Genomic DNA, 115,343 nt, shown 5'->3' with positions numbered 1-115,343 from the left:
TGTCACTGGAATTGATTCGCTATATTAAAGAGTTTGATGAAAAGAAAGCGAGAGAAAACAGTTATGTCCAAACATCTAATTGAGCAGCAGCTTCAAAATAGAATACTTATTATCGATGGTGCGATGGGTACGATGATTCAAAATGCCAACCTTTCCCCAGAAGATTTCGGTGGAGAAGAATACGACGGTTGTAATGAATATTTGAACATTATAAATCCAAATGTTATTGAACAAATTCATCGGGAATACTTAGAAGCTGGTGCTGATATCATCTGTACAAATACATTTGGTGGAACTCCAGTCGTGTTGAATGAGTACAATCTAGGTGATCAGGCACGTGATATTAACCTTCGCGCAGCGCAACTTGCGAAGAAGTGTACTGAAGAACTTTCTACACCAGAATGGCCGCGTTTTGTAGCTGGAGCAATTGGACCAACGACGAAAACATTATCAGTCACTGGTGGAATTACGTTTGATGAATTAACGCATGACTTTTACGTGCAAGCAAAAGCTTTAGTCGAAGGTGGATCCGATGTTATCTTACTAGAAACGAGTCAGGATATGCTGAATGTGAAAGCTGCTACAATCGGAATAAAACAGGCATTTGAAGAAACGGGAAAAGAACTTCCTATTATGATTTCGGGCACAATCGAGCCAATGGGAACGACGCTCGCTGGTCAAAGCATCGAAGCCTTCTACATTTCCATTGAGCATATTAAGCCACTTTCTGTTGGATTGAATTGTGCAACTGGCCCTGAATTTATGACGGATCATATTCGTTCCCTTTCGGAGCTATCAGAAGGTTATGTAAGCTGTTATCCGAATGCAGGGTTACCTGACGAAGAAGGGCATTATCATGAGTCACCGGAATCGCTCTCTAAAAAACTAAGAGGCTTTGCAGAAAAAGGCTGGCTAAATGTAGTCGGTGGATGCTGTGGAACAACTCCTGCACATATCCAAGCAGTTCGCGAAGCAGTGAAAGACCTTGCACCACGCAAACGAGCAGAAGCAGGTCATGGCCATGTTGTGTCTGGAATTGAACCCCTTCAATATGATGAATCGATGCGTCCTTTATTTATTGGAGAACGTACCAATGTTATTGGGTCTAGGAAGTTTAAACGATTGATTGTAGATGGGAAATTTGAAGAAGCTTCTGAAATTGCGCGTGCCCAAGTAAAAGGTGGGGCACATGTAATTGATATTTGTCTTGCAAACCCAGACCGAGATGAGCTGGAGGATATGACACATTTCATGAAAGAAGTCGTAAAAAAAGTGAAAGTGCCACTTGTCATTGATTCGACGGATGAAAATGTTATTGAAGAAGCATTGAAATATTCACAAGGAAAAACAATTATCAACTCGATTAATTTAGAGGACGGAGAAGAACGATTCGACGCGGTTATGCCCCTTGTGAAAAAGTATGGAGCAGCAGTAGTAGTCGGAACGATTGATGAAGTTGGAATGGCTGTTACACGTGAGCGCAAGCTCGAAATTGCAGAACGTTCGTATGATTTGCTTGTAAACAAATGGGGACTTGCGCCAGAAGATATTATTTTTGATCCATTAGTATTTCCAGTAGGTACGGGGGATCAACAATACATTGGTTCGGCAGTAGAAACGATTGAAGGTATTCGATTAATAAAAGAAAAGATGCCACGTACCTTAACGATTCTTGGCGTAAGTAATGTATCATTTGGACTTCCTCCAGTAGGACGTGAAGTATTAAATGCGGTTTATCTATACCACTGTACACAAGCGGGACTTGATTATGCGATTGTGAATACAGAGAAATTGGAACGATTTGCGTCTATCCCGAAACAAGAAGTGGAAATGGCGAATGAGCTTTTATTCACAACGACGGACCAAACTCTTGCTGATTTTACAGACTTTTATCGAGATAAAAAGAAAGAAAAGACAGAAGATGATATTCCAAAAACGGTTCCTGAGCGTCTTGCTTATTATATTATCGAAGGAACAAAAGAGGGGTTGATTCCTGATTTGGAAGCTGCACTTCAAATGTATGAAACTCCTCTGGAAGTCATCAATGGACCATTAATGGAAGGGATGTCCGAAGTGGGGCGTCTATTTAATGACAATCAACTAATTGTTGCAGAAGTACTTCAAAGTGCGGGTGTCATGAAAGCATCTGTTGCCCATTTAGAGCAATATATGGAGAAAAAAGAAGATGACTCTGGTAAAGGGAAAATCGTGCTAGCAACTGTAAAAGGCGATGTACATGATATAGGGAAAAATTTGGTGGATATCATTTTAAGTAACAACGGATATAAAGTGATTGACGTTGGAATTAAAGTAACGCCTGCTACGCTAATCGAAGTAATTCGGAAAGAAAAGCCTGATATCATAGGCTTGTCCGGGTTGCTCGTTAAATCGGCGCAGCAAATGGTTATTACAGCACAGGATTTTAAAGAAGCGGGTATTGACGTTCCGATTCTTGTAGGGGGAGCAGCTCTTTCTAGGAGATTTACTGAAACTAAAATTTCTGCGGAATATGATGGTCCAGTGCTGTATGCAAAAGATGCGATGCAAGGACTTGATCTTGCAAATCGTTTGCAAAATGAGGAAGATAAAGTGGTTTTATTACAGGAACTCGATGTACAGCAAGAAAAACGAAAAGTGGCAGAGGCTAATCGCGCGTCCAAGCAAGCGGTTGCTGTTTTAGAGAAACCAGTGAAAACTGTCCGAGAGGATGTCCAGGTTTACCAACCGAAGGATCTTCGTCGACATGTGCAGAAAGATTATTCAGTTGCTCATCTTCATCCGTATGTAAATATGCGAACACTAATCGGGCATCATTTAGGGTTAAAAGGGTACAGTGAGAAGTTATTAGATGAGGGGGATGATCGTGCAACAGAACTTCATGAATTAGTAACAGGATTCTTAACTTCAGGTATTTTAAAACCACGAGGGATGTATCAATTTTTCCCGGCACAATCGGATGGAGACGATGTAATTATTTATGATCCGGCAGATTCTAAAACTGAAATTGAGCGTTTCACATTTCCGCGGCAATCAGCAGAACCATTCCTATGCCTTGCTGATTACTTGAAGTCCGTGGCAAGTGGTGAAATGGACTACGTAGCATTTATGCAAGTAACTGCGGGTCATGGCGTTCGTGCCGAAGCAACTAAACTAAAAGAACAAGGAAAGTTTTTAGAAAGTCATGCATTACAGGCTACTGCCCTAGAAGTGGCAGAAGGATATGCGGAACGAATTCACCAAGAGATTCGAGATCAGTGGGGCTTCCCTGACGCAACAGACTTTACGATGCGAGAACGTTTCGCAGCCAAATATCAAGGGCAACGATTCTCCTTTGGATACCCAGCTTGTCCAAATCTAGAGGACCAAACAAAATTATTTGGCTTGTTAAGACCGGAAGATATTGGCGTACAGTTAACAGAAGGATTCATGATGGAACCAGAAGCATCTGTTTCAGCAATCGTATTCGCTCATCCAGATGCGAGATATTTTGTAGTGGATTAATTGTAATCGCCAATCCTTGTTTTCCGCTATAGGCGGACGCTTTCCGCAAGGTGAGCGATAAGCCAACCCAGCAACTATGCGTAATTTTGTGTTGTCTTATCTGTCTCACTCATCCCGTTGGAGTCGCCGCCTGCCGCTTCAATCAACAAACTCATAATTGAAACCAGAGCATATGACAGAAAAATAGTTAGCATCCAATTTATTTAGCAGCGAAAAAGCTCCCGAAATTACATCTTCGGGAGCTTTTATTATAAGTAGGATAGAATTAATTCTCTGATTATCCAGAAGAGTACTAACATGTTGCATAAAGTTGCAGGAGGGTGACGGAAAGACGAAAGCCATAAGATTACCAAAAAGGAGAGGAGGATCGTGACGCTAGTTACGATCCTCCGATCCTCCTCTCCTAAAAATCGCGCGGTAATGGTGTAGCTAGAGTCTTACTCCAAAGTCATCCGGAAACGTCTGAGAACAGGTTTTGCTTTTAAGTGCGCTAATAGCGTTCTTCTTAGGTTACATATTCTTATTTAAAATTCTAAATATCTTTAAAGCGATTTGGATTCTAAGCAATTCTTCTGAATTTTTTAAGTCCGTATTTAATATTTCCTTAATCTTTTCTATTCTATATATGAGTGTATTTCTGTGTAAGTACATTGCTTTAGAAGTTTCAGATACGTTTTGGTTATTGTTAAAGTAGTTTTCTAATGTTGAAATGTAACTTGTTGTATGCAATTTATCGTGTTCATATATTTTACCTAGACACTTCTGGAAAAAATCCTCCAACTCAGAGGAACTAATATTGGAGTCCAAAAGGTGATAAACAGAATAATCCTCAAAATGGGAGACTTCATTTTTTTCGTTCATATGTTGCATTAATCGGATCATTTCATTTGCTTCAGAAAAACTTTTATAAAGAGACTTTATTTCTTGGTATTGTTGACCAATACCTATTAAAAAAGTCTTCTTAATTCTTTTCCCAAGTTCGTCATGCAATTCAGTGGCGTATTGCTTCGCTTCACTAACCGAAATGGGTTGTCGTTCCTCATTTTGTCCGACTAGAACGATGATTCTATTGTTTCTATAAAAACATGTTATTTCTCCGTTTGCTTTATAAGACTTTTCATAAACTATTTCCACACAACTTTGAGCAATATTATCCATTTTATATTTCCCGATAATCATGTCCTCAAATTTATCTACTTCTTTAACCTCAATATTAATAACCATACAATAGTACATATAGTTTGAATTTAGTCCATGTAAATCACATAACGTTTGTAATGTCTCTGAGGATGTAATTTTTCCAGAAAGTAAATCATCGTAGAAATCATGTCTGATTTTTAATTTAACTTCTTCAATCTCCTTCGCTTTAATCCTTTCAAGCGCGATGATGGTAGAAGCTTGTTGCAGAATAATATAGTCAAATTCAATTAGATTACGTACCGTTTGCCAAATGATGATATATCCATATAAGTCTTGAGAAACTGCAATTGGCAATACTCGACATATTATTTTCTTGCCATTTAAATTATAAATTCTTTTGATTGATTTCTTCATTTCATTTAGATTGTTAGGAATTGTATCAATGAATTCTTTTGTAAAGATGGGTTTATTTGATTTTAAGTCTAATGATTCTTGTAACGAAAAATGGTTGTCTTCATGTTCTGAGTAATGCAAGAGTTTCCAATTTTTATCTACAATAAGAATTGGATTATTAATGGTTCCAGATAACATGGAGCTAATTCTTGATATTCCTCCGCCTTCAAGGGTAATGCTAAAGAATAAATTATGCATGTCCAGCGTTTGTCTATTTAGCAAATCATATCTGCCAGATGCTTTTTCATTAATAATAGATATGACATTGGAAAGAGTATACCCAATAGGTAGTTCGAGAAGTGGTAAACCATATTTATTTGCTTCATCAATCATATTCTGAGGAAGCTTATCAAAGTATCGCTTCATCTTGATAACAAGTCCTGCACAGTTTATCTCCGAGAGCTCTTTTATAATTTTATTTTGAAGTTCCTCATTATCTTTAAAAATATATCCCGTCGATAGAAGTAATTCATTAGGTGAAAGCCAATCGAATGCATCTGGGTTCTCTAGAATATTGACAATAGATATGTGATTTTGAACTCCTTCCACCCCTGCAACAATCTTTAGACCATCTATTGCTTTGATCTCCAATAAGTCTTGAACTTTAAGCAATATTTCCACACTCCTAATACATAGATTGAATTATCTTGGTTGTATAACTTGCACAAATGGTTGTAGTCCTTTTTGGTTTCATTAAACGATGACCTTAAGGTGTATTTTACACTATATTGGGTATGTAAAGTTGGTTATATAAAAGTACTTGAAAATTAAGTTGTACGATGTAACCAATGAAAGCAATAATTTTCTTCTTGATTAATTAACCAAATTATCTACTTAATTTGGAGGTGTTCAATTACCAAAGATGAAAAGCATTGGATTCAATTAGTGAAAATTTCCACTTAAGAGGTGAGTCTATTGGTAGTTGCGATATCTGGGGATGGTGAATTCATTCAACGTATTATTGAATCCGAGCTAAATGGATTTGTTCATAGTGTATTTAACCGAACAATTAATATTCAATGTGTTGATAATAATGAGCTGTACACCATTGCATGTAGAGAAATAGATAACGCTCCCAATACGCTAATTATTAACTTAGATAACTTTGAAGAAATGAATATAAGTATTGGGGACCAAGTAAATTCAGCTACTAATAGTATATCCATCGATCACAAAATGTCCATCCCAATTGATGGAGTAAGAAGTTGGAAAAGTACATGGTCAACTTATCCAACAAATACCGATGTTTTAAAGAAAAATTTAAAGCTAATGAAACAATACATCGATATTCATGGCCAAAGCGGCGGTATGAAAAACAAGTTGATAGGTGAAAGCCCTTTTGAACAGGAATTGTCCAAAATGATAAGTGAACGAACTAGCCTACTAATGACTGCTTTGTTCAACAAGCAGATACAACAAGCAGTTCGACATGCCATTTCTTTATTAGGGCTTGGCCCCGGATTGACACCATCTGGCGATGATTTTCTAGTTGGTTTATTCACCTCTTTTCATCTAGAAAACAGTCCTTTCTCTTCGTACAAATGGTTTTTGAAAGAAGTAGAAAAAGAAGCAAGAACCGCAACAAATGAAATTAGTTATATGGCAATAAAAACAGCAGCAAAAGGAAAAGTGCGTGAGTCAATCATTGCATTAGTTGATGCATTACTCGAAGAAAATGAAGAGCAATTGATACTCACATTAGTAAAAGTATTAAAAATTGGTTCTTCGTCTGGCACAGACATTGCTTTAGGAATTCTCGCTGGACTAGAAACGAATATAAAAATTGGAGGTACATCATGATTGTTCAAGTTGTAGTTAAAGCAAACACTTATATTGATTCGGTCTCTTTAATGTCACTGTCAACCAAAGCAAACCAAATTGAAGGCGTTGAGCAAGCAATTATTGCAATGGGTACAGAAATGAATAAAGAAGTAATAAGAAATGTTGGCCTAATGACACCAGAAGTAGAAGAAGCGAAAACAAGTGATTTGATGATCGTTGTAAAAGCGGAGAATTCGGAATTGTGTGAAAGCGCTTTCGGAAGTATTGAAGAATTATTCACAAAGAAAAATACTTCTACTAAAGGTACGAATGAAGTTAAATACTCCACTATTAAATCAGCAGCAGAAAATATTCCGGATGCTAATTTAGCTGTGATAGCTGTAAATGGTGCTTACGCAACTAGAGAAGCGAGAAAGGCTCTTGAAAACAATCTTCACGTAATGATGTTTAGTGATAACGTTTCGATTGAAGACGAAATTGAATTAAAGAAACTAGCACATGAAAAAGGCTTATTAATGATGGGCCCAGACTGTGGAACTGCAATTATCGGTAATGTTGCCCTATGTTTCGCAAATGCAGTTAGAAAAGGAAACATCGGTATTGTTGGCGCATCTGGAACTGGTAGCCAAGAAATAAGTGTTCGTATTCATGAATTTGGAGGTGGAATTACACAACTTATCGGTACAGGTGGTCGTGATTTAAGTGAAGAAGTTGGCGGTATTATGATGCTTGATGGCATTAAAGCACTGGAAGAAGACGAAGCAACAAAGGTTATTGTCCTTATTTCAAAACCACCAGCACCAAGTGTGGAAGAGAAAGTATTGGCACAAATCAAACTTTGCACAAAACCGGTTGTCGTATGGTTCGTTGGCGGAGACGAAGAGAAAGTAACTAAAGCAGGCGGTCATTTTGCAAAAATGTCTAAAGAAGCTGCATTAAAAGCAGTATTACTAGCAGGTGCTGATGAAAGCAAGCTAAATAAACGCGCCTTAAACCTTCCACTTATTGACGAAGTTCGTGCAAAGTTAAAACCTGAACAAAAGTATATTCGTGGCTTATTCAGTGGTGGAACACTTTGTGATGAGGCTATGCATGTTGCAATGGAGAAATTTGATAATGTTTATAGCAACATTCAAAGAGAACCTGAATACCGCTTAAAAGATGTAAAAGCTAGTCAAGATCATACGTTTATTGATTTTGGAGATGATCAATTTACACAAGGTAAACCTCATCCAATGATCGATCCTTCGACTCGTATTGACCGATTCATTCAAGAAGCGAAAGATCCATCCGTAGGGGTTATTGTGATGGACTTTGTATTAGGATTTGGTGCACATGAAGATCCAGTTGGTGCAATGCTTCCAGCGATTATTGAAGCGAAACAATTGGCTGAAAGTGAAGGAAGACATTTAGAAATAATCGGTTATATTCTTGGTACAGAATTAGATAGTCAAAATATGGAAGATCAAGTAAACAAATTATTAGCTGCAGGAGCAACACATGCTAGCAGTAGCCAAAACGCTGGTTTATTGGCAAGAGAATTTGTAGTGAAAGGAGAATAATCATGAGTAAAATAAACGAATTATTTAATGAAAAATTAAATGTAATTAACGTGGGAATTGAATCTTTTAAAGATGATATGTTAAAGCAAAATGCAGTAGTAACGCACTTAGAGTGGACACCACCAGGTAGAGGAAATCCAGAAATTATTGCTGCACTTGATAAATTAGAGAATCCTAATGTTGTGGAAAAAATTGAGGCAGCTAACAAGCTTGCAGTAGAGCGAATTGTTAATTCACAGCCTGTGTTAATTGGTTTTGACCAAGCGATTAACGTAGTTCCTGGTATGACGAAAAAGACCATTCTACATGCAGGCCCTCCGATTACTTGGGATAAAATGAACGGCCCAATGAAAGGTGCAGTAACGGGAGCACTTGTATTTGAAGGTTTAGCTAAAGATATAGAAGAAGCAACTGAACTTGCAGCTTCAGGAGAAATTACTTTCTCTCCTTGTCATGAACACAACTGTGTAGGTTCAATGGCTGGTGTCACGTCTGCATCGATGTTTATGCACATTGTAGAAAACAAAACATACGGGAACATTGCGTATACAAATTTAAGTGAGCAACTATCTAAAATTCTTCGTATGGGTGCGAATGATGAAAGTGTTATCACTCGTCTAAATTGGATGCGAGATGTATTAGGACCAATGTTAAGAGATGCAATGAAGTTAAATCCAAATGGAATTGACTTACGCTTAATGCTTGCACAAGCACTTCATATGGGCGATGAGTGTCACAACCGAAATGTTGCAGGTACAACTTTACTTATTCAGGCTCTAACACCTTATCTTATTCAAACAGATTACACGACTGAGCAGAAAAAAGAAGTGTTTGATTTTGTAGCAAGCAGTGATTATTTCTCTGGTCCAACATGGATGGCTCTAAGTAAATGTGCGCTTGATGCTGCACATGGCATTGAGAACAGTACAATCGTGACAACGATGGCTCGTAATGGTGTAGAATTCGGAATTCGAGTAAGTGGAGTGTCTGGAAATACATGGTTTACTGGACCAGCTCAAAAAGTAATTGGACCAATGTTTGCTGGTTATAAACCAGAAGACTCAGGCCTTGATATTGGTGACAGTGCAATTACAGAGACTTATGGTATCGGTGGATTTGCAATGGCAACAGCTCCTGCAATCGTTGCGCTTGTTGGTGGAACAGTAGATGATGCGATTAACTTCTCAACTAAAATGAAGGAAATTACTACAACGGAGAATCCAAATGTGACGATCCCATTATTAGATTTCATGGGTATTCCAACTGGAATCGATGTTCAAAAAGTAATTCAAACTGGAATTATGCCAATTATTAATACTGCGATTGCACATAAAGATGCGGGAATTGGAATGATTGGTGCAGGTATTACTAATCCACCAGTAGAAGCATTCGAAAAAGCAATTCTAGCTTTAAGTGAAAAAATCCAATAGTAGACAACTCTAAATTCGAAGGTATCGCCTCAGGCTGTCTTGCAAACGCTTGGCAGTCGAGGCGCACCAGTACGTTATAGGTTCGCAACCTACGGACGCCGCAACGTGCGGCACCGGTTGCCTGACTCACATCCTGTGAGCCCGTGAATAGAACTTAAATTCATAGCTTACTACGAAGTATAAGCAACGCTTTTCTGCGACGAGCTAAGAAGAATGAAAGCGTTTGTCAACAGTCTGACTAAAGGAGAGATAAATTGTGGATAACCATTCCTTGGATATGGAACTATTGAAAGCGAGTGAATTAGGAGATCTTGTTACGATCGAAAAGCTATTACGCGATGGTGCAAGTGTTGACTTCAAAGATGAACTTGGACGTACTGCTCTAATGGTAGCTACTCAAAAAAATCAACAAGCAGCTGCCAAGCTCTTAATTGAAGCTGGAAGTGACGTGAATACGAGAGATATTACACAACTAACTCCATTTATTTGCTCCGCAGCAAATGGATTTTCTGAAATTTTGCGTCTGATGATTAACGGTGGTGCTGATTTACCTAGTGTGAATCGATTTGGAGGAACGGCTTTATTACCTTCGAGCGAAAAAGGGTATTTAAAAACCGTACAAATCTGTCTAGATGCAGGAGTTCCAGTGAACCATGTGAACAATCTAGGTTGGTCCGCGCTTCTGGAATCCGTTATTTTGGGGAACGGTGGCCGCTTATATTCGGATATTATTCAAACACTTGTTGAGGCAGGTGCAGATGTACATTTAGTGGATAGAGATGGCAAGTCCTCTCTTCAACATGCGATAGAGCTCAATCAACACGAAGTAGTTTCTATTCTGGAAAAGGAATGGAAAGAAAATAATGTATACATCGAAAAAGCAAAGGCACTTGCTAAAATGGATAAATTCGAGGATGCAATCTCGGAAATGGATAAAGCGTTAGAAGCAGACAATCAAAATACGGATTTCCTTTATTACAAAGGTTATTTCCTACAAGAGTTAAAACAGTATCAAGAAGCACTTGAACAATACAACAAAGCATTATCGATAAATCCGGATGATTTAGACTTTTATTTCTACACAGCTAATTGTTTGAGATTGTGGAAAAAACCGGAGGAAGCACTGGCAGAATACGATAAGGCGTGTGACCAGGAGCCGAATGAAACATTCTATCGTTACCATAAATCAAATTTCTTAAGAGAGCTTGGGCGTCATGTAGAAGCAGTTATCGAAATGGATAAACTTTTAACACTTCAACCAAATAGATATGATTTCTCCTTCCATAAAGCAAACAGTTTAAGATCACTAGGTAAGCACGAAGAAGCTATTGAAGCTATTGAAAATGCTATTAAAAATGATCCAACAAATCCTTTATATCATGCGCACAAAGAACAATCGATTGAATTACTAAGTAAGTAAGGTAATTCATCACTAGGAGGAACACACGTGGGTGAAGTAACAATTGTTGCCATAGGAGGCAATGCATTAGTAAAAGAAAATGGTCGAGATTCAATTCAAGATCAATTTGAAGCGGTACAAGAAACAGTTGGCCATATTGCTGATATGGTGGAAGCTGGATTTAAAGTAGTAGTGACACATGGTAATGGACCTCAAGTAGGATTCGGATTAAGAAGATCTGAAATTGCAAATGAAGTAGCGGGTATGCCAGCAATACCACTTGTTAACTGTGTAGCAGATACACAAGGTGGTATAGGGTACCAAATTCAACAAGCAATGACAAACGAATTTGCCAAAAGAGGACTTAACAAAAAAGTTGCCACCATTATTACGCAAGTTGAAGTAAGCTCAGAAGATCCAAATTTCAAAAATCCAACCAAACCAGTAGGATCATTCTTTACATTTGAACAATCCGAAAAAATGAAGGAAGAACACCCTGACTGGATTTTCATCGAAGATTCGGGTCGTGGATATAGAAGAGTTGTACCATCACCAAAGCCAATAAATATCGTAGAAAAAGATGCTATCAAACAATTAATTGATTCTGATTTTGTCGTTATTGCTGTAGGTGGCGGAGGAATACCGGTTGTTAAATTAGACAACAACACGTACGAAGGAATCGATGCTGTAATTGATAAAGATTTTGCTACAAGTCTTTTAGCGGAGCAAATTGAAGCGGAGACATTAATTATTACAACTGGTGTTTCAAGGGTATGTATTAATTTTGGTAAACCGAACCAACAAGCATTAGAGAAAATTTCAATCGAAGAAACAAAACAGTTTATGGAAGAAAACCATTTCCCTGCTGGAAGTATGCTGCCAAAAATTGAAGCTAGCTTAAGTTTCCTAGAGAAAAAAGGGAAAAGAGTTATCATTACAAATCCAGAAAGCTTAAAAGAAGCTATTAACGAAAACGCAGGCACTCATATTATTAAATGATCGTTAGAAAACGATAAGTTATTTTGGTGAATATTCCATTAAACTTAGGAGTACTTCACCTAATAACTAATCAAATGTTCAAATGGAATAGAAGAAAGTGTTGTTGTAGACAAATTTCTTACACTGTAAATAAAGATTGCATGAATCATTGTATAAAAAGCCTAACGATATCGTCTAATTTTGGTTCATTAATACAGTGTTTAATTAGCGAATTCTGTTAAATTTACAGTATAGGAAGTTGGTTAATAAGCTAGATGAAAACGCTATCAAATATGGATCCTAGTTTTAATTTAAATTAGGAAGACAAGGAGGCACTAACTTATGCAACAAGAAAAACTAGAACAAGCCTATGACAAATATCAATCCTATGGTTATGCAGAAGATTTATTACCTAAGAAACCAAATCAAAGAGATTGGGGGATGTCCAATTATGTAACTCTTTGGATGGGTGCTGTACATAATATAATGTCTTACATGACAGTGGCCGGATTCTTCCTGTTAGGACTTAATACCAAGCAGGTCCTATTAGCTGTTATGTTATCAGCAGTGATCGTTTCAACGTTTTATGTATTAAATGGTTACTCAGCATCTAAATACGGATTACCGTTTGCAATGTTGTTGAGGGATTCCTTTGGAGTGAAGGGATCTATTATTCCTGCATTATGTCGCGGTCTAATTGCGGGTATAGTATTTTTTGGAACAACAACCGTTGTAGGTGCAGAATCATTGAATGTTATTTTCGCAAGATTTTTCCCTAACTTTATGACTCTAGGTGGAGACTTTAACCTTCTAGGTTTAACTTTACCTACGATGATTTCCTATGCAATTCTGTGGATTGTTACAGTTCTTCTATTTTTAGGTGGTACGAGTTTCCTTGGTAAATTTGGTAACTGGTCTTCACCTGTAGTTTATGTATTTATAATTGGTGCAGCAGTTTGGGCAATCAATATAGCAGGTGGATTTGGTCCTATTATGAATTACGTACCACAAAATCCAAATGCAAGCATATTCGTTTTCATCGCGTGTGTTAGTGCATTAGTATCAAACTGGGCAGGACCTGTTGTTAATATGTCCGATTTCACTCATCGTGCTAAAACACCAAAAGATATGATTATTGGATTACCACTAGGTTTCATCTTATCGTATGTTCTATTTGCGATTACTTGTGTGGCTTTAATTGCAGGTACTGAAATTGCTTTCGGTGAGCCAATTTTTAATATCGTTCATGCACTTGATAAAATGGATAGCACATTTGCAGTTGTCATATTAATTTTAGCTCTTAATGTAGGAGCAATTGCTTTCGTTGTATATGCTAATTTACTTCCATCAGGTTTACAAATGTCCGCACTTTTCCCAAAAGTATTTACTGTTAAATCAGCAGGTATCTTAACTGCGATCGTTGGAACTTTAATTTTACCTTGGAAGCTTGTAGAAAGTGCTAATACGCTATTTTTCTTCTATAGCTTTATCGGATCAATCTTTGGTCCAATTGCCGGAATTATGCTTTCAAGTTTCTTCATACATCGTAAGAGAGTGTTAAATCTGGATAACATTTATGTACCAGAAGGAAGTAATGGAGAATATAAAAATGGATATAATCCAGTAGCAATGATTGTTTTAGGGGTTAGTTTTATTCTTCCAATGTCAGGTGCTTTTCTTAAAGGTGTACCATTGTTAGTAAAAATGAATGATTTTGCGTTCTTCAGTGGTTTAATCGTTTCCTTTATCTTGTATACAATTTTCAGTAAAACATTGAAACAAAGTAAATAATTTTAAGTGAGAATTAGGAGGGTATTAAGATGGATTATATGAAAATGGCAGTAGACGCAACAATTGAAGGTATGGATAAAAAACATGGCGGTCCTTTTGGAGCAACAATCGTTCGCGACGGGGAAGTTATTGCAGCGGTTTCTAATACAATGATGAAAGATACAGATCCTTCTGCACATGCAGAAATGGTAGCAATCCGTGTAGCTTGTGAGAAATTAGAAACAATGGATTTATCAGATTGCGTTATTTATGCAACATGTGAGCCATGTCCAATGTGTATGGGAGCAATTATTTGGTCAGGTGTGAAGGAAGTTCACTATTGCAGCACTAGAGATGATGCAGCTGAAAACGGCTTTTCAGACATGCATCTACGCGATTATCTAGCAGGTAGAGATGATAGTGTAGTTAATATGATTAAAGTGGAAGACAGAGAAGACTGCGATTATTTATGGGAGCATTTTCATAAATTAAACGAAGAGAATTAAATATTTCTCTAGCTCTACTAAAATATTTCTATTGAAAAAATCCGGCGCTATTTTTCTAGTGCTGGATTTTTTGCGTTTAGTTCTCTATGCAATAACCATATAAAATAAACCAACTTTTTTCAAAAAAATTATTGTATAACTTGACTAAAAGAAAAACCTATTTTTGGTCTTGGTAAACAGTGACTAGGGTGTACTAACTCTTTATAATTCTAATTGTAAGCGCTTACAGGTTAATTGTGGGAATTATAAAGAGCGGTAAAGATTATACTAATGATTTATTTGTATTTACGTTAATTTTTACCTCATAGCCATTCCCATAAATGATTAGAATCATAAAAATAAGGGGGAGACAAGTTGGCTGAAACATTGAAGTACTGGAAGAAAGGTGACTGGGCTGCTTATTTTGGGTTGCTCGCTAACAATTTAACGAACCTATTAACAATGGTCTCATTATTACTATTTGTAGTTGGTTTTCCACCAGAAATTATTTATGGAAGGATTGTTCCAGGTTTTGGTCTTGGTATCTTTTTAGCAAGCTGTAGTTATTTTATTTTTGGACGTATGCTTATGAAAGAGACAGGAAGAACGGATGTAACGGCATTGCCGTCAGGTCCTAGTGCTCCTTCTATATTTACCGTTACTTTTCTTGTAATACTTCCTGTATTTAAGACAACGAACGATGCGGATTTTGCTTTTTCTATAGCGCTAGTTTGGTGTTTGTTTGAAGCATTCATTTTAATCGTAGGTGCATTTCTTGGGGACACTCTAAGAAGGATTATTCCAAGAACAGTTCTATTATCATGTTTATCTGGTCTTGGATTATTATTACTAGCGATGAACCCAATGCTTCAATCATTTGAAACTCCTGTTGTAGCTTTTGTCGTCCTTATTATTATTTTTCTTAATTGGTTTGGTAAATCACCCATATTCGCAAGAATTCCGACAGGATTTTTATTGTTAGCAGCTGGAACTATTTTAGCTTGGTCCTTCGGATTACAGAGCCCTGAGGCAATTACTGCTGCATTACAAACACTAGGATTTAATCCTCCTGAAGTGCATGTTAGCAGTCTGATTTCGGGAATTCCACATGCACTACCTTACTTAGCATCAGCTGTACCATTAGGACTTGCAAATTATATTTTTGACTTAGAGAATATTGAAAGTGCACATGCTGCAGGAGATCCATATAAAACTCGCCGTGTCATGTTAGCGAATGGTATTTCTTCCAGCATTGGTGCTTTTGCAGGTAACCCATATCCAGTAACTGTTTATATTGGGCATGCTGGTTGGAAATCAATGGGTGCAGGTCTAGGATACACGCTAGCAACTGGTACATCCATGTTAATCATTTCACTCTTTGGAATTGGTGCCTTATTATTAGCAGTAATCCCTGTTGTCGCTATCGTACCAATTCTGGTATATGTAGGGGTTGTAACTGCCAATCAAGTAGTTCGAGAGACTCCAAAAATAGAAGTCCCTGTTATATTTATTTGTTTATTCCCATGGATTGCAAACTGGGCATTATCGCTTGCTAATAATGTTTTAAGTGCTGCAGGGACAACGGGTCAAGCTGTTGGTGCGCAAGTTCTTGCGGCTAAAGGAGTATATTACAATGGGTTAGTTCACTTAGGTAGTGGTGCCCCAATAAGTAGTTTAATGTGGGGATGTTTAGCTATCTTTTCTATCAAAAATCAACCGATTCGTGCCGCTATTGCAGCTGTAATTGCGTCTATCCTTTCCTTGTTTGGAATTATTCATGCAAGTACGGTAGGATTTGCACAACCAGCATCCATGCAATTTGTTTATGCGTATCTGATGGTAGCGACATTATTTATAATAAAGTATTTGATGGATCGCAATAAGCCACAAGAGAATGCTGCAGTGTAGTAGCTAATTAAAGGCTCTGTTAAACGACCATGTTGTTACCTGCCGAAAATCCGCGCGTTTTTCGCGGACGAACCGCCAAGCCTACTACCGGGCAACAGGATTTGTAAAAAATATTGTCACAAAGGACCCTATTTTAATAAGAAGGATATTGTTGAATAAAAGTCGAATTATTAAATCTATATTACAATTTTGGGGTTTATGGTTGCGATTTTTGAATGAAATAGGGGAATGGAAATGCAAAATGGCTTAGAGTCTTTGTTAATCGGTTATGAAGTGTCTGTAGCAACTAGTAAAGAAGCAAACCAAATACTAGATCTTTTAAAAGATGTTGCAAAATGGTTAAAAGAAAAGGGAATCGATCAATGGGGATTCCTAGCAGGCGGAGGGGAAGATGATGAAATTAGACAAGGAATAAATAATAAAGAGACTTTTATTGTTAAAAGAAATGGAGAGATTGTGGCTACCTTTACACTGTATCAGACACAAAGTCAGTGGGACCAACATATCTGGGGAAATTTAAAGGATGATGCTGTATACCTTCATAGATTGGCCCTAACCCATTCTAAAATAGGTTCCGGCTTAGGAAAAGATGTTTTACAATGGCTGGAAACTTATCTTAAAAATGAAGGGAAAAATACGTTAAGATTAGATTGCTTAGGGAATAACTTTAAACTAAATAAATTTTATCTTATTAATGGTTTTGAAAAAGTAGGTACTAGTGATGGACATACTATCTTTCAGAAGCGATTTTAAAAACAATAGCCTAATTTAACTTAGTCAATTATAAAAAAACCTTTGTCCATCCTCAATATGTGGAAGGCAAAGGTTTTTACGTATTAATCAGCTAAGTGAACTTGCAGGAAATCTAAAACCTCTTGAAGCGCATTTTGTACGACTGGATGATGGAAATCCTTTTCAAATACATGTTCCCCATTTGGAATCGTAATTAACTTCGTTTGAATGCCTTCTTTTATTAAAGCAGCTCTCATGAAAACAGATTGTAAATAAGGTACGTCTACGTCATTTGTTCCATGTAATAGTAATGTTGGTGGATAGTCATTCGTAACGTTATGGATGGGACTATATTTAATAAGTGAATCCTTTTGAATGGATGGGTTAGTTCCTGTAATTTCTTGAATCCACTCACCAGTCTGTCTAGCATATAAATATAGAAGAAATCGTTCTTCTACAGATGCATTTGTTATAACATCGTCGGTAATGATACTATTTGCCACTTCTTTTGAGACTATGTCTTTTTGGCAATAGTAACTATTTGGGCTAGTTGCCCATTCCGCACTAATATCTCCATAACCATAAAAAGAGACGATAGCACGTGGTTTATTTTTGAAAGTTCCTGTACTTAGAGCAAGAAAAGCCCCTGCGGAACTTCCTATTACGGCAATCTTTTTTGGATCAATAGAAAACTGCTTAGATCCTTCCGATTCTATCCATTGAAGGGCATCTTGAACATCCTCCAAAATAGCTGGTAGTTTTGTTTCAGGAGCTAGTCTATAATCAATAGAAAACACTCCATATCCATTTTTTGTATATAATTGAATCATTTCTTCACTTAGTTCTTCTTTTGTTCCCCAAAGTAGGCCGCCTCCATGAATGTAAACAACAACTGGGGCACTAAGCTGGCTAGTACCATAATAATCAGCTTCTAATGTAAAACGTTCATCTTTTTTATAAATGACTGTTTCTCTCATCATTATTCTTCACTTCCAATCGCTAATATAACGAAATAAAGTATAGCACTAAAGGATACGTCCTTCATTGTATACCGTGCACAATAAATCATCACACATCTTGGTTTCCTTCCACAATGACAGTCTAGTTGAAACTGTATAAAATGAACATATATAGGCAAGTCGTTTCATTTTGAAATTTTCGCTCTTACGGAGTTTTAAATAGATGTATGGAGTAATAGGACAGGGGGTACTTATATGGATAGTAAGAAAAGGTACGAGTTACTATTTAACAACATTAACCAATATAACTCCGGTGATAAAGGGATTACAAGAATTGCATACACAAACGAAGAGCAGACTTGTACGCATGCATTTATGCGTATGTGTATGGCAGAGCATTTAGATATTAGAATGGATCAATGTGGAAACGTTATTGCAAGAAGAAAAGGAAAAATGGATGAACTTCCACCTGTTGTTATGGGATCTCATCTTGATACCGTATATCAAGGTGGAAAATACGACGGGGTAGTTGGTGTCACTGCAGCGTTGGAAGTCATTAGACGTTTAAATGAAAAAGGTATTGAAACGGATCATCCCATTGAAATTATTTCATTTGCGTGTGAAGAATCTGCTCGTTTTGGTGTATCAACAGTAGGCAGTAAAGCAATGGCTGGCCAATTTGATCCGAGTAGATACAGAAACTTAGAAGACAAAGATGGAATTACGATGGAAAAAGCATTTGCACTATGTGCATTAGATATTAATAGCGTAGACCAAGCAAGTAGAGTGAACGAACAGTTTAAAGCATTTTTTGAATTGCATATTGAACAAGGTCCTGTATTGATCAATAACGATAAGAAAATTGGTATTGTTACAGGAATTGCAGCTCCCGTAAGGCTTCACGTAAAGATAATGGGGAAAGCATCTCATTCTGGCACAACACCTATGAATATGAGAAAAGACGCCCTTCTTGGTGCATCAGAAATTTCGTTAGCCCTTGAAAAAGCGGCAAAACGGGAAGAAGAATTTGGAACGGTTGCTACTATTGGAGTTTTAAATGTTCATAATGGTGCTATGAACGTTGTACCTGGAAACGTTGAAATTAAAATTGACATCCGATCAACTTCTCTACAATCACGACAACGAGTGCATAACCACTTAAACGAAACTATTACCTTAATCAAGCAAAACAGACAGTTGGATATAGAGAGTATAGAAATTAGTTCAGAAGAGCCAGTTCTTCTATCAGAAGAAATAAATGAAGTGCTAATAAATATTTGTGCACAAAAAAATATCTCTAATCAAATTATGCAAAGTGGGGCAGGGCATGACGCAATGAATATGGCCAAGTTATGTCCAGTAGGTTTAATCTTTATCCCATCGATAGATGGACTTAGTCATCACCCAAATGAGTACACTCCGCTAGAGGATGTAATGTTGGGGATAGATATACTAGAAGAAGCAATTTTACAATATTCCATCCATAATTAGAAAAATGCCGTAGTAAGGGAAACAGTCTAAAATTTTCAAATAAAAAAGAGCCAACTATTTTTTAGGATAGTTGGCTCTTTCTATATATTATTTCTTTTCAAGTTCTATTTCTTTAGCTTCTGATTTAACTTCCTCTTTGTCTTCATCATTTATAATATCTCGTGTAGAGGTTTTAAATTCTTTCAAGGTTTGTCCAACTGCTCTACCTAATTGAGGAAGCTTTGAAGGACCAAAAATAACTAAAGCAATTATTAATACGAGTATTAAACCCGGCATCCCTATATTTGGCATGGAATTTCCTCCATTTCTTTTTTGAATCATTACAAATATAACATACTTCGTTAGAAAACGAGAAGGACGAACATTGCGCTTTCCCAAAAAAATAGATAGAAGTTTTCTCCAAATATTAATGGATAAGTCTATACTTGCACTTAATAATGCAAAAGCGAAAGCGACGAGGAGACTGAAGCCATGCCCGCTGAAAGCGTCCGTCTGGAACGGAAATCAATACATTGGAAAAGGGACCATCTCTCAGTCGCTAAATGACTTTAGGGACAGCCCCTTTTTTAGTTTCCTACGTCTCTGGACCTACTTACTTTCCTTCTAAAGCCCGTTTGGAAAAATTTGCTTTTGAGAGATGATTAGAAAAGCAGATAAGGGGGCAAAATGCTTCTTATGAACGAGGTGAGGGAATGGAAAAAACTGTTTATATTGTGTTGAGTAATACGGGAACATTGTTTTCTAAAGCGATAGGTTTGTATACGAGAAAAGACATGAATCATGCATCCATCGCTTTCGATGAAGAATTGAATGAGATGTATAGTTTTGGTAGGAAGAATAAACATAATCCTTTTAATGGGGGATTCATTAGGGAAGAACCTACAAATGGACTTTTCAGAAGTGCAACATGTGCTATTTACAAATGTGAAGTAACATTTCAAGAATATAATCGAATGCGTAATAAGGTTCGTCGTATGGAACAGTATAAAGAATTATTTAAATATAATTTAATCGGATTATTTGGGGTAGCTATGAATCTTAAAATTGAGAGAGAGCATGCTTTTTTCTGTTCGCAATTTGTTGCAACGATGATGAATGAATGCCAATCCGCTCAGTTACAAATCGCACCTTGCTTAGTGCAACCACATCATTTTGAACAACATTCTTCGTTAACCCTTTCATATAAAGGAAACTTACAAACATATGTATATGATAAAAGAGGGATAGAAGAGACAGTCCAAAAGAATACTACGAAACGTATTGCATTTCAAATGTAGCGAAGTGCTTTTTGTTACAGTATATCACTATTAATTATCGCTTAATTATGTCATATTTATAATTGAAGTATTATATTGAATTTTGAGAAAAGTGATATTATGGGGGTTTAATAATGGAAAAGCTAGTGGAAATAAGAAAAACGTTTGATGAATTAGGAATTGAGGGTGTCTTGGTAACAGATGGTATCAATAGAAGATACTTAACAGACTTTACTGGAAGTGCTGGAACTGTGCTTATTTCAAAGACGGAAGCGTATTTATTAGTAGACTTTCGTTATACTAGTCAAGCAAATGCGCAGACAAAGGGTTTTACAGTAAAAGAAATAGATAGAGCCATTATTTATGAGGAAATAGGTAATCTTGCAAAAAGTTTAGGGATTAATAAGCTAGGATTCGAAAAACAACATGTATCCTATCATTACTATTCTCAGTTAAGTGAATATATAAATGTAGATTTAATCCCACTTTCTGGAGTGGTTGAAAAGTTGCGTATGATTAAAAGTGAATCTGAAATAGCCATTCTAAAAAAGGCAGCTGAAATTTCAGACGCTGCATTTTCGCATATTTTAACGGTTATTCGCCCTGGAATTACAGAGATTGAAATTGCAAATGAACTAGAATTTCATATGAGAAAATTAGGTGCTACTTCTTCTTCCTTCGATATGATTGTTGCGTCGGGCATTCGCTCTTCATTACCACATGGTGTAGCAAGCGAGAAGGTAGTGGAAAAAGGAGATATGATCACCCTTGATTTTGGTGCTTATTATAACGGTTATTGCTCCGATATGACGAGAACGATTGCTGTTGGAGAACCAAATCCCAAGCTTAAAGAAATATACACAATCGTTCATGGAGCGCTTGAAAATGCATTGAGTGGTATAAAGGCTGGAATGACAGGGAAAGAAGCAGATGCATTAACGCGTGATTTTATTTCTGAAAAAGGATATGGAGAGAATTATGGACATGGCATGGGTCATGGGATTGGTTTGTATATCCATGAAGATATTTTTATGAGTCCCAAATGTGAGCAGCTTATAGAAGAAGGAATGGTTTTAACGGTAGAACCGGGTATTTATATTCCTAATCTTGGTGGGGTTCGAATTGAGGATGATATTCTCATAAAGAAAGACGGAATAGAAATTATTACAAAATCCAATAAAGAATTAATTGTTCTATAACTGGCTCGTTTTATACTTAAAGCTTCTTTGACTTCCTTATAATCTAGGATGTTCAGAGAGGCTTTTATTAATTATTTGTTTATATAAATGGAAACTGGACAGAATATAGGTGGAAAGTAGAATCTATAAGATGTTTAGGAGGACAAAAAGTGACAAACGAGCAGTCTAACTTTGAAACAAATATGGAAGATGAGGATACATTAACGAATAGGCAAGGACATCCAATTACGAACAATCAAAACATAAGAACAGTAGGTAATCGTGGACCTGCAACACTTGAAAACTATGATTTTATCGAGAAGATTAGTCACTTTGACAGAGAACGTATTCCAGAACGGGTTGTGCATGCACGTGGTGCCGGGGCACATGGTTACTTCGAAGCGTATGGAGCAGTTGGAGATGAAAAAGTCTCCAAATATACACGTGCAAAATTGTTTCAAGAAAAAGGGAAACAGACGCCAGTGTTCGTACGATTTTCATCTGTTATACATGGAGGTCACTCTCCAGAAACATTGCGGGATCCACGTGGATTTGCGGTGAAATTTTATACGGAGGATGGAAACTGGGATTTAGTAGGGAACAATTTAAAGATTTTCTTTATTCGTGATGCGATTAAATTCCCAGATATGATTCATGCTTTTAAACCAGATCCTGTTACAAATATTCAAGATTCCGAGCGATTTTTTGATTTTTGTGCGAGTTCACCCGAATCGTTTCATATGGTTACATTCGTTTATTCGCCTTGGGGCATTCCAGCAAACTACCGAATGATGCAAGGCTCGGGAGTGAATACGTATAAATGGGTGAATCAAGAAGGAAAAGCGGTCTTAGTGAAATATCATTGGGAGCCTAAACAGGGCATTCGCAATTTAACCCAAATGGAAGCAGAAGAAATACAAGCGAAAAATTTCAATCATGCGACGCAAGATTTATATGATGCCATTGAAAAAGGTAATTTTCCTGAATGGGAGCTACTCGTGCAAACCATGAGTGACGATGATCATCCTGAGCTGGATTTCGATCCATTAGATGATACGAAGCTATGGCGAGAAGATATGTTTCCGTGGAAGGCCGTAGGAAAAATGGTGTTAAACAGAAACCCAGAGGATTATTTTATGGAAGTGGAGCAAGTTGCCTTTGGGACTGGTGTACTCGTAGATGGACTGGATTTCTCTGATGACAAAATGCTGCAGGGACGTACCTTCTCTTATTCCGATACACAGAGGCATCGTGTGGGAGCAAATTACTTACAGCTTCCAATCAATGCACCGAAAAAAAGAGTAGCGACCAATCAAAGTGGTGGTCAAATGGCATACAGATTGGATAGAGGTCCATTCCAAAATCCGCATATCAATTATGAACCTTCTATATTAGATGGATTACAAGAAGCAGAGCAGCATGGTACAGAATATACACCTATGATTAAAGGGCGTTTAGTCCGTGAATCCATTGAGAGAGACAACAATACAAAACAAGCTGGAGAGACTTATCGCAACTTCGAACAGTGGGAAAAAACTGAACTCATATCGAACCTTGTAAATGACTTAGCCAAATGCGACAAGCGAATTCAAGAAAAAATAATTGCTTTAGCGGAAGAAGCCGACGAAGACTATGGTCGACATTTAAGAGAAGGCCTGAAAAAAGCACCAAAGGGCGGTTCCAGTCAAGCACCTCTAGGAAATAAAGACGGCGATCAAGCACCAAAAGAGGCAATTGATAAAAGCCACGAAGCAGATCCATACTAATAGCGTAGCCCCACTTTCCGATCTATCAGAAGGTGGGGCTTTAGCACAAGGTTTTTACTATCTACTTTCTGAAACAGAAGTAGTATTTTGATAGGAAAAAATACTGTATACTAAGTAGAAATCATTATGGAATGGGGTTCGAGATGAGTACCTATAAAGTAATTTTATTTGATTTAGACGGAACACTTTCAGATCCAAAAGTAGGTATCACGAAATCGGTTCAATATGCGTTAGGGAAAATGGGGATTATCGAGCCAGATATTGATAAACTTGATTGCTTTATAGGCCCACCATTACAAGTTTCTTTTGCGGAGTATTATGATTTGGATGACGTTAATTCGCATCAAGCAATCGAATATTACCGTGAAAGATTTAAGGATCAAGGTATGTTTGAAAATGAAATCTATGCAGGTATCTCAGCTTTATTGGAAATTTTAACGAATGAATCTATTAAGCTAGTAGTTGCTACTTCCAAGCCGACTGTCTTTGCAGAAGAAATATTAAAGTATTTTCAAATTGACCAGTTTTTTGAACTAGTTGTGGGAAGTAACTTAGATGGCAGTCGATCGGCTAAAACAGAAATTATACAATATATATTAGATTCATATAAAGGCTATAAGAAAGAGGAGTTTATCATGATTGGGGACCGTAAGCATGATATTATTGGAGCAAATAATACTGGTATTGCTTCTATAGGCGTTACTTATGGATATGGTTCAGAGGGTGAGCTCCAGGATGCTAACGCTACTTATATCGTGAGAAGTGTAAGCGAATTAAATAGTTTTTTCGTTTAATGCCCCGTGAGTCTCAAATATAGTGGAATAACTAGTATGTATTGACTCCCAGGTGTACTGCTTTAAAATAAGTGCTATAGAGGGAGTGTTGAAGATGGGGTTACTTGGATTTGCAGCAATTTCACTAGTTATATTGTTTGGATTATTTGTACTGGCCATTGCGATCTTTGTTCTATTGAAAATGTCGAAAAAATAGGCTCTGTTAAACTAGGGCACTGAAAAACTCTATTACAGAATTTTTTATGATAAATATTTGAAGTGACGATACTGTGTACTATAGGATTTAGCACGGTGGCGTGAGATTCCTGTGGGAAAGCGAGACAGCCGAGACCCCGCACGAAGTGTTAAAGAAGAAGGAAGGCTAAGTACCGCCTCATCCTGAGGCAACGCCTTCATGACCAACATCGTGTTGGCCCGAGGAGGCTATGCGCTCGCCCACGGAAAGCGAACAGAGCCGTGCTAAATCCAATTAGCGGATATTTATTAGGAATTTTATTAGAATACCACTTTTTCAGTGCCCTTTGTTAAATTAGAGTGTTGTATTTTAGAAGAATATATTTTGTGACGAAAATCCGCAGGAATCTAGCGGATTTTTGTCGTTAACAACATGATCGTTTAACAGATCAAAAAATAAAGAAGGGTTGAACTACTGCTTAATGTAGTGGTTCACCAAAATATTAGAAAGGGGAATTCCAAATGAAACACATTTGTATAATCGGTGGTTCAGGAATGTTGGCTGGGGTCACAACGTGGTATGCAGACAATGATTATATTGTTTCAGTAGTCGCACGAAACGAAGAAAAAATGAACAGAATGAAAAATGCTTGTTCAAATCCCGAGAATATTAGAGGAGTCTACGTTGATTATCGAGATTCTACGAAATTGGAGGAATCACTACAGCAAAATATAAATAGATATGGTCCATTTTCAGAGGCGGTTGTTTGGGTACACTCGGATGGGTTAAATGCACTGACAACTGTATTTGAATTATTAGGGGAAAAGACTACAGTTTGGCATGTAATTGGTAGTAAAGGTAATGCTCAAAATCTCCAAAAACAATATTACCCGACGAAAGATATCCAGTATAACCTGATACAGTTAGGATTTTTAAGAGTTAATAATAGTCAAAGGTGGTTAACTAACAATGAAATCGCTGACGGGGTTATTTACTCTATTCGTTCGGGGGATAGCTATAATTTAATTGGTGAGATCTCTTAAACTTGCTTTTTTGCATACTTGTTCTAGAACCAGTATAATGAATGAGATTTTACATAGAAACGTTAGCCTGGTCCTTGGATCAGGTTTTTATTTTTGGGGAGGGAATACAGATGAAGTTAGTTTCATGGAATGTGAACGGCTTGCGTGCATGTGTGCAAAAGGGATTTTTAGATTATTTTAATGAAGTGAATGCCGATATTTTTTGTGTGCAGGAGACGAAGCTACAAAAAGGTCAAATCGACTTGCAGTTAGATGGGTATGACCAGTATTGGAATTATGCTTTGAAAAAAGGTTACTCTGGGACAGCTGTGTTTACAAAAGTGAAACCACTTACAGTTAAATATGGAGTAGGTGATTTAGAAACAGAAGATGAAGGTAGAATACTTACATTGGAGTTCGAGGACTTTTACTTAGTTAATGTATATACACCAAATGCTAAACGTGATTTAACAAGACTTCCTTACCGGCTTGAATGGGAAGACGAGATGCGTGCTTATTTAACAAATCTAGATACGGTTAAGCCAGTCATCATGTGTGGCGATCTAAATGTAGCGCATGCAGATATAGACTTGAAAAATGCTAAGTCTAATAAAGGAAACTCTGGTTTTACATTAGAGGAATGTGGGAAAATGACCGATTTACTTGCAGAAGGATTTGTGGATACTTTCCGGTATTTTTATCCAGATCAAGAAGATGCCTATTCATGGTGGTCGTATATGAGTAAAGTAAGAGAGCGTAATATTGGATGGAGAATTGATTATTTTATTGCGTCCCAAAAAATGACGCCTATTTTGAAGGATGCATCAATTGATGCGCATGTAATGGGTAGTGATCATTGTCCCGTTATTTTAGAACTGAATTGAAAATTAGTGGTTAGCTCGTGAAATATTCAATATATAACGAGAAAAGGTATTATACTTTAGTGAAATAGAGTACAATATTTTTAAATCAAATATTCTGGAGGTACCAATAGATGAATACTTTAGCTTTGCAGTTAAATGAAAAAATGAAAAATGAAAACCCAGCAATCTTCGATATGTTATCCGATTTAGGACAAAATTTATATTATCCTAAAGGTATTTTAAGTCAAAGTGCAGAAGCAGGAAAAAAAGCACACCGCTTTAACGCAACAATCGGAATCGCAACGGAAAATGGAGAACCTATGCATTTCCGTCATATACAAGATAAATTAGGGTATGCTCCAAAAGATATTTACCCATATGCAGCCCCACAAGGAAAAGAATTATTACGCTCCATATGGAAAGAAAAATTATTAGTTGATAACCCTTCTATGCAAAATAAATCAATTGGATTGCCAATTGTAACTAGCGCATTAACACATGGTTTAAGTATTGCAGCAGATTTATTTATGAATCCGGGAGACGTAGTTATCACGCCAGAACAATATTGGGGTAACTACAATACAGTATTTCAAATTAGAAGAGGCGGTCGTGTAGAAACCTTTCCTTTGTTCAATGAAAACGGTGGTTTCCATGTAGATGCATTCCGCGAATCGCTTGCAAAACAAAAAGAAAAAGCAATTGTCTTATTAAACTTCCCGAACAATCCAACTGGCTTTACCCCTTCTATTGAAGAAGCAGAAGCAATTGTTCAAGTTTTAAAAGATGTTGCAGCTTCTGGAACTAAACTAGTTGTGTTATTAGATGATGCGTATTTCGGTTTGTTCTATGAAGATTCCATAAAGGAATCATTATTTGGTTTATTAGCAGAGAGTCATCCGAACATTTTACCTGTAAAAATCGACGGAGCAACGAAAGAAAATTACGTATGGGGACTACGCGTTGGGTTTATCACTTATGCAGCAACTCCAGATGTTTTAGATGCACTAGAACAAAAAACAAAAGGGATTATTCGAGGAACTATTTCGAGTGGATCTCATATATCTCAAACGATTCTTCTAGAGTCATTACAATCAGAGGAGTTTTTAAAAGAAAAAGAAGAGAAGTTCCAAATTATGCAAGGCCGTGCAGTGAAAACGAAACAAGTACTTGAAAACGAAAAGTTTGCTCCTTATTGGACTTACTATCCATTTAACTCAGGTTACTTCATGTGCTTGAAACTAAATCATGTAGATGCAGAAACACTTCGTTTACATTTATTGGATGAATACGGAGTGGGCGTTATTGCAAGCAATAAAACGGATATTCGTGTAGCATTTTCTTGTGTGGAAGAAAGTGATATTGAAGAACTGTTCGAAATAATTTATAAAGCGTGCGAAGACTTAACAAGATAATTGTAAGATATCACATGTATTGATTAACCAAAAGTACCCAGTAAATTGCAATTAGTGATAAAACACTAGGCACTTTATGTACAGGTGCTTTTGGAGTGCTTGGAACTGAACGAGTTCTTCACCATTATCGAGATTTCTTGATGCAGAGGGATGCGACAAAGTCGCATCCCTCTGCATTTTTTTGATAATCGTGTGGTAGTCGTTCGTCATTCACCTCTTGCTACACTAGCCCTAGTGATCATTTCGTCCAAAGCCAACCAAATACGTACAAGAGCAAGATGGAATCCTTGCGCATTTCTTGTGAAATTTTAATGGGGCAAATTGGATAAACAACAGTCGTGGTTAAATATGAAACTATCTAAGAGAAAAACTTTCTTAGGTAGTTTTTTTGTTACCACATTTCCTTCTTAGAATTATTCTCTTTTGAAAAGCATATTTTAATAGAGGTTATAATCTCTCATTATATTTTGCCAACTGGTTAGATAAAGAAGGAGGAATAAATGATGCGAAGACACGAATCATCTGTTTGGCCAAAGATCATTATTAGCTCTTGTATTGCTTTCCTTGTATTAGTCGGGCTTATTTTTATTGGAATCACTGGAGATGACGAAGAAGAAATAAATCCTTATGCAGTATTGAAAGTAAAGGATGAAGAAAAACCGGTGGAAGTAAAGTTAGAAGGAAAGGAAACACAGAGTCCAGCAAATCCAAATGAGAAGGTGGAGTATGCGTCAACAGAGTGGGCATTCCATGGAGGAGATTATTACAACAGACGTTACTCCATACTAAATCAAATTACAGCTGAAAATATTGGAGATTTAAAGCCGACGTGGGTGACGAGTCTAGGGTCAGGCGCGGAAGATAAATATTCTGGGGAAGCTACGCCACTTGTTGTAGATGGCATGATGTTTATTACAACCGGAGCAAACGACATTTTTGCACTTGATGCAAAAACAGGGGAACAAATATGGGCATATACCCCTGATATTCCACAAGAGATGGATACAGTATGTTGTGGATGGACAACTCGTGGAGTTGCAGTTGGGGATGGAAAAGTATATGCAGGATTATTAGATGCTCGTTTAATCGCACTTGATCAAAAAACCGGTGAATTATTATGGGAAACAAAAGTAGCAGAATGGGAAGAAGGATATACAGTGACAAGTGCCCCACTTTACTATAACGGTAAAGTTTATACCGGTGTATCTGGTGGGGAATATGGTATTCGAGGTCGCGTAATGGCTTATGACTCTGATTTAGGCTTTGAGGTTTGGCGTTTCTATACAATACCAGGACCAGGCGATGTTGATGGAGATACTTGGCCTTCCGATAACGATGCATGGTTAACTGGAGGGGGACCAGTTTGGAATACGCCAGCGGTAGATCCAGAGCTTGGTTACATTTATTTTGCAACAGGAAATACTGCTCCTGACTTAGACGGTAGTAATCGTGAAGGAGATAATCTTTATGCAAACTCTGTAGTGGCAGTAAATGCAGAGAACGGAGATTATGTGTGGCATTTTCAAGAAGTGCATCATGATATTTGGGATATGGATCCTACCAACCCCGTTATTTTATATGATGTAGAGATGGACGGAAAGATGCGTAAAGGTCTTGGGCAAGCGGGTAAAACTGGTTGGGTTTATTTGTTAGACCGTACGGATGGAACACCGTTAGTAGGAATTGAAGAAAAACCAGTGCCGCAAGAGGAACGACAAAAAACAGCTGCAACTCAACCGTTCCCAGTTGGGGATTCCTTTGTTCCCCAAACTATAACGGAAGAAGATATTGCAAATGATTTAGGGCCTGAATTTACAGGAGAAGTTGGAAGTATCTTTACTCCGTTTTGGGATGTGCCGATCACACTTAAACCTGGACCATTTGGGGGGGCAAACTGGCCACCTTCCGCATACAATCCTGATACTGAGTATTATTATGTACTAGGTAATGATCACTACATGTCATTTGAAAGAAATGAATTAACGGAGTTTTCAGAGGGTGACGCTTATTTGGGAAGTATTTTTGGCCCAGTTTTAAATTCGCCAACTAGAGGGACAGTTACTGCAATAGATGTAAAAACAAATAAAATAGCATGGCAACAAAAATGGGATGCTCTAGCTTATAGTGGTGTGTTAACAACTGCTGGAAATCTTGTATTTGTAGGTCATAATGATGGTCGTCTCATTGCATTCGATGCAAAAACGGGTGATCAAGTGTGGGAATATATGATGGATGCAGGGGCAAATGCACCATCCATAACATATGAAATAGATGGAGAACAATATATTTCGATTTATGCGGCAGGAAATGCACTTGCAGGTAGTAAGCATGGAGATAAGGTATATACATTTAAATTAGGCGGAACTTTACCAGAGGGGAAAGTAATCGACGGTTCAGCTAAAAGCAAAGTTAATGAGCTTACTGAAGAGAAAGCTACAGAAGGCGAAACAGTAAGTAGTGCGGCTGTTGGTCTTGAAATATTTAACAACAGCTGTATCGCTTGTCATGGCGATCAAGGTGCAAATGGACACAATGGACCAAACTTACAAAACAGTAAAATTGCAGAAAGTAAAGAGGATGTATTAGAACGCATTACAAATGGAAAATCTACCATGCCATCGTTTAAAGATACTTTAACTCCTGAAGAGATGGAAGCGGTTGCGGACTATGTAGTAACCGTAATCTCTCCGCAAGGTAAATAAAATAGTACGATAGTAAAACTGTCTAAGAGTAAGAGGTCTTAGACAGTTTTTTTGTTATAAAAACCTCTATTTGAGGATAAATGTTTACAAGTGTTTTTACGTCTAGATTCTTGCATAAACCTAGTATCAGAAAAGATTTGTAGCGATGCTGATTAAAAACTATAAGTAAATTTCTATCTTAATAGATTTGAAAGCGGAAACATTTGAGTTTATTTTCATAAATAGTACGTTGTCATTAAAATACGAACATTTATCACTTCGTTGATTGAAGCGGCGGGCGGCGACTCCAGCGGGATGAGTGAAGCAGATAAGTCATCACAAACGACGCGTGAGTTGCGGTGATGGCTTATCGCTCACCCCGCGGAAAGCGTCCGCCTATAGCGGAAATCAACTATACTTTATTCCGTGTAAAATATATATTTCTTTAGTTTCCTTTAGTATTGTGCGTGCTTTTTCATGTAAATTGGAATAATGAAATTGATTCATTTATTTTGAATTCGAATTAAAATTTATTGTAATGAGATTGAAGTAGTTGCAGAATATATTGTGACAGTGATATATCTCCAATGGGTAAATAATGATTTAATTGACGAGAACCAGCCATCATTTCGGTGGCTGGTTTTCTTGTGTGTTATTAGTCCAAGAATATGTCGAAATAGTGTATACTTAGTTCAATTGTTATGGAGAAGGGGATCTTATCTTTATGAAAAAAATTTATCCAGACGACGGTTTAGCATTACATACTGATTTATATCAAATAAATATGGTCGAAGCTTATTGGGCTGATAATATGCATGAACGAAAAGCTGTGTTTGAATTATTTTTCCGGAAGCTTCCATTTGGAAATGGGTACGGAATTTTTGCAGGGTTGGAGAGATGTCTAGATTATTTACGAGATTTTCATTTTACAGAAAGTGATCTAGATTATTTACAAAACGAGCTTGGTTATCGAGAGGATTTTATCGCTTACTTGAAGACAGTACGTTTTACTGGTGATGTGTACTCAATGGTGGAAGGGGAACTAGTTTTTCCAAATGAGGCCATTATGCGTATTGAATCTACATTAGCAGAAGCTCAATTAGTTGAAACTGCATTATTAAATATCGTAAATTACCAAACCTTAATTGCAACAAAAGGTTCTCGTATAAAACAAGTAGTGAAAGACGAAGTTGCTATGGAGTTTGGTTCTAGACGTGCGCAAGAAATGGATGCAGCTATTTGGGGTACACGTGCTGCCTATATCGGTGGGATTGAAGCATCGAGTAATGTTCGTGCAGGAAAGTTGTTTGGCATCCCCGTCTCCGGAACACATGCCCATTCTTTAGTACAAGCATATAAAAATGAATATGATGCTTTCCATTCGTATGCTAAACGTCATAAAGATTGCGTCTTTTTAGTGGATACATATAACACCTTAAAAACAGGTGTTCCAACTGCTATTAAGGTTGCGAAGGAGCTTGGTGACACGATTAACTTTATCGGGATTCGCCTAGATTCAGGGGATATTTCATTTCTTTCAAAAGAAGCTAGAAAAATGTTAGATGAAGCTGGTTTTACAGATGCGAAAATTATCGTATCTAATGACTTAGATGAATACACAATTCTAAACTTGAAAGCTCAAGGTGCCAAGGTAGATAGCTGGGGTATTGGAACGAAACTAATTACAGGGTATGATCAGCCTGCACTTGGAGCTGTTTATAAAATAGTTTCTATTGAAAATGAAGCAGGAATAATGGAAGATACGATCAAAATTTCTTCTACAACCGAAAAAGTAACAACGCCTGGTCAGAAAAAACTGTACCGTATCATTGATAAAGAAAATGGAAAGGCAGAGGGCGACTATATTACAATGCACGATGAAGACCCTACGCATGAGGAACGCTTAAAAATGTTCCATCCGGTCCATACATTCGTATCAAAATTTGTAACCAATTTCGAAGCGAAAGATTTACATGTAAAAGTAATTGAGGGTGGACAAGTTATTTATGAAAATCCTGATTTACCAGACATTCGTCAATATGCGCATGATAATTTAGAATTACTATGGGATGAATATAAACGATCCCTTAACCCAGAAGAATATCCAGTCGATTTAAGTCAAAAATGTTGGGATAATAAAATGCGTAATATTCAAGAAGTGAAGGAAATGGAACATTATTTCATTGCTCAAAATGGAGGTCGTTAAAGATGTCATCAAAGCAACGAGAGATTATAGAGACGCTAAAAGTAAAGCCAATTATTGTTGTAGAAGAAGAAATTCGTTTAAGTATCGATTTTATGAAAGCATATTTAAAGAAGCATCCATTCTTGAAAAGTTTAGTTTTAGGCATTTCCGGAGGGCAAGATTCTACATTAGTTGGAAAACTTGCTCAACTGACAGTAGACGAATTAAATAAGGAAATTGGCGAAGAACAGTATGTGTTTATAGCAGTAAGTTTGCCGTATGGCGTGCAATTTGATGAAGCAGAACGTCAAGATGCGCTTCATTTTATTAACCCTTCCCAACGCGTAACAATTAACATTAAAGAATCGGTGGATGCAAGTGCTCGTGCACTAGCCGAAGCGGGTATTACGCTATCAGATTTTGCAAAAGGCAATGAGAAAGCAAGAGAGCGCATGAAGGCCCAGTATTCCATTGCTGCAATGCATAATGGAGTTGTCCTTGGGACAGACCATGCTGCAGAAGCAGTCACTGGATTTTATACAAAGTATGGAGATGGGGGTGTCGATTTAACGCCAATTTTCCGTTTGAATAAAAGACAAGGAAAGCAATTACTCAAGCAGTTAGGTTGTCCAGAGCATTTATATTTAAAGACACCTACCGCTGATTTAGAAGAAGACCGCCCTGCACTTCCAGACGAAGTGGCACTTGGTGTAACTTATGAGGAAATTGATGACTACTTAGAAGGTAAAATGGTATCGAAGGAAGCACAAGAAAAGATTGAAGGCTTCTATAATCGCTCGAAGCATAAACGTTTTATGCCGATTACTGTTTTTGATGATTTTTGGAAATAATAAAACGAAGTCGAATTGTCTCCAATGAGGTAATTCGACTTTTTAATTTGTATTTTTTTGTAATTTTCGGTATGCTTGTAAAGTATTAAATTAATATTCTAACTAATCTATCAATAGTGAGTGTTGGGGGTAAGCAGATGACAGAACAAAGTCAAATTCACGCAATTATAGCGAATATAGAAAAAGTAATGATAGGTAAGAAAAATATAGCGGAGCTTGCGGTAATTGCTCTCTTATCAGAGGGACATGTACTTTTAGAGGATGTTCCGGGAGTAGGGAAAACGATGATGGTTCGAGCTCTCGCAAAATCAATAGGTGCCGATTTTAAAAGAATTCAATTTACGCCAGATTTATTGCCATCCGATGTATTGGGGGTTTCCATTTACAATCCGAAAGAAATGGAATTTGAATTTAGACCTGGTCCGATTTTAGGAAATATTGTCCTTGCAGATGAGATTAATCGTACTTCTCCAAAAACGCAATCCGCTCTGTTAGAAGGAATGGAAGAAGCGTCCGTTACGATTGATGGAGTGACTATGCCAATTCCAAAGCCGTTTTTCGTTATGGCTACGCAAAATCCAATTGAGCATGAAGGAACGTATCCTTTGCCAGAAGCTCAGCTGGACCGTTTTTTATTGAAACTAAAAATGGGATATCCACATCCAAGTGAAGAAATAGAAATACTAAATAGATTAGAGCACGCTACTCCTATTGAGACTTTGGAGCCTGTCCTTTCTTTGGAGGAATTAATACACCTACAGAAGCAAGTGAAGCTGGTAAAAGTAGATTACACGATGAAAGGGTATATTGTAGATCTTGCAAATCGAACGAGACAAGATACTTATATATACTTAGGTGTTAGTCCTCGAGCTTCCATAGCATTAATGCGAGCTTCCCAAGCTTTTGCCATGCTACAAGGAAGGGACTTCGTTACACCAGATGATATTCAGTACTTAACTCCATTTGTTTTTGGGCATCGTGTCATCCTTCGACCAGAAGCAAGATATGATGGCATTTCAACAGAGGAAGTATTATCTCGAATCGTGAAGCGAACACCTGTCCCGATTAAGAGGAAAATAAGTCAATGATGCAATGGCTCAAACGATTAAAGAAGCTAAAAGGCTTTACAGGTATCTTGTTTCTTCTAATTGTTGCGTTTGTCTATGCAATGTTTCAAGGGGGATTTGTTAGTTGGTTTCTATTTTACCTCGTCGTTCCTCTTTCTATTTATTCGTTTCTATTATTCTTGTATCCATTATCTAAAGTAGAAGTGGAACGAACCATTGAAACGCGCAAGGTATATAGCGGAGGGAAATTTTCAGCAATCGTTCGAGTGAAACGAAATAATCGTTTTCCGCTTATGTATATTAAGTATAAGGAAAATGTAAGTTCTACGCTTGAGCATACAACCTCATGGAAAAGGCTAGCTTTTTGGGGAATGAAAAAAGAGCTTACGTGGACGTTTGAAATCGATCATATTCCTCGTGGAGAGCATGTCTTAGAGGGTTCAACCATTCAGGTATGTGACTTATTCGGATGGATACAAAAAGAAACGGTTATCTCAAACAAAAAGATAATCCTCGTATTTCCTAATTTAACGGAGATGGTATATATTCCGATTGAAACAAGATACGACCAAGGAGCAGCCTTATCCAGGATTCAAACGATGAAGGATACGTCCATGGCAACGGGAGTAAGATCTTACCAACCAGGAGATCGTGTTTCGTGGATTCACTGGAAATCATTTGCCCGCACTCAAACACTTAAAACGAAAGAGTTTGAAGACCGCCAATCACAAGACTTGTTCGTTTTAATAGATAGAACTCCTTCTAATCTTTTTGAAGAAGTGGTCGATTTATCCGCCTCAATCATGCAAGCAGTCGTTCGGCATCAAGCATCTAGTGGCTTTTTGTCTCTTGGGGAAAATCGTTTATTTCTTCCGTCTGTTCAAACGGAAGAACAGCTACAACGTGTGCTTTATCATTTAACAAAAGTTCAAGCCGGTTTAACAAAGCCGGTCGAGCAAGTAGTCTTGCATGATGGTGCATTAGCGCAAGCAACATCCCTCTTGTATATTACTAGTAGACTTACACATGAATGGATCGATAGTATTCAAAAGACAGCAGGTAACTTACGTGTTTGTACTTGCTTTGTTGTAAAGCAAAAAAATGAGAAATCACTAAAAGAAGAACATTCTCTGTACCAGTATGCAAGGAGCAGAGGAATACAGGTTCATAATATAACAAAGGATCGGTTTGCCCAAGCATTTTTGGAGGTGAAGCGTTCATGAGTGCAAAGACACAAGAAACAATTTTATCCTTTATCATTTATTTTTCTGTTTACCTTTTAATGGTCGAATGGTTAAAGCCTGTTATTGAGTTAACGGATACGGATAATTTGAATTTATTTTGTTACTATTTAGCGTTATCTTTTTTATTCTACTTACTAAAGTTGAACTGGAAATATGCAACTCTATTAAAATTGCTATTTATTTGTTGGGTAATCGTGGCTCTTTACACGGACCTTTCCTTTTTATCAAGAGAGGCATTTTCTTATTTATGGGAAACTCTCGTAGTAAATGTCCAAGCAATCGTGACGCAAGAATGGCAAAAAATGAATGACCCTTTTCGTACAGTATTGTTTTTTATCCTGTTATGGATGACTACGTATTTATTGAATTATTGGATTCGTGTTCGAAAAAATCTGCTCTTATTCTTTGTGCTCACTGTTTTATTTATAACGATTTTAGATACCTTCAGTGGCTATAACGGAGACAAGAGTATTGTGATCATATTAATTTCTGGGTTTATCGTAATGGGATTGTTATATGCACAAAAGCTTATGAGTGAAAATAAAGAGGAAATGAAAGGAACATTTTTATTCGCCTCAGTTACTAGTTTAGTAGTGCTACTTTTGATAAGTGGAGTGTTTGCCTACACATTGCCAAAAGCAGGACCAAGCTGGCCAGATCCAGTGCCATTTTTCACATCTTCGAACCCTAATGCTTCTTTTGGAGAAGGTAGTAAAGGTAATGGAGTGACTCGGAAAGTAGGGTATGGGGAGAATGATGAAGAGCTAGGTGGGGGTTTTAGTAGCGATGATACACCAGTGTTTATGGCAAATGTACAAACGGAGCAATATTGGAAAATAGAGACGAAGGATACGTATACCTCGAAAGGGTGGATTCAATCTAGTATAGATTCTGAAATTAGTAGCTTTAATTCAGGGGAATCGATCATTTCAGACATTGCTCCTGGAAATGAGGACGGGACATCTGTTGCAAGTATTAATATGCTACAAGAGTTTCCTTTTATCATGCAGCCTTATGGAATAAAAAGCGTAGATTCAATAAGCCAGGCACCTTTTCGGATGGACATGGACACGAGGAATCAAAAAGTTTCTACTTTTATTGGGGAAAATACTGTACCCATTATGAATTATGATACCACGTTTAGTGAGCCAGTTTACAGTTTAAAAGCACTTCGAAGTGCAACCATTGAAGACGTAAATGCACTATCAAGTGAGTTTGATAGATATTTACAACTGCCAGAAAATTTACCAACAAGAGTAAGAGATCTAGCTACTTCTATTACGGAAGGTAATAGAAGTTTATATGATAAGGCAATATCAATTCAACGATACTTTCGTCAAAATGGTTTTAGTTACAATCAAAACTTCGCGGCTATTCCAGAGGGTGACACTGATTATGTCGATCAGTTTTTATTCGATACGAAGGTAGGCTATTGTGATAACTTTTCCACCTCTATGGTCGTTTTACTTCGCTCGGAAGGAATTCCATCACGTTGGGTGAAAGGCTTTGCTCCAGGTGAAGTTGTTGATCAGATAGATGGTGTGCCAGTATTTGAAGTAACGAATAATAATGCTCATTCTTGGGTGGAAGCATATTTCCCTAACGTAGGGTGGATGACTTTCGAGCCAACTATTGGATTTTCCAATAATCCAACCGTAAATTATGACATTGACGCTCAATCAGATGAGCCAGAAGTACCCGAAGCAAGTCCAACTCCAACTCCCGAAAAACCAAAGTCTGAAAATGAGCAGTCAGAAATTTCTATAGGCTTCACGGAAATGATGAAAACTGTTGCCAAATGGGTATCTGAACGAAAGGCATTAATAATCTGGACCCTAGTTGGAATAACTTTCTTCAGTTTGCTTGTGTATCGACATAGAGGGAAGTGGCTATCCAAAGTGCTTATACCTGTATATCGAATGAGAAAAAAGGATTGGAATACTTTTGAGAAAATGTACCACCAGTTATTAAAAGAACTTAATAGGTACGGTCTAAAAAGAGAGCAAGGGCAAACTCTTATGGATTTTGCAAAACAGGTTGATATAAACTTTGGAGACCGACATATGAGAAGGCTGACAAGTACGTATGAAAATGGATTTTATGGTAACAATAAAGATAATGTAAATTACGCATTAATGAGAGAAAGTTGGGAAAATTTAATCAATCAACTAAGCGGTTGATTTTAGGTTCGACAACCTGTAAACTGAAGTCAAATTAAATTGACCAAGTTGCCCTCGTATATGTCCGATAATATGGTTCGGATGTCTCTACCAAGTTACCGATAATAACTTGACTATGAAGGTGAATGCAGTCATGTCTTTTTTAGGGACATATGCATTCACCTTTTTGATGTAGAGAACGTAAACGCGTAGAGAGAGTAATACTTTCATACGCGTTTTTTTTAATCTTATTCAGTAAAACATCCAAATACCAAAGTGAATTTGATTGAGAGGCGCAACTTGGATTACTTATAAGAAGAGGTGGATGCTAATGTCTTCAACTCCATTGTTGATAGAACAAGAAAAGATCGTCGTACTAGATTTCGGAAGTCAATACAACCAATTAATCACGCGTCGTATTCGTGAATTTGGAGTATACAGTGAACTACATCCGCATACAATCACAGCCGAAGACTTAAAGAAAATGAATGCTACAGGTATCATTTTCTCCGGCGGCCCAAACTCTGTATACGATGAAAATGCATTTCATATTGACCCAGCAATATATGAAATTGGCGTTCCTATTTTAGGGATTTGCTATGGTATGCAATTAATGTCACAACATTTCGGTGGAAAAGTGGAAAAAGCTTCTCATCGTGAATACGGTAAAGCGGAAATTGATGTGAAAAATGCGACGGCTCTATTTGGAAAACTTCCTGCGAATCAAGTTGTATGGATGAGTCATGGTGACCATGTAACTGTAGCGCCAGAAGGATTTGAAGTAATCGCAACTAGCCCATCATGTGAAGTAGCAGCAATGGCAAATGAAACGAAGAAATTTTATGCAGTTCAATTCCATCCAGAAGTAAGACATTCTGCTTATGGAATCGAATTACTTCGTCAGTTCGTATTTGACGTTTGTCATGCAACTGGTGATTGGACAATGGAAAGCTTTGTTGAAATGGAAATTGAAAAAATTCGTGCTGAAGTTGGCGACAAAAAAGTTCTATGCGCACTAAGTGGTGGAGTAGATTCTTCTGTAGTTGCTGTGTTAATTCATAAAGCAATAGGCGATCAATTAACTTGTATGTTTGTGGATCACAACTTGAACCGTAAAGGTGAAGTTGCACAAGTAATGAAGACTTTCACAGAAGGCTTTAACATGAAAGTTATTAAAATTGATGCACGTGAACGTTTCATGAATAAATTAGCTGGCGTTTCTGATCCAGAGCAAAAACGTAAAATTATTGGTAACGAATTCATTTATGTATTTGATGAAGAGGCGTCTAAATTAGATGGTATGGATTTCTTAGCTCAAGGTACTCTTTATACAGATATTATTGAATCTGGTACTGCGACAGCTCAAACGATTAAATCTCACCATAACGTAGGTGGACTACCTGAAGATATGCAGTTCAAGTTAATCGAGCCTTTAAAAACATTATTTAAAGACGAAGTGCGTGCACTTGGTTTAGAGCTTGGTCTTGACGAAGCAATCGTTTGGCGTCAACCATTCCCAGGTCCTGGTTTAGGTATCCGTGTACTTGGTGAAATCACAGAAGAAAAACTTGAAATCGTTCGTGAATCTGATGCAATTCTTCGTGAAGAGATTGCAAAAGCTGGTCTAGATCGTGATATTTGGCAGTACTTCACAGTGCTTCCTGACATCCGTAGCGTTGGTGTAATGGGCGATGCACGCACATATGACTATGCAATCGGTATCCGTGCAGTAACTTCTATTGATGGAATGACTTCTGACTGGGCACGTATCCCTTGGGACGTTCTAGAAAAAGTAAGTGTTCGTCTTGTAAATGAAGTTCCACACATCAACCGCGTAGTGTATGATATTACGAGTAAACCACCAGCAACGATTGAGTGGGAATAGGAAGTGAAGTTTAACTAAAAGCAAAATAAGATAAACCCTGATATACCAATGTTTATCGTTAGTTTTTAGTTAGGTACATCGCTTGTTACGTGCAACTATTTATTATGAAAAAATTAAACTCTCCTATATTCGTGTTTTGCGAATGAGGGAGAGTTTTTTTATGTCTAAAATTATGTTACTCATACAAGAGTTTTATTAAAACAACAAATTAAAGGTAGGTATAGTCATTTCCGGGCGCTATTTACAACTTTATTAGAAGATGCTAATAAAAGTCCTTGTAATTCATTTTAAAAGACACCTTTCTTTTATTTTGTGTTGCCTTACAGGAAAAACCCTCGATTCTTTTTTAGAATCGGTTTTTTTGTTCTCTTACTTTTGGATGTGCTGCTATGTTTTAGCCATTAGAAACGGATAAATAGATACTTATACTTCCATCTGTTTTATAAAGTTCAAAGTCATGATTGTATGTTCGAGGTAAATCACTCTTCCAAATCTCGTTCCAGGCTTTACCGACAGCTTCCATATCATTAGTTGTAACTTCCCAAACATAATATTCACCCTTGGGAATAGTAACGGTAGAGTTCCCAACCACTTCTTCTGTTCCGATTAAAAAGTCAAAGTCACCTGTATGATCACTTTGGTAGTTACTATATATTGCGTATATATCACCTTCCACTTTATTCTTCAAAAATTCACCCCACATGTTTGAAAATACACGAATATCATTATTGTTTGTTCTAATTTTGTTTCCGTAGATTGCTTTAGTTGAAAATTCTTTTCGCACTTTACATCTCCGCCTCTCTACAGAAAATGTATCATGGAATATATGACAACTGAGTGTCACTATTTAATTTATTGTAGATTTTATTTAACTCATTGTAATATTTACGTTTTAATGATTCGGGCTTAATTATCTCAACCGAGCTACTGAACATGAATAAAAAAGGTAACAGATTTCTATTATTATCAAACGAAAATACTACTTTGATGTAGTTTTCGTGTATAGTAATTTCATTTTCTAAGAAAAAGTCATACAACTTACCTAATTGATCTCTTTGAAAAACTAATTCAGCGATCTCATAAGAAGGTGCTAAGTCAGTTTCTTCTACGTTTGCCGCAGCAAATTCTTCATCAAGTAATGTATAATTTCTTATTCGCGTTAGCTTAAATAATCTTCTATCGTTTCTTTTTTCACAGTAAGCCTCTAAATACCAACTACCACCATTTAATACAATTTTATAAGGTGAAATAACTCTATGTGTGATTTCACCACTTTGAGAAACATATTCTATGTGCAACTTCCTATTCAAAGCTATCGCTTGTTTTAAAAGGATTAACTTGTCCTGAAGATTTTGTTCGATTTCTTTTCTATGTATAGTAGGGGAGTAAAAGGAAAAGTGCTCCGACATGTTATTGATTCCTCTTAAGCTCTCCAATTTATCTATAAGCATTTGGCTATCCTCATGTACCATGCTTGTTTGAATTTTTAGAGCCTCAATAATCTTTTGTTTTTCTTCATCGGAAAACAAATATCTATCCATTTTATAAGAAGGCATCAACCCAACTCCGCCATTTCGTCCATGAAATGTTACAACTGGAAGGTTAGCCAAAGCTAAAGACTCAATATCTCTATAAATGGTTCTTTTACTCACCTCAAACTTTTTAGCAAGTTCATCTGCCGAAACAATTTCGTTATTTAATAAAACAACTAGGATAGATAATAATCTTTCAATTTTCATTATAAAAATCTCCTCTGTTGATTATGATGTTTAAAATAGATCATCACCATTTTAACTACGAAAGACTCTTCTAAATTTCATGTATAGCACACTCTTCCTTATTTTACTAAACTGTTTATGTAATATGTCAGATTTTTAAAAAGCGAACTATTATATAATTAATTTTAAAAACGTTCGTGTTTAGTATTGATTTTAGAAAAAATCAATGGTATATTACATACATAATTTAATTATGTCGTCGTATAACGTTGGGAATAAGGCCCGAAAGTCTCTACCGAATCACCGTAAATGATTCGACTACGATGAGAGGAAAGCATTGTTCTTTCCCTTATTGGAGATTTTTAAAGCATACGACCGTAGTAATTGGTCGTATGCTTTTCTTTCGTTATCGAGACAAAAAAATGGAGGATCTCATGAAAAAGTATTTTCAGTTTGACGAATTAGGTACGAACTACCGCAGTGAGATTATTGGTGGTTTAACAACATTCCTAGCAATGGCTTACATCCTCGTAGTAAACCCAATGATTTTATCGCTTGAAACAGTAGAAGGATTACCAGACTACATGCATATGAATAAAGGAGCTGTGTTTACAGCTACTGCTATTGCAGCAGGTGTCGGTTCTATTTTAATGGGGGTATTAGCAAAATATCCAATCGCACTAGCTCCTGGTATGGGACTAAATGCATTCTTTGCTTATACAGTTGTATTGGATTTCGGAGTTTCTTGGCAAGTAGCTTTAACCGGTGTATTTGTTGCAGGTATTATCTTTATTCTTCTTTCATTAACCGGTATTCGCGAAACAATTATTAATGCAATTCCAACTGAGTTAAAATACGCAGTTGGTGCAGGAATTGGTTTATTCATTACTTTTGTTGGTTTACAAAATGCTAAGATTATCGTTAGTAATCCTGCAGTAATCGTTGGATTAGGTGACTTAACAGATCCGAATATTCTATTAACAATTTTCGGCCTAGTAATTACAATAATTATGATGGTGAGAGGCGTTAAAGGTGGGATTTTCTATGGTATGCTAATCACGGCTATTGTTGGTATGATTTTCAGTCTAGTGCCAATTCCAACTGCAGTCGTTAGTAGTGTTCCAAGTGTGGCACCAACTTTTGGGGCAGCGCTTGATCCAATATTCAATGATCCATCATCTCTTTTTAATCATCAATTTTTGATCGTAGTACTTACTTTCTTATTCGTTAACTTCTTTGATACAGCAGGAACATTGATTTCTGTAGCAAACCAAGCTGGATTGATGAAAGGTGAAAAATTACCACGTGCTGGTAAAGCACTACTTGCAGACGCAATCGCTACAACAGCGGGTGCAGTAGTAGGTACTTCTACTACTACTTCTTATGTAGAATCAACTGCTGGTGTTGCAGCTGGTGCACGTTCAGGTTTTGCAGCAGTAGTGACAGGGGTACTTCTATTATTATCACTATTCTTCTATCCAATATTGAGTGTAGTTACTTCATATGTTACTGCACCAGCATTAATTATCGTTGGGGTATTAATGGTATCTTCCTTAGGAAATATAGAATGGAAGAAATTCGAAATTGCAGTTCCAGCATTCTTCGTAATTATCGCAATGCCATTAACTTATTCCATTGCAACTGGTATCGCAATTGGATTCCTATTCTATCCAATTACAATGATCGTAGCTGGAAGAATTAAAGAAATACATCCTATTATGTATGGCTTGTGGCTAATTTTCCTTGGCTACTTTATATTCTTATAATGAAGTGAATGAAAAGAGAGACTTTATGTCTCTCTTTTTTTAGTTATCTCAAATAAAATCATTCTCTTTTTCTATTAGGAAATCTATTTTTGGAGAGAAGTATGTTTCCAAAATGAAGTGCCAAACGTAGTAAGCAGAGGGTTTAGAAGCAAAGATTTATATCTAAGATTAATAATTGTATTTATCCGAATAAATTGTTATTGTATATTTGTCGATATTTATCGTTTTTTGTATTGACGGAGTATCGAAAAGGGTGTTAAGATACAGAGGTCGCTAAAACAAAACGACAACATGAACATTGAAAACTGAACATGCAAAACGTTAAGACATATAGCTTGAAAGACTAACTTCGGTTAGCTTGATAGCAAAACAATTTTTGACATCATTTAATGATGATGCCAGCAAAACAAATGAGCTTTTTAAGTTCTCTATTATGGAGAGTTTGATCCTGGCTCAGGACGAACGCTGGCGGCATGCCTAATACATGCAAGTCGAGCGAATGACGAAGAAGCTTGCTTCTTCTGATTTAGCGGCGGACGGGTGAGTAACACGTGGGCAACCTGCCCTGTAGATTGGGATAACTCCGGGAAACCGGGGCTAATACCAAATAATCCATTTCCTCACATGTGGAAATGTTAAAAGACGGTTTCGGCTGTCACTACAGGATGGGCCCGCGGCGCATTAGCTAGTTGGTAGGGTAACGGCCTACCAAGGCGACGATGCGTAGCCGACCTGAGAGGGTGATCGGCCACACTGGGACTGAGACACGGCCCAGACTCCTACGGGAGGCAGCAGTAGGGAATCTTCCACAATGGACGAAAGTCTGATGGAGCAATGCCGCGTGAGTGAAGAAGGTTTTCGGATCGTAAAACTCTGTTGTAAGGGAAGAACAAGTACGAGAGTAACTGCTCGTACCTTGACGGTACCTTATTAGAAAGCCACGGCTAACTACGTGCCAGCAGCCGCGGTAATACGTAGGTGGCAAGCGTTGTCCGGAATTATTGGGCGTAAAGCGCGCGCAGGCGGTCCTTTAAGTCTGATGTGAAATCCCACGGCTCAACCGTGGAAGGTCATTGGAAACTGGGGGACTTGAGTACAGAAGAGGAAAGCGGAATTCCAAGTGTAGCGGTGAAATGCGTAGAGATTTGGAGGAACACCAGTGGCGAAGGCGGCTTTCTGGTCTGTAACTGACGCTGAGGCGCGAAAGCGTGGGGAGCAAACAGGATTAGATACCCTGGTAGTCCACGCCGTAAACGATGAGTGCTAAGTGTTAGGGGGTTTCCGCCCCTTAGTGCTGCAGCTAACGCATTAAGCACTCCGCCTGGGGAGTACGGTCGCAAGACTGAAACTCAAAGGAATTGACGGGGGCCCGCACAAGCGGTGGAGCATGTGGTTTAATTCGAAGCAACGCGAAGAACCTTACCAGGTCTTGACATCCCGCTGACCGTTCTAGAGATAGATCTTTCCCTTCGGGGACAGCGGTGACAGGTGGTGCATGGTTGTCGTCAGCTCGTGTCGTGAGATGTTGGGTTAAGTCCCGCAACGAGCGCAACCCTTGATCTTAGTTGCCAGCATTCAGTTGGGCACTCTAAGGTGACTGCCGGTGATAAACCGGAGGAAGGTGGGGATGACGTCAAATCATCATGCCCCTTATGACCTGGGCTACACACGTGCTACAATGGACGGTACAGAGGGTCGCAACCCCGCGAGGGTGAGCTAATCCCATAAAACCGTTCTCAGTTCGGATTGTAGGCTGCAACTCGCCTACATGAAGCCGGAATCGCTAGTAATCGTGGATCAGCATGCCACGGTGAATACGTTCCCGGGCCTTGTACACACCGCCCGTCACACCACGAGAGTTTGTAACACCCGAAGTCGGTGGGGTAACCCTTACGGGAGCCAGCCGCCGAAGGTGGGACAGATGATTGGGGTGAAGTCGTAACAAGGTAGCCGTATCGGAAGGTGCGGCTGGATCACCTCCTTTCTAAGGATATATTACGGAATACAGATTTTTATCTGTATCTTAACGTTTTGCAGTTCAGTTTTGAATGTTCATTTTTATGAGCATTTGAAAACTTGTTCTTTGAAAACTGGATAAAACGACATTGAAAGAAACAAATTCAAGAAATTCAATTTATAATCACTTCGGTGATTATATGTTGTGTAGTACTTTTAACTACTAATTTTGAATGGACTCCAAGTAATTGGAAGCCATATTAGGTTAAGTTAATAAGGGCGCACGGTGAATGCCTTGGCACTAGGAGCCGAAGAAGGACGGCACTAACACCGATATGCTTCGGGGAGCTGTAAGTGAGCTTTGATCCGGAGATTTCCGAATGGGGAAACCCACTGTTCGTAATGGAGCAGTACATTTACGTGAATACATAGCGTATCTGTGGCACACCCAGGGAACTGAAACATCTAAGTACCTGGAGGAAGAGAAAGAAAAATCGATTCCCTGAGTAGCGGCGAGCGAAACGGGAATAGCCCAAACCAAGAGGCTTGCCTCTTGGGGTTGTAGGACACTCTACATAGAGTTACAAAGGAATGAGCTAGACGAAGCGATCTGGAAAGGTCCGCAGGATAGGGTAAAAGCCCCGTAGTCAAAAGTTCATTCTCTCTTGAGTGTATCCTGAGTACGGCGGAACACGTGAAATTCCGTCGGAATCTGGGAGGACCATCTCCCAAGGCTAAATACTACCTAGTGACCGATAGTGAACCAGTACCGTGAGGGAAAGGTGAAAAGCACCCCGGAAGGGGAGTGAAATAGATCCTGAAACCGTGTGCCTACAAGTAGTTAGAGCCCGTTAATGGGTGATAGCGTGCCTTTTGTAGAATGAACCGGCGAGTTACGATTACATGCAAGGTTAAGTTGAGAAGACGGAGCCGCAGCGAAAGCGAGTCTGAATAGGGCGAATGAGTATGTGGTCGTAGACCCGAAACCAGGTGATCTACCCATGTCCAGGATGAAGGTAAGGTAACACTTACTGGAGGTCCGAACCCACGCACGTTGAAAAGTGCGGGGATGAGGTGTGGGTAGCGGAGAAATTCCAATCGAACCTGGAGATAGCTGGTTCTCTCCGAAATAGCTTTAGGGCTAGCCTCAAACGTTAAGAATCTTGGAGGTAGAGCACTGTTTGGACTAGGGGCCCATCCCGGGTTACCGAATTCAGACAAACTCCGAATGCCAATGATTTATGTTTGGGAGTCAGACTGCGAGTGATAAGATCCGTAGTCAAGAGGGAAACAGCCCAGACCACCAGCTAAGGTCCCAAAGTATTTGTTAAGTGGAAAAGGATGTGGCGTTGCTTAGACAACCAGGATGTTGGCTTAGAAGCAGCCATCATTTAAAGAGTGCGTAATAGCTCACTGGTCGAGTGACGCTGCGCCGAAAATGTATCGGGGCTAAACAAATCACCGAAGCTGTGGATTGATACCTTTGGTATCAGTGGTAGGAGAGCGTTCTAAGGGCGTTGAAGTCAGACCGGAAGGACTGGTGGAGCGCTTAGAAGTGAGAATGCCGGTATGAGTAGCGAAAGACGGGTGAGAATCCCGTCCACCGTATGACTAAGGTTTCCTGAGGAAGGCTCGTCCGCTCAGGGTTAGTCGGGACCTAAGTCGAGGCCGATAGGCGTAGACGATGGACAACAGGTTGATATTCCTGTACCACCAAACCACCGTTTGAGTAATGGGGGGACGCAGAAGGATAGGGTAAGCGTGCTGTTGGTTATGCACGTCCAAGCAGTAAGGTGTGAATGTAGGAAAATCCGCATTCTATAACATTGAGCTGTGATGGCGAGGACTTAGTCCGAAGTTCCTGATTTCACACTGCCAAGAAAAGCCTCTAGCGAGGTGATAGGTGCCCGTACCGCAAACCGACACAGGTAGTCGAGGAGAGAATCCTAAGGTGAGCGAGAGAACTCTCGTTAAGGAACTCGGCAAAATGACCCCGTAACTTCGGGAGAAGGGGTGCTCTTTTGGGTGAATAGCCTAGAAGAGCCGCAGTGAATAGGCCCAGGCGACTGTTTAGCAAAAACACAGGTCTCTGCAAAACCGTAAGGTGAAGTATAGGGGCTGACGCCTGCCCGGTGCTGGAAGGTTAAGAGGAGTGCTTAGCGCAAGCGAAGGTGCGAATTGAAGCCCCAGTAAACGGCGGCCGTAACTATAACGGTCCTAAGGTAGCGAAATTCCTTGTCGGGTAAGTTCCGACCCGCACGAAAGGCGTAACGATCTGGGCACTGTCTCAACGAGAGACTCGGTGAAATTATAGTACCTGTGAAGATGCAGGTTACCCGCGACAGGACGGAAAGACCCCGTGGAGCTTTACTATAGCTTGATATTGAATTTTGGTGCAACTTGTACAGGATAGGCAGGAGCCTTAGAGCCCGGAGCGCCAGCTTCGGAGGAGGCGTCGGTGGGATACTGCCCTGGTTGTATTGAAATTCTAACCCATACCCGTAACCCGGGTAGGAGACAGTGTCAGGCGGGTAGTTTGACTGGGGCGGTCGCCTCCTAAAGTGTAACGGAGGCGCCCAAAGGTTCCCTCAGAATGGTTGGAAATCATTCGAAGAGTGTAAAGGCAGAAGGGAGCTTGACTGCGAGACCTACAAGTCGAGCAGGGTCGAAAGACGGGCTTAGTGATCCGGTGGTTCCGCATGGAAGGGCCATCGCTCAACGGATAAAAGCTACCCCGGGGATAACAGGCTTATCTCCCCCAAGAGTCCACATCGACGGGGAGGTTTGGCACCTCGATGTCGGCTCATCGCATCCTGGGGCTGTAGTCGGTCCCAAGGGTTGGGCTGTTCGCCCATTAAAGCGGTACGCGAGCTGGGTTCAGAACGTCGTGAGACAGTTCGGTCCCTATCCGTCGTGGGCGTAGGAAATTTGAGAGGAGCTGTCCTTAGTACGAGAGGACCGGGATGGACACACCGCTGGTGTACCAGTTGTTCTGCCAAGAGCATCGCTGGGTAGCTATGTGTGGACGGGATAAGTGCTGAAAGCATCTAAGCACGAAGCCCCCCTCAAGATGAGATTTCCCATTACGCAAGTAAGTAAGATCCCTCAAAGACGATGAGGTAGATAGGTTCGGGGTGGAAGCGTGGCGACACGTGCAGCTGACGAATACTAATCGATCGAGGACTTAACCAAAATAGAATTTGAAGAATTCAATGTCTTTTATCCAGTTTTGAGTGAACAACTCAAAGTCTAGTGATGATGGCGAAGAGGTCACACCCGTTCCCATACCGAACACGGAAGTTAAGCTCTTCAGCGCCGATGGTAGTTGGGGGTTTCCCCCTGCAAGAGTAGGACGTCGCTGGGCACTAAGTCGTTACCGAGAAATCGGTAGCGGCTTTTTTGTGTGTGGATTTTTAAATGGTAACTTTTGTCGATTATTTGCTAACTTTGCAGTTGATTAATTTGTACTCAGTTTTGGAGAGAGTGTTCTCAATTTTAACATGAGGTATCGTTAAGTCATTTAATGGATCTCAAAAGTAATCTTTGATTTCATTAGACGACAATAGATATGTTAATTTATTTGAAATGACATTTCCCAGGAAATAGTGACATTTCTAGTCGAAAAAATGTTCATAGTAAAAAAATTAAAAATTAATTTTTGTTGCATTATATTGACATATAATTCAATTTTGAGTCATTCTGCGTTACCAAAATGCAATTGTCGCCTTTTTAGTACAATTTACATTTTATTTATTTATGGTATTGTGCGAAAAAGGGGTGGTAATATGATTATTAAAACGCGATCAATAGAGTATAAGTATATGGGGTTACAGATGCTCTATCGTCGTTTACCAAGCGAGCATGCGATGAAAGCGGTTATTCATTCGAAGATGAAATCAGCAAAAGCGGGTATTATGGGAGAAACAAAAGTGGCGGAAGTATTTGATCGTTATTCATTTCCGTTTAACTGCCGCATATTGCATAATGTAAGTTTATCTTCGAATGGAAAATTCCAGATGGATACGGTGTTTATTAGTCCATATTATATTGTAATTTTAGAATGTAAAAATATTGTGGGAGAGTTGTGTTTTGAAACGATACCACCATGTTTAACTCGTACACTAGAGAATGGAAAGAAAGAAATATTCGAGAGCCCAGAAGTACAGGTTTATCGAAATATGTATTTATTCAAGGAATGGTTGCATGGGCGTGGAATAGAACTTCCAGTTAAAGGGGTTATTGTTTTAAGTAATATGAAATCTAAGGTGGTTAAACCTCCAAATCATACAGACGTGATATATGCATCGAGCATTCCTGTTTACTTGCGAAATTTGCCAAGGGAGAAGAAATATTTATCCTCAACTCAAATGGATGATTTAGCTCAGAGTATTGTGGCTGCTCATCAAGATTATTTTCCTTATCCTATGTGTAAGAACTGGTCCATTGATCCGGCTTGTTTAATGACTGGGGTACAATGTAAAGGATGTGAACAGTTTGGTATGGTGAAGAAGAATATAGGATGGATTTGTTCAAATTGTGGAAGTATTGATAGAAATGCTCATGTATTAACAATTCAGGAATGGTTTACACTTATAGATGATCGCATTTCTAATAAAGACTGTCGAAAGTTTTTACAGATTAATTCTTCACAATTGGCATCAAGAATTCTTAATTCTATGAATCTCACCAGAGAACAGAAGGCCAAAAACACTGTTTATAGGTGGAAGTGGTGAAAAATTTATGAAGAGGAAATAAGGTTTTGGACGAATGTAAAGTAGAATTGGAAGAATACCGTGAAGTTTTGGAAGAATAATTATGGATATTGGAAGAATATCGTGAAGTTTTGGAAGAATAACTATGGATATTGGAAGAATGACTTTGAATTGGAAGAATAAATATGATTATTGGAATAACCGAGAAGTTTTGGAAGAATGACTATGAATTGTAATGATACCGTGAATTTTTGGAAGAATAACCATGAATATTGGAAGAATACCGTGAAGTTTTAAAAAAATTACCATGATTAATAGAAGAATCCCACATAGCATTGGATGATTAGCAAAAACAAATGGATGATTCCCTCCCTAACAGGTATACTCTCATGTTTATCTAGTCGCACACATGATATACTGTAAATTATTATCGTCGATTACAAATACATAACTGTTCAAAAGAAGAGGAGGATGGATGATAAATCAAAAATCATCCTATATTACGAATGAAAAAAGAGACAGTCTGGTTTGAAGTGCAGGAAGATGAGAGCATCTCAACATGCATGGACAGAATGATAGAGCAAGGCTTTCAAGTAGTAGGAAGAAAAGAAGAGCCAATCTTTGCAGAGGTAGACGGACAGCCCGTGCCAGTTAAACAATTGATCCAATTAAAAGGTGTTAGAGATAAAAAAATGTAAAAATATTAACAAAAACCGAACGATATAGTTTTCTGAAAATTAATCGTTCGTATTTAAGCGTTGACGTTACCGTCAGAACTTGTTAAAATTAAGATAGAAATAGACGATCATATCCCCATATATGCTAAAGAATTGGCTTTAGCGTCTCTACCAAGTCACCGTAAATGACAGGACTATGAGGGAAAGCAACTTTTGGATTATGCTAAGGATGTGTTTGCATATGTTAGTTAAACACAAATCCGGAAACTTAGTTCCTCAAGTAAACTGCTTTTCTTTCATAGAGAGAGTAGTTTATTTGGGGAATTTTTTATAGTTTGAGAAGGGACGAATATAATGAACGCAAAAATTGGTGTAATTATGGGAAGTTCTAGTGATTGGGAAACAATGAAATATAGTTGTGAAATACTTGATGAGCTTCATATACCGTATGAAAAACAAGTAGTCTCTGCGCATCGTACGCCTGATTTAATGTTTGAATATGCAGAGCAAGCGAGATCACGTGGAATTCAAGTCATTATTGCTGGTGCTGGCGGTGCTGCACACTTACCTGGTATGGTGGCGGCAAAGACGACACTTCCAGTTATCGGTGTTCCTGTACAATCAAAAGCATTAAATGGACTAGATTCTTTATTATCAATAGTTCAAATGCCTGGTGGTGTGCCAGTAGCAACGGTTGCGATTGGTAAAGCAGGTGCAACGAATGCAGGATTGCTTGCGGCACAAATTCTCTCTATTCAAGATATAAAAATAGCTGAACGACTAGAAAAAAGAAGAGAAGATACGAAAAAACAAGTACTAGAAAGTAACGGTGAGCTTCAATGACTAAAGTAGTCTATCCAGGACAAACAATTGGTATTATCGGTGGTGGACAACTTGGACGAATGATGGCATTAGCTGCAAAAGAAGCTGGATTTAAAGTAGCTGTACTGGAACCAACGATGGATTCACCATGTGGGCAGGTTGCTGACATTCGAATCGTTGCATCGTATAATGATGAAGCAGCGTTAGAGGAGCTAGCAGAAGTAAGTGACGTGATTACGTATGAATTTGAAAATATTGACTATGATGGCTTGAAACGATTATCGCAAATTGCTTATGTACCTCAAGGGGCAGAGCTTGTAAGAATTACGCAGGACCGTATTATTGAAAAGACAGAGATCCAAGCTTCTGGGGTACCTATTGCGAAATTTGTCGAAGCTAATACATTTGAGGAATTAGAGCAGGCTATAGATGAAGTAGGATTTCCATGCGTAGTGAAAACTGCGAGAGGTGGATATGATGGAAAAGGGCAGCAAACGATTCAATCAAAAGATGAGCTAGGATTGGCAAGATCACTATTTGACCATTCGGCATGTATTGCAGAAGCGTTTATTTCATTTACAAAAGAAATATCTGTAATCGTCCAACGAAATGGGGAAGGACAAACGTATTGCTTACCAATTGGTGAAAATATTCATGTAAATCATATTCTCCATGAAACGATAGTTCCAGCTCGTATCGATGCATCTCTTGCAGCCAAAGCAATCGAAGCAGCAGAAAAGATTGCAAATCACTTAAATCTTGTCGGAACACTTGCAGTCGAAATGTTCGTTCTAGAAGAGAATGACATTTTGATCAATGAGTTGGCTCCAAGACCTCATAATTCGGGTCATTATTCTATCGAAGCATGTAATATTTCGCAATTCCATCAACATATTAGAGCTGTTTGCGGTTGGCCTTTACGTGATCCAAAGCTCTGGACAGAAACTGTTATGGTCAATGTTTTGGGGCAACATATTGTTCCACTAACCAATAACCTTTGCAAATACCCAAACTGGTCTGTTCATTTGTACGGAAAGAGCGAGGCAAAAACGAATCGGAAGATGGGACATGTTACCATTCTTTCAACAAACATAGAAGAAACTTTAAAAGAAATCGAGCAATCTAAAATTTGGTCATAATACAGGAGGAAATTAAATGATAGAACGTTATACACGCCCTGAAATGGGAGCTATTTGGACAGAAGAAAACAAATACAATGCATGGTTGGAAGTAGAAATCTTAGCTTGTGAAGCATGGTCGGAAATTGGCGATATTCCAAAAGAAGATGTTGTCGCACTTCGTAAAAATGCATCTTTCAATGTAGATCGTATTTTAGAAATTGAACAAGAAACTAGACATGATGTAGTGGCGTTTACTCGTGCCGTTTCTGAAACTTTAGGAGAAGAACGTAAATGGGTTCATTACGGTCTAACATCTACAGATGTTGTAGATACAGCTCTTTCTTATTTAATTAAACAAGCGAATGTTATTTTACGTAAAGATATTCAAAACTTTATCGAGATTCTAGAGAATAAAGCGAAAGAACATAAATACACCGTAATGATGGGACGTACGCATGGAGTACATGCAGAGCCAACAACTTTCGGACTTAAACTTGCTTTGTGGACAGAAGAAATGAAACGTAACTTAGAACGTTTTGAAGCAGCAGCTAAATCAATTGAAACTGGAAAAATGTCGGGTGCTGTAGGAACTTATGCAAACATCGATCCATTTGTAGAACAATATGTTTGTGAAAAATTAGGTTTAGCAGCATCACCAATTTCTACTCAAACTTTACAACGTGATCGCCATGCACAATACATGAGCACATTAGCTTTAGTCGCAACTTCTATTGAAAAATTCGCTACAGAAGTTCGTGGTCTGCAAAAATCAGAAACTCGTGAAGTAGAGGAGTTCTTTGCAAAAGGGCAAAAAGGTTCCTCTGCAATGCCGCATAAACGTAACCCAATTGGTTCTGAGAATATGGTAGGTTTATCAAGATTAATTCGTGGATATATGGTGACTGCATTTGAAAACGTAGCGTTATGGCATGAGAGAGATATTTCGCATTCATCAGCTGAACGTGTCATTTTACCTGATGCAACAATTGCACTTAACTATATGTTAAATCGATTCAGTAATATCGTGAAAAATTTAACGGTATTCCCAGAAAACATGAAGCGTAATATGGATTCTACTTTAGGATTAATTTATTCTCAACGTGTACTTCTTGCACTAATTGACAAAGGTCTTGCACGTGAGACAGCGTATGACACTGTACAACCACTTGCTATGCAAGCGTGGGAATCTCAAACTGCTTTCCGTACATTTGTAGATGCAGATGAAAAGATTACTTCTTTATTAACAAAAGAAGATTTGGATGATTGTTTTGATTACAACTACCACATCCAACATGTAGACATGATTTTTGAACGCCTAGGACTAAATTAACCAGCATTTAGAACACCCGTAAAAGCTCGAATGGTTCACTAACAATCAGTGGGGAAAGAACACCCCACTGATTGAAGTATTACTTTATCGGAGGGATTTTCATTGGAAAAAGGTCGTCTTTTATATGAAGGTAAGGCAAAACAATTATTCGCAACAGATGATGAAAATATTCTATATGTTTCATACAAGGATAGCGCTACAGCTTTTAACGGAGAGAAAAAAGAAGAAATAGATGGTAAAGGGATATTAAACAATAAAATCACAACCATTCTATTTGATCAATTGAAAAAGCATGGAATTGAGTCTCATTTTGTGGAGCAAATTTCAGAGAATGAACAACTGGTAAGGAAAGTGGAAATTATTCCACTGGAAGTAGTTGTTCGAAATGTAGCAGCAGGAAGTCTTGCAAAAAGATTAGGTATGGAAGAAGGAATTCCTCTAAAACATACGATTGTAGAATTTTATTACAAAGACGATGCACTTGGGGATCCTTTACTGACAAATGCACATCTAGAATTACTTGCTCTTGCAACACCTGAAGAAATAGAAACGCTTCAAACTAAAGCATTGGAAATCAATAAAGTACTTCAACCAATTTTTAAAGAAATAGGTGTTAAGTTAATAGATTTTAAATTGGAATTTGGTAAAACTCCAGAAGGTGAAATACTGCTGGCAGATGAAATCTCTCCTGATACTTGTAGACTATGGGATGATGAAACGAACAACAAACTAGACAAAGATGTGTTTAGACGTAATTTAGGAAGCTTAACAGAAGTTTATGAAATAATACTTTCCCGCCTAGGAGGATTATCAAAATGAAAAAAGTTAAAGTATATGTAACATTACGTGAAAGTGTTTTAGATCCACAAGGTTCAGCTGTTATGGGTGCTCTTCACTCCATGAATTACAACGAAGTGAAAGATGTTCGTATCGGTAAGTTTCTAGAGCTTCAAATCGAAGAAGCAGGTCGTGATTTAGATACAGTTGTGAAAGAAATGTGTGAAAAACTTCTAACAAACACAGTAATTGAAGACTATCGTTACGAGGTTGAGGAGGTTACGAGCAAATGAAATTTGCAGTAATCGTTTTTCCAGGATCGAACTGTGATTTAGATATGTATCACGCGATTAAAGACGAGCTTGGAGAAGAAGTAGAGTACGTGTGGCATGATGCAACGGACTTAAGCGGATTCGATGGGGTTTTATTACCAGGTGGCTTCTCTTATGGTGATTACTTACGTTGTGGCGCAATGGCTAAACAATCTAATGTAATGTCTGAAGTTGTGAAAGCAGCAGAAGCGGGTAAACCAGTTCTAGGTATTTGTAACGGATTCCAAGTGTTAACAGAAGCGGGTCTTCTACCAGGAGCTTTATTACGTAACAAAAACTTGAAATTTATGTGCCGTACAGTTGAACTTCAAGTTGTAAATAATGACACTCAATTTACTTCAGCATATGAAAAAGACCAAGTGATTCAAATTCCAATTGCACACGGCGAAGGGAATTATTATTGCGACGAAGAAACGCTTGCTAGTTTAAAAGAGAATAATCAAATTGTATTTACTTATGCATCTGAAAATCCAAATGGAAGTATCGAAGACATTGCAGGTATCGTGAATGAAAAAGGAAACGTACTTGGAATGATGCCTCATCCAGAACGAGCTGCTAATGATATTATGGGCGGATCAGACGGACTAGCTTTATTCAAATCAATTGTGAAACAGTGGAGGGAATCTCATGTCAATCATGCTTGAACCAAATCCAGAGCAAATTAAAGAACAAAAATTATACGCTCAAATGGGTATGTCAGATGAAGAATTTGAAATGGTAGAAAAGATTTTAGGTCGTCTTCCAAACTATACAGAAACAGGTTTGTTCTCTGTTATGTGGTCTGAACACTGCTCATATAAAAACTCGAAGCCAGTATTACGTAAATTCCCTACAAAAGGCCCTCAAGTACTACAGGGACCAGGTGAAGGTGCTGGAATCGTTGATATTGGTGACGGTCAAGCGGTTGTATTTAAAATGGAATCGCACAATCACCCATCTGCAATTGAACCATACCAAGGAGCAGCTACAGGTGTTGGTGGAATTATTCGTGACGTTTTCTCCATGGGTGCTCGTCCAATTGCGATGTTGAATTCATTACGTTTTGGCGAATTGAAAACTCCAAGAGTGAAATACTTATTTGAAGAAGTTGTAGCAGGGATTGCTGGCTACGGTAACTGTATCGGGATTCCAACAGTTGGTGGAGAAATCCAATTTGACGACTGTTACGAAGGTAATCCACTAGTTAACGCAATGTGCGTTGGTTTGATTAATCATGAAGATATTCAAAAAGGGATTGCGGCTGGTGAAGGAAATACAGTCATGTACGCTGGAGCAAAAACAGGACGTGACGGTATCCACGGTGCGACATTCGCCTCGGAAGAATTAACTGAAGCTTCAGAAGAAAAACGTCCAGCTGTTCAAGTTGGAGATCCATTTATGGAGAAATTACTTCTGGAAGCATGTTTAGAAGTAATCAAATCAGATGCAATCATTGGTATTCAAGATATGGGTGCTGCAGGTTTAACATCATCATCTGCTGAAATGGCTTCTAAAGCTGGTCATGGCGTAGAAATGAACTTAGACTTTGTACCTCAACGTGAAACTGGTATGACTGCATATGAAATGATGCTTTCTGAATCACAAGAACGTATGCTAATCGTTGTGAAAAAAGGGCGCGAAGATGAAATCGTACAGATTTTTGAAAAGTACGATTTAGACTGTGTTGCTGTAGGTAAAGTAACGAATGATAAAATGCTTCGTCTGCTTCATAACGGAGAAGTTGTAGCAGAAGTTCCTGCAGATGCACTAGCTGAAGAAGCACCAGTGTATTATAAGCCATCTGCTGTTCCTGCTTACTTTACGGAATTCCAAGCGATGGAGAACGTGGAGCCTGAAGTGTCAGATTATAAAGAAACTTTATTAAATTTACTTCAACAACCAACGATCGCATCTAAAGAATGGGTTTATGACCAATATGACTATCAAGTTCGTACAAGTACTGTAGTAACACCTGGTTCAGATGCTGCGGTAGTACGTGTGCGTGGTACGAATAAAGGATTAGCAATGACAACCGATTGTAATTCAAGATATATCTACTTAGATCCAGTTGTAGGTGGAAAAATTGCAGTAGCGGAAGCAGCACGTAACGTCGTATGTTCGGGTGCGAAACCACTTGCTATTACAGACTGCTTAAACTTTGGTAACCCGGAAAACCCTGAAATCTTCTGGCAGTTGGATAAATCAGCTGATGGTATTTCAGAAGCTTGTATCGCATTAGATTCACCAGTAATCGGTGGGAACGTGTCGTTATACAATGAACGAAGTGGTACAGCAGTTTATCCGACACCAACAATTGGTCTTGTTGGACTTGTAGAAGACTTAGCTCATGTAACAACTCAATCAGTGAAGCAAGTTGGAGATTTCATCTATCTAATGGGCGAAACCAAAACAGAATTTGGTGGATCTGAGCTTCAGAAAATGGTTGAGAAACGTATCTTTGGTCAAGCGCCTACTATTGATTTACAAGTAGAAGCAGCGCGTCAAAAAGCTTTACTTTCTGCCATTAAAACAGGTGTCGTACAATCTGCACATGATATCGCAGAAGGCGGATTTGCAGTAGCATTAGCAGAAAAAGCTTTTGGTGCGAATGGACTTGGAGTAGAAGTAACTATTAATGGTTCTGCAACAACAGCATTATTTAGTGAATCTCAATCACGTTTCCTTATAACTGTTAAACCTGAAAATGCAGCTAAATTTGAAGAAATCGTAAAAGACGCGGTTAAAATTGGTGCTGTAACAGATGCTAATAAAGTAGTAATTACTAACGAAGACGGAACTGAATGGATTAGCGGTTCTGTTGACGAATTCCGTTCCGCTTGGAAAGGAGCAATACCATGCTTGCTAACATCAGAGGCTTAAACGAAGAATGTGGTGTTTTTGGAGTTTGGGGACACCCGGATCCTGCACCGATTAGTTATTATGGTTTGCATGCACTTCAACATCGAGGACAAGAAGGCGCTGGAATTGTCGTAACAGATGGAAAAGTATTAAGAGCTGTCAAAGGTGAAGGTTTAGTAAATGATGTCTTCAGTAATGGCAAGCTTGAAAAACTAGAAGGAAAAGCTGGAGTAGCACATGTTCGTTATGCAACTTCAGGCGGATCTGGTCTTGAAAATGTTCAACCACTTCTTTTTAATTCGACTACTGGGAGTCTTGCAATCGCACATAATGGAAACATCGTAAATGCGGGTCGTTTAAAACGAAACTTAGAACAGCAAGGTAGTATTTTTCAAACGACTTCTGATACAGAAGTAATTGCACATTTATTGAAGAAAAGTCATCATAATTCGGTAGTGGATCGTGCAAAAGAAGCGCTAAGATTATTAGATGGTGCATTTGCAGTTATGATTTTAACGGAAGATAAATTATTAGTAGCCTTGGATCCACATGGCATGCGTCCACTTTCATTAGGTAAACTGGGCGATGCTTGGGTAGTAGCTTCGGAAACAAGTGCATTTGATTTGATCGGTGCAGAAGCTATTCGTTCTGTTGAACCAGGCGAGCTTATTATTATTAATGATGAAGGTTTACGTTCCGAACGTTTTTCGGAGCCAGCAGAACGTGCTATTTGTACAATGGAGTATGTCTACTTCTCTCGACCTGATTCGAATATCGATGGTATTAATATCCATATGGCAAGAAAACGCCTTGGAAAACAGCTTGCAAAAGAAATCCAAATAGAAGCAGATATTGTTACGGGAGTGCCGGATTCTAGTATTTCAGCGGCAATAGGGTTTTCGGAAGCATCTGGAATCCCTTATGAAATGGGACTTATTAAAAACCGTTATGTGGGTCGTACATTTATCCAACCATCACAAGATCTTCGTGAGCGCGGCGTTAAGATGAAGCTTTCACCAGTACGTCAAGTCGTAGCGGGAAAACGCGTAGTAATGGTGGATGATTCTATCGTACGTGGGACTACTTCTAGACGTATTGTGAAAATGTTGAAAGAGGCTGGAGCGAAAGAGGTACATGTTGTTATTAGCTCACCTCCACTTAAAAATCCTTGTTTCTATGGGATTGATATTAGTTCGGATGAGGAGTTAATTGCAGCTAATAATAGCGTGGAAGAAATGCGTGAACTCATTGGTGCGGACTCTCTTTCCTTTTTATCAGTAGAAGGCATGGTGGAATCAATTGGTCGAACGGATGAAGGGAAAAATTGTGGGCACTGCTTAGCTTGTTTTACTGGCGAGTATCCGACTCCAATCGCCCCGAATACCAAATTACCGCATGAAAAAGAGCTTGTTCGATAGGAGGATTTTACATGTCAAAAGCATATGAAAAAGCAGGCGTTAATATTGAAGCTGGTTATGAAGCAGTTCAGCGAATGAAATCACATGTCGAACGTACAGCAAGAAAAGGGATAATGGGTACTTTCGGTGGTTTCGGCGGCATGTTCGATTTGTCTTCATTAAATTATAAAGAACCTGTCCTTATTTCTGGAACAGATGGTGTTGGTACGAAGTTAAAATTAGCGTTTATGACAGATTCACACGATACAATTGGGGTGGATTGTGTTGCAATGTGTGTGAATGATATTGTGGCACAAGGTGCACAACCATTATTCTTCTTGGACTATGTTGCAGTAGGGAAAGCAGTTCCTGCTCGTATTGAGCAAATTGTAAAAGGCGTTGCAGATGGTTGTGTACAATCTGGAGCAGCTTTAATCGGCGGCGAAACAGCGGAAATGCCAGGTCTATACGAGGAAGACGAGTATGACTTAGCTGGATTTGCTGTGGGTGCTTGTGAAAAATCAAAAATTGTAACAGGTGAGAATATTGCCGAAGGAGACGTGTTAGTTGGACTTGCATCTAGCGGCGTACACTCGAATGGTTATTCACTTGTTCGTAAAGTTATATTTGAAGCACAAGGTTACACTCCGGAAACGGTTGTAGAAGGTTATGAAGGCCTTGGCGAAATAGGAAAGGCTCTTTTAACACCAACTAAAATTTATGCGAAGCCAGTAATGGAAATGCATGAATCACTTTCTATTCATGGAATGGCACATGTTACTGGTGGAGGCTTCTATGAAAACTTGCCACGTATGATGCCAGAAGGTTTAGCAGTGGAAGTCGAATTAGGCTCATGGGAAGTACTTCCTGTTTTCGATTTATTGAAAGAAAAAGGCGAGTTGACGGACCGTGATTTATATAATGTCTTTAATATGGGTGTAGGCTTTGTCCTAGCTTTATCTGCAGAAGAAGCGGAAAAAGCAATTGCAATTGCGGAAGCTCATGGAGAAAAAGCTTATACAATCGGTCGTGTTGTGAAAGGTGAAGGTGTTTTATTCAACGGAGCGCATGACGGGAGTTTAGTGTAATGATAGAAACTCCTAAGTTTGCAGTGTTTGCATCTGGGAGTGGCAGTAATTTTCAAGCGATTTACGATGCCATTCAAAGTGGGAAACTATGTGGTAGCATCCAGCTTGTTGTAACCGACAAGCGTGATGCTTTCGTTATTCAAAGAGCGAAAGAAGCGGGTATCGAAACTCTTGTTATCATCCAAAAGGAATTCCCTTCAAAAGAAGCGTATGAGAAAGAAATATTGCTGAAGCTAATGGAGTTGAAGGTGGAATGGATTGTACTTGCTGGTTACATGCGATTAGTAGGCAATGTGTTACTGAATGCATATCCGAGTCGAATCATTAACATCCATCCATCCTTACTTCCTTCTTTCCCAGGAAAAGATGCAATTGGACAAGCGTTGGAGCATGGGGCAAAGGTTACTGGAGTTACAGTTCATTATGTGGATGCCGGAATGGATACAGGACCCATCTTAGCGCAGGCTGCAGTTGAAGTTGTAGTTGGAGATAGAGAGAAAACTGAAGAACGAATTCACACACTAGAGCATGCATTATATACGAAGACTTTACAAGAACTATGGAGCCGGTAGCATTACCGGCTTTTCTTAAATAAGAGGAGGAATTATTGTGGCAAAACGTGCGTTAATTAGCCTTTCAGATAAATCAGGAATTCTTGAATTTGCAAAAGAGTTAGTTGAATTAGGGTATGAAATTTTATCAACTGGTGGAACGAAAGCATTTTTAGAAGAAAATGGTGTGGCTATTACATCAGTAGACTCTGTAACAAACTTCCCAGAAATTTTAGATGGGCGCGTTAAAACATTAAATCCAATGATTCATGGTGGATTATTAGCGAAACATGATGATCCTTCTCACCAAGCACAACTAGAAGAACATAGTATTACACCTATACAAGTAGTATGTGTGAATTTATATCCTTTCCGTGAAACTATTTCAAAACCTAATGTTGCGTTTGAAGATGCGATTGAAAATATCGATATCGGTGGTCCATCAATGTTACGTTCTGCTGCAAAAAACCATCAATACGTAACAGTCGTAACAGATGCTTCTGACTATGCGGAAGTATTAGCACAGTTAAAAGAAACTGGTGAAACGACACTAGAAACACGTCGCAAGCTAGCTGCAAAAGTTTTCCGTCATACAGCAGCATACGATGCGTTAATCGCTAGCTACATGACAGATTTAACTGGCGAAGAATTCCCTGAATTACTAACACTTACATATGAGCGTAAGCAAGCTTTACGTTACGGTGAAAACCCTCACCAAAAAGCAGCATTTTACCAACGTCCACTTGGATCTGATTTCTCGATTGCTTCTGCAACTCAATTGCATGGTAAGGAGCTTTCTTATAACAACATTCAAGATGCAAATGCTGCTATTCAAATCGTGAAAGAATTTGAAATTCCTGCTGCAGTAGCGGTAAAACATATGAATCCTTGTGGTGTTGGAACAGGCGAAACAATCTCTGCTGCTTTTAATAAAGCATATGAAGCAGATTCAACGTCCATTTTCGGAGGTATCGTTGCGTTGAATCGTGAAGTAGATGCAGCAACTGCAAAAGTTTTAGCAGGCATTTTCTTAGAAATCATCATCGCTCCTTCCTTCACAGAAGAAGCAATTGCTATGTTGACTGCGAAGAAAAACATTCGTCTTCTCACAATCTCTTACGAACAAACGAAAAAAGATGCATGGAACACAGTTTCTGTAGAAGGTGGATTATTAATTCAATCTCCAGATACTTATGGTTTAAAAGATGCAGACGTGAAAGTAGTAACAGACCGTGAGCCTACAGCAGAAGAGTGGAAAGCATTAGAGCTTGGCTGGAACGTAGTGAAACACGTGAAATCTAACGCAATCGTAGTGGCTACAGAAGATATGACAATTGGCGTTGGTGCTGGACAAATGAATCGTGTAGGATCTGCTAAAATTGCATTAGAGCAAGCTGGAGAACGTGCAAAAGGGGCAGGACTTGCATCGGATGCATTCTTCCCAATGAACGATACTGTAGAAACTGCTGCAAAAGCTGGTATCACAGCAATTATTCAAACAGGTGGGTCTGTAAAAGACCAAGATTCTATCGATAAAGCAAACGAATATGGAATTGCAATGGTATTCACTGGCGTTCGTCATTTCAAACATTAAGGGAGGCTTTGTACATGAAAATTCTCGTAATTGGTAGTGGCGGCCGTGAGCATGCCATCGTAAAGCAATTTAATAACTCTCCTTCCGTAAATAATGTATATGTAGCACCAGGAAATGCTGGAATGGTAAATGATGCACAGATTATCCCAATCGATTCAATGGCATTTGAAGAGCTTGCACAGTTTGCTATAGAAAATGAGATTGATCTAACATTTGTTGGGCCAGAGCAACCACTTGTGGCTGGAATCGTTGATCACTTCACTAAGCACAATCTTCGTATTTTTGGACCTAACAAAGCTGCAGCACAATTGGAAGGAAGTAAATCGTTCGCTAAAGAGCTGATGAAAAAGTATAATATTCCAACTGCTGCCTATGAAACGTTTACGGAAGTAGACAAGGCAAAAGCATATATTGAAAAGCTTGGTGCTCCAATCGTTATAAAAGCAGACGGTCTGGCTGCAGGTAAAGGTGTCGTTGTCGCAATGTCTGTGGACGAAGCGAATACAGCGGTCGAAGATATGATTGGCAATCAATTATTTGGTGAATCATCGTCAAGTGTAGTAATTGAAGAGTTTCTAGTTGGAGAAGAAATTTCCTATATGTCATTTGTGCATAACGGTCAAATTTATCCAATGGTTATTTCTCAAGACCATAAACGTGCATATGATGGTGACAAGGGGCCAAATACTGGAGGAATGGGTGCTTATTCACCAGTTCCTCAAATTGCAAGCGAAGTAGTAGAACTAGCTTACAATACAGTTGTGGTACCAACAGTGAAAGCAATGGAACAAGAAGGTACACCATTCACCGGTATTTTATATGCAGGACTAATAATAACGGATGATGGACCAAAAGTAATCGAGTTCAATGCTCGTTTTGGAGATCCGGAAACACAAGTAGTACTTCCTCGTATGACTTCGGATTTTGGACTTTTCATTACCGCTCTAATGGATGAAAAACCTTTTGAGTTGGAATGGTCTGATGCAGAAATGCTAGGTGTTGTCATCGCATCTGCTGGTTATCCAAATGATGTACAAAAAGGTGCTCAGTTGCCAAATCTTGCTGTTCTAGAAGAAGCAGGTCTTCACGTGTTCCATGCTGGTACTAAAGCAGGAACGGAAGGTTTTATTGCAAATGGAGGCCGTGTTATTTTAGTAGTAGGAAGCGAGTCAACATTGAAAGAAGCGCAGCAAAAAGTATATGTAGGCCTATCTAAGTTAGAATGGGAAGGTTTATTTTTCAGAAAAGATATAGGCTGGAGAACGTTTCAATAGTTAAAAGAGGGTGTCCCAGCGATTTGTTGGAGACATCCTCTTTTATAATAAGGATCTGTTAAACGATCCTGCTGTTACCTGAGGCGGTTTTTCCGCAGGAGTCTCGCGGATTTTCGGCACAAAGTATATGCTTCTAAAAAACAGCAGCCTAGTTTAACAGGATCCATAAAATAATTTTTTCTCAGAATTTACTAAAAATAGAAATCAACACTTTGCTTTACTAAAGTACTATGCTAATATTATTTCTAAGTACATATTTACAGGAAGGAGCATGGATGGTATGCAATATCCAATTTGGAAAATAGAAGAGATAAGACATCAAATAGATGTTGTAAATGGAACACAAGCACCAGATATTCTTATTACCAATGCAACTTATCTACACAGTCATTTAAAAAAATGGATTACCGGTAATATTTGGATTGTAAAAGACCGAATTGTATACACTGGTTCAGAAATGCCTCTTATTTCGGATAAAACAGAAGTGTATGATGCAACTGGTCAAAAGATTGTGCCAGGCTATATTGAACCTCATGTACATCCATTCCAACTATATAATCCACAAACCTTTGCAGATTATGCAGCGCAGTTAGGAACTACAACATTCATAGCGGATAACTTAATCTTATTTTTGATGCTTAAGAATAAGAAAGCGTTTTCAATAATGGACCAATTAAAAGAATTACCCTTCGCGTTCTATTGGTGGGCCCGTTTTGATTCGCAAACCGAGCTTGAAAATGAAGAAGAATTATTCACTTCTAAAAAAGTCGGTGAATGGATAGAGAGACCGGATGTTATTATGGGAGGGGAGCTAACTGGTTGGCCGAGATTACTTTCTGGCGATGATCAGATGTTGTATTGGATGCAGCAAGCAAAAACGAATGGTATGAAAATTGAAGGTCATTTCCCAGGAGCATCGGAGCGCACGCTTGCACGTATGCGTCTTCTTGGAGCAGATGGCGACCATGAATCGATGACCATTGAAGAAGTGGAAAGACGAATTCTTCATGGTTATGCTGTGACGCTTCGTCACTCATCCATTCGTCCTGATTTACCTATATTACTAAAAGGTATACTAGAGAAGGATCTTCATATTTTCGATCATTTAATGATGACTACAGATGGTGCAACCCCTTCATTTCATACAGATGGAGTGATGGATAAGTGTATTCAGGTAGCTTTAGATGCTGGGGTAAATCCAATCGATGCTTATTTAATGGCTTCATTTAATGTAGCAAAATATTATAATTTATCTAATTTACACGGGGTAATTGCAACAGGAAGATTTGCCACGCTTAACTTTTTAGTAGATGAGCAAAGTCCTGTACCAATAAGTGTTTTATCAAAAGGAGTATGGTTAAAACGAGCTAGTGAACAAGTGCATGCATTTGCTCCAATTGATTGGTCGGATATGCCAGATCTAAATATAGACTTCGACTTGTCGGAGTCTGACTTCCAATTTTCCATGCCTTTTGGAATTGAAATGGTAAACGATGTTATTACAAAGCCTTATTCAGTCAGCGTCGATACGACAGACAATGAACTGTCCACGAGTCATGATCAAAGCTTCCTTTTGTTAATAGATCGCCATGGTAAATGGAAAGTTTCCACCCTGATTAAAGGATTTGCTACGACCTTAAAGGGATTTGCATCTTCTTATTCTAGCACCGGTGACATTTTATTAATCGGTAAAAATAAAAAATGCATGCTACAGGCATTTAACGAAATGAAGAAGATGAATGGAGGAATTGTCCTCGTTGAGAACGATGAAGTTGTTTGTTCTATTAATCTTGCTATTGGTGGAGGATTATCTGATAAGCCAATGGAAGCGTTAATAGAAGAAGAGTTGCTTCTGAAGAAAGAGCTAGCTGCAAGAGGATTTAGGCATGGGGATGCTATCTATACTTTATCCTTTTTGCAGGCTACACATTTACCATATGTACGAGTTACCCAAAGAGGTATTTTCGATGTCATGAAAAAACAAGTACTATTTCCAGCTGTTATGAGGTAGGGGGATATATGTGTTCAAAAAATGGGGATTTTTAGGTGTTATTTGCTTACTTCTTATGGCTTGTTCCAACGAGGAAGAAGTTAAGGAAGAAGTAAAATCAGTAGAAGAGCCTTTAGAAGAGACAGTAGATGTAGTAGAAGAACCAGTTGTGTTACCATTTACCGCACCTTTTACAGGAGTCGGTTCAGAAATAGAATTAACACAAAGACCGATTCTTGTGACGATCAATAATCATCCACTAGCTAGACCACAGTCCGGAATTTCACAAGCAGATATCGTATATGAAATGCTAGCGGAAGGAAATGTCACGAGATTCCTAGCACTCTATCAAAGTAGTATTCCGGAAACTATAGGACCTGTTCGAAGTGCACGAGACTATTTTATAGACATCGCAAAAGGCTTAAATGCCTTTTATATTGCACATGGATATAGTCCTGATGCACAGAAAATGCTAAATGCAAAAGTTGTTGATAATATTAATGGTATGCAGTATGATGGAATACTCTTTAAACGATCAAAGGATCGTAAAGCACCACATAATTCGTACATTTCAAACGAAAATATTTTTGCGGGTGCAGAACGAGTAGGAGCCCCGATGAAAATCGATAAAGTTCCCACTTTCAGCTTCTACGAAACATTAGAAGGTGCAAAAATTGGAAATCCCGTTACTAACGTAAGCATACGATATGGTTCAGGATCAAGTTTTGAAAATGAGTATACGTATATACCAGAGGAAGGCCTATATGAAAGGAAAACAGCTGGAATCTTAACGATCGACAAAGAAACAGATGAACCTGTGAAACTTTCAAATGTCATTTTTATGGAAATGCCTCATAAAACCATTGATAATGCTGGCCGACAACAAATCACTTTAACTGGTGGGGGGAACGCTTATCTATTCCAAGCTGGTGTAATGAAGGTCATTGAGTGGGAAAATGTTGATGGGGTTCTCGTTCCTATGGAAAATGGGGTTCCTGCAAAACTAGTGCAAGGGAAAACATGGATTAGTTTTGTTCCAATGAAACCAGGATTAGAAAGTATGGTAAACTTTTTACCTTGACAGTTGATAGTATAGAGAGGAATGAAACAAATATGCAAATTGAAAAAATCAAAGGTCATCAAACGGACCAATTATTTAAATCGATTTTACAATTAAAAGATATGGATGAATGTTATCGATTTTTTGATGACTTATGTACTATAAGTGAGATTCAGTCCTTGGCACAGCGTTTTGAAGTAGCACATTTATTACGCATGAAAAAAACATATGAAACTATTAAGAAAGAAACAGGTGCAAGTACTGCAACAATTTCACGTGTAAGACGCGCATTTGATTATGGCAACGGAACCTATGATGAGATGCTTGGTCGTCTTTATCCAGAGGAATTACCTATCCCAAATTCGAAAGAATAAGCTCGGACTTGGACATACTTTTTTTAAAAAGCCTGACATATTAACTATAAATATGTTTTTCACGATGGCCTTTACTGAACAGAGATATCTGTTCAGTTTTTTTGTTATAATGAATGAATGTAAATTAACTATATGTAGGTGAGATAATGGATTATAAAGAATGGCGACATATATTTAAATTGGATCCGGCAAAAACAATTGACGCTGAAGATTTAGAGAAGATTTGTGAATCTGGGACCGACGCAATTATTATTGGTGGTTCGGATGATATTACTCTTGATAATGTTATTGATTTATTGATGCGTGTTAGAAGATATGCTGTTCCTGTAGCTCTAGAAGTATCTACAATCGAGTCTATTACGCCTGGCTTTGATTTTTATTTTATTCCAAGTGTCTTAAATAGCACGGATACCAAATGGGTGAAAGATTTACATCATGCTGCAATGAAAGAATTCGGTGAATTAATGAACTGGGAAGAAATTATTCCTGAGGGATATTGTGTCTTAAATCCTGATTGCAAAGCTGCTAAGCTGACAAATGCTCAGCAGGTAGAAACAACAGATGATATTATTGCTTATGCTCAAATGGTCGAGCATATGTTCAAATTCCCTATTTTTTATATGGAATATAGCGGGATGTATGGCGATGTAGAAGCTGTGAAACAAGTGAAATCCGTTCTTGTCCGTACACACCTTTTTTATGGTGGAGGAATACAAACGGAGGCGCAGGCAAAGGAAATGTCGGCCTATGCAGATACAATTATTATAGGGAATCAAGTGTATGAAAATTTAGAAGAGGCATTGAAAACAGTAAATGCAGTCAAGTAACATTTGAGATAAGTAAGATTCAAATGTATAATGATAGGAACGAATGTTCTTGTAGAGGGAGTGTATTATGGAGCTTATAGCGAAAAATTTATTAAACGGTATGAACAAAGAGCAAGAAAAAGCTGTAAAAACAACAGATGGTCCTCTACTCATTATGGCTGGAGCAGGGTCTGGTAAAACACGTGTATTAACGCATCGAATTGCGTATTTAATAGTGGAAAAGGAAGTCTATCCTTCCAAAATACTTGCCATTACATTTACAAATAAAGCTGCACGTGAAATGCGTGAACGCATCAATAGTATCTTGGGTGCAGGAACTGGAGAGAGTATGTGGGTCTCCACTTTTCACTCGATGTGTGTTCGTATTTTAAGGAGAGATATTGATCGAATCGGTTTTTCGAAAAATTTCTCTATTTTAGATACGACTGATCAGTTATCGGTTATAAAAAGTATTTTAAAAGAACAGAATATTGATTCGAAAAAGTATGATCCACGTTCGATGTTAAATGCAATTAGTAGTGCTAAAAATATATGTATTGACGCAGATACATTTAAAGCGCAGATGAACGAATTTAACCCATTTGAAAAAACCGTTGCAGAGGTATATAAAGGGTATGAAAAGCGTTTAAGAAAAAACCAATCCCTCGATTTTGATGATTTAATTATGACAACGTTGACCCTCTTTAAACGAGTGCCCGAAGTACTAGAGTTTTATCAAAATAAATTCCAATATATTCATGTAGATGAGTACCAAGATACCAATAAAGCACAATATGAATTAGTACAGATGCTTGCACAGAAATTCAAAAACATTTGTGTCGTTGGTGACTCCGATCAATCCATTTATCGCTGGCGTGGAGCAGATATTCAAAATATTTTATCGTTTGAAAAGGATTATCCAAATGCAACAGTGATTATGCTGGAGCAAAATTATCGCTCTTCACAAAGAATCTTACAAGCTGCTAATGACGTCATTGGTAATAACACGAGCAGATATCCTAAGGTGCTAAGAACAGAAAATAATGAAGGCGAAAAAATTCAGCTATTCCGTGCTTTTAATGAGCAACAGGAAGCTCAGTTTGTTGTGCAATCCATTCAAGAAATGATGGAAAAAGAAAACCGTACCTTGGACGATTTCGCTATACTATACCGAACTAATGCTCAATCACGTGTGATTGAGGAAGTACTCGTTAAATCGAATATGTCGTATACAATAGTAGGCGGGACTAAGTTCTACGATCGTAAAGAAATTAAAGACTTATTAGCCTATCTTCGTTTGATTGCCAACAACGATGACGATTTGTCCTTAGCGCGAATTATTAATGAGCCGAAACGTAATATTGGCGCAACTTCTTTTGAACGTATGGCTATGTATGCGCTTGAACAAGATCGGTCCATTCTCGATGCATTGAATGAAGTAGATTTCATGGGATTACCTGCCCGTGCTGTTAACTCAGTTGTGCAATTCCAAGGACTTATTCAAAACTTCACACAGATGCAAGAGTACCTATCGGTAACCGAAATTGTAGAGCAAGTGCTAGAAAAAACAGGGTACCGAACTATGTTGAAAAATGAAAAAACGATTGAAGCGGAAAGTCGCTTAGAAAATATCGAAGAGTTCTTGTCTGTTACAAAAGCGTTTGAAGAACAAAGTGACGATAAATCACTTGTCTCCTTCTTAACAGATTTAGCGCTTATTTCTGATATCGATAAATTAGATGAAGACCAGGATGTATCTCAAGGAAATATCATCTTAATGACGATGCATGCTGCAAAGGGACTTGAGTTTCCTGTAGTATTTATCATTGGAATGGAAGAAAATATTTTTCCTCATTCCCGTTCTCTTGGGGATGATGAAGAGATGGAAGAAGAACGTCGACTTGCTTATGTTGGTATTACTAGAGCAGAGGAAAGACTGATTATTACATGTGCACAATCTCGGACCATTTTTGGTCGTGGAAGCTTCAATAGTCCTTCCCGTTTTATTGCAGAAATTTCAGATGAGATTATCGAATCAGTTGGAGGGAAGAAAGAAGGAAAAATGAGTTCTTCTACCACTTCTATAGCAACCCCACAAACAAGAAGAGCACCAGTTGCTACACCTGCGTATAAACAATCAGGTGGAGATAAAATGGGCTGGAAAGTGGGAGATAAAGCTGCGCATAAAAAATGGGGAGAAGGTATGGTTGTTAGTGTTCGTGGTGATGGGGAAGATACGGAGCTTGATATCGCATTCCCAAGTCCGACTGGTATTAAGCGATTGCTCGCTAAATTTGCACCGATTGAAAAAGGATAATTCACTTAGTGGAGGAAAACCCCATGGATAAATTAGAACAACGAGTAAAAGAGCTGCATAAGCTTTTATATGAATATGGATATGCATACTACGTGTTAGACGATCCGATTGTTCCAGATGCAGTGTATGATCAATACTTACATGAATTGATATCACTAGAAGAACAAAATCCTCATTTAATAATGCCGGATTCTCCGACGCAACGAGTAGGACTAGTAGTAACAGAAGGTTTTAAAAAAGTGACTCATACAAATCCAATGCTTAGTCTTTCCAATGCATTTAACGAAGATGATCTTCGGGATTTTGATAAACGAATTGTTGGTATTATTGATGAAACACCATCGTATGTATGCGAATTAAAAATAGATGGATTGGCCGTTTCGCTTCTATACGAAGAAGGTCGCTTAGTAAGAGGAGCTACTCGTGGTGACGGAACGACTGGTGAAGACATAACGAGTAATATAAAAACAATCCGCTCAATCCCACTTCGTTTAAAAGACAACGTAACACTTGAAGCAAGAGGTGAAGCGTACATGCCGAAAGCTTCGTTTGAAAAGTTAAATGAAGAACGGGCTGAACGCGGAGAAGAATTATTTGCAAATCCGAGAAACGCTGCTGCAGGATCTCTTCGTCAGCTAGATCCAAAAATGGCTGCAAGCAGGAATTTGGCTATGTTCGTTTACGGCATGGGTGGTGATGGAGAAGGGCAGAATGTTGATAAACACTCCGAGGCATTGAAGTTTATGAAAGAACAAGGTCTGCCGACGAATAAGGAAGCAAGAGAGTGTTCTTCTATAGAAGAAGTACTTGAGTATATAGAAGAATGGACAGCTAGAAGAAACGATATACCTTATGAAATTGATGGTATCGTGATTAAAGTAAATGACTATGCTCACCAGGAGGAGCTAGGATTTACCGCAAAAAGTCCGCGCTTTGCGATAGCTTATAAATTCCCAGCAGAAGAAGTAGTTACAACTATACTTGATATCGACTTAACGGTTGGACGAACTGGAGTCGTTACACCTACTGCAATCTTAGTACCTGCACAAGTAGCAGGTTCTACGGTTCAACGTGCGACTTTGCACAATGAAGATTTAATCCGGGAAAAGGATATTCGCATTGGAGACCGTGTCATTATTCGAAAAGCTGGCGATATTATACCAGAAGTCGTAGCAGTAATACTGGAAGAAAGAAAAGGCACAGAGATACCTTATGAAATGCCAACTCATTGTCCTGTTTGTGAGAGTGAATTGGTGAGAATAGAAGAGGAAGTTGCATTACGATGTGTGAATCCACAATGTCCCGCTCAAATTCAAGAAGGAATTTATCATTTTGCCTCTCGTAATGCGATGAATATTGAAGGTCTAGGAGAAAAGGTTGTCGTACAGTTATTTAGGGAGCAGTTGATTAAAGACGTTTCTGATTTATACAAATTAACAATAGAAGATTTGATTAAGCTAGAGCGTATGGGATTGAAATCTGCCACTAACTTAGTGACTGCAATAGAAGCTTCCAAAGAGAACTCGATGGAACGAGTATTGTTTGGTCTTGGCATTCGCCATATTGGGGAAAAGGCAGCAAAAATACTGTCCGAAACTTTTCATAACTTCGATGCACTAATGAAAGCTACAAGAGAAGAGCTTACTACAATCAATGAGATTGGGGACAAGATGGCAGATTCCCTCGTAACGTATTTTGAGCAAGAAGAAGCACAACAGCTCATGCAACGATTAAGAACAGCTGGATTGGTTCTTCAATATACAGGGAAAATTATTGATGTATCGACTTTAGAGAATAGTCCGTTTGCGGGTAAAACTGTTGTCTTAACAGGAAAGCTGATGCAATTATCACGTCCAGAAGCGAAAGAAAAAATTGAGTCATTAGGCGGCAAAGTTGCAGGAAGTGTAAGTAAAAAAACTGATTTAGTAATAGCAGGAGAAGAAGCAGGGTCTAAGCTAGAAAAAGCTACAGGTCTTGGAATCGAAATCTGGGATGAACAAAAGCTGCTAGACCAATTAGCGGAGTAAAGGAGTTCTAAGTCATGGCCAAAAAATATATAGGTATATCTACGCTAATTTTATTGCTAATTGTTTCTGGGTGTACTCCTTCATTGAGAGAAGAACCAGAAGTCCTTCAGAATACTGAAGAAGAAGCTGCGAAAACAGTGATTATTCCTAGTTTACAATTAGATGAGAATTACTACCGTACTATTTTACCTTATGAGGAAAGTGCAAGTAGAGGATTGGTAGTCTCTAATCTTGCAACGAAATACGATATGAAAGAAGTAGAAACTGGTCTGCTGCGAATATCACAAAATGAGTTTTCCCCGGATAAGTATTTATTTCAAGAAGGACAATATTTAGAAGGCAGTACGATTAGTTCGTGGTTAGCAAGAAGCAATCAAACGGTTGATGGATTAAATCCAAGTGATGAAGGGCTAATTGGTGAAGAAAAAGCCAAAAATGCACCTGTCTATATTACGCATATTGTGGAGCAAAATTACTTAGAAAAAGTAGATAACACTGTAAAACTAGCGGGAGTTTCTGTAGGGCTTGCTTTAAACTCTATTTATTATTATCAAAAGGAAGCATATGGTGCGACCTTTGAAGAGCCATTAACTCAAAAACAAATTGAAGAAAATGGGAAGAAAATAGCAGATGAAGTAGTAAATCGCATGCGTCAAATAGAAGGACTTGCAGATGTTCCAATCGTTGTTGGTCTGTTCAAACAAAACAGTAGAAATGCTGTTGTTCCCGGAACATATTTTTCGTATGGTGTTGCTCCAAGCGGGAAAAATGTGTCAGATTGGAAAGCAATAGATGAAGAATATATTTTATTCCCAACGGCAGCTTCAGAAGAAAAATATCGTGATTTAGATACTATTTTCCGCAACTTCAAACAAGATGTGGAAACGTATTTTTCAAATTATACAAGCGTGATTGGAACTGGTTATTTTAAAGATCAACAGCTCCAAAAATTGACCATTACAATTCCGATTCAATTCTACGGTACGGCAGAATTGATTGGGTTCACACAGCATATAGCTGGTTTAATCAAAACTCACTTTAATCCTGCTATGAATATAGAGGTACAAATAAACTCTCTGGATGGAGCAGAAGCATTATTAGTGAAGAAATCTGGAGAAGAAGATGCCTATGTGCATATATACACCCAATAAGAGTGGAAAAAGTAACACTCTGTTCAACTAGAGTGAAAAATGATATGATATTGCTTATGGTTATTGAATTCGGAGGTGTGAAAATTGGCGAATATTTCAAAAGAAGAAGTAAAGCACGTAGCGCATTTAGCACGATTAGCAATCACAGAAGAAGAGGCTGAAAAGTTTGCAGTGCAGTTAGCAGCAATTACGGACTTTGCAGAGCAACTAAAAGAATTGGATACTACGAATGTAGTACCAACAACGCATGTCTTACCTTTAGTAAATGTTTTACGTAAAGATGAAGCAATTAAAGGATTAGACCGTGAAACGATGATGTTAAATGTGAAAGAACAAGAAGCAGGTCAAGTAAAAGTACCATCCATTATGGATTAATAGTTGTTAGGAGGGAAAAGTATGACGTTATTTGAACGTTCAGCAAAAGAACTACAAGCGCTTTTACATAGCAATGAAATTACAATCGCTGATTTGACAAAAGAAGCTTATGAACGCGTAGAAAAACTAGATGGTGATGTAGAGGCTTTCTTAGCATTAAATAAAGAAAAAGCGACAGCAACAGCTGCAGAATTAGATCAAGTACCTTTTGCAGAACGTGGACCATTATTTGGTCTACCAATCGGAGTGAAAGATAATATTGTAACAGAAGGTTTAGAAACAACTTGTGCAAGTAAAATATTAAAAGGATTCAATCCAATTTATGATGCAACTGTTGTGAAAAAGCTACGCGATGCAGGAATGGTCACTATTGGGAAATTAAACATGGATGAATTTGCAATGGGTTCTTCGAATGAAAACTCAGCATATAAAACAACAAAAAATCCATGGTCACTTGACCGAGTACCTGGAGGTTCTTCTGGTGCATCAGCAGCTGCAGTAGCAGCAGGAGAGGTTCCATTCTCATTAGGTTCTGATACAGGTGGTTCAATCCGTCAACCAGCATCTTATTGTGGTGTTGTTGGGATGAAACCTACTTATGGACGAGTTTCACGTTTTGGATTAGTTGCATTCGCATCTTCCCTTGACCAAATCGGTCCGATTACTCGCAACGTAACAGATAATGCCTTATTACTAGAAGCAATTTCTGGACTTGATCCACATGATTCTACTTCAGCAGACGTAGAAGTACCAAATTTCGCATCAGCTCTAACTGGCGATGTTAAAGGTCTTCGAATCGCAGTACCAAAAGAATATTTAGGTGAAGGTGTTAGCGAAGCAGTTCGTCAATCCGTTCTTGATGCATTAAAAGTATTGGAGAATCTAGGAGCAACTTGGGAAGAGGTTTCATTACCACATTCAAAATACGCTTTAGCAACATACTATATTCTTTCATCTTCAGAAGCTTCATCTAACCTTTCTCGTTTCGATGGTATTCGTTATGGCTTCCGAGCAGAAAATGTACAAAACTTAATGGATCTTTATAAAGAAACTCGTTCTCAAGGGTTTGGGGATGAAGTAAAACGTCGTATTATGCTGGGAACTTATTCTTTAAGCGCTGGTACTTACGATGCTTACTATAAAAAAGCACAACAAGTTCGTACATTAATCAAAGAAGATTACGATAAAGTATTAGCAGACTATGATGTTATTGTCGGACCTACTGCACCAACACCAGCATTTAAAATTGGTGAGAACGTAGAAGATCCATTAACGATGTATGCAAACGATATTTTAACTATTCCAATTAACCTAGCAGGTGTCCCAGCTATTTCTATCCCATGTGGATTTGAAAACGGCTTACCACTTGGCTTACAAATTATTGGGAATTACTTTGATGAGTCGACAATTTATCGTGTAGCTCATGCTTATGAGCAAGCGACTGATTTCCATACACAAACTCCTCAAATCTGGGAGGGAAAATAACATGAACTTTGAAACAGTTATTGGATTAGAAGTACACGTAGAGTTAAAAACTAACTCTAAAATCTTCTCAGCTGCACCAAATCACTTTGGGGCTGAACCAAATACAAATACAACAGTAGTAGATCTTGGATATCCAGGGGTACTACCTGTGTTAAATAAAAACGTGGTCGATTTTGCTATGCGTGCTGCTCTTGCATTAAACATGGAAATCGAACAAAATACTAAATTTGACCGTAAAAATTATTTCTATCCTGACAATCCAAAAGCTTATCAAATTTCACAATTTGATAAGCCAATTGGTAAAAATGGATGGGTTGAAATTGAAGTTAACGGAGAGAAAAAACGTATTGGTATTACTCGTCTTCATATGGAAGAAGATGCAGGTAAATTATCACATGCGGATGGATATTCTTTAGTAGACTTTAACCGTCAAGGCACTCCACTAGTGGAAATCGTATCAGAGCCAGACATTCGTACTCCTGAAGAAGCTTATGCTTACCTGGAAAAAGTAAAAGCCATTATCCAATATACAGATGTTTCGGACTGTAAAATGGAGGAAGGATCTTTACGCTGTGATGCTAATATTTCTATACGTCCATACGGCCAAGAAGAATTTGGTACTAAAACAGAGTTGAAAAACTTAAACTCTTTCAACTATGTACGTAGAGGTTTAGAACATGAAGAAATCCGTCAAGCACAAGTGCTTTCTTCAGGTGGAGTAATTGAACAAGAAACTCGTCGTTATGATGAGAAAACAGGTAAAACAATCCTTATGCGTGTTAAAGAAGGAACAGACGATTATCGTTATTTCCCTGAACCGGATTTAGTTGATCTTGTAATTGATGATGCTTGGTTAGAACGTGTACGCGCAGAAATTCCAGAGCTACCAGATGCACGTAAACAACGTTACGTCGAAGAGCTTGGTTTATCTCCATATGATGCTCATGTATTAACATTATCAAAAGACATGGCGAACTTCTTTGAAGCAACAACAGCTGATGGAGCAGATGTCAAACTTTCTGCTAACTGGTTAATGGGCGAAGTTTCTGCTTATTTAAACGCTGAGCAAAAAGAGTTATCTGCTACTCCTTTAACTCCAGCTGGACTTGCTGGTATGATTAAATTAATTGAAGATGGAACAATTTCATCTAAAATAGCTAAAAAAGTATTCAAGGAGCTTATCGAAAATGGTGGCTCTGCAGAAGAAATTGTAAAAGCAAAAGGATTAGTACAAATTTCAGACGAAGGCGCACTTCGTGAAATTGTCGTAGCAACTTTGGATGCTAATCCACAATCAATTGAAGACTTTAAAAACGGGAAAGATCGTGCAATTGGTTTCCTAGTAGGTCAAATCATGAAGGCAACAAAAGGCCAAGCGAACCCACCTCTTGTAAACAAAATTTTACAAGAAGAGATTGTAAAGCGCTAAAAAACATAGACCGCCTCCAAATGTTCTTACATTTGGAGGCGGTCTATTTTTTGTTTCTTCTTATGGAGAGTAACCATCCGATAATGAGGAGGAACCACCCGATTATGAGGAGAAGCCATCCGATAATGAGGAGGAACCACCCGATAATGTGGATAAGCCATCCGATTATCTTTCCAGTGAGTCAGCACACGACAAACTCAAATTTCCCCCTACTGAAGATTAACCCGTAAAAACCTGCTCATACGGAAAGCGATAATTTACTTTTTTCGGTTTCGTCAAAATGAAAAATAACGTAAGCGGTCCGATTCTACCTAGGAACATAACGATACATATGAGGACTTCACCAACATCACTTAGTTGCGAGGTAACTCCCATCGATAAACCTACAGTACCGAATGCAGAAAATACCTCAAACATTAGAGGTAGTAATGGAAGTCTTTCACTAATCGTTAACACAAAAGTAAATAAAAATACAATCATTAAACTAACAGTAGAAATAGCTAAAGAACGAATAATTGTTTCCTTACGAATCGTTCTACCAAAAAGTACTGGCTCCTCTTGATAACGAAAGAAAGCAAGTGTCGATAAAATTGCCACTATAAAAGTTGTTAACTTAATACCCGAAGCGGTTGATGCACTACCACCACCTATGAACATTAAAAACATCGTAAATAATAAAGAAGCATCCTCCATTTGAGCATAATCTACCATATTAAACCCTGCAGTTCGAGGAGTTACTGCATTGAAATAAGAAGTAGAGATCTTCTCGAATAACCCCATAGTACCGATTGTCTCGGTATTATGATATTCCAATAGAAAGAAAATAATAGTTGCAAAAATATTCATACCAATCGTTCCTACGACCATCAATTTCGTATGTAAAAACCAGCTATGAAAGGATTTCTTTTGAAAAATATCGACAACTACGACAAATCCAAGCCCACCGATAATAAACAAACTAGATAATAAGAGGGTAACAATCGGATCATTCGTAAATCCCATTAAATTGTCAGGAAACAATGAAAAACCGGCATTATTAAAGGCTGATACCACATGAAATAAACTAAAATAAAAAGCATCTCCGAAGCCGTAAGCTGGAATCCAATGAAGTGTTAACAAAATAATTGCTAAAGCTTCAACAGATAAGACAAATAGTAAGATTAGTTTTGTTAGTTTTACAATACCACCAATTGATTCCAGACTAAAAGACTCCTGTAAGTAAATTCTATGCTGTAAGCCAATTTTCTTGCCAAGCAAAATTAGCACAGCAACTGCAAAAGTCATTAATCCAATTCCTCCACATTGGATAAGAAAGAGAAGGACAAGTTCCCCAAAAAGCGTCAAAGTCGTTCCAGGGTCAAATACACTAAGTCCAGTAACTGTCGTTGCAGAAGTAGCAACAAATAACGCATCTACCCAGGAAATATCAGTTGTCGTTGCAATGGGTAACTTCAATAAAATCGTACCTAATGAGATTAAACATAGAAAGCTTCCAGCAATAATAAGTGGAGCTGAAAACGTAAATCTTTTCTTCATACGACTAAGCATTAAATCACTTCCTTTTTTTTGTAATAACTAAAATAATAAATACTCTATGCCTCTTTTTATTTTGTGTCAACAACTTATTTGAATAAGCTATGAAAACACAGTATACTTAAAAAAAAGGGGGTTTCTCAAATGCCAACAGAACAACAGTATTTTGAAGAAGCTAAATTATTTACCCAATATATGGATGATATGACAACTAAAAAAGAAGAGTCTTTCTCCATTTATAATCAATTTGAAGTGCCAGCAGATGATGAGTTTATTACAGTATTAAAAGAAAAGGCTCCACATATACTTGTTATTACAGAAGATTGGTGCGGAGATGCGATGATGAATAATGCGATTTTACGTAAAATTGCAGAAGCAGCAGATCTTGAGATGCGTGCTGTCTATCGTGATGAAAACTTGGAGTTAATAGACCAATACTTAACAAATGGTGGGCGCTCGATTCCTATTTACTTATTGTTAAGTAAAGATGGTGAAGTGATCGCGAAGTGGGGACCACGTGCAGAAAAAGTGCAACAATATGTAATGGAAAGTAGAGCGAAATTTCCACCAAAGGAAGATCCTACATTCGAAGAAGTACAGAAAGCATTTTTTGAGCAAATGACGAAAGAATTTACAGACAATAAAGAATTTCATTTATCTGTGTACGAAGATATACGTAGTAGTTGGTTACAAGCTCTTCAAAAGTAAATACTTGCTAATTTAGTGATAGGGAGTCGGCAGCAGTCGGCTCTTTTTAGTGGTGAGTGGAAACTTTTTGATGAGGAGTATAGTCTTCTATAGGTAAGAAAGAAATTGTAAAGCAGAAAGGAATATCTGTATGAAACGTGCACGGATTATCTATAATCCAACTTCCGGAAGAGAACTTTTTAAAAGGCACTTGCCAGAAGTGTTGGAGACTTTAGAAGTTGCTGGATATGAGACATCTTGCCATGCAACAACCTCTGAAGGAGATGCTACAGAAGCCGCGAAAAAAGCAGTTGTAAACGGTTTTGACATTATTATTGCTGCTGGTGGAGATGGAACACTAAATGAAGTAGTAGCAGGCGTAAGTGAGTTTGAGGACCGACCGAAAATTGGGCTTATTCCAATGGGAACAACAAATGATTTCGCAAGAGCAGTGCATATACCTCGAGATATTCAAAAAGCAGTGGAGATCATTATCAAAGGAGATACTATTCCTGTCGACGTTGGACTAGTGAATGACCGTCGTTACTTTATTAATATTGCAGGTGGAGGAAGAATTACCGAACTTACTTATGAAGTTCCAAGTAAGCTAAAAACTGTACTTGGCCAACTTGCATATTATTTAAAAGGCATAGAAATGCTGCCTTCGATTAATGCTACAAAAGTAAGGATTGAATATGACGGAGAAGTATTTGACGATGAAGCAATGATGTTCTTAGTCGGACTGACAAATTCTGTTGGAGGCTTTGAAAAGCTCGCACCAAATTCGAGTATTAATGATGGAAATTTTTCTTTATTCATATTAAAGAAAGTTAATATTGCTGAATTTATTCGTTTAGCAACACTTGCTATTCGAGGGGAACATTTGTCGGATCCCCATGTGATTTATAAAAAAGCAAAGAATATAAAAGTGACTTCAGAAGACAAAGTATTACTTAATCTAGATGGCGAATATGGTGGAATTATTCCAGCAACGTTCCAAAATTTATATAGACATATAGAGGTTTTTGTACCAATCAATGAAATTCGAGAGCAGGACAGACCGTGAAAATGAACTCAGCATTCTTTCGAGAAAGCTGGGTTTTTGTTCAAATTTTGGGGGTATAACTATTCTGGTGAGTGCCAATCTAGTCTTCATTTAATCTGTTTAAAATATTCACTCCTCTTTCACCTTTTTGTTATATTTTTATCTTGGATATGTTACAAAACGGAAAAGAAAGGGAATAATATAGTTTAACCTGTTGAATTAGGCAAAAGGAGTGGAAGGCATGTATAAGAAACAAGAAAAATACTTAATGTGGCTTGCTTTTGTTGTGGCAGGGATTATGATGCTATCCATTGTGGGAAGAATACTTGGAGGTTAAGGAGGTATAACATTTGGGAAATGAAGAAGCCGTATTTTTTAGTCGTGTGTTAACGGAATTGACCTTATCTTTTCATATTATTTATGCAACAATCGGTGTAGGTGTCCCTTTAATGATTATGATTGCCCAGTGGGTTGGTATTAAGAAAAATGATGAACACTACATATTACTTGCAAGACGATGGGCACGAGGATTTGTCATTACAGTTGCCGTCGGAGTAGTAACTGGAACTGCTATAGGGATGCAGCTATCTCTACTTTGGCCGAATTTTATGGAACTAGCAGGTAATATTATTGCTCTTCCATTATTTTTGGAAACATTTGCGTTCTTTTTTGAAGCAATTTTCCTTGGCATTTATTTGTATACTTGGGATCGTTTTGAGAATCAAAAGAAGCATTTACTTTTACTAATACCGGTTGCCGTTGGGGCATCTTTTTCTGCGGTGTTCATTACTATTGTCAATGCCTTTATGAATGCACCCCAAGGCTTTGACGTTGTCGACGGCGCATTAGTAAACATTAGTCCGTTACTAGCGATGTTTAACCCAGCAATGCCAACGAAAGTTGCACATGTTGTAGTTACAGCGTATATGACTTCAGCATTTGTTTTAGCAGCCATTGCAGCTTTCCGGTTATTAAAAGGGTCGAATCATGTTTATCATAAAAAAGCGTTGTACTTAACAATGAAGGTAGGACTTGTCTTTTCAATTGCCACTGTTATTATTGGCGATTTCTCCGGAAAATATTTAGCAGAGTACCAACCTGAAAAACTAGCAGCTGCTGAATGGCATTTTGAAACAGGAGGAAATGCACCTTTAATGTTGTATGGAGTTTTGGATGACGGAGAAGTGAAATACGCGATTAAGATTCCATTTGCGTTAAGTATTCTTGCGCATTCCAATCCGACAGCTGAAGTAATAGGGTTAGATCAGTTCCCAGAAGATGAAGTTCCTCCTTTATATATTCACTATTTGTTTGACTTGATGGTGACGATAGGGATGAGTTTGGTCGGTCTTGCCGGATTATACTGGCTAGGGAAGCTTTTGAAATGGTCATTTGTGGATTCAAAGCTTTTCCGCTGGCTGATTGTTTTAGGTGGCCCAGCTTCTATTATTGCCCTTGAAGCAGGCTGGTGGTTAGCGGAAGTTGGAAGACAGCCATGGATTTTAAGAGGAATTATGCGCGTAGAAGATGCTGCAACGACTAGTGCGCACGTCGATACGATGTTGCTTCTATTTGCAGGTCTTTATGTTGTGCTCGGAATTGGAACTATAGTTGTGCTTAGTCGTATGTTTAGAAAAAATCCAGTAGAACGTGAAATAGAAGATCGGCATGTTGAAAGAGGCGGTGATATATCATGACGTTAGAGATCATCGGGATTACAGTGTTATGGACGTTCTTGTTTGGCTATTTAATAGTTGCATCCATTGATTTTGGAGCAGGATTTTTTAATGCCTATAGCTTACTGACAGGAAGACAGCACATTTTGACGAATGTGATTCAGCGTTATCTATCACCTGTTTGGGAAGTGACGAATGTGTTTCTTGTATTCTTCTTTGTAGGAATCATTGGATTCTTCCCGAAAACAGCATTTTACTATGGTACGACACTGCTTGTACCAGCGAGTATTGCTTTAATCTTACTTGCAATCCGTGGTTCGTACTACGCTTTTGAAACGTATGGCTCAAGAGGGCATAAAGGATATTCGTTTATGTATGGATTAGCAGGATTGTTTATTCCGGCAGCATTGTCCATCGTATTGACCATTTCTGAGGGTGGTTTTATTACGATGGTAAATAATGCCCCTGTTTTAGATTATCGGGCGCTATTTACTAGTCCATTAACTTGGGCAATTGTTGTGCTTAGTCTTTCTGCAGTTCTTTATATCTCGGCTGTGTTTTTAACCTGGTATGCGAATAAAGCAGGAGATAAAGAAGCGACAATACTAATGCGAAAATATGCCCTTCTATGGGCATTTCCAACGATAATAACAGCGATGGGTATTATGATAGAACTTCGCTCACATAACCCAGAGCATTACAGCAATATGCTCGATATTTGGTGGGCATTTGGTTTATCGTTTTTATTATTTGTAGGAACGGTTTGGCTTTTGTATAAAAAAAGGAGTTATGGAGCAGCATTTGGCCTTTTAGTAGGACAGTTTCTCATTGCGTTCTTTGCATATGGTTTTGCACATCGACCGTATTTGTTGTATCCGTATTTAACGATTTACGATAGCTTTACGAATGAAGCAATGGCGATTTCCTTAATCATTGCATTCCTTGCAGGCCTTGCTTTATTAATACCTTCTCTGTATTTATTGTTACGTCTTTTCTTATTTAATAAAGACTATGTCCGTGGGAAAAAAGACAATCACGCATAAGGAGGAGCTCTCATGTCAGACTTTTTCATATTTTACGCACCATTCATCGTATTGATCGGATCAATTGTTGTAGCTTTTTGGGCTGCTTCCAAAGACGGAGTGATTAAAGACGAATAATACTGGAACCTCGGATATCCGAGGTTCTTTTTTGAAAGATAAGAAAGTATATAAATTTTAATACTGTGAACGGGTTGATTTCCGCTACAGGCGGACGCTTTCCAGGGGGGAAGCATCAAGCCGCTTCCCTCGCGGTGCTCAGTCCAGGGTCTTGATTTGCTTGCTAATCCCCTAGGAGTCGCCGCCTTCCACTCCAATCAGCAGTTCCATAAGAAAGGCAATATATTTCATACACCAGAAAGGATATAAAATTTTATGCCATAAATCCCGTATTGATCTGTAAACAGGCATTAGACAGAAAAGTAAGTAGCGATCATTTTATAGAATAGTGCACAGCTCCCAAAATTGCATCTTCGGGAGCTTCCATCATTCATAGGATAGTAGATAGTATCTATTCTCTCATTATCCAAAACAGCACAAACCTTTTGACTATCGTTGCAGGAGGTCGACGGACAGACAACAGTCACGAGTCTCCAGATAAAATTCCCAAGGTAATGATGTAGCAAAAGTCAGTCCAGAGCACTCTGGAAACGATTGCGAACAGTTTTTGTGCACTTAAATGGTGCCCAACGCTTTTCTTATTATCTTAAACAGCAGTGCTCAAAACTTGTATGGTAAAATATATAGAATGTTAACAATGAAGGGGTGGAAAATGAATGAGATATGACGTTTTAATATTTGATTTGGATGACACGTTGTTCGATTTTGGAATGACCGAGAAAAATGCACTTCTTCATTTATTTATGGAATATGAATTACCGAATGGTGTGGAGGATTACCTTCCAAGTTATAAAGAAATCAGTAAAGTATTATGGGATGATTTAGAGCATGGTCGTACAACTTTAGCAAAGCTTAAAGTAGAGCGATTCAAGCGTTTATTTTTACAGCATGCAATGGACATAGATGCCGAAGTATTTGGACAAAAGTACTTAGATAAATTAGGAAAAGAAGTACATATGATTGACGGTGTAGAAGAAATGTTTGCGAATCTTTCAGGTTGTAAATTTGCGTTATTAACTAATGGTTTTAAAGAGGTACAACATGCAAGAATAGGTGGATCTTCGCTAAAGAATTTATTTGAGGTTATAATAACTTCCGAGGAAACCGGTTTTCAAAAGCCGCAAACAGAGATTTTTGAATATATATTCGACAAACTAAACCTTTCCGATAAATCACGTGTATTAATGATTGGAGATTCCCTTACATCAGATATTCAAGGTGGCAATAACTTTGGTATAGATACTTGTTGGTTTAATCCGCATTTGAAGAAGAATTTAACAGCAATTGAGCCAACGCATGAAATTCAATCTTGGGAAGAATTAGTGGAAATAGTTAATAAGCAAGTTTTGGAAGTAAAATGAGCTAGTTAGAAAGGTGAGTATTGATTTCCGCTCCAGACGGACTCTTTCCGCGGGCGTGGCTTCAGTCTCCACAGGCCAACACGATGTTGGTCACAAAGGCGTTGAGGCCCACAGGATGTGTGTCATGCAATCGTTGCCGCAAAAGTTATTTTGCGACGAGCTTTGCGCAGGAGCACAGAACTTTTGCGCAGGAGCAGGACGCGGCGAACTTAGATTGCCTTCCTTTCGAGGTGGCGTTCTTAGCCTTTGTTCCTTTTTTCGTTCCTGTGGGGCCTTCAGCTCATGCACCTACCGCTTTGCTTTCGGTGCAGAAAACATCTGATATTCCCGCTGGAGTCGCCGTCTTCCACTACAATCAATTGCCTACAAAAAACAGGTGAAGAAAAGACTCGTTTTTCTTCACCTGCTTCAATTTATGGGCTTATTGGACAGCCCCTCTTTTTGCTGAAATTTGGGTTAGTTGAAAAAATGATTTTTCTACAGTCGCTACATGGTATATATAGATTATCATGGACATACTTCATTTTAAACAGGCGCTTATTTTTGCTATAATGAAACAATCAAATAGGAACGGAGCAATAAAGTGAATAGACCAGTAACGAAAAATGATCGAATTACAGTTCATATAGAAGATTTAACACACGATGGAGCAGGAGTTGCCAAGGTCGACGGATATCCGCTATTCATTCAAGGTGGTTTACCGAACGAAACAGCAGAAGTCCATGTATTAAAAACATTAAAAAACTACGGCTTCGCAAAATTAATGAACATAGTGGAGCCATCTCCATTTCGTGTAGAAGCTCCATGCCCAGTATTTGCAGAGTGTGGTGGTTGTCAACTTCAGCATATGACATACGAAGGCCAACTCAAATGGAAAGAGAGCATGGTACGAAATGTCATGCAGCGTATAGGGAAAATTGATGCGCCAGTGTTACCTGTAAAAGGGATGGAGAAACCATGGGAATATCGCAACAAATCACAGATTCCGTTCAGCCTAGAAGATGGACAAGTTCTTGCTGGCTTCTATCAAACGAAATCACATCGCATTGCAGATACAAATACATGTTTAATTCAAACAGATGAAGCAGATCGTTTACTACGTGCGGTGAAAGAAAAAGCATTAGAGCTCGATTTGATTCCTTATAATGAAGAAACGAGAAAAGGTCAGCTTCGTCATCTTGTCGTACGGAAAGGTCGCGCAACAGGGGAAGTAATGGTTGTGCTGGTTACCAAACATCCGAAGTTATCGAAAAAAGATGCCATCATTGACCTTATACGAGAAGTAGAGCCAAATGTTGTTTCTATTATCCAAAACGTAAATACGCGCAATACAAATGTTATTTTCGGAGATGACACGAATGTCCTATGGGGCAAGGCAGTAATTGAAGATCTAATTGGAGATATTCGATTTGAAATATCTGCTCGTTCGTTCTATCAAGTGAACCCTGAACAAACAGAAGTACTATATAAACAAGCACTCGATTATGCACAGCTTTCTGGAGAAGAAACGGTAATCGACGCTTACTGCGGTATTGGAACGATTTCTTTATTCCTTGCGCAAAAAGCAAAACAAGTGCTTGGTGTGGAAATCGTTCCACAAGCGATTGAAGATGCGAAACGCAATGCCGAATTGAATGGCTTCAACAACACATTCTTCGAGGCAGGTCCTGCAGAAGAAGTCATTCCAAAATGGTATAAAGAAGGCAAGACAGCGGATGTACTAGTAGTAGATCCACCAAGAAAAGGTTGTGACGAAGCACTACTTCAAACAATCTTGGAACAAAAACCGAAGCGCGTTGTATACGTTTCCTGTAACCCAGCAACACTTGCGAGAGATCTACGCATCTTAGAAGATGGTGGCTACAAAACGCAAGAAGTTCAGCCGGTTGATATGTTCCCACAGACGACTCATGTTGAGTGTGTCTCGCAACTCATTTTAAAAGAAGACAACTAACGAATCGTTAGTTGTCTTTATCTTTATATAAAGTTTTATGCCACTTCTAAGGGATTGACGAAGGTATAGTGTATATGGATTTTACCTTCTTGTGTACAAGTAATCCGCTCAACTAATGGATGAAGAATTTGCGGTGTCAGCTTATCTAATGAAAGAATATCTTTTAACTTTTTGCCGATAGAAAGTGCAAAATAGCCATCTATCCGAAAAAATTTCAAATAGATGGCTATTTTTCGTGCGTACCGAAAAGGTGTGATTTTTTTTATTTTGGGTTTACACTGAAATTTAAATATCTTTCAATATTTATCTTGTTTGCCCTGGTGCTTTAAGCTAAACTTAGTGTAATTAAATGAATTTGCAGGGGGACACGTTTGTGTTGAGAAGGTTAAACCTGACCCTTAGAACCTGACCGTTAATACGGACGTAGGGAGCAAAGTACACTATCATCAATATGTACTTATTCGGCTCCGCGTATTTTTTACGTGGGGCCTTTCTTTTGCAAATACTTTAATTGCGGGGGGACACATTGTGTTGAGAAGGTTAAAACCTGACCCTTAGAACCTGACAGTTAACACTGGCGTAGGGAGCAATCATGGGTGTAGTCTACACTTTTTGGGCGTCTCTACTAGAGGCGCCTTTTTTGCGCTTACGTCCACCAATTAAGGAGGACAAAGAATGGAGTTTTGTGAAAAAGTTAGACAGGAAACGCAATTTTATTGGGAGGCTAGTTTTAACCATCCGTTTGTGCAAGGTATTGCAGATGGCAGTTTACCACTCGAAAAGTTCAAGTTTTATATGCTACAGGATGCGTATTATTTAAAGCATTACACAAAAGTCTTAACTTTAGCAGCAGCAAAGGCAACAAATGACGAGGACATTCAATACTTTTTAAACACGGCGAGATTTATACATGAAGCAGAGCTTGAACTTCACCGTACAACTTTTCAAGATTTAGGTGTAACAACTGTAGAAATCGAAAATTTTGAGGTGGCACCAGCTGCTTATAATTATGTGAGTCATATGTACAATGCTGTACATAATGGCGATGTAGCAGAAGCATTTGCTGCCATGTTACCTTGCCCGTGGCTCTATCAAGAAATTGGCCAAAAGCTTAAGTATGCTCGTCCCAATGTACCGCTGTATGAACAATGGATTGCATTATATGCATCTGACGAAATGCTTCAATCGATCGAAAAGCAAAAGTCGATGTTAAATCGTTTTGCGAAGGAACAGCCAATGAAACAAAAGGTTTTAAAGGCACATTTTGAAAAAAGTTGTTATTACGAGTGGATGTTTTGGGAAATGCCATGGACGATGCAAACTTGGACACAAGGGGTGTATATGAATGAGCCTACAAAAAATTAATCTACAAAAACCTTTAGTGCATTGTATAACCAACTATGTCGTGGCCAATTTTACAGCAAATGGCTTACTTACAATAGGAGCTTCTCCTGTGATGGCCGATGCAGTTGAAGAAGCAGCGGAAATGGCATCAAAATCGAATGCGCTTTTACTAAATATCGGCACATTAAATGAACAGACAATAAAATCAATGATTCTAGCAGGGATCAGTGCGAATGCGAAGAACATTCCTATAGTTTTTGATCCCGTTGGTGCAGGAGCAACAAATTTTCGTTTACAAACAACAATGGATTTATTACAACATCTTAAAATTAATTTAATTCGTTGTAATGTTGGAGAACTCGCTGCTATAGCAGGTATTTCTTGGCTAGCGAAAGGCGTCGATAGTGGCGTTGGTGAACTTGATGTAGCTGAAACGGCTATGCGTGTTGCAAACAAATATAACTGTCTTGTGATTGTGACAGGTGAGCAAGATGTGATTACAGATGGGAACAGATTAGAATGGATCGTTGGTGGTCATGAAAAGGTAACGAAAATAACAGGAAGTGGCTGTCTATTAAGTGCCTTTTGTGCAGCAGAACTCGCAAGCTGTGAAAATGCATTCGAAGATCTTGCGAGTCTACTTCGCGATTATAAGCAAGCTAGTTTAAATGCATATTCAACGATTGGGACATTCCATACAAATTTTCTAAACCAACTTGAATATTTAGCTGAGGGACATCAATGATTACATTAACGATAGCAGGTTCAGATAGTGGAGGCGGAGCAGGCATTCAGGCGGATATTAAAACGTTTCAAGAGCTTGGTGTATTTGGCACAAGTGTCATCACTGCTTTAACAGCCCAAAATACGTTAGGTGTACATGGCATTTTTCCAACAACTGTACAATTTGTAGAAGCACAATTGAAGGTGGTCCTTGAAGATTTTGATGTGAAAGCTATTAAAACAGGCATGTTGTTTAATGCAGAGATTATTGAGTGTGTCGCTGCTACACTTAAAAATAGAGCCTTACCTCTTATCGTTGACCCTGTGATGATTGCGAAGGGCGGTGCGAGCTTGCTTCAACAAGAGGCGATACAATCTCTTAAAAATAAACTGCTACCGATTGCAACGGTTTGCACACCGAATATACCAGAAGCAGAGGTCATAAGTGGTCGAGCTATTCATACGGAACAAGAACTTTTCCTAGCTGCTCAAGATATTCTCTCTCTTGGCGTACAATGTGTGGTTATGAAAGGTGGTCATTTAGCTGGTGACAAGGCGGTTGATGCGGTGTTTATAAAAGGGGAGGTTCCTTATTTCGTAAAAACGAATCGATTTGAAACAAAACACACGCACGGAACAGGCTGTACATTTTCAGCCGCATTAACAGCAGAAATGGCAAAAGGAAAATCCTTGCAAGAAGCCGTTTTGGAAGCGAAAAAATTTGTCCAGTTAGCGATCAGCAACCCACTAAATATTGGGCATGGCTTTGGTCCAACGAATCATTTTGCCTATCGTCAGTTTGAAGGGAAGTGTGATGTGTATGTCGCTGAATTTCGATAAATATTTTATTATGGGTACGATTAATTGTCAACGTGATCCATTAGTTGTCCTAGAAGCCGCATTACAAGCCGGTATTACGATATTTCAATTAAGAGAAAAGGGTGAAAATGCACTTACTGGGGATGCCTATGTACAATTTGCACGTAAATGCCAAAAATTATGTCACGATTACAGAGTGCCATTTTTAATAAATGACGATGTAGAGCTTGCTTTAAAGCTTGATGCTGATGGGATTCATGTTGGTCAGGATGATTTAAATATTGAACTGTTTCGTAAGCGTGCAGAAAATAAAATCATCGGTGTTTCGGTGCATACAATGGAAGAACTGGAGAAGGCGGTTTTAAATGGTGCAGATTATGTTGGGATTGGACCCATTTTTGAAACATCATCAAAAAAAGATGCAAAACCACCAGCAGGGGTTGCATTTTTAAAGAAAGCGAGAACCGACTATCCGAACGTCCCCATTGTAGCAATTGGTGGTATTTCACCATCAAACAGTAGTATCGTACGTCAAGCCGGGGCTGATGGTGTTGCAGTTGTTTCTGCCATTAGTCTAAGTGAAGATATTTGGAAGACTGTTAGCGAAATTTAATGTGAATTTTCTCTGTTAATGCAAATACAATTTGTTAGAAACATGTAACTTCATTATTTTTCTAGTAGGATGTACAAATATTGGGAATTTTATGTAATTGTAAATCCATCAAGAAATCGAGTAGATTTGGAAAAGTTTAACCTTTTTTCTTTTGCATTTTCTATTATCAGCAAATATTGCAATAAAGGCACCGGGCAAAACAGTCATCCATAAAATGAGATCCATTTTTATCATCTCCAATCGTTAATCTTATTAATATACGCCAGATGATATATGAAGATAAATATAAAAAGCTAGGATCAACTATAGCAAGAACCTAGCCAATTACTTAAACCCATCAACATCTTATGTGTTGCCACATACACTCAACACATGTGGAATGCTGTGCGTTGCTAAAATTGAGTAAATAAAGAGCAGAAGTTCGAGAATCAAAAAGATTCTCGAACTTTCGTTTTTTTTTTTTTTCATTTCAATACGAAAAATGTTATTAAGAGTGAGGCGATAAATTCGCCAAAGTTTATGAAAAGGATTGACTCTAAATTACAGGGGATATGGGCATTAAATGTCCAACAGGTGATGAAATGGTACATAACTACTCAGGTGAGATAATACAATTTGATATAAAATATAAAAAGCGGACAACCATAGGCATTACTATGGATCACTATGGAAATATTGAAGTTCTTGCTCCGAAAGGGACACCAGACGAAAGAGTTATTCAATTATTAGAGGACAAATGGGAGAAGGTCTACGAACATGGTGAGAGCTTTCTTTATTTAGGAGACACCTATCCAATAAGGATTTATCATGATATAAATATTACGCAAGACCATGTGGTGTTAGAAGGAGATTTCCATACTTTTTTGCTTGGAAAATAGGTGGTAGTGGAAGAATAAAATCAAATAGAAATCGTGCCATTGGTAAGTGAGATTCTTTTTTTAAAAATATGCCTCTAATTCTTTTTAAAGCTGAGAAGAGTGGAATGGAAAGTGAAATGAAAGAAAATAAATAGAGAATATTGACCTAATGTTAGTTCGACTTTATAATTATATTTATGTAATATATTAGAAGAAACTTTATAACCTCATAAAATAAATATATGAAAGATCAAGGCAAATTCATCGAAAGGTGAATACGCAAAGCTATAGGGACTAAAGTTGAAAGACTATGTTAGCCAGTTACCGATTTCTGTTTATTGAAAAGTAGACTAAATGGTATTAGATTAGTCTATTTTTTTTATTTATTGAATGTACAGAGAAGTATGAAAGTTGTCCAAAAAGAACAGATTTTTTATGGTAATGTGGGGTAATGATAATGGGAATACTATATTTTTCTTTAGGTCTAATTGCGGGAATAGTAATTCTCCAAATTTACATAAAGTATGAAAAAGTTAAATGGAAGACGAAATTTGAGAATGAAAAGAGAATTTTTCAATTAGTAGAAAGTTCAAAGGATCTTATCTATTATTATGAAGTCAAGCCAAAATATAAATTTAGATATACTAGCCCTTCGATTGAACAAATGTTAGGAGAGGGATTAGTAGAGAAAGGGTATCAAAATCCGTATCTCATTTTTGAACTCATCCATCCAGATGATTATGACGTGTTGTTTAGAAAAATTAATGGGGATGGGGATTATAGTAAGCCATTTATACAACGTTGGAGTGATGATAAAGGTCAGTATAAATGGTTCGAGGAATATGCAACTCCTATATATAAAAATGGAGAAATGGTAGCAATAGAAGGGATTTTAAGGGATATTACTGAAAAGGTAAAGCTACAACAGGAGTTAAAATATCAGATTAGCCATGATGCTTTGACAGGCATATACAACCGAAACTATTTTGAGGAAAATATGGAGAAATACAACAAACATTTAGATACATCTATAGCCATTATTTTATGCGATTTGGATGAATTGAAGTATATGAACGATAATTATGGTCACAAAAAAGGTGATGTTTATATACAAGAATATGCAAAACTATTAAAACAATATTTCTCAGATAATACGATTGTTGCAAGGATTGGTGGAGATGAATTTGCAATCATCGTTTTAAATCCGAGTAAAGAACAGGTTGAATATCACTGTGAAAAGCTCACTAATAAGATTAGTGAGTATAATATAAACAGCAAAGACATTAAAATCAAAGTATCGATGGGGTACGCTTTTTCGGGACATTCTATAGGAAACATGGAGAATCTATTAGCTAAAGCCGATAAAAATATGTACCGAGATAAAAATAAGAAAAAGAGTCAAAATTTAATTAGCTCATAAAAAGGTAATATTAGATAGAGGGGTTTGGTTTTCTAATTTATAGAAGATGAACAGATTTAGAAAATTAATCTATTAGATTTATAATGTACTGCCTTAAGTCGAAACTGTAGTGTTGTGGTATGTCAACACTATGTGCAATACTTTATTCTAACTCGCAACGTAGGAATGCGGGTTGATGAGGTTTTTTTTAGCAATACATTATTAGGGTTGTACAAGTATAATTAGACAGTTAAATGAAAAAGCAGATGGTTTAGAAGTACGATAATGTACTTCTAAATAATCTGCTTTTGCTTTTACATTTCCCATATAAATCAGCTACTATTGTGGGAGGAAATTGATCAAAAGTATAAAATGAAATCGTGATTTTTTGATTACCCTTCCTTAGCGAAAAATATCGTTCAATAACAATGTCATTAAAAAGAGTGAAAATGCCAACGATATTTTCTTTCAACATGAAAATATCGTTAAAGAGGACATTGTGTGAAGATAAATTAATGAAGCTAGGTTATACTTTAAAAATGATTTAATACCTTTAGCTCGCAGACATTTATGGAATGTCCACAGATATTCCTAACCTTATTAGATACCGGTGGACTTAATCTATTAATTATTAAACATGGCATAAGTGTTAAAGAAATAGAAACATTTTAGTTATTAATTTTGGGAAGAGCGTTTGATTATGTACCCATAATGAGAGGATTTGAATTTAAATATGACAGAAAATTTTTGGGAGCATTTACCGAAACCGTTTTTTGTACTTGCACCAATGGAAGATGTGACGGATGTTGTTTTTCGTCATGTAGTAAGTAAAGCAGGTAGACCGGATGTATTTTTCACAGAGTTTACAAACTCAGATAGCTATTGTCATCCAGAGGGCATGAAAAGTGTGCGTGGCCGTTTGATTTTTACAGAAGATGAACAGCCAATGGTGGCACATATTTGGGGGGATAATCCCGAATATTTCCGTCAAATGAGTATTGGCATGGCAGAGCTAGGATTTAAAGGTATCGATATTAACATGGGCTGCCCAGTACCGAATGTGGCAACAAGAGGGAAAGGTAGTGGCCTTATTCTGCGTCCAGACGTTGTGGCAGAACTTATTCAAGCAGCAAAAGCGGGAGGACTGCCTGTAAGTGTGAAAACAAGACTTGGCTATAACGATGTAAATGAGATGGAGGAGTGGCTAACGCATATTTTTAAACAGGATATTGCGAACCTTTCTATTCATTTACGTACAAGAAAGGAAATGAGCCAAGTAGATGCGCATTGGGAGCTAATTCCGGAAATCAAAAAGTTACGTGACCGTATTGCACCAAATACGCTAATAACAATCAATGGGGACATTCCTGACCGTCAAACTGGGCTGCAGCTTGCTGAACAATATGGTATTGATGGCGTTATGATCGGGCGAGGTATTTTTAAAAATCCGTTTGCTTTTGAAAAAGAGCCAAAAGAGCATAGCAGTAAAGAATACCTTGATCTTTTAAGACTGCAGCTTGATCTTCAAGATCAATATGCGGAAGCACTGCCACGTTCAATCACAGGGCTTCATCGCTTTTTCAAAATTTATGTCAAAGGATTCCGTGGAGCTGGTGAATTAAGAAATCAATTGATGAACACGAAATCAACAGATGAAGTGCGTGCATTGCTTGATAACTTTGGAAGAGAATGTTGATGGGACGGGGACAGTGAAATGATGTAACTCTCAAAAAGTTAGAGAAATGAATCACATCAACTCATGTGTACTTATTTTATTCAGTTTGAAATTCCTTTGAAACCGGCAACTTTTTTTTGATTTGATAAAGTCTGTTTTCTGAAAGAAATAGTTTAGATTCCCAAGGAAACAGTTGGAACATATAATGGGAAATTATTTAAAAGGATGTATTAAGGTTAATGCGATAATATTAACTTTAAGTGGAAACAATATCGTTACAACGGAGGTACATTACCAAAGGTGAATTTAGAGGAGGTTAAAATGGAGAAGCGAGATGATTTATTTCATTCATTAGAGGGTAAAAAAGTCTATTTCAAAGCACTAAGGATAGAGGATGTTCAAGAGATACATGATTATGCTTCGGATCAAGAAGTTTCACGGTTTATTGGCTGGAATCTGATGAATACTCTGGAGGAATCTCGTCAGCACATTGATATAATGTTAAAACGTGAGTCGGCAGGTACTCATTTATATTCCTCCATTGTTGAAAAATTAACTCAAGCAATTATAGGGACAGCCATGATTTTTAATTTTGATCAAGAAGCAAACCAAGCTGAAATTGGTTATGTGTTACATAAACAACACTGGGGTAAAGGGTATGGCACAGAGGTAGTTGCATTGATGAGTGATTTTGCATTTGAATCACTTAATCTTCATAAACTTCATGCTGTGGTAGTTCATGCCAATATTGGTTCTGCTCGGATACTTGAAAAGAACAGGTATGAGTTAGAAGGTCGATTAAAAGACCACTATTTTATAGCGGATAAGTATTATGATGCATTACTTTTCGGCAAAATTTTCTAACCTGGAAACTTAGCGTTCACCCAGGTAGAAAACTTGAGTTTAAAGAAACTGTGAAAGAGTGTAGCGAGTTCATATCGGAACACTTTTAATAGAGTAATAAAGAAGTGGTAGAATGAGATTATTATTGCTCTTTTACCGCTTTTTAGTCTACATTTAGTTAATTCATGGATTGAATATGTCTGTCCTTGTTAAGTGCGACTAGAAATTTTTCAGAAGGATAAATGCTAAAATACAGAAAATATGGGCATTAAAGGTCCAACAGGTGATGAAATGATACATAACTACTCAGGTGAGACAATACAATTTCAAATAACATACAAAAAGCGGACAACCATAGGCATTACTATGGATCACTATGGAAATATTGAAGTGCTCGCACCGAAAGGAACGCCCGACGAAAGCGTGATTCAATTATTAGAGGACAAATGGGAACTCATTCAGCAAAAATCAAAAGAACAGAAGGATAGACTACTTGGGCCACAGAAGAAGGTCTACGAACATGGTGAGAGCTTTCTTTATTTAGGAAACACATATCCTATAAGAATTTATCATGATATCAATATCACGCAAGACCATGTGGTGTTTGAAGGAGATAAGTTACTTATATATGTGAAGCAGCTAGATGATGAAAAAATAAAACAAGCTCTAAAACGTTTCTATTACAAGCAGTGTAAAGCTTTAGTTGAGAAGAGTATATCCTCCTATCAAAGCAACTATAAAGTAAAGCCACGTTCTATCCGTATTACTGATAGCAAAAGTAACTGGGGAACCTGTGATTCAAAGCTGCAGTTAACATTTAATTGGAGGCTGGCAATGGCACCTCTTAAGGTAATCGAGTACGTAGTCGTTCACGAAATGTGTCATATGGTCCATCTGAATCACGACCGATCCTATTGGCGCCTTGTAGGAAAAATAATGCCCGATTATAAGGAACAGGAAAAATGGTTAGAGTTATCAAGCTGGAAAATGACTATTTAGCAGAACCATCATAAAGGAAGACTCCAGTGCAAAGGGATATTCTACACTTAGTTGGGCAATAAAGTTAAGGGCAAGTAGAATAATAGATAACAAGTAAGGAGAATATATTCGAGAAATCGTCGGGTATAGCGTCGTTGAGAAAAAAGACGCCGCTCTAGTTCAACGTGCCTTCGCTTCTGTTAAGTATCCATTTGAACATGTGAAAGTCTTTCACACCGACCGTGGGTCTGAATTCAAGAACGTTGGAATAGATGAATTATTAAGTAAGTACAAGATTAAACGTTCAAGGGTAACCCTTATGATAATGCTGTGGCAGAGCGACATTTAAGATCTTAAAAATAGAACTCATCAACGGATCGCACTACCCTACTCTTGAAATTGAATTTATCTAACTAAAAACATTTCCAACCCAATTCAAATCATAAAACAATTTTGAAAAACAGGTTTACCGTTACATGAAATTCATATATATAGATAAAAGCTAATAGGAGTAGAAATCATTGGACAAACAAAATAGCAGATACAGATGGGTTGTATTTGTTACTGTAATGTTTACTTATTTGTTAATGGCGAGCCAACGAACCGCTCCAGGATTGATTACAGACCAATTGATGAGGGATTTTAATGTAACAGCATCAACGATTGGGTTATTGACGAGTATACAATTTTTGGTATACACGAGTTTGCAAATTCCGATGGGAATTTTGGCTGATCGTTATGGGCCAAACTTTTTTCTAATTATCGGTGCCACACTTACGGGGTTAGGTACAATCATTTATAGTCTTGGTACAGTTGAATTCGTCCTGTTTTTTGCCAGAATACTAACAGGGATAGGGGATGCGACCATATGGGTTAATATGGTGCTAATTTTGGCCCAATGGTTTCATACAAAGGAATTTGTTCGATTAATTGGCCTAGCGGGCATGACAGGAAGTCTTGGTTTCTTATTGGCGACAGTCCCTTTCTCCACATGGATAACTTTAGTTGGTTGGAGGGCAGCATTTTTCTCAGCAGGGCTACTATTATGTTTATGTGGCTTTCTCCTTTATTTTGTACTTGTAAAAAAAGCGAAACGAATCTTTTTGGCTGAACCGGTAGTTGTAACAGAAGAAGTACAACGTGAAAAAACAAAAGATTTACTACGAAGAATATTTTCAAATCGGCAAGCATGGGCTCTATTCTTTTGTCATTTTGGAGTAGTCGGAGGTTATGTGGGGTTTATCAGTTCTTGGGCAGTACCATATGGGATGAATATGTATGAAATGACACGCTCAGATGCAAGCCAGATGATTATGATCGGTGTTATCGGGGCACTTATTGGAGCTCCTCTAACTAGTTGGATTTCAAGTCGGTTAGAAACAATAAAAAGACCATATATTGTCGTTCATATCACTGTTTTATTGGGGTGGTTTACTTTCCTTTTATTTAATGGGCATCCATCATTTTTCTTGCTAATTATTCTATTCTTTATCATTGGCTTTGGATATGGGGCGAGTGCGTTAACCTTCGCAGCTGTACGTCAATCTTTCCCTATAAAAGAATCTGGCATTGTTTCTGGGGTTGCGAATACGGGTGGCTTTCTAAGTGCTGTCTTGCTACCAATCATTTTTGGATATATATTGGATCATTTTCAAGCTACTTCAGGTAATCAAGCTGATGGGTACTACTATGGTTTCATCACGCCAGTTATCTTCTCCATAATTGGCTTGATTGGAGTGATTTCATATAAGGAAAAGCGTCAGGTAACAGGAGATAAAGCAAATACCCGCATGTCTTAACTAGCATAATTAAATAGAAATATTTCTTGAACGGGAGCAATTGTTGAAATGTATTTTTTAGAAAATAAAATGCATGATTCTTAGTTGACCAATCCTTTTTGCATTAACTCACCAAAACCTCTTTGTTGCCACATACACCCCATACATTGCGAAGCTGTTGCGTGGTTGGAGTTAGAATAATGAAAAAGAACGAATTCCCGTTGGAGGAATTCTTTCTTTTTTTCTTTTTCAATTAATGGGTATAGTAAAGATAAAAGGAGGAAACTAACATGTTGCATTATACAAGAAAAGGAAAAGGCGAAACTCTTGTGTTGGTTCATGGTTTCTTAGGAGCAATGGAGATTTTTGATGATATATACGAGAGTTTAACCAATCAATTTGACGTGATTACGGTAGACTTGCCAGGGCATGGTCTAAGTAAGTTAGAGAAATCAAGTTATTCCGTTTACGATTATGCGAAGGCTGTTGCAGATGTCCTACAACATGAGGGGATTACAGAGGCAACGTGGCTGGGTCATTCTTTAGGAGGCTATATTGTATTAGCGGCACTCGAAGAAAAAATTGCTCCAATAAAACGAGTGATTTTAGCGTATTCTTCCGATTTGTCTGATACGGAGGAACAGAAAGAAAAACGTACGAAGCAACAACAACAAATTCCTGAAATTGGGGTAAAAAGCTTTGTCAATCAACTGATTGGTGCCTTTTTTAGTGACAACGCAAAGGAAGAAACAATTGATTTTGCCAAGAAAATCGCATATCGTGCTTCAGAGGCTGGCCTTATTACCGCGCTTGAGGCAATGAAGCATCGACCAAATCAGCATCACCTTGTTGAAGAAACAACCACGCCAATATTAGTGATTGAAGGTTCAAACGACAAAATTGTCAAACCAATAGAAACAAAAAATCCAATTGTACAGAAAATGAATACGAAAACAGGTCATCTTGGTATGCTAGAAGATTCGGAAGCATTTATCAAGGCAGTACATCAGTTCATGTCTTAAATAAAGTAATTCATTTGTATACAATACGGAACGTAGAAAAAGTACTTTAATAGATAAACCCACCAACACCCCATGTGTTACAACATAAACACGACACATTGCGAAGCGATTGCTTGGTTGATGTTAGTATAAATAAAAGCCTTAGTTCTAATAAGATAGAACTAAGGCTTTTATTTATGTCCCTTTATGTTTAGTAACTTCTTGTTGCTTGTTATTATGAATCACTTGATTTAACTCTTTTGAATACTCTTCGCGCACTTTAGGCTCTTTTTTTCCCTTTTTGAAGCCAGGTTCACTTTTCTTTGGCATCATTTTTCACCTCCGTTTTTTACTGCGAAAAAATTGACTATAGAGTCTAATCTAATGTGCGCAAAATCTTATGTTTTATTCCAAAATAGATGGTTGAAGTTGTGATAATCTCTCCCTACCTCACATTAACGTTGTAACGTACACTTTGGACATTGCAAAGCGGTCATCGTGTATTTTACTAACTTAAAATTAATTTAGCAGCACAAGAAGAACCGCCCACATAAAATGAACGGTTCTTTAAGATATTAATCAATAAGTATTAAATTATTAATTCAAGCTTAGTTGAAATTGTAGTTAATTAATAAACCTGTTCTACTCAGTCCATAATTTTGTTGAAATTAGGATTGCTAAAAATAGAAAGAAATCAGGGGGTAAGTTGAAAAAGAAGGAATGATTTTATTAAAAAACAGGGGTTGGAAGTTAATGAATAAATATGGTGCAAGTTATGAAAGTTGAAATTGAAAATAGTATGATTGAACTTAATGTCCAGTATGGAAATAGGAAGAAGTTAACCATACATATAGATTCGTTGGGTTTCATAACTATTAAAGTCCCAAAAGACACAAGTAAAGTCTGACACAGGGTACGTTAATAATACGTATTATTCACACATTCAATTTTCATCTGCAATGCACATCTAACTAAATCCTTTTCACTGTGCTCGTATCCTCCGTGTTCCTTAGTTGTTTGCATAGATTATAGAAAGGGGAAAAGTTGTATTTATTGTCCTCTTTGATTAATTTATAGCGGGGAGGAATGGACATGCTGTTTTTTGGAAATGAAATACAGAAAGTAAGCAAAAAAGTGGGGCCGTCGGGATGGAGTACTATGCGATTACAAGACCCACGCATAAATGGACAATTGCGGAAGGATCAGATAGCCCGGGAGAAGGAGGCTAAGGAAGTAGAGAATCGTAGAAATCGCTCATTGTACGGAGATTACTGATTAGGATAAAAGACGTTGCTTCACCGGGAAAGGTGTGGTTACGTCTTTTTATTTTATGAATTTGAATCTATCATATTTGTTGGGGTATCCGTACAATTACAAAAGAAGAAATGCAACATAGTATTACATAAAATACTGGGAGGTCATACTTTTGTTACTTTACTTTTGAAATGTATAATCTAACTAACATATTTATATAAATTAGGAGCTGAATTATGATGTACAAAAACTCATCGGATGATATTTCTTCGGATATGTTAGATGGTAATATAAAATAAGTATAAGCTAAAAACTTAATGGTTTGCTTAGTATCAATTAAATAATTGTTGTTCACCAATGCGGGCACAAGATGTGTAAAGTGCTAGCCTTGGTTGATATTTGGTTGTAGGTTAAGGTACCATCAACCTCCACTAATTTGTTATCATTTAATTGATTTCGGATAAACTAAGAAGGAATAATTGATAAAAGCAGCGAACCTTAAGAGACAAGCTTAGAAAAAGGAGCCTAAAAAATGGAAACGAATAATAACGCATTAACGGTTGAAGCAATTGTGCATGCACCTGTTGAAAAGGTATGGGAGTATTGGACATTGCCGGAACATATAACGAAATGGAATAGTCCCTCTGAAGATTGGCATACGCCATCCGCTGAAAATGATTTAAGGGTCGGCGGAAAATTTGTTTCTAGAATGGAAGCGAAGGATGGAAGCTTTGGTTTTGATTTTGGTGGCATTTATGATGAAGTCCGTACGCGTGATTTCATTTCATATACATTAGAAGATGGAAGAAAAGTTGAAATCACTTTTATACCCCAAGAAAACGACACGAAGGTGGTAGAAGTTTTCGACCCTGAAACCATTAATCCGGTTGAGATGCAGCAAGAAGGATGGCAGGCGATTTTAAACAATTTCAAAAAGTATGCGGAGCAACAGTAATTTATAAAAGGTGCCTGGTTTAATACAATTCATAATTGTATTAGAACCGGGCACCTTTCATTTTAGGAGGGGAATTATCATGAGAACATCAAAAGAAATGTTTGAATTAGTTTTGAGTTATGCAGAGAGTGATGAAAGAGTTCGTGCAGTTGGATTAAATGGTTCACAGACGAAAATACAGTAAATATTTGGAGAAATATATTTCGGAAAAGTGTTGGCATGAGCTGCTTTCCACTTATGTTGGTGGAAGTTATGATGATGTATGGAGAGCATTGTTTGCAATGGTTAATCTATTTCGAAACACAGCCATATTTGTCGCTGATAGATTAGGATTTGAATATACAACAGTAGAGGATGAAAGAGTTACTATATACTTAGAACATATAAAACACTTATTTATTCAAAGTGATTTGAATCACTAGAAAATTATATGTAAATGTAAAAAGCCCGAAGATTCAAAGTTGAATTTTCGAGCTTTTTATTATTAAGTCGATTTTATTAATTAATAAGAAACAAAATAAACAACTTAGAATGATTGTGAAATAAATGGAAAGTATTATAATTTCAATTTCAACTCATCCTATGTTATCTTGTCTAGCACCTATTCTTAACAATTTTTAACATAAAACATCTTGTTTTTAACGAAATTTACAAAACCTTTACAAATGACGTGTCGAAAATTTACACTATGCAATTATTCTAGTATTAGACAAAATACGTCATAGAAAAGTTCCTAACATATTTCTTGGAGGTAAGAAATGATCAGTTTGAAAAAAGTAAAAATGGGATTATTAATGCTGTCTCTACTTACTGTACTATCAGCATGTACAAGCAATGATGATAATAGCACACAAGCGTCAAAAGGTAGTAACGCTACAGTGTCTATTTCAGGATCAACATCTGTAGGGCCGCTTGCTGAAAAATTAGCGCACAAATATTCAGAGCAAGATAATACGAATATTGAAATAAATCAAATTGGTTCTTCTGCGGGTATTACCAATGCAATCAGTGGCGTGTCTGAAATCGGTATGTCTTCACGTGATTTAAAGGAAGAAGAAAAAGCAAGTGGATTGAATGAGGTAGTTATTGCTTACGATGGAATTGTAGTAGTGACTCATCCAACTAACAAAGTAAAAGATCTTACGATGGAGCAAATAAAGCAGATTTTTACTGGTGAAGTGACAAACTGGAAAGAACTTGGTGGAGATGATATGGAAATCGTTGTTGTCTCTCGTGAGGATGGTTCAGGTTCACGTGATGCTTTTCAAGAAATTGTAGACTACAGCTCGGGTGAATTAGTAAGAAGTGCAATTATCGCAAGTGGTAACGGTAATATTAAAACAACTGTTGCGAACAATAAACATGCAGTGGGCTTTATTTCATTTGAATATATCGATGAATCAATTTCCACAATCGATATTAATGGCGTAGAAGCAAATGCAGAAAATGTTCTAAAAAAAGAATACAGTTTGTCTAGACCATTCTTATTTGTATATAAAGAAGGTCAATTAACAGATGCTGGACAACGATTTATAGATTTTATCTTAAGCGAAGATGGACAACTCATTGCAGCAGAAGCAGGAGCAATCCCTGTAAAATAAAAGATTCTTAAAGGAAGACAACAACATAATTTTGAACGTAATTTTGGAGGAATAAAGAGTGTCTATCCCAACAACTAACAAGCAGGCCGTAGAAATAGGTAAAGCAAATAAAAGGAAGTATATGTTAGAGAAGGTGTCTTCAAGAATTTTCTTGATTTGTGCACTTCTTTCAGTAATCAGTTTATTGTTAATCATTGGATTTGTATTTTATAAAGGAGCTCATCCCTTTGTAGCAGAGGGCTATAGCTTTATAGACTTTATTTTTGGTACGGATTGGGTACCGAGTGAAGATAAATTCGGTATATTCCCAATGATTGTTGCATCCATTTATGCAACAATTGGAGCATTAATTATTGGGGTTCCTATTGGCTTATTTACAGCTATTTTCTTAGCAGAAATTGCCTCTAAAAGGGTAGCTAAAATTATTTCACCAGCAATTCAGTTGCTAGCGGGTATCCCATCTGTATTATATGGTGTATTTGGACTTGCAATCATTGTTCCATTTTTACAAAATAATTTAGGTTTAGTGAAAGGACAAAGCTTAATAGCTGTTATTCTTGTGCTAGCAATTATGATGTTACCAACAATTGTGACTGTAGCAGAGACAGCGATTCGTGCTGTCCCCCAAACATATCGTGAAGGATCATTAGCTCTTGGAGTATCCCAAATTGGAACAATTTTTAAAGTCATTGTACCAGCAGCTAAATCAGGTATTATGACGGCAATCGTATTAGGTTTAGGTAGAGCAATTGGGGAAACGATGGCAGTTATCTTAGTAGCTGGTAATAGTTTAATCGTCCCAACGAGCCTAACAGATAGTGTTCGTCCACTAACGACAAATATTGCATTAGAAATGGGTTATGCATTCGGTACACATCAAGAAATGTTATTTGCAACGGGAATTGTTTTATTCTCATTTATATTAATTTTGAATTTTGTCTTAGCAAAAATAAGTGCGAAGGGTGGCAAATAAGATGAGACAATTTAAAGATAACTTGTTACGTGGACTTTTATGGTTATCAGCTTTCTTATCGGTTGCTGTCCTCGTCATGATTGTTGGATTTATCTTTTATAAAGGATTTAGTTTGATTAGTTTCGATTTCATTTTTGGCGATTATTCACCAACTGGAGGTGGTGGTATTTGGCCAATGATTGTAACAACTATCTACACAATCGTTATTTCATTAGTCATTGCAACACCAATTGGGATATTAGCTGCCGTTTACTTGCAAGAATATGCTAAACAAGGCAGATTAGTAAAAATCATACGTTTTGCAACAGAAAGTTTAACAGGGATTCCCTCGATTATTTATGGTCTGTTTGGAGCAGTATTCTTTGTAACAACCTTAAAGTTAGGTATGTCTATTATTGCTGCTTCCTTAACATTAACGATTATTGTTTTGCCTATAATAATCCGTACAACAGAAGAGGCATTAAAAACAGTACCGCCTTCGTATCGTGAAGGTTCATTAGCACTTGGAACAACTAAGCTACAAACCTTATATAAGGTGATTTTACCTAGCGCAATGCCGGGGATTTTATCTGGTATCATTCTCTCTATTGGACGAATTGTTGGTGAGTCAGCTGCAATCTTCTTAACTGCAGGAACTGTAGCTGCCATGCCAGAGAGTATCTTTTCATCAGCTAGAACTTTAACGGTTCATTCCTATTTAGTTACACAAGAATCTGGAGACATTGAACTTGCTGCTGCAGTTGGTATTGTCCTAATCGTAATTATTTTGGCAATCAATCTTTCAGCAACATATATATCGAAAAAATTAAACAAAGCAACCAACAAATAAGGAGTATGTCAATGAGTACATCAGTAATGGAACATGGTGAACTAACGACCAAACAAAATCAAGTAGGGAAGGTATTTTCGCATATGGAGCAACGTAAAGAAGGTACATCGAAAATTAATGTGAAGGATTTAAATTTATTCTATGGTGAGAAACAAGCGCTGTTCGGAGTCGATCTTGCTATACATGAAAAAGAGGTTACTGCTTTAATCGGTCCTTCAGGTTGTGGTAAATCAACTTTTTTACGAACAGTAAACCGTATGAATGATTTAATTGATGGCGTGAAAATTACAGGTGAAATTGTCATTGATCATGAAGACATTTATAAAACAAATGATGTAATCAAATTACGAACAAAAGTGGGAATGGTATTTCAAAAACCAAATTTATTCCCAATGAGTATTTATGACAATGTTGCTTATGGACCAAGAGGGCAAGGCATCAAAAATAAAAAAGAATTAAATAGAATTGTGGAAGAGAGTTTGCGCGGAGCAGCTATTTGGGACGAGGTAAAAGACCGTCTTAAAACATCAGCACTAGGTTTGTCTGGTGGTCAGCAACAACGTGTTTGTATTGCACGTGCGATTGCAATGAAACCAGATGTTATATTAATGGACGAGCCTACTTCCGCATTGGACCCAATTTCTACGTTAAAAGTAGAAGAACTAATCACAAACTTGAAAAAAGATTATACAATTGTTATTGTTACTCATAATATGCAACAAGCTGCGCGAATCTCTGATAAAACAGCGTTTTTCTTAAATGGAGAAATCGTTGAATACGATGATACAGATAAAATTTTCTCTACGCCACAGGATCAAAGAACAGAAGATTATGTAACAGGTCGATTCGGATAAAGTGAAACTTCAATCAATGGGGGTATTCTTCCCCCACTGATTGTTAGTTGAACCATTCGGGCTTTTTGGGGCAGTTGATCTCGCACTTACGCTTTTTTGTGTTTCAGCCTAGCCTAGAAGTGGGAGTCTTACGACGTACAGGACGTACTAGTGCCGATGTTGCCACAGGACGTGGCGATTTTAATCGGCAGCGCTTTAATGCGGGATAACAGGGGGTAACAAATGGTCATTCGTGAAAACTTCGAGAAAAATTTAAAGGAATTAAAAAGAAAAATCACCGAAATGGGTGAACTATCAATTATTGCCCTAGAAAGAGCTTTTAAAGCCTTGAAAACACAAGATGTTGAGATTGCTTTAAAGGTCATAGAGGGAGATACAGCTATTGATAATCTTGAAATGGAAATTAACCAGTTTGCAATCTGGCTTATGGCAAAAGAAGCACCTGTTTCAAGGGATTTACGTGAGATTATTGGTGTACTTAAAATTTCATCTGAAATTGAACGGGTTGCGGATTTCGCCGTAAATATTGCAAAAGCAACGATTAAGATTGGTAATACAAATTCTTTACTGGAGATTACACATTTAGAGAAGATGAAAGAAGTATCCATTGAAATGCTTCGAAAAGCACTACAATCTTTTTTAGAGGAAAATATTGTTCTTGCTAAAGAAGTTGGTGACTTAGAGGAAGAAGTGGATCAATATAATGGTGAAACATATAAAAAACTTACTACTTATCTAAGTGAACATCCAGAAGAAACAAATCAGCTTGTACAATTATTATTTGTAAATCGTTATCTTGAGAGAACAGCAGACCATATAACAAATATCGCTGAAAGTACAGCATATTTGATTAAAGGTCAAATATATGATTTCAATTCATAAAACTAAACTGATTTGTGAACAGATTACTTAGGAAACTGAATTGCTTATTAAAATGGTGATAACACAGTAGGCACTCTATGTGTAGATGCTTTTGGAGTACTTAGAACTGAACGAGTTCTACACCATTATCGAGATTTCTTGATGCGAAAGGGACGCGACAAAGTCGCATCCCTTTCGCATTTTTTCGATAATGCAAATTTTAATGGGGCAAATTGGATAATCAACGGCCGTGTAAAAATATCTAAGTATTTTGGAGGTTTGCCTATGAAAGCTATGGCACGTGCTTTAGAGAATAATACATACAGGAAAAAATGGATTACCTTTTTATTTTTGTTCTTTAGTTAGATAAGTTATACTTTTATAGCGATGAAGAACAAAATAGTAGAATTTATGAAGTATAAAAATCATTTGCAATGAGTGGTGTGGACTAAAAAATACATAGTAACAAAAAGAGAAATTAGTTTGAAACGGGGAATATAAATGAATAAAACTATAAAACAAAAACCAAATAAACTGAAGATACTTTCAAGAGTATTATTGATTATTATTGGGGCTTTTATAGCAGCATATGGATTAGAAGCAGTATTAATCCCAAATAACGTTTCAGATGGTGGAGTGACTGGTTTAAGTATCGTTGGCTCACAACTATTTGGATTACCATTAGGACTTCTAATTGCAGTCATTAACATCCCTTTTGTTTGGCTAGGATATAAGCAAATTGGTAAAAGTTTTGCTATTTATTCTGTTATAGGCATTGCATCATTAGCAGTCGGTACTATCGTTATGCACAAGGTACCAACGATTATTCATGGTGATACATTGTTAGTTACTGTTGTTGGCGGTATTATCATCGGTTTTGGTATGGGGTTAGCACTGCGTAATGGTGGCGCAATAGACGGGATTGATATGTTAGCTGTATTACTTTCTAAAAAATTACCTTTTGGGACAAGTGATTTAATATTGTTCTTAAATATGTTTGTCTTTATTGTTGTTTCAACAGTATTTGGTCTACAAGGGGCTATTCTTTCAGCAATCGCTTACTTTATTGCTTCTAAAGTAATTCACATTGTTGAAGAAGGTTTAAGTGGTTCTAAAACCTTTAAAATTATCACAAATCAACCCGAATTAATGATAGAAACAATTCGCGATAGATTAGGTCGTGGAGCAACATATAATGATGTTTACGGCGGTTATTCAAATGAACACTATAAGGAAATTACTTGTGTAATCAACCGTTTGGAAGAAAGTAAAATGAAAGAAATTATTAATGAAATTGATGCAAATGCCTTTGTTACGGTTTATGACGTAGCAGAAGTTAAAGGTGGTAATTTCAAAAAGAAAGATATTCATTAATCCTATACATAAATCCAACAGTGTTCAATGTGTTGCCATATACACTCTGCACATTACGAAGAGGTCGCATGGTTGGAGTTAGCATAATTATTCAAGAACGAATTCCGAATGGGGGAATAATTCGTTCTTTTTATTTGCGTGTAGCAGCAAGCTAGTTGAGGAAGAAAATAGGAAAAATATTTTTAGATGAAATGAACTTTGAATCCTAATCAATCCCTTTAAATGTGTCCAAAATGTGAAGTTGAATACGGTTAAAGTGCAAAAAAGTTCTTACATCATAGAAATTATTTTTGTTATATTAAAACAGACCGGTTGGTATGTTGGAGGTGTACTACGGCATGGATACAAAATCGTTATTAATCAACATCGAGACATCGCTTTTCCAATAAAAAGGAAATAAAGGTGTAGGCCTAAACGAAATATTAAAAGCATGTAACATTTCGAAAGGTTCCCTATAAAATTCTAAAGGAGTTTTAAACAAACATGGATAAGCAAATCAAGGCTGGACCAATAATGGCTGCTCTTTTAGGAGCAGGCTTTGTCGGACTATTTAGTGAGACAGCATTAAATATTGCTCTAGGAGACTTAAGTGTAACATTTGATGTAAAATCAACAACGATTCAATGGTTAGCAACAGGTTACTTCCTAACTTTAGGGATTTTAGTACCAGTAACAGGTATTTTGATGCAAAAATTTACAACGCGTCAAATGTTCTTAACATCGGTAATTTTATTACTTGGCGGTACAATTTTAGCTGCAATCGCTCCATCCTTTAGCATTTTATTAATAGGTCGTGTTATCCAAGCGGCAGGTTTAGCGATTAACTTACCTTTAACACAAAACGTTATCTTTACGATTTTCCCACCAAATAAACGTGGTGCGGCAATGGGTATATTAGGTTTAGTTATGCTTGCTGGACCAGCCCTAGGCCCAACAATTGCTGGTCTTATTTTAGATACATTATCTTGGGAATGGATTTTCTGGGTAACGGTGCCATTCTTATTATTCTCATTAATTTTCGGTCTTTTATATTTACCGAACATCAACGAAGTACGCAAAGTTTCAATTGATGCATTATCTGTTGTTTTATCTACCATTGGTTTCGGTGGTGTCGTATACGGGTTCAGCGTTGCAGGTGAACATGGTTGGACAAGCACAATTGTCTTAACAGCGATTATTATTGGTGTCATTGGTGTTATCTTATTCTGCATTCGTCAAATAAAAATGACAGAGCCAATGTTAAACTTAAAAGCATTCAAGTACCCATTATTCGTACTTGGAGTTGTGATGAGCTTCATTACCTTCTTCAACATGCTTTCTCTATTAGTTGTTTTACCAATGTTTATGCAATTAGGTTTATTAATGGCTGCATTTGCAACAGGTTTAGTTTTATTACCAGGTAGTTTATTAAATTGTATTTTAGCACCAACAATCGGTAAAATGTTTGATAAATATGGCCCCAGAGCAGTTATTACACCAGGTACTATATTAGTTGTCATCGGTTATGCCCTTTATGCATCATTCGGTACTGATACAGCGACATGGATGATTGTCGTAACACACATCGTATGGATGTTAGGTGTCGGTATGGTTCTTGCTTCAACACAAACAAATACGTTAAATTCATTACCTCGTGAGTACTATCCAGACGGTATCGCGTTAACTCAAACAGTACAACAAGTTGCTGGTGCCATGGGTATCGCAATCATCGTAGCTCTTTTATCAGAAAAACAAGAAAGTGGTTTAGCATTAGGAAATGAATTAACAGCAGCAACTGCTGCAGGATCATCATTTGTATTTCTGATTGGTCTAGCATTAGCGATTGTTAATTTTATTCTTTCTTTATTCATGAAAAAACCAGGCCCAGTAAATTTAAAAGGCTAATCACAACAACAAATTGTTGAAGGGGATTATATTAAAATGGCAAATCATTCTAATAGTATTGTAGTAGCTGTAGACGGTTCAAAAGAAGCTGAATACGCATTTCGGAAAGCGTCCTTCTGGAACGGAAATCAATACATTGGAAAAGGGAGCATCTCTCAGTCAATGTATGACTTTAGGGACAGCCCCACTTTTTGTTACATCATCATCCAATGAATGTATTTTTTATTTTGTTGTTGTAAAGTATAATGTTAAACTTAACAGGTCCATAATAAAAATTAGACTACACATTGTGAAGTATTTGCATGGTTGGAGTTGGAAGAATAAAGACCCGAGAATCTTTGAAAGATTCTCGGATTTTCATTTCCTTTTATACCAAACCGTAAAACGACAATTAAATGGGGAAACGTCCATGCAATTAGCGAAAAATTATAAGGAGGTTTATAGATGGAGAATAATGATATATTAATTAGATTGAGATATGCTCTGGATATAAAAAATAAAGATATGGTAGAGATATTTAAACTTGGCGGCGTAGAAGTAACAAAAGAAGAAGTACTAAAGATTCTTACTAAATCAAAAGATGAGTACGATGATGAAGTAGATGTAGAGGAAGATGAAAATCGGATAAAATGTAATAATAAAATGTTCGAATCATTTTTAAATGGTTTAATCACGTATAAGAGAGGCAAACAGGATCCAAAACCAGGACAGCCCGAAAATCCTGAGCCTTCTGAACAGCATAAGGACCATGTGAATAATATGCTACTGAAGAAATTAAAAGTAGCCCTCCAATTAACAACAGAAGATATGCTGGATATCCTTGATGAGGGGGGTATCGCTGTATCAAAAGGTGAATTAGGCGCTATTTTACGAAAAGCAGGACATCGAAATTATAAAGAATGCGGCGATAATTTTGCCCGTAAATTCTTAAAAGGCTTAGCTGTGAAACATCGAGCATAAATGAATAGCTAATTTATGGTGCCTGTCACCCAAAAGATTCAAGGAAAATCCATTGCATCTTCAAGCAGCGAGGCAGGTTACACATAGCTAGAGCTTCTAGTACAACCCTCCAGCATTATTTGTGTTACCACTTACACTCTGCACATTTTCGAAATTGTCGCTAGTTTTGAGTTAAATAATAAAATATAGAAAAAGCCTGAAATTCTGTAGAGAATTTCAGGCTTTTTTAAGTGTGCCCAGCATGGGTGTAATCTATAGTGCAAAAGTCCCGAACTGTGAATTGGTGTATCCATCAAATAGAAAAAATCTCCAAATAGTAATGAATATTTATATTGTTTGTAATATAATGAAATTTTGCGAGGGGGATAGAAAATGAACTTATTGAAAACTACTTTGGAGCATTTTAAACCATATTGGAGAAAACTGTTGCTCACCTTGATTTTTTCTTTAGTGGGAGGAGCATTTACGATCATGCCTCCCCTACTGGCAGGGAAACTGGTAGATAAAGTAATAGTGGAAAAAGAGATGACCCTATTGCTATGGGTTGTCGGCGGTGTACTCGTTGCTTACTTAGGTAAGTCATTGTTTGAGACGTTGCAGGAATATGTACAGGTTAAAATCGGACTGGATGTGATTACCGACATGCAGATTCGGGCATTTAAAAAACTGCATCGCACACCGATGTCATTTTTTACAACCACACCAAGAGGTGATATGTTATATCGTTTAACTCATGATGTGGAGTCGATTCAAAACTTGAACAATACAGTCGTTCCCCGTATATTACAGCAAGTAATAGGAGCGATTGCAGCATTCTCCACGGTGTTTGTTATATACTGGCCGGCGGCAATCGTTATGTTTGTTGTTTTCGCCATTTATATTTTCCCTTCATTTAAATTGGGCAAAACCATGAGGAAAATGAGCGCCGTCCAAAGAGACATGAGCGCGGATATGTATCAACATTTACAAGAAAGCATTGAAAGCAACCGATTAGTCAGGACATTTCAAACACAAAAGGAAGAAGTGGAGACACAGCAAAAAAAAATGTCAGACTGGAAAACCTTCTCTATTCGTGCGGCACTGATTGGAAAAGTCAATTGGCGTCTTGGAAATTTGTTCAATATAGCTACTCCTGGCGTTGTCATGTTGATTGGAGGATTTGCTGTCTGGGAAGAAAATATTACAATTGGGACACTGGTGGCTTGCCTCAGTTTTATTCCAATCATGTTTTTGCCTGTCCGATCACTTGCTGAAAATGCTCTGACCATCCAACAGGCGATTCCGGCATTACAGAGAATCTATGAATATTTTGATTTACCAGAAGAACATGAAAAAAATTTGCCTTCCTTTGGATTGGTAGAAGGAAAAATAGAATTGGAAAATATCTGGTTTACGTATCCTTCTAGCGAAAAACAAATACTAAAAGGAGTTTCGCTTTCCTTGGAGCCAGGGAACCACATAGGAATTGTTGGTACAAGCGGAGGCGGGAAAAGCACACTTGTACAAATTTTACTAGGATTGTATGAACCGGAGAGTGGCTCGGTCCTAATAGATGGAAAGAACCTTTTCTCATTCAATAGGAACAGCTTCAGACAACAGGTAGGAGTTGTATCTCAGGAAACCTTTCTATTAAATAGTACACTCCGCAATAATCTTTTATATGGAAAACCCAATGCAACCATGGAAGAGTTGGAGCAAGCTGTCGAAGCAGCTGGTTTAAAAGAATTAATTGAATCACTGGAAGATAGGTATGAAACAGTAGTTGGCGAACGGGGATTAAAGCTCTCCGGGGGACAAAGGCAAAGGGTAGCGCTTGCTAGGGCTATTTTACGCCAACCGCCAATCTTGATTTTTGATGAAGCTACTTCTTCCTTGGATGGGGAGACAGAAGAGAAAGTTCAGGAAGCTCTTGAACAATTAATTCCGGGAAGAACGACAATCACCATTGCCCATCGGCTTGTTACGGTCAGGAACGCGGATAAAATTCTCCTCTTAGATCAGGGAGTGGTAGCTGAACAGGGGACTCATGAAGAACTGCTTGCACTAAGGAGTCAGTATTATGAATTATACAGATCCCAATATAGAGAGTTGGAGAAGGAGCTGATTGGATGAGCATAAACACTGTCTCCCAACAAAAGAAAACAGGTGATGGGAAAAGGGTTCTGGCATTTTTAATGCCGTATAAAAAGTGGGTGATTGCCGACTCGGTCGTAATTGCCATCAGCCAGATCTTTTCTGCACTAATCCCGACATTGGCCCTTAGTTGGCTTATAGATACAATCATCCCGAATGAAAGCAGTCCCTGGCTTTGGGGGTTAATGTGGCTATTGGTCTTTTCAGCCGTTTTTGATTTAGTCATGATGGTCATCGACGAATATTTTTGCCATTACACCGCAAAGTCAGTCACCAATTGGCAAAAGCTCCGTCTTTTCAGTCATTTGCAAGTGTTGCCTTTCTCCTTTTACCATAACAATTCGTCAGGGGAACTGCTAGCAAGAGTTTCGGATGACCCTGATACTCTCCACAATTTTCTCGCTTGGGAAGGATCAACCTTTATGGCAAGCGTCCAGGGAGTCATTATTTATAGTCTCGTATTGTTTTGGATCCATCCTTATTTGATGATTACCAGTGTTATTCTAGGTGTTATCTTCTATTGGAGCTCCAATTATGTGGGAGCTAGGACGAGGGCAGCTTCCGCTAATGCGAGAGAAGAGGCCTCTCGATATCTTGAAAGGCTGAGAGAGTCAGTTACTGGAATCCATTTGTCACGGGTTATGGGTGTTTCCGACAATGAGGTAGAGAGCGTGATTGCCATCAGGGACACATTTGTTAAGCATTCTATTAGGGAACTGAAAGCAAGAATGCAATCTGTAGTAATTATTGCATGCTATAACGGATTTGCCTTAGGTCTTGTCTATTTAATTAGTACGCTATTAATTTGGAACGATGGTTTGACAAGTGGTCAAATGCTTACAGCGGGGGGATTAGTAACGATTGCCGCCAATGAAATGCAAAGATTGCTGCGTAACTGGCTTTCTGTTAGAAGAACGGGACCTGCACTAGATCGTTCGGACATTCTTCTTTCGCAACAGCCAGCGGAAGCAGAAATTCAAGAGGGCATTCGTGGTGAAAGGGCAAGCGGTAATATTAGATTGAAAGACGTAACGTTTGCTTACCCAGGAAAACAAGAAAATGTGTTGTTAGGCGTTTCATTTGACATTCACGCGGGTGAAAAAGTGGCCTTGGTCGGACCAAGTGGTTCGGGAAAATCAACGATTGTGGACCTACTTTTTAGATTATATGATAACCAAAAGGGCCTGATTGAATTGGATAACAGGGACATTACCGAATGGGATACAGCTTGGCTCCGATCACAAATTGCGATTGTGACCCAGGATGTCCAAATGCGTAGTGGTTCATTAGCTGATAATTTGAGAATTGGAAAGCAGAATGCTACGGATGATGAATTACTTAAGGCTTTGCATGATAGTGGTTTGGATGATTTGATTAAATCTCTTCCAGAAGGACTGAATACAAGGGTAGGAGAAAGAGGTGGGCTTCTTTCAGGAGGACAGAAGCAGCGATTATCGTTGGCAAGGGCCATCTTAAAAGATGCTCCAATCCTCATCCTCGATGAAGCAAGTTCAGCTCTCGATCCGATTACAGAAACAAAGATTAATGAGGTTGTTTTAAAAACAGCAAAAAAACAAACAATCTTAATTATTTCTCACCGTCTCTCCACTGTTCTATCAGCAGATAAGATCATTGTCCTTGAAAATGGAGCTATAGTCGAAGAAGGAGAACATAAGGATTTGCTTGAAAGTAGCAGTGGTGTCTATGCAAGACTGTTTGGAAGAGAAGCTGAAATCGGAGAAGAAACGATCAAGGTAATATAAAAACAGAACCATGCGCTCATTACACACGTATGGTAGGACTTTCTTAAGCGAGCGGGTTTTCGGCAGGTAACAACATGATTGTTTACCAGAGATAATAGCTAAGTTTATTTTAAAAAGCCTCTTTCTTCGGAAAGAGGCTTTTTATTTTTCGATTATCCTTGTAGCAATAAAATCACGGATATTGAGAATCATTTATTAAAAATGTATGATTTAACTATGTTTAGATAAATCCAGAGCTTATGTAAATGAGGAGGCAATTATGATGGAAATTGGTATAACGACGTTTGTAGAAACAACGCCAGATGTTCAAACTGGTAAAGTGATAAGCCACGCGGAACGTATACGTGAAGTTGTGGAGGAGATTGTGTTAGCGGATAAGGTAGGATTGGATGTCTTTGGTGTAGGAGAACATCATCGCGAAGATTTTGCATGTTCTGCGCCAGCAGTATTGCTTGCTGCAGCTGCATCACAAACGAAACAAATTAAGTTGACTAGTGCCGTTTCTGTATTATCATCCGACGATCCAGTACGTTTATACCAAGAGTTTTCAACAGTTGATGCCATTTCAAATGGACGTGCAGAAATCATGGCAGGTAGAGGTTCGTTTATTGAATCATTCCCTCTATTTGGTTATGACTTACAAGATTATAATGAGTTATTCGATGAGAAATTGGATTTATTATTGAAAATTAGAGAATCAGAAAAAGTGTCATGGAGTGGAAAACATCGCCCATCTATTAATAATTTAGGAATCTATCCTCGTCCTGTTCAGGAGCCGATCCCTGTCTGGATTGCAAGCGGTGGAACACCACAATCTGCCGTTCGTGCAGGCGTTCTCGGGCTACCTCTTGTTCTAGCGATTATTGGTGGAAGCCCATTACAGTTTGCTCCCATCGTTGACCTATATAAACGAGCAGCAAAACAGGCTGGCCATGACGTTACGAAGCTAAAGGTAGCTTCTCATTCTCATGGCTTTGTAGGCGAGACAACAGTGAGTGCAAAAGAGAAATTTTTCCCACCTACTGCGCAGGTAATGAATGTTTTAGCAAAAGAACGCGGTTGGGGACCATATACGCGTAAAACTTTTGATGAAGCGAGTAGTTTAGAAGGTGCTTTGTACGTAGGTGACGTATCTACAGTAGCGGAAAAAATCATTTTCCTTCGTAAAAATGTTGGCATTACACGTTTTATGCTCCACGTACCAGTCGGTTCAATGCCACATGAAGATGTGTTAAAAGCTATAGAGCTATTAGGAACAGAAGTTGCGCCGATCGTAAGAGATGAAATTAACCGATGGGAAGCTGAAACGGAAAATACGTTATAGTTTTACGTGTTTCAGTATAGGTTTCCCACTCCTATAA

The 115,343-nt window shown here is 37.9% G+C and carries 89 protein-coding genes, 3 rRNA genes, 1 pseudogene and 6 riboswitches (1 of these 99 running past the window's edge); of the genes and pseudogenes, 86 read left to right on the top strand and 7 right to left on the bottom strand.

The window, feature by feature from the left end; all coding sequences use genetic code 11:
- Positions 1-83, top strand: partial view of a bifunctional homocysteine S-methyltransferase/methylenetetrahydrofolate reductase gene (locus MHB48_RS17415; protein ID WP_342599148.1) — the 3' end only. The gene continues 1,777 nt to the left of window position 1, outside the view; the window shows 83 of its 1,860 coding nt (coding positions 1,778-1,860); its start codon lies off the left edge, out of view; the stop codon is at positions 81-83.
- Positions 64-3,501 (top strand): methionine synthase, encoded by a 3,438-nt coding sequence (metH, locus tag MHB48_RS17410; RefSeq protein WP_342599147.1) that lies wholly within the window; start codon positions 64-66, stop codon positions 3,499-3,501. The genes MHB48_RS17415 and metH overlap by 20 nt, the downstream gene beginning before the upstream one ends.
- Positions 3,502-4,011: 510 nt before the next feature.
- On the opposite strand, the gene MHB48_RS17405 is transcribed toward metH, so the two are convergent.
- Positions 4,012-5,706 carry a PucR family transcriptional regulator ligand-binding domain-containing protein gene (locus MHB48_RS17405; RefSeq protein WP_342599146.1) on the bottom strand — a complete coding sequence of 565 codons (1,695 nt, stop codon included), beginning with the start codon at positions 5,704-5,706 and terminating at the stop codon, positions 4,012-4,014.
- A 303-nt stretch (positions 5,707-6,009) separates the two neighbouring features.
- On the opposite strand from MHB48_RS17405, the gene MHB48_RS17400 reads away from it, so the two are divergent.
- From MHB48_RS17400 to MHB48_RS17360, 9 genes are all read left to right on the top strand, one after another.
- Positions 6,010-6,894: a DUF2877 domain-containing protein gene (locus MHB48_RS17400; protein WP_340923666.1), complete on the top strand. Its 885-nt coding sequence runs from the start codon at positions 6,010-6,012 to the stop codon at positions 6,892-6,894.
- Complete coding sequence (gene fdrA / locus MHB48_RS17395; protein ID WP_342599145.1) at positions 6,891-8,438, top strand: acyl-CoA synthetase FdrA; 1,548 nt, start codon at positions 6,891-6,893, stop codon at positions 8,436-8,438. The genes MHB48_RS17400 and fdrA overlap by 4 nt, the downstream gene beginning before the upstream one ends.
- Before the next feature lie 2 nt (positions 8,439-8,440).
- Positions 8,441-9,868, top strand: a complete 1,428-nt coding sequence (locus MHB48_RS17390) for a DUF1116 domain-containing protein (RefSeq protein ID WP_342599144.1) — start codon at positions 8,441-8,443, stop codon at positions 9,866-9,868.
- A 256-nt stretch (positions 9,869-10,124) separates the two neighbouring features.
- A complete protein-coding gene (locus MHB48_RS17385; RefSeq protein ID WP_342599143.1) occupies positions 10,125-11,288 on the top strand; it encodes an ankyrin repeat domain-containing protein in 1,164 nt (387 codons plus the stop codon).
- A gap of 27 nt (positions 11,289-11,315) precedes the next feature.
- On the top strand, positions 11,316-12,266 hold the full coding sequence (arcC, locus tag MHB48_RS17380) for a carbamate kinase (RefSeq protein ID WP_340923657.1): 951 nt from the start codon (positions 11,316-11,318) through the stop codon (positions 12,264-12,266).
- A 321-nt stretch (positions 12,267-12,587) separates the two neighbouring features.
- The gene (locus MHB48_RS17375) at positions 12,588-14,036 is read left to right on the top strand and encodes a cytosine permease (RefSeq protein WP_342599142.1); all 1,449 of its coding nucleotides are present in this window, start codon (positions 12,588-12,590) and stop codon (positions 14,034-14,036) included.
- A gap of 29 nt (positions 14,037-14,065) precedes the next feature.
- Entirely contained in the window at positions 14,066-14,521 is a 456-nt protein-coding gene (locus MHB48_RS17370; protein WP_342599141.1) for a nucleoside deaminase, read from the top strand.
- 354 nt (positions 14,522-14,875) lie between these two features.
- Entirely contained in the window at positions 14,876-16,408 is a 1,533-nt protein-coding gene (locus tag MHB48_RS17365; protein WP_342599140.1) for a xanthine permease, read from the top strand.
- A gap of 234 nt (positions 16,409-16,642) precedes the next feature.
- Positions 16,643-17,161 carry a GNAT family N-acetyltransferase gene (locus MHB48_RS17360; RefSeq protein ID WP_342599139.1) on the top strand — a complete coding sequence of 173 codons (519 nt, stop codon included), beginning with the start codon at positions 16,643-16,645 and terminating at the stop codon, positions 17,159-17,161.
- A gap of 83 nt (positions 17,162-17,244) precedes the next feature.
- Here the strand turns inward: MHB48_RS17360 and MHB48_RS17355 are convergent, their stop codons facing one another.
- Positions 17,245-18,120, bottom strand: coding sequence for an alpha/beta hydrolase (locus MHB48_RS17355; RefSeq protein ID WP_342599138.1), 876 nt, complete (start codon positions 18,118-18,120; stop codon positions 17,245-17,247).
- Between the two features lie 234 nt (positions 18,121-18,354).
- Between MHB48_RS17355 and MHB48_RS17350 the strand changes: the two genes are divergently transcribed.
- On the top strand, positions 18,355-19,590 hold the full coding sequence (locus tag MHB48_RS17350; protein WP_342599137.1) for a M20 family metallo-hydrolase: 1,236 nt from the start codon (positions 18,355-18,357) through the stop codon (positions 19,588-19,590).
- Between the two features lie 87 nt (positions 19,591-19,677).
- Here MHB48_RS17350 and MHB48_RS17345 read toward each other — a convergent pair whose 3' ends face one another.
- Positions 19,678-19,881 (bottom strand): twin-arginine translocase TatA/TatE family subunit, encoded by a 204-nt coding sequence (locus MHB48_RS17345; RefSeq protein ID WP_342599136.1) that lies wholly within the window; start codon positions 19,879-19,881, stop codon positions 19,678-19,680.
- Positions 19,882-20,282: 401 nt separating this feature from the next.
- On the opposite strand from MHB48_RS17345, the gene MHB48_RS17340 reads away from it, so the two are divergent.
- The 14 genes from MHB48_RS17340 to guaA all read left to right on the top strand — a co-directional run bounded on the left by MHB48_RS17340 (position 20,283) and on the right by guaA (position 40,128).
- On the top strand, positions 20,283-20,867 hold the full coding sequence (locus MHB48_RS17340) for a hypothetical protein (protein WP_342599135.1): 585 nt from the start codon (positions 20,283-20,285) through the stop codon (positions 20,865-20,867).
- Positions 20,868-20,980: 113 nt separating this feature from the next.
- Positions 20,981-22,045 carry a Xaa-Pro peptidase family protein gene (locus MHB48_RS17335; protein ID WP_342599134.1) on the top strand — a complete coding sequence of 355 codons (1,065 nt, stop codon included), beginning with the start codon at positions 20,981-20,983 and terminating at the stop codon, positions 22,043-22,045.
- A 182-nt stretch (positions 22,046-22,227) separates the two neighbouring features.
- Complete coding sequence (locus tag MHB48_RS17330; protein WP_342601419.1) at positions 22,228-23,790, top strand: catalase; 1,563 nt, start codon at positions 22,228-22,230, stop codon at positions 23,788-23,790.
- Positions 23,791-23,933: 143 nt separating this feature from the next.
- Positions 23,934-24,584, top strand: coding sequence for an HAD family hydrolase (locus tag MHB48_RS17325; protein WP_342599133.1), 651 nt, complete (start codon positions 23,934-23,936; stop codon positions 24,582-24,584).
- Positions 24,585-25,280: 696 nt separating this feature from the next.
- Positions 25,281-25,802 carry a hypothetical protein gene (locus MHB48_RS17320; RefSeq protein ID WP_342599132.1) on the top strand — a complete coding sequence of 174 codons (522 nt, stop codon included), beginning with the start codon at positions 25,281-25,283 and terminating at the stop codon, positions 25,800-25,802.
- Between the two features lie 110 nt (positions 25,803-25,912).
- The gene (locus MHB48_RS17315; RefSeq protein ID WP_342599131.1) at positions 25,913-26,665 is read left to right on the top strand and encodes an exodeoxyribonuclease III; all 753 of its coding nucleotides are present in this window, start codon (positions 25,913-25,915) and stop codon (positions 26,663-26,665) included.
- Positions 26,666-26,775: 110 nt separating this feature from the next.
- Positions 26,776-28,056 carry an aminotransferase class I/II-fold pyridoxal phosphate-dependent enzyme gene (locus tag MHB48_RS17310; RefSeq protein ID WP_342599130.1) on the top strand — a complete coding sequence of 427 codons (1,281 nt, stop codon included), beginning with the start codon at positions 26,776-26,778 and terminating at the stop codon, positions 28,054-28,056.
- Between the two features lie 500 nt (positions 28,057-28,556).
- Complete coding sequence (locus MHB48_RS17305; RefSeq protein ID WP_342599129.1) at positions 28,557-30,758, top strand: PQQ-binding-like beta-propeller repeat protein; 2,202 nt, start codon at positions 28,557-28,559, stop codon at positions 30,756-30,758.
- 703 nt (positions 30,759-31,461) lie between these two features.
- Positions 31,462-32,943: a nicotinate phosphoribosyltransferase gene (locus MHB48_RS17300; RefSeq protein WP_342599128.1), complete on the top strand. Its 1,482-nt coding sequence runs from the start codon at positions 31,462-31,464 to the stop codon at positions 32,941-32,943.
- Between the two features lie 2 nt (positions 32,944-32,945).
- On the top strand, positions 32,946-33,773 hold the full coding sequence (gene nadE, locus MHB48_RS17295) for an ammonia-dependent NAD(+) synthetase (RefSeq protein WP_342599127.1): 828 nt from the start codon (positions 32,946-32,948) through the stop codon (positions 33,771-33,773).
- A 137-nt stretch (positions 33,774-33,910) separates the two neighbouring features.
- Positions 33,911-34,861, top strand: coding sequence for a MoxR family ATPase (locus MHB48_RS17290; protein ID WP_342599126.1), 951 nt, complete (start codon positions 33,911-33,913; stop codon positions 34,859-34,861).
- Positions 34,858-36,063 carry a DUF58 domain-containing protein gene (locus MHB48_RS17285; protein WP_342599125.1) on the top strand — a complete coding sequence of 402 codons (1,206 nt, stop codon included), beginning with the start codon at positions 34,858-34,860 and terminating at the stop codon, positions 36,061-36,063. The genes MHB48_RS17290 and MHB48_RS17285 overlap by 4 nt, the downstream gene beginning before the upstream one ends.
- On the top strand, positions 36,060-38,264 hold the full coding sequence (locus tag MHB48_RS17280; RefSeq protein WP_342599124.1) for a transglutaminase domain-containing protein: 2,205 nt from the start codon (positions 36,060-36,062) through the stop codon (positions 38,262-38,264). Before MHB48_RS17285 ends, MHB48_RS17280 begins: the two co-directional genes overlap by 4 nt.
- Before the next feature lie 34 nt (positions 38,265-38,298).
- Positions 38,299-38,400, top strand: a riboswitch (purine riboswitch).
- A 174-nt stretch (positions 38,401-38,574) separates the two neighbouring features.
- A complete protein-coding gene (gene guaA / locus MHB48_RS17275) occupies positions 38,575-40,128 on the top strand; it encodes a glutamine-hydrolyzing GMP synthase (RefSeq protein WP_342599123.1) in 1,554 nt (517 codons plus the stop codon).
- Between the two features lie 394 nt (positions 40,129-40,522).
- On the opposite strand, the gene MHB48_RS17270 is transcribed toward guaA, so the two are convergent.
- Positions 40,523-40,912: an effector binding domain-containing protein gene (locus tag MHB48_RS17270; protein ID WP_342599122.1), complete on the bottom strand. Its 390-nt coding sequence runs from the start codon at positions 40,910-40,912 to the stop codon at positions 40,523-40,525.
- A 31-nt stretch (positions 40,913-40,943) separates the two neighbouring features.
- Complete coding sequence (locus MHB48_RS17265; RefSeq protein WP_342599121.1) at positions 40,944-41,867, bottom strand: YafY family protein; 924 nt, start codon at positions 41,865-41,867, stop codon at positions 40,944-40,946.
- A 218-nt stretch (positions 41,868-42,085) separates the two neighbouring features.
- Positions 42,086-42,187: riboswitch (purine riboswitch) on the top strand.
- 93 nt (positions 42,188-42,280) lie between these two features.
- Here MHB48_RS17265 and MHB48_RS17260 point away from each other — a divergent pair.
- From MHB48_RS17260 to gatB, 28 genes are all read left to right on the top strand, one after another.
- Positions 42,281-43,612, top strand: coding sequence for an NCS2 family permease (locus MHB48_RS17260; protein WP_342599120.1), 1,332 nt, complete (start codon positions 42,281-42,283; stop codon positions 43,610-43,612).
- Positions 43,613-44,042: 430 nt separating this feature from the next.
- A 16S ribosomal RNA gene (locus tag MHB48_RS17255) occupies positions 44,043-45,596 on the top strand.
- A 235-nt stretch (positions 45,597-45,831) separates the two neighbouring features.
- Positions 45,832-48,760, top strand: a 23S ribosomal RNA gene (locus MHB48_RS17250).
- Between the two features lie 56 nt (positions 48,761-48,816).
- Positions 48,817-48,932, top strand: a 5S ribosomal RNA gene (gene rrf, locus MHB48_RS17245).
- Together the 16S, 23S and 5S rRNA genes form the textbook arrangement of a ribosomal RNA operon.
- Before the next feature lie 421 nt (positions 48,933-49,353).
- Complete coding sequence (locus tag MHB48_RS17240; RefSeq protein ID WP_342599119.1) at positions 49,354-50,301, top strand: nuclease-related domain-containing protein; 948 nt, start codon at positions 49,354-49,356, stop codon at positions 50,299-50,301.
- Between the two features lie 485 nt (positions 50,302-50,786).
- Entirely contained in the window at positions 50,787-50,978 is a 192-nt protein-coding gene (locus MHB48_RS17235) for an NETI motif-containing protein (RefSeq protein WP_340923586.1), read from the top strand.
- Positions 50,979-51,073: 95 nt separating this feature from the next.
- Positions 51,074-51,174, top strand: a riboswitch (purine riboswitch).
- A gap of 137 nt (positions 51,175-51,311) precedes the next feature.
- Positions 51,312-51,800: a 5-(carboxyamino)imidazole ribonucleotide mutase gene (gene purE / locus MHB48_RS17230; RefSeq protein ID WP_340923583.1), complete on the top strand. Its 489-nt coding sequence runs from the start codon at positions 51,312-51,314 to the stop codon at positions 51,798-51,800.
- Positions 51,797-52,918 (top strand): 5-(carboxyamino)imidazole ribonucleotide synthase, encoded by a 1,122-nt coding sequence (purK, locus tag MHB48_RS17225; protein ID WP_342599118.1) that lies wholly within the window; start codon positions 51,797-51,799, stop codon positions 52,916-52,918. Before purE ends, purK begins: the two co-directional genes overlap by 4 nt.
- Before the next feature lie 16 nt (positions 52,919-52,934).
- On the top strand, positions 52,935-54,230 hold the full coding sequence (gene purB, locus MHB48_RS17220; RefSeq protein ID WP_340923579.1) for an adenylosuccinate lyase: 1,296 nt from the start codon (positions 52,935-52,937) through the stop codon (positions 54,228-54,230).
- Between the two features lie 102 nt (positions 54,231-54,332).
- Positions 54,333-55,049, top strand: coding sequence for a phosphoribosylaminoimidazolesuccinocarboxamide synthase (purC, locus tag MHB48_RS17215; protein ID WP_342599117.1), 717 nt, complete (start codon positions 54,333-54,335; stop codon positions 55,047-55,049).
- On the top strand, positions 55,046-55,300 hold the full coding sequence (gene purS / locus MHB48_RS17210; RefSeq protein ID WP_342599116.1) for a phosphoribosylformylglycinamidine synthase subunit PurS: 255 nt from the start codon (positions 55,046-55,048) through the stop codon (positions 55,298-55,300). Before purC ends, purS begins: the two co-directional genes overlap by 4 nt.
- Positions 55,297-55,983, top strand: coding sequence for a phosphoribosylformylglycinamidine synthase subunit PurQ (purQ, locus tag MHB48_RS17205; protein WP_342599115.1), 687 nt, complete (start codon positions 55,297-55,299; stop codon positions 55,981-55,983). Before purS ends, purQ begins: the two co-directional genes overlap by 4 nt.
- Positions 55,967-58,198 (top strand): phosphoribosylformylglycinamidine synthase subunit PurL, encoded by a 2,232-nt coding sequence (gene purL / locus MHB48_RS17200; protein ID WP_342599114.1) that lies wholly within the window; start codon positions 55,967-55,969, stop codon positions 58,196-58,198. The genes purQ and purL overlap by 17 nt, the downstream gene beginning before the upstream one ends.
- Entirely contained in the window at positions 58,174-59,595 is a 1,422-nt protein-coding gene (purF, locus tag MHB48_RS17195) for an amidophosphoribosyltransferase (protein ID WP_342599113.1), read from the top strand. The genes purL and purF overlap by 25 nt, the downstream gene beginning before the upstream one ends.
- 11 nt (positions 59,596-59,606) lie before the next feature.
- Positions 59,607-60,662 carry a phosphoribosylformylglycinamidine cyclo-ligase gene (gene purM / locus MHB48_RS17190; protein WP_342599112.1) on the top strand — a complete coding sequence of 352 codons (1,056 nt, stop codon included), beginning with the start codon at positions 59,607-59,609 and terminating at the stop codon, positions 60,660-60,662.
- Complete coding sequence (gene purN / locus MHB48_RS17185; protein ID WP_342599111.1) at positions 60,662-61,234, top strand: phosphoribosylglycinamide formyltransferase; 573 nt, start codon at positions 60,662-60,664, stop codon at positions 61,232-61,234. Before purM ends, purN begins: the two co-directional genes overlap by 1 nt.
- A gap of 37 nt (positions 61,235-61,271) precedes the next feature.
- Complete coding sequence (purH, locus tag MHB48_RS17180) at positions 61,272-62,807, top strand: bifunctional phosphoribosylaminoimidazolecarboxamide formyltransferase/IMP cyclohydrolase (RefSeq protein ID WP_342599110.1); 1,536 nt, start codon at positions 61,272-61,274, stop codon at positions 62,805-62,807.
- 14 nt (positions 62,808-62,821) lie between these two features.
- The gene (purD, locus tag MHB48_RS17175) at positions 62,822-64,081 is read left to right on the top strand and encodes a phosphoribosylamine--glycine ligase (RefSeq protein WP_342599109.1); all 1,260 of its coding nucleotides are present in this window, start codon (positions 62,822-62,824) and stop codon (positions 64,079-64,081) included.
- Positions 64,082-64,361: 280 nt separating this feature from the next.
- On the top strand, positions 64,362-66,092 hold the full coding sequence (locus MHB48_RS17170) for an adenine deaminase C-terminal domain-containing protein (RefSeq protein WP_342601418.1): 1,731 nt from the start codon (positions 64,362-64,364) through the stop codon (positions 66,090-66,092).
- Positions 66,093-66,102: 10 nt separating this feature from the next.
- A complete protein-coding gene (locus MHB48_RS17165; protein WP_342599108.1) occupies positions 66,103-67,152 on the top strand; it encodes a DUF3048 domain-containing protein in 1,050 nt (349 codons plus the stop codon).
- Positions 67,153-67,184: 32 nt separating this feature from the next.
- On the top strand, positions 67,185-67,505 hold the full coding sequence (locus tag MHB48_RS17160) for a YerC/YecD family TrpR-related protein (RefSeq protein ID WP_342599107.1): 321 nt from the start codon (positions 67,185-67,187) through the stop codon (positions 67,503-67,505).
- A gap of 143 nt (positions 67,506-67,648) precedes the next feature.
- Positions 67,649-68,332 (top strand): heptaprenylglyceryl phosphate synthase, encoded by a 684-nt coding sequence (locus MHB48_RS17155; protein WP_342601417.1) that lies wholly within the window; start codon positions 67,649-67,651, stop codon positions 68,330-68,332.
- Positions 68,333-68,399: 67 nt separating this feature from the next.
- Positions 68,400-70,628, top strand: coding sequence for a DNA helicase PcrA (gene pcrA, locus MHB48_RS17150; protein WP_342599106.1), 2,229 nt, complete (start codon positions 68,400-68,402; stop codon positions 70,626-70,628).
- 23 nt (positions 70,629-70,651) lie between these two features.
- On the top strand, positions 70,652-72,655 hold the full coding sequence (gene ligA / locus MHB48_RS17145) for an NAD-dependent DNA ligase LigA (protein ID WP_342599105.1): 2,004 nt from the start codon (positions 70,652-70,654) through the stop codon (positions 72,653-72,655).
- Between the two features lie 14 nt (positions 72,656-72,669).
- Positions 72,670-73,806: a CamS family sex pheromone protein gene (locus tag MHB48_RS17140; protein WP_342599104.1), complete on the top strand. Its 1,137-nt coding sequence runs from the start codon at positions 72,670-72,672 to the stop codon at positions 73,804-73,806.
- 84 nt (positions 73,807-73,890) lie between these two features.
- The gene (gene gatC / locus MHB48_RS17135; protein WP_340923542.1) at positions 73,891-74,181 is read left to right on the top strand and encodes an Asp-tRNA(Asn)/Glu-tRNA(Gln) amidotransferase subunit GatC; all 291 of its coding nucleotides are present in this window, start codon (positions 73,891-73,893) and stop codon (positions 74,179-74,181) included.
- Between the two features lie 21 nt (positions 74,182-74,202).
- Positions 74,203-75,666 (top strand): Asp-tRNA(Asn)/Glu-tRNA(Gln) amidotransferase subunit GatA, encoded by a 1,464-nt coding sequence (gene gatA, locus MHB48_RS17130; RefSeq protein ID WP_342599103.1) that lies wholly within the window; start codon positions 74,203-74,205, stop codon positions 75,664-75,666.
- Position 75,667: 1 nt separating this feature from the next.
- A complete protein-coding gene (gene gatB / locus MHB48_RS17125) occupies positions 75,668-77,095 on the top strand; it encodes an Asp-tRNA(Asn)/Glu-tRNA(Gln) amidotransferase subunit GatB (RefSeq protein ID WP_342599102.1) in 1,428 nt (475 codons plus the stop codon).
- Between the two features lie 219 nt (positions 77,096-77,314).
- On the opposite strand, the gene MHB48_RS17120 is transcribed toward gatB, so the two are convergent.
- Positions 77,315-78,643 carry a TrkH family potassium uptake protein gene (locus tag MHB48_RS17120; protein WP_342599101.1) on the bottom strand — a complete coding sequence of 443 codons (1,329 nt, stop codon included), beginning with the start codon at positions 78,641-78,643 and terminating at the stop codon, positions 77,315-77,317.
- Between the two features lie 129 nt (positions 78,644-78,772).
- Here MHB48_RS17120 and MHB48_RS17115 point away from each other — a divergent pair, with 129 nt between their 5' ends.
- The 17 genes and pseudogenes from MHB48_RS17115 (at position 78,773) to MHB48_RS17035 (ending at position 98,562) form a co-directional block, all read left to right on the top strand.
- Entirely contained in the window at positions 78,773-79,336 is a 564-nt protein-coding gene (locus tag MHB48_RS17115; RefSeq protein ID WP_342599100.1) for a thioredoxin family protein, read from the top strand.
- 130 nt (positions 79,337-79,466) lie between these two features.
- Positions 79,467-80,381, top strand: a complete 915-nt coding sequence (locus MHB48_RS17110; protein ID WP_342599099.1) for a diacylglycerol kinase — start codon at positions 79,467-79,469, stop codon at positions 80,379-80,381.
- A gap of 329 nt (positions 80,382-80,710) precedes the next feature.
- Positions 80,711-82,057 (top strand): cytochrome ubiquinol oxidase subunit I, encoded by a 1,347-nt coding sequence (locus MHB48_RS17105; RefSeq protein ID WP_342599098.1) that lies wholly within the window; start codon positions 80,711-80,713, stop codon positions 82,055-82,057.
- Entirely contained in the window at positions 82,054-83,079 is a 1,026-nt protein-coding gene (locus MHB48_RS17100; protein WP_342599097.1) for a cytochrome d ubiquinol oxidase subunit II, read from the top strand. Before MHB48_RS17105 ends, MHB48_RS17100 begins: the two co-directional genes overlap by 4 nt.
- Positions 83,080-83,852: 773 nt before the next feature.
- On the top strand, positions 83,853-84,557 hold the full coding sequence (locus MHB48_RS17095; protein ID WP_342599096.1) for a YjjG family noncanonical pyrimidine nucleotidase: 705 nt from the start codon (positions 83,853-83,855) through the stop codon (positions 84,555-84,557).
- A gap of 583 nt (positions 84,558-85,140) precedes the next feature.
- Entirely contained in the window at positions 85,141-86,511 is a 1,371-nt protein-coding gene (gene rlmD, locus MHB48_RS17090) for a 23S rRNA (uracil(1939)-C(5))-methyltransferase RlmD (RefSeq protein ID WP_342599095.1), read from the top strand.
- A gap of 349 nt (positions 86,512-86,860) precedes the next feature.
- Positions 86,861-86,958: riboswitch (TPP riboswitch) on the top strand.
- Positions 86,959-87,016: 58 nt separating this feature from the next.
- A riboswitch (TPP riboswitch) is annotated at positions 87,017-87,114 on the top strand.
- Positions 87,115-87,186: 72 nt separating this feature from the next.
- On the top strand, positions 87,187-87,876 hold the full coding sequence (gene tenA, locus MHB48_RS17085; RefSeq protein WP_342599094.1) for a thiaminase II: 690 nt from the start codon (positions 87,187-87,189) through the stop codon (positions 87,874-87,876).
- Entirely contained in the window at positions 87,857-88,600 is a 744-nt protein-coding gene (gene thiM, locus MHB48_RS17080) for a hydroxyethylthiazole kinase (RefSeq protein WP_342599093.1), read from the top strand. Before tenA ends, thiM begins: the two co-directional genes overlap by 20 nt.
- Positions 88,597-89,418: a bifunctional hydroxymethylpyrimidine kinase/phosphomethylpyrimidine kinase gene (gene thiD, locus MHB48_RS17075; RefSeq protein WP_342599092.1), complete on the top strand. Its 822-nt coding sequence runs from the start codon at positions 88,597-88,599 to the stop codon at positions 89,416-89,418. Before thiM ends, thiD begins: the two co-directional genes overlap by 4 nt.
- On the top strand, positions 89,393-90,010 hold the full coding sequence (thiE, locus tag MHB48_RS17070) for a thiamine phosphate synthase (protein WP_342599091.1): 618 nt from the start codon (positions 89,393-89,395) through the stop codon (positions 90,008-90,010). The genes thiD and thiE overlap by 26 nt, the downstream gene beginning before the upstream one ends.
- A 581-nt stretch (positions 90,011-90,591) precedes the next feature.
- A pseudogene (locus MHB48_RS17065) lies at positions 90,592-90,861 on the top strand (M48 family peptidase); the annotation flags it as partial.
- A gap of 250 nt (positions 90,862-91,111) precedes the next feature.
- Positions 91,112-91,196: riboswitch (cyclic di-GMP riboswitch) on the top strand.
- A gap of 128 nt (positions 91,197-91,324) precedes the next feature.
- Complete coding sequence (locus MHB48_RS17060) at positions 91,325-92,287, top strand: sensor domain-containing diguanylate cyclase (protein WP_342599090.1); 963 nt, start codon at positions 91,325-91,327, stop codon at positions 92,285-92,287.
- Positions 92,288-92,999: 712 nt separating this feature from the next.
- Positions 93,000-93,962 (top strand): tRNA-dihydrouridine synthase, encoded by a 963-nt coding sequence (locus tag MHB48_RS17055; RefSeq protein ID WP_342599089.1) that lies wholly within the window; start codon positions 93,000-93,002, stop codon positions 93,960-93,962.
- Between the two features lie 300 nt (positions 93,963-94,262).
- Positions 94,263-94,805 (top strand): GNAT family N-acetyltransferase, encoded by a 543-nt coding sequence (locus tag MHB48_RS17050; protein WP_342599088.1) that lies wholly within the window; start codon positions 94,263-94,265, stop codon positions 94,803-94,805.
- Between the two features lie 270 nt (positions 94,806-95,075).
- On the top strand, positions 95,076-95,783 hold the full coding sequence (locus MHB48_RS17045) for a SprT family zinc-dependent metalloprotease (protein ID WP_342601416.1): 708 nt from the start codon (positions 95,076-95,078) through the stop codon (positions 95,781-95,783).
- 500 nt (positions 95,784-96,283) lie between these two features.
- Positions 96,284-97,561: an MFS transporter gene (locus MHB48_RS17040; RefSeq protein WP_342599087.1), complete on the top strand. Its 1,278-nt coding sequence runs from the start codon at positions 96,284-96,286 to the stop codon at positions 97,559-97,561.
- Positions 97,562-97,830: 269 nt separating this feature from the next.
- On the top strand, positions 97,831-98,562 hold the full coding sequence (locus tag MHB48_RS17035; protein WP_342599086.1) for an alpha/beta hydrolase: 732 nt from the start codon (positions 97,831-97,833) through the stop codon (positions 98,560-98,562).
- 174 nt (positions 98,563-98,736) lie between these two features.
- On the opposite strand, the gene MHB48_RS17030 is transcribed toward MHB48_RS17035, so the two are convergent.
- The gene (locus tag MHB48_RS17030; protein ID WP_340923508.1) at positions 98,737-98,874 is read right to left on the bottom strand and encodes a hypothetical protein; all 138 of its coding nucleotides are present in this window, start codon (positions 98,872-98,874) and stop codon (positions 98,737-98,739) included.
- A 1,453-nt stretch (positions 98,875-100,327) separates the two neighbouring features.
- Here MHB48_RS17030 and MHB48_RS17025 point away from each other — a divergent pair.
- The 15 genes from MHB48_RS17025 (at position 100,328) to MHB48_RS16955 (ending at position 115,306) form a co-directional block, all read left to right on the top strand.
- Positions 100,328-100,750 (top strand): SRPBCC family protein, encoded by a 423-nt coding sequence (locus MHB48_RS17025; RefSeq protein WP_342599085.1) that lies wholly within the window; start codon positions 100,328-100,330, stop codon positions 100,748-100,750.
- Positions 100,751-100,829: 79 nt separating this feature from the next.
- Positions 100,830-100,934, top strand: coding sequence for an aminoglycoside 6-adenylyltransferase (locus MHB48_RS17020; protein WP_342599084.1), 105 nt, complete (start codon positions 100,830-100,832; stop codon positions 100,932-100,934).
- Entirely contained in the window at positions 100,909-101,172 is a 264-nt protein-coding gene (locus MHB48_RS17015) for an aminoglycoside 6-adenylyltransferase (protein WP_342599083.1), read from the top strand. Before MHB48_RS17020 ends, MHB48_RS17015 begins: the two co-directional genes overlap by 26 nt.
- A gap of 336 nt (positions 101,173-101,508) precedes the next feature.
- Entirely contained in the window at positions 101,509-102,351 is an 843-nt protein-coding gene (locus MHB48_RS17010; protein ID WP_342599082.1) for a phosphate ABC transporter substrate-binding protein, read from the top strand.
- Positions 102,352-102,409: 58 nt separating this feature from the next.
- Positions 102,410-103,324 (top strand): phosphate ABC transporter permease subunit PstC, encoded by a 915-nt coding sequence (gene pstC, locus MHB48_RS17005; RefSeq protein ID WP_342599081.1) that lies wholly within the window; start codon positions 102,410-102,412, stop codon positions 103,322-103,324.
- 1 nt (position 103,325) lies between these two features.
- Positions 103,326-104,153, top strand: a complete 828-nt coding sequence (pstA, locus tag MHB48_RS17000) for a phosphate ABC transporter permease PstA (protein ID WP_342599080.1) — start codon at positions 103,326-103,328, stop codon at positions 104,151-104,153.
- An 83-nt stretch (positions 104,154-104,236) separates the two neighbouring features.
- On the top strand, positions 104,237-105,007 hold the full coding sequence (gene pstB, locus MHB48_RS16995; protein ID WP_342601415.1) for a phosphate ABC transporter ATP-binding protein PstB: 771 nt from the start codon (positions 104,237-104,239) through the stop codon (positions 105,005-105,007).
- A gap of 222 nt (positions 105,008-105,229) precedes the next feature.
- Positions 105,230-105,889: a phosphate signaling complex protein PhoU gene (phoU, locus tag MHB48_RS16990; RefSeq protein WP_342599079.1), complete on the top strand. Its 660-nt coding sequence runs from the start codon at positions 105,230-105,232 to the stop codon at positions 105,887-105,889.
- 480 nt (positions 105,890-106,369) lie between these two features.
- Complete coding sequence (locus MHB48_RS16985; protein ID WP_342599078.1) at positions 106,370-107,242, top strand: YitT family protein; 873 nt, start codon at positions 106,370-106,372, stop codon at positions 107,240-107,242.
- A 483-nt stretch (positions 107,243-107,725) separates the two neighbouring features.
- Positions 107,726-109,126: a DHA2 family efflux MFS transporter permease subunit gene (locus MHB48_RS16980; protein ID WP_342599077.1), complete on the top strand. Its 1,401-nt coding sequence runs from the start codon at positions 107,726-107,728 to the stop codon at positions 109,124-109,126.
- A gap of 36 nt (positions 109,127-109,162) precedes the next feature.
- Positions 109,163-109,339, top strand: coding sequence for a universal stress protein (locus tag MHB48_RS16975; protein ID WP_342599076.1), 177 nt, complete (start codon positions 109,163-109,165; stop codon positions 109,337-109,339).
- A gap of 231 nt (positions 109,340-109,570) precedes the next feature.
- Positions 109,571-110,086, top strand: coding sequence for a DUF1456 family protein (locus MHB48_RS16970; RefSeq protein ID WP_342599075.1), 516 nt, complete (start codon positions 109,571-109,573; stop codon positions 110,084-110,086).
- Between the two features lie 372 nt (positions 110,087-110,458).
- Positions 110,459-112,198, top strand: coding sequence for an ABC transporter ATP-binding protein (locus MHB48_RS16965; RefSeq protein WP_342599074.1), 1,740 nt, complete (start codon positions 110,459-110,461; stop codon positions 112,196-112,198).
- A complete protein-coding gene (locus MHB48_RS16960) occupies positions 112,195-113,982 on the top strand; it encodes an ABC transporter ATP-binding protein (protein ID WP_342599073.1) in 1,788 nt (595 codons plus the stop codon). Before MHB48_RS16965 ends, MHB48_RS16960 begins: the two co-directional genes overlap by 4 nt.
- A gap of 262 nt (positions 113,983-114,244) precedes the next feature.
- Positions 114,245-115,306, top strand: coding sequence for an LLM class flavin-dependent oxidoreductase (locus tag MHB48_RS16955; protein ID WP_342601414.1), 1,062 nt, complete (start codon positions 114,245-114,247; stop codon positions 115,304-115,306).
- The last annotated feature ends 37 nt before the right edge of the window (positions 115,307-115,343 follow it).

It is taken from the genome of Psychrobacillus sp. FSL H8-0483 (assembly GCF_038637725.1).
In the GTDB taxonomy this organism is placed as follows: domain Bacteria; phylum Bacillota; class Bacilli; order Bacillales_A; family Planococcaceae; genus Psychrobacillus.
The sequence above is the reverse complement of the archived record's forward strand: the minus strand, read 5'-3'. Positions and strand labels throughout refer to the sequence as shown.

What these genes read in the sequence shown, in the direction of transcription:
- metH (WP_342599147.1), top strand. Translation starts at nt 64, where the DNA reads ATGTCCAAACATCTAATTGAGCAGCAGCTTCAAAATAGAATACTTATT.
- fdrA (WP_342599145.1), top strand. Translation starts at nt 6,891, where the DNA reads ATGATTGTTCAAGTTGTAGTTAAAGCAAACACTTATATTGATTCGGTC.
- MHB48_RS17390 (WP_342599144.1), top strand. Translation starts at nt 8,441, where the DNA reads ATGAGTAAAATAAACGAATTATTTAATGAAAAATTAAATGTAATTAAC.
- MHB48_RS17375 (WP_342599142.1), top strand. Translation starts at nt 12,588, where the DNA reads ATGCAACAAGAAAAACTAGAACAAGCCTATGACAAATATCAATCCTAT.
- MHB48_RS17370 (WP_342599141.1), top strand. Translation starts at nt 14,066, where the DNA reads ATGGATTATATGAAAATGGCAGTAGACGCAACAATTGAAGGTATGGAT.
- MHB48_RS17360 (WP_342599139.1), top strand. Translation starts at nt 16,643, where the DNA reads ATGCAAAATGGCTTAGAGTCTTTGTTAATCGGTTATGAAGTGTCTGTA.
- MHB48_RS17355 (WP_342599138.1), bottom strand. Translation starts at nt 18,120, where the DNA reads ATGATGAGAGAAACAGTCATTTATAAAAAAGATGAACGTTTTACATTA.
- MHB48_RS17350 (WP_342599137.1), top strand. Translation starts at nt 18,355, where the DNA reads ATGGATAGTAAGAAAAGGTACGAGTTACTATTTAACAACATTAACCAA.
- MHB48_RS17345 (WP_342599136.1), bottom strand. Translation starts at nt 19,881, where the DNA reads ATGCCAAATATAGGGATGCCGGGTTTAATACTCGTATTAATAATTGCT.
- MHB48_RS17340 (WP_342599135.1), top strand. Translation starts at nt 20,283, where the DNA reads ATGGAAAAAACTGTTTATATTGTGTTGAGTAATACGGGAACATTGTTT.
- MHB48_RS17335 (WP_342599134.1), top strand. Translation starts at nt 20,981, where the DNA reads ATGGAAAAGCTAGTGGAAATAAGAAAAACGTTTGATGAATTAGGAATT.
- MHB48_RS17330 (WP_342601419.1), top strand. Translation starts at nt 22,228, where the DNA reads ATGGAAGATGAGGATACATTAACGAATAGGCAAGGACATCCAATTACG.
- MHB48_RS17325 (WP_342599133.1), top strand. Translation starts at nt 23,934, where the DNA reads ATGAGTACCTATAAAGTAATTTTATTTGATTTAGACGGAACACTTTCA.
- MHB48_RS17320 (WP_342599132.1), top strand. Translation starts at nt 25,281, where the DNA reads ATGAAACACATTTGTATAATCGGTGGTTCAGGAATGTTGGCTGGGGTC.
- MHB48_RS17315 (WP_342599131.1), top strand. Translation starts at nt 25,913, where the DNA reads ATGAAGTTAGTTTCATGGAATGTGAACGGCTTGCGTGCATGTGTGCAA.
- MHB48_RS17310 (WP_342599130.1), top strand. Translation starts at nt 26,776, where the DNA reads ATGAATACTTTAGCTTTGCAGTTAAATGAAAAAATGAAAAATGAAAAC.
- MHB48_RS17305 (WP_342599129.1), top strand. Translation starts at nt 28,557, where the DNA reads ATGATGCGAAGACACGAATCATCTGTTTGGCCAAAGATCATTATTAGC.
- MHB48_RS17300 (WP_342599128.1), top strand. Translation starts at nt 31,462, where the DNA reads ATGAAAAAAATTTATCCAGACGACGGTTTAGCATTACATACTGATTTA.
- nadE (WP_342599127.1), top strand. Translation starts at nt 32,946, where the DNA reads ATGTCATCAAAGCAACGAGAGATTATAGAGACGCTAAAAGTAAAGCCA.
- MHB48_RS17290 (WP_342599126.1), top strand. Translation starts at nt 33,911, where the DNA reads ATGACAGAACAAAGTCAAATTCACGCAATTATAGCGAATATAGAAAAA.
- MHB48_RS17285 (WP_342599125.1), top strand. Translation starts at nt 34,858, where the DNA reads ATGATGCAATGGCTCAAACGATTAAAGAAGCTAAAAGGCTTTACAGGT.
- MHB48_RS17280 (WP_342599124.1), top strand. Translation starts at nt 36,060, where the DNA reads ATGAGTGCAAAGACACAAGAAACAATTTTATCCTTTATCATTTATTTT.
- guaA (WP_342599123.1), top strand. Translation starts at nt 38,575, where the DNA reads ATGTCTTCAACTCCATTGTTGATAGAACAAGAAAAGATCGTCGTACTA.
- MHB48_RS17265 (WP_342599121.1), bottom strand. Translation starts at nt 41,867, where the DNA reads ATGAAAATTGAAAGATTATTATCTATCCTAGTTGTTTTATTAAATAAC.
- MHB48_RS17260 (WP_342599120.1), top strand. Translation starts at nt 42,281, where the DNA reads ATGAAAAAGTATTTTCAGTTTGACGAATTAGGTACGAACTACCGCAGT.
- MHB48_RS17240 (WP_342599119.1), top strand. Translation starts at nt 49,354, where the DNA reads ATGATTATTAAAACGCGATCAATAGAGTATAAGTATATGGGGTTACAG.
- MHB48_RS17235 (WP_340923586.1), top strand. Translation starts at nt 50,787, where the DNA reads ATGAAAAAAGAGACAGTCTGGTTTGAAGTGCAGGAAGATGAGAGCATC.
- purE (WP_340923583.1), top strand. Translation starts at nt 51,312, where the DNA reads ATGAACGCAAAAATTGGTGTAATTATGGGAAGTTCTAGTGATTGGGAA.
- purK (WP_342599118.1), top strand. Translation starts at nt 51,797, where the DNA reads ATGACTAAAGTAGTCTATCCAGGACAAACAATTGGTATTATCGGTGGT.
- purB (WP_340923579.1), top strand. Translation starts at nt 52,935, where the DNA reads ATGATAGAACGTTATACACGCCCTGAAATGGGAGCTATTTGGACAGAA.
- purS (WP_342599116.1), top strand. Translation starts at nt 55,046, where the DNA reads ATGAAAAAAGTTAAAGTATATGTAACATTACGTGAAAGTGTTTTAGAT.
- purQ (WP_342599115.1), top strand. Translation starts at nt 55,297, where the DNA reads ATGAAATTTGCAGTAATCGTTTTTCCAGGATCGAACTGTGATTTAGAT.
- purL (WP_342599114.1), top strand. Translation starts at nt 55,967, where the DNA reads ATGTCAATCATGCTTGAACCAAATCCAGAGCAAATTAAAGAACAAAAA.
- purF (WP_342599113.1), top strand. Translation starts at nt 58,174, where the DNA reads ATGCTTGCTAACATCAGAGGCTTAAACGAAGAATGTGGTGTTTTTGGA.
- purM (WP_342599112.1), top strand. Translation starts at nt 59,607, where the DNA reads ATGTCAAAAGCATATGAAAAAGCAGGCGTTAATATTGAAGCTGGTTAT.
- purN (WP_342599111.1), top strand. Translation starts at nt 60,662, where the DNA reads ATGATAGAAACTCCTAAGTTTGCAGTGTTTGCATCTGGGAGTGGCAGT.
- purD (WP_342599109.1), top strand. Translation starts at nt 62,822, where the DNA reads ATGAAAATTCTCGTAATTGGTAGTGGCGGCCGTGAGCATGCCATCGTA.
- MHB48_RS17170 (WP_342601418.1), top strand. Translation starts at nt 64,362, where the DNA reads ATGCAATATCCAATTTGGAAAATAGAAGAGATAAGACATCAAATAGAT.
- MHB48_RS17160 (WP_342599107.1), top strand. Translation starts at nt 67,185, where the DNA reads ATGCAAATTGAAAAAATCAAAGGTCATCAAACGGACCAATTATTTAAA.
- pcrA (WP_342599106.1), top strand. Translation starts at nt 68,400, where the DNA reads ATGGAGCTTATAGCGAAAAATTTATTAAACGGTATGAACAAAGAGCAA.
- ligA (WP_342599105.1), top strand. Translation starts at nt 70,652, where the DNA reads ATGGATAAATTAGAACAACGAGTAAAAGAGCTGCATAAGCTTTTATAT.
- MHB48_RS17140 (WP_342599104.1), top strand. Translation starts at nt 72,670, where the DNA reads ATGGCCAAAAAATATATAGGTATATCTACGCTAATTTTATTGCTAATT.
- gatA (WP_342599103.1), top strand. Translation starts at nt 74,203, where the DNA reads ATGACGTTATTTGAACGTTCAGCAAAAGAACTACAAGCGCTTTTACAT.
- gatB (WP_342599102.1), top strand. Translation starts at nt 75,668, where the DNA reads ATGAACTTTGAAACAGTTATTGGATTAGAAGTACACGTAGAGTTAAAA.
- MHB48_RS17120 (WP_342599101.1), bottom strand. Translation starts at nt 78,643, where the DNA reads ATGCTTAGTCGTATGAAGAAAAGATTTACGTTTTCAGCTCCACTTATT.
- MHB48_RS17115 (WP_342599100.1), top strand. Translation starts at nt 78,773, where the DNA reads ATGCCAACAGAACAACAGTATTTTGAAGAAGCTAAATTATTTACCCAA.
- MHB48_RS17110 (WP_342599099.1), top strand. Translation starts at nt 79,467, where the DNA reads ATGAAACGTGCACGGATTATCTATAATCCAACTTCCGGAAGAGAACTT.
- MHB48_RS17100 (WP_342599097.1), top strand. Translation starts at nt 82,054, where the DNA reads ATGACGTTAGAGATCATCGGGATTACAGTGTTATGGACGTTCTTGTTT.
- MHB48_RS17095 (WP_342599096.1), top strand. Translation starts at nt 83,853, where the DNA reads ATGAGATATGACGTTTTAATATTTGATTTGGATGACACGTTGTTCGAT.
- tenA (WP_342599094.1), top strand. Translation starts at nt 87,187, where the DNA reads ATGGAGTTTTGTGAAAAAGTTAGACAGGAAACGCAATTTTATTGGGAG.
- thiM (WP_342599093.1), top strand. Translation starts at nt 87,857, where the DNA reads ATGAGCCTACAAAAAATTAATCTACAAAAACCTTTAGTGCATTGTATA.
- thiD (WP_342599092.1), top strand. Translation starts at nt 88,597, where the DNA reads ATGATTACATTAACGATAGCAGGTTCAGATAGTGGAGGCGGAGCAGGC.
- thiE (WP_342599091.1), top strand. Translation starts at nt 89,393, where the DNA reads ATGTGTATGTCGCTGAATTTCGATAAATATTTTATTATGGGTACGATT.
- MHB48_RS17060 (WP_342599090.1), top strand. Translation starts at nt 91,325, where the DNA reads ATGGGAATACTATATTTTTCTTTAGGTCTAATTGCGGGAATAGTAATT.
- MHB48_RS17055 (WP_342599089.1), top strand. Translation starts at nt 93,000, where the DNA reads ATGACAGAAAATTTTTGGGAGCATTTACCGAAACCGTTTTTTGTACTT.
- MHB48_RS17050 (WP_342599088.1), top strand. Translation starts at nt 94,263, where the DNA reads ATGGAGAAGCGAGATGATTTATTTCATTCATTAGAGGGTAAAAAAGTC.
- MHB48_RS17045 (WP_342601416.1), top strand. Translation starts at nt 95,076, where the DNA reads ATGATACATAACTACTCAGGTGAGACAATACAATTTCAAATAACATAC.
- MHB48_RS17035 (WP_342599086.1), top strand. Translation starts at nt 97,831, where the DNA reads ATGTTGCATTATACAAGAAAAGGAAAAGGCGAAACTCTTGTGTTGGTT.
- MHB48_RS17030 (WP_340923508.1), bottom strand. Translation starts at nt 98,874, where the DNA reads ATGATGCCAAAGAAAAGTGAACCTGGCTTCAAAAAGGGAAAAAAAGAG.
- MHB48_RS17025 (WP_342599085.1), top strand. Translation starts at nt 100,328, where the DNA reads ATGGAAACGAATAATAACGCATTAACGGTTGAAGCAATTGTGCATGCA.
- MHB48_RS17020 (WP_342599084.1), top strand. Translation starts at nt 100,830, where the DNA reads ATGAGAACATCAAAAGAAATGTTTGAATTAGTTTTGAGTTATGCAGAG.
- MHB48_RS17015 (WP_342599083.1), top strand. Translation starts at nt 100,909, where the DNA reads ATGGTTCACAGACGAAAATACAGTAAATATTTGGAGAAATATATTTCG.
- MHB48_RS17010 (WP_342599082.1), top strand. Translation starts at nt 101,509, where the DNA reads ATGATCAGTTTGAAAAAAGTAAAAATGGGATTATTAATGCTGTCTCTA.
- pstA (WP_342599080.1), top strand. Translation starts at nt 103,326, where the DNA reads ATGAGACAATTTAAAGATAACTTGTTACGTGGACTTTTATGGTTATCA.
- pstB (WP_342601415.1), top strand. Translation starts at nt 104,237, where the DNA reads ATGGAGCAACGTAAAGAAGGTACATCGAAAATTAATGTGAAGGATTTA.
- phoU (WP_342599079.1), top strand. Translation starts at nt 105,230, where the DNA reads ATGGTCATTCGTGAAAACTTCGAGAAAAATTTAAAGGAATTAAAAAGA.
- MHB48_RS16985 (WP_342599078.1), top strand. Translation starts at nt 106,370, where the DNA reads ATGAATAAAACTATAAAACAAAAACCAAATAAACTGAAGATACTTTCA.
- MHB48_RS16980 (WP_342599077.1), top strand. Translation starts at nt 107,726, where the DNA reads ATGGATAAGCAAATCAAGGCTGGACCAATAATGGCTGCTCTTTTAGGA.
- MHB48_RS16975 (WP_342599076.1), top strand. Translation starts at nt 109,163, where the DNA reads ATGGCAAATCATTCTAATAGTATTGTAGTAGCTGTAGACGGTTCAAAA.
- MHB48_RS16970 (WP_342599075.1), top strand. Translation starts at nt 109,571, where the DNA reads ATGGAGAATAATGATATATTAATTAGATTGAGATATGCTCTGGATATA.
- MHB48_RS16965 (WP_342599074.1), top strand. Translation starts at nt 110,459, where the DNA reads ATGAACTTATTGAAAACTACTTTGGAGCATTTTAAACCATATTGGAGA.
- MHB48_RS16960 (WP_342599073.1), top strand. Translation starts at nt 112,195, where the DNA reads ATGAGCATAAACACTGTCTCCCAACAAAAGAAAACAGGTGATGGGAAA.
- MHB48_RS16955 (WP_342601414.1), top strand. Translation starts at nt 114,245, where the DNA reads ATGGAAATTGGTATAACGACGTTTGTAGAAACAACGCCAGATGTTCAA.